Annotated in this window: 85 protein-coding genes and 3 pseudogenes (1 of these 88 cut by a window edge); 43 read left to right on the forward strand and 45 right to left on the reverse strand. The window is 62.3% G+C overall.

Annotation, left to right across the window (positions count from 1 at the left end; translation table 11 throughout):
• The 10 genes from PVZ80_RS33425 to PVZ80_RS33470 all read left to right on the forward strand — a co-directional run.
• Window positions 1-1,504: the 3' portion of an IucA/IucC family protein gene (locus PVZ80_RS33425; protein ID WP_273865107.1), read on the forward strand. Its footprint begins 380 nt before the window's first position; only the last 1,504 of its 1,884 coding nucleotides appear in the window; its start codon lies beyond the left edge, outside the window; it ends in the stop codon at window positions 1,502-1,504.
• Window positions 1,497-2,387 carry an ABC transporter substrate-binding protein gene (locus PVZ80_RS33430; RefSeq protein ID WP_273865108.1) on the forward strand — a complete coding sequence of 297 codons (891 nt, stop codon included), beginning with the start codon at window positions 1,497-1,499 and terminating at the stop codon, window positions 2,385-2,387. Before PVZ80_RS33425 ends, PVZ80_RS33430 begins: the two co-directional genes overlap by 8 nt.
• Window positions 2,384-3,373, forward strand: a complete 990-nt coding sequence (locus PVZ80_RS33435) for a FecCD family ABC transporter permease (RefSeq protein WP_009049135.1) — start codon at window positions 2,384-2,386, stop codon at window positions 3,371-3,373. The genes PVZ80_RS33430 and PVZ80_RS33435 overlap by 4 nt, the downstream gene beginning before the upstream one ends.
• The gene (locus PVZ80_RS33440; RefSeq protein WP_053269117.1) at window positions 3,366-4,397 is read left to right on the forward strand and encodes a FecCD family ABC transporter permease; all 1,032 of its coding nucleotides are present in this window, start codon (window positions 3,366-3,368) and stop codon (window positions 4,395-4,397) included. The genes PVZ80_RS33435 and PVZ80_RS33440 overlap by 8 nt, the downstream gene beginning before the upstream one ends.
• A 10-nt stretch (window positions 4,398-4,407) precedes the next feature.
• Window positions 4,408-5,199 carry an ABC transporter ATP-binding protein gene (locus PVZ80_RS33445; protein ID WP_053269116.1) on the forward strand — a complete coding sequence of 264 codons (792 nt, stop codon included), beginning with the start codon at window positions 4,408-4,410 and terminating at the stop codon, window positions 5,197-5,199.
• On the forward strand, window positions 5,196-5,975 hold the full coding sequence (locus tag PVZ80_RS33450; RefSeq protein ID WP_053269115.1) for an IucA/IucC family C-terminal-domain containing protein: 780 nt from the start codon (window positions 5,196-5,198) through the stop codon (window positions 5,973-5,975). Before PVZ80_RS33445 ends, PVZ80_RS33450 begins: the two co-directional genes overlap by 4 nt.
• Complete coding sequence (locus PVZ80_RS33455) at window positions 5,972-6,586, forward strand: RraA family protein (RefSeq protein ID WP_038632584.1); 615 nt, start codon at window positions 5,972-5,974, stop codon at window positions 6,584-6,586. Before PVZ80_RS33450 ends, PVZ80_RS33455 begins: the two co-directional genes overlap by 4 nt.
• A 392-nt stretch (window positions 6,587-6,978) precedes the next feature.
• Window positions 6,979-9,540, forward strand: a complete 2,562-nt coding sequence (gene nirB / locus PVZ80_RS33460) for a nitrite reductase large subunit NirB (RefSeq protein WP_273865109.1) — start codon at window positions 6,979-6,981, stop codon at window positions 9,538-9,540.
• Window positions 9,540-9,929, forward strand: coding sequence for a nitrite reductase small subunit NirD (gene nirD, locus PVZ80_RS33465; protein WP_257373589.1), 390 nt, complete (start codon window positions 9,540-9,542; stop codon window positions 9,927-9,929). Before nirB ends, nirD begins: the two co-directional genes overlap by 1 nt.
• 92 nt (window positions 9,930-10,021) lie before the next feature.
• Window positions 10,022-10,462, forward strand: coding sequence for a CBS domain-containing protein (locus PVZ80_RS33470; RefSeq protein WP_041983698.1), 441 nt, complete (start codon window positions 10,022-10,024; stop codon window positions 10,460-10,462).
• 7 nt (window positions 10,463-10,469) lie between these two features.
• Here PVZ80_RS33470 and PVZ80_RS33475 read toward each other — a convergent pair whose 3' ends face one another.
• From PVZ80_RS33475 to PVZ80_RS33500, 6 genes are read right to left on the reverse strand one after another with little or no spacing between them, the layout of a single operon-like run.
• The gene (locus PVZ80_RS33475) at window positions 10,470-10,940 is read right to left on the reverse strand and encodes a DUF6392 family protein (protein ID WP_016705194.1); all 471 of its coding nucleotides are present in this window, start codon (window positions 10,938-10,940) and stop codon (window positions 10,470-10,472) included.
• A 25-nt stretch (window positions 10,941-10,965) separates the two neighbouring features.
• Window positions 10,966-11,439 carry a DUF6392 family protein gene (locus PVZ80_RS33480; RefSeq protein ID WP_016705195.1) on the reverse strand — a complete coding sequence of 158 codons (474 nt, stop codon included), beginning with the start codon at window positions 11,437-11,439 and terminating at the stop codon, window positions 10,966-10,968.
• Window positions 11,436-11,903, reverse strand: a complete 468-nt coding sequence (locus tag PVZ80_RS33485) for a DUF6392 family protein (RefSeq protein ID WP_016705196.1) — start codon at window positions 11,901-11,903, stop codon at window positions 11,436-11,438. The genes PVZ80_RS33480 and PVZ80_RS33485 overlap by 4 nt, the downstream gene beginning before the upstream one ends.
• Window positions 11,904-11,942: 39 nt before the next feature.
• On the reverse strand, window positions 11,943-12,404 hold the full coding sequence (locus PVZ80_RS33490; protein WP_016705197.1) for a DUF6392 family protein: 462 nt from the start codon (window positions 12,402-12,404) through the stop codon (window positions 11,943-11,945).
• Window positions 12,405-12,878 carry a DUF6392 family protein gene (locus tag PVZ80_RS33495; protein ID WP_029527419.1) on the reverse strand — a complete coding sequence of 158 codons (474 nt, stop codon included), beginning with the start codon at window positions 12,876-12,878 and terminating at the stop codon, window positions 12,405-12,407.
• 1 nt (window position 12,879) lies between these two features.
• Window positions 12,880-14,313, reverse strand: a complete 1,434-nt coding sequence (locus PVZ80_RS33500; protein WP_273865110.1) for an S-type pyocin domain-containing protein — start codon at window positions 14,311-14,313, stop codon at window positions 12,880-12,882.
• Window positions 14,314-14,543: 230 nt separating this feature from the next.
• Here PVZ80_RS33500 and PVZ80_RS33505 point away from each other — a divergent pair, with 230 nt between their 5' ends.
• Both PVZ80_RS33505 and PVZ80_RS33510 read left to right on the forward strand, forming a co-directional pair.
• Window positions 14,544-14,774, forward strand: a complete 231-nt coding sequence (locus PVZ80_RS33505; protein WP_016705200.1) for a hypothetical protein — start codon at window positions 14,544-14,546, stop codon at window positions 14,772-14,774.
• Between the two features lie 5 nt (window positions 14,775-14,779).
• Complete coding sequence (locus PVZ80_RS33510) at window positions 14,780-15,550, forward strand: phytanoyl-CoA dioxygenase family protein (protein ID WP_273865111.1); 771 nt, start codon at window positions 14,780-14,782, stop codon at window positions 15,548-15,550.
• 12 nt (window positions 15,551-15,562) lie between these two features.
• Here PVZ80_RS33510 and PVZ80_RS33515 read toward each other — a convergent pair whose 3' ends face one another.
• Window positions 15,563-16,465 (reverse strand): LysR substrate-binding domain-containing protein, encoded by a 903-nt coding sequence (locus PVZ80_RS33515; RefSeq protein ID WP_273865112.1) that lies wholly within the window; start codon window positions 16,463-16,465, stop codon window positions 15,563-15,565.
• A gap of 160 nt (window positions 16,466-16,625) precedes the next feature.
• On the opposite strand from PVZ80_RS33515, the gene ydiJ reads away from it, so the two are divergent.
• Complete coding sequence (ydiJ, locus tag PVZ80_RS33520) at window positions 16,626-19,694, forward strand: D-2-hydroxyglutarate dehydrogenase YdiJ (RefSeq protein WP_273865113.1); 3,069 nt, start codon at window positions 16,626-16,628, stop codon at window positions 19,692-19,694.
• A 188-nt stretch (window positions 19,695-19,882) separates the two neighbouring features.
• On the opposite strand, the gene PVZ80_RS33525 is transcribed toward ydiJ, so the two are convergent.
• The 5 genes from PVZ80_RS33525 to PVZ80_RS33545 all read right to left on the reverse strand — a co-directional run bounded on the left by PVZ80_RS33525 (window position 19,883) and on the right by PVZ80_RS33545 (window position 24,379).
• A complete protein-coding gene (locus PVZ80_RS33525; protein ID WP_028684042.1) occupies window positions 19,883-20,107 on the reverse strand; it encodes a hypothetical protein in 225 nt (74 codons plus the stop codon).
• Window positions 20,108-20,303: 196 nt separating this feature from the next.
• Window positions 20,304-21,839 carry an FAD-dependent oxidoreductase gene (locus tag PVZ80_RS33530; RefSeq protein ID WP_273865114.1) on the reverse strand — a complete coding sequence of 512 codons (1,536 nt, stop codon included), beginning with the start codon at window positions 21,837-21,839 and terminating at the stop codon, window positions 20,304-20,306.
• Between the two features lie 236 nt (window positions 21,840-22,075).
• Window positions 22,076-22,534: a metallophosphoesterase family protein gene (locus PVZ80_RS33535; RefSeq protein ID WP_016705206.1), complete on the reverse strand. Its 459-nt coding sequence runs from the start codon at window positions 22,532-22,534 to the stop codon at window positions 22,076-22,078.
• Between the two features lie 152 nt (window positions 22,535-22,686).
• Window positions 22,687-22,869 (reverse strand): hypothetical protein, encoded by a 183-nt coding sequence (locus PVZ80_RS33540; RefSeq protein ID WP_028684040.1) that lies wholly within the window; start codon window positions 22,867-22,869, stop codon window positions 22,687-22,689.
• 160 nt (window positions 22,870-23,029) lie between these two features.
• On the reverse strand, window positions 23,030-24,379 hold the full coding sequence (locus PVZ80_RS33545) for a cation:proton antiporter (RefSeq protein WP_124355059.1): 1,350 nt from the start codon (window positions 24,377-24,379) through the stop codon (window positions 23,030-23,032).
• A gap of 311 nt (window positions 24,380-24,690) precedes the next feature.
• Between PVZ80_RS33545 and PVZ80_RS33550 the strand changes: the two genes are divergently transcribed.
• Window positions 24,691-24,921 (forward strand): hypothetical protein, encoded by a 231-nt coding sequence (locus tag PVZ80_RS33550; RefSeq protein WP_273865115.1) that lies wholly within the window; start codon window positions 24,691-24,693, stop codon window positions 24,919-24,921.
• Window positions 24,922-24,972: 51 nt separating this feature from the next.
• Here the strand turns inward: PVZ80_RS33550 and PVZ80_RS33555 are convergent, their stop codons facing one another.
• Window positions 24,973-25,530 carry an ATP-dependent Clp protease proteolytic subunit gene (locus PVZ80_RS33555; protein WP_009049113.1) on the reverse strand — a complete coding sequence of 186 codons (558 nt, stop codon included), beginning with the start codon at window positions 25,528-25,530 and terminating at the stop codon, window positions 24,973-24,975.
• A 185-nt stretch (window positions 25,531-25,715) separates the two neighbouring features.
• Here PVZ80_RS33555 and PVZ80_RS33560 point away from each other — a divergent pair, with 185 nt between their 5' ends.
• Complete coding sequence (locus tag PVZ80_RS33560) at window positions 25,716-25,937, forward strand: hypothetical protein (RefSeq protein WP_231999323.1); 222 nt, start codon at window positions 25,716-25,718, stop codon at window positions 25,935-25,937.
• 138 nt (window positions 25,938-26,075) lie between these two features.
• On the opposite strand, the gene PVZ80_RS33565 is transcribed toward PVZ80_RS33560, so the two are convergent.
• A complete protein-coding gene (locus PVZ80_RS33565; protein WP_273865116.1) occupies window positions 26,076-27,467 on the reverse strand; it encodes an aldehyde dehydrogenase family protein in 1,392 nt (463 codons plus the stop codon).
• A 101-nt stretch (window positions 27,468-27,568) separates the two neighbouring features.
• Here PVZ80_RS33565 and ptrR point away from each other — a divergent pair, with 101 nt between their 5' ends.
• Window positions 27,569-28,459, forward strand: coding sequence for a putrescine utilization regulator PtrR (ptrR, locus tag PVZ80_RS33570; RefSeq protein WP_028684034.1), 891 nt, complete (start codon window positions 27,569-27,571; stop codon window positions 28,457-28,459).
• Between the two features lie 27 nt (window positions 28,460-28,486).
• Here the strand turns inward: ptrR and PVZ80_RS33575 are convergent, their stop codons facing one another.
• From PVZ80_RS33575 to PVZ80_RS33585, 3 genes are all read right to left on the reverse strand, one after another.
• Complete coding sequence (locus PVZ80_RS33575; RefSeq protein WP_009049109.1) at window positions 28,487-30,010, reverse strand: sensor domain-containing diguanylate cyclase; 1,524 nt, start codon at window positions 30,008-30,010, stop codon at window positions 28,487-28,489.
• Between the two features lie 111 nt (window positions 30,011-30,121).
• Window positions 30,122-32,536 (reverse strand): DUF3772 domain-containing protein, encoded by a 2,415-nt coding sequence (locus PVZ80_RS33580; RefSeq protein WP_257373599.1) that lies wholly within the window; start codon window positions 32,534-32,536, stop codon window positions 30,122-30,124.
• Between the two features lie 178 nt (window positions 32,537-32,714).
• On the reverse strand, window positions 32,715-33,734 hold the full coding sequence (locus PVZ80_RS33585; RefSeq protein WP_009049107.1) for a helix-turn-helix domain-containing protein: 1,020 nt from the start codon (window positions 33,732-33,734) through the stop codon (window positions 32,715-32,717).
• Between the two features lie 78 nt (window positions 33,735-33,812).
• Here PVZ80_RS33585 and PVZ80_RS33590 point away from each other — a divergent pair, with 78 nt between their 5' ends.
• The gene (locus tag PVZ80_RS33590; RefSeq protein WP_273865117.1) at window positions 33,813-34,679 is read left to right on the forward strand and encodes a phytanoyl-CoA dioxygenase family protein; all 867 of its coding nucleotides are present in this window, start codon (window positions 33,813-33,815) and stop codon (window positions 34,677-34,679) included.
• A gap of 91 nt (window positions 34,680-34,770) precedes the next feature.
• On the opposite strand, the pseudogene PVZ80_RS33595 reads toward PVZ80_RS33590, so the two are convergent.
• Window positions 34,771-35,226: pseudogene (locus PVZ80_RS33595) on the reverse strand (erythromycin esterase family protein); the annotation flags it as partial.
• Between the two features lie 184 nt (window positions 35,227-35,410).
• Window positions 35,411-35,824, reverse strand: a complete 414-nt coding sequence (locus PVZ80_RS33600; RefSeq protein WP_009049104.1) for a CBS domain-containing protein — start codon at window positions 35,822-35,824, stop codon at window positions 35,411-35,413.
• A 375-nt stretch (window positions 35,825-36,199) separates the two neighbouring features.
• Here PVZ80_RS33600 and PVZ80_RS33605 point away from each other — a divergent pair, with 375 nt between their 5' ends.
• On the forward strand, window positions 36,200-36,949 hold the full coding sequence (locus PVZ80_RS33605; protein ID WP_016705224.1) for an SDR family NAD(P)-dependent oxidoreductase: 750 nt from the start codon (window positions 36,200-36,202) through the stop codon (window positions 36,947-36,949).
• A gap of 32 nt (window positions 36,950-36,981) precedes the next feature.
• Here PVZ80_RS33605 and PVZ80_RS33610 read toward each other — a convergent pair whose 3' ends face one another.
• Entirely contained in the window at window positions 36,982-37,923 is a 942-nt protein-coding gene (locus tag PVZ80_RS33610; protein ID WP_041983722.1) for an AraC family transcriptional regulator, read from the reverse strand.
• A 110-nt stretch (window positions 37,924-38,033) separates the two neighbouring features.
• Complete coding sequence (locus PVZ80_RS33615) at window positions 38,034-38,927, reverse strand: LysR family transcriptional regulator (protein WP_124340208.1); 894 nt, start codon at window positions 38,925-38,927, stop codon at window positions 38,034-38,036.
• A 150-nt stretch (window positions 38,928-39,077) separates the two neighbouring features.
• Between PVZ80_RS33615 and PVZ80_RS33620 the strand changes: the two genes are divergently transcribed.
• Entirely contained in the window at window positions 39,078-39,851 is a 774-nt protein-coding gene (locus PVZ80_RS33620; protein WP_016705227.1) for an SDR family NAD(P)-dependent oxidoreductase, read from the forward strand.
• Window positions 39,852-39,896: 45 nt separating this feature from the next.
• Window positions 39,897-41,204: an MFS transporter gene (locus tag PVZ80_RS33625; RefSeq protein ID WP_052443021.1), complete on the forward strand. Its 1,308-nt coding sequence runs from the start codon at window positions 39,897-39,899 to the stop codon at window positions 41,202-41,204.
• A gap of 53 nt (window positions 41,205-41,257) precedes the next feature.
• Here PVZ80_RS33625 and PVZ80_RS33630 read toward each other — a convergent pair whose 3' ends face one another.
• The 13 genes from PVZ80_RS33630 to PVZ80_RS33690 all read right to left on the reverse strand — a co-directional run bounded on the left by PVZ80_RS33630 (window position 41,258) and on the right by PVZ80_RS33690 (window position 58,564).
• Window positions 41,258-42,475 carry an MFS transporter gene (locus tag PVZ80_RS33630; RefSeq protein ID WP_273865118.1) on the reverse strand — a complete coding sequence of 406 codons (1,218 nt, stop codon included), beginning with the start codon at window positions 42,473-42,475 and terminating at the stop codon, window positions 41,258-41,260.
• Window positions 42,476-42,651: 176 nt separating this feature from the next.
• Window positions 42,652-43,365, reverse strand: a complete 714-nt coding sequence (locus PVZ80_RS33635; protein ID WP_273865119.1) for an SGNH/GDSL hydrolase family protein — start codon at window positions 43,363-43,365, stop codon at window positions 42,652-42,654.
• A 100-nt stretch (window positions 43,366-43,465) separates the two neighbouring features.
• Window positions 43,466-45,958: a TonB-dependent receptor plug domain-containing protein gene (locus PVZ80_RS33640; protein WP_273865120.1), complete on the reverse strand. Its 2,493-nt coding sequence runs from the start codon at window positions 45,956-45,958 to the stop codon at window positions 43,466-43,468.
• A gap of 34 nt (window positions 45,959-45,992) precedes the next feature.
• Window positions 45,993-46,496, reverse strand: a complete 504-nt coding sequence (locus PVZ80_RS33645) for a RidA family protein (RefSeq protein WP_023965312.1) — start codon at window positions 46,494-46,496, stop codon at window positions 45,993-45,995.
• Between the two features lie 40 nt (window positions 46,497-46,536).
• A complete protein-coding gene (locus PVZ80_RS33650) occupies window positions 46,537-48,111 on the reverse strand; it encodes a flavin monoamine oxidase family protein (protein WP_273865121.1) in 1,575 nt (524 codons plus the stop codon).
• A 34-nt stretch (window positions 48,112-48,145) separates the two neighbouring features.
• Window positions 48,146-50,293, reverse strand: coding sequence for a TonB-dependent receptor (locus tag PVZ80_RS33655; protein ID WP_273865122.1), 2,148 nt, complete (start codon window positions 50,291-50,293; stop codon window positions 48,146-48,148).
• Window positions 50,294-50,718: 425 nt separating this feature from the next.
• Entirely contained in the window at window positions 50,719-51,678 is a 960-nt protein-coding gene (locus tag PVZ80_RS33660; RefSeq protein WP_273865123.1) for a D-isomer specific 2-hydroxyacid dehydrogenase family protein, read from the reverse strand.
• A complete protein-coding gene (locus PVZ80_RS33665; protein WP_273865124.1) occupies window positions 51,675-52,862 on the reverse strand; it encodes an acyl-CoA dehydrogenase family protein in 1,188 nt (395 codons plus the stop codon). Before PVZ80_RS33665 ends, PVZ80_RS33660 begins: the two co-directional genes overlap by 4 nt.
• A gap of 36 nt (window positions 52,863-52,898) precedes the next feature.
• Window positions 52,899-53,894, reverse strand: a complete 996-nt coding sequence (locus tag PVZ80_RS33670) for an ABC transporter substrate-binding protein (protein WP_124313580.1) — start codon at window positions 53,892-53,894, stop codon at window positions 52,899-52,901.
• Window positions 53,891-55,243: an LLM class flavin-dependent oxidoreductase gene (locus PVZ80_RS33675; protein ID WP_273865125.1), complete on the reverse strand. Its 1,353-nt coding sequence runs from the start codon at window positions 55,241-55,243 to the stop codon at window positions 53,891-53,893. The genes PVZ80_RS33670 and PVZ80_RS33675 overlap by 4 nt, the downstream gene beginning before the upstream one ends.
• A 27-nt stretch (window positions 55,244-55,270) precedes the next feature.
• A complete protein-coding gene (locus PVZ80_RS33680; RefSeq protein ID WP_110176599.1) occupies window positions 55,271-56,242 on the reverse strand; it encodes an ABC transporter substrate-binding protein in 972 nt (323 codons plus the stop codon).
• Between the two features lie 133 nt (window positions 56,243-56,375).
• The gene (locus tag PVZ80_RS33685; RefSeq protein ID WP_273865126.1) at window positions 56,376-57,959 is read right to left on the reverse strand and encodes a rhodanese-related sulfurtransferase; all 1,584 of its coding nucleotides are present in this window, start codon (window positions 57,957-57,959) and stop codon (window positions 56,376-56,378) included.
• Complete coding sequence (locus PVZ80_RS33690; RefSeq protein WP_273865127.1) at window positions 57,956-58,564, reverse strand: cysteine dioxygenase; 609 nt, start codon at window positions 58,562-58,564, stop codon at window positions 57,956-57,958. Before PVZ80_RS33690 ends, PVZ80_RS33685 begins: the two co-directional genes overlap by 4 nt.
• A 220-nt stretch (window positions 58,565-58,784) precedes the next feature.
• On the opposite strand from PVZ80_RS33690, the gene PVZ80_RS33695 reads away from it, so the two are divergent.
• Together PVZ80_RS33695 and PVZ80_RS33700 are read left to right on the forward strand one after the other, a co-directional pair.
• Window positions 58,785-59,690 carry a LysR family transcriptional regulator gene (locus tag PVZ80_RS33695; RefSeq protein WP_103331957.1) on the forward strand — a complete coding sequence of 302 codons (906 nt, stop codon included), beginning with the start codon at window positions 58,785-58,787 and terminating at the stop codon, window positions 59,688-59,690.
• Between the two features lie 141 nt (window positions 59,691-59,831).
• Window positions 59,832-60,626, forward strand: a complete 795-nt coding sequence (locus PVZ80_RS33700; RefSeq protein ID WP_009049084.1) for a class II aldolase/adducin family protein — start codon at window positions 59,832-59,834, stop codon at window positions 60,624-60,626.
• Between the two features lie 713 nt (window positions 60,627-61,339).
• Here PVZ80_RS33700 and PVZ80_RS33705 read toward each other — a convergent pair.
• Window positions 61,340-62,428, reverse strand: a complete 1,089-nt coding sequence (locus tag PVZ80_RS33705) for an LLM class flavin-dependent oxidoreductase (RefSeq protein ID WP_124340198.1) — start codon at window positions 62,426-62,428, stop codon at window positions 61,340-61,342.
• Between the two features lie 394 nt (window positions 62,429-62,822).
• On the opposite strand from PVZ80_RS33705, the gene PVZ80_RS33710 reads away from it, so the two are divergent.
• The 3 genes from PVZ80_RS33710 to PVZ80_RS33720 all read left to right on the forward strand — a co-directional run bounded on the left by PVZ80_RS33710 (window position 62,823) and on the right by PVZ80_RS33720 (window position 64,998).
• Window positions 62,823-63,707: an ABC transporter permease gene (locus PVZ80_RS33710; protein ID WP_041983748.1), complete on the forward strand. Its 885-nt coding sequence runs from the start codon at window positions 62,823-62,825 to the stop codon at window positions 63,705-63,707.
• Between the two features lies 1 nt (window position 63,708).
• Window positions 63,709-64,506, forward strand: coding sequence for an ABC transporter ATP-binding protein (locus tag PVZ80_RS33715; protein WP_124301607.1), 798 nt, complete (start codon window positions 63,709-63,711; stop codon window positions 64,504-64,506).
• A 279-nt stretch (window positions 64,507-64,785) separates the two neighbouring features.
• Window positions 64,786-64,998: a hypothetical protein gene (locus tag PVZ80_RS33720; protein ID WP_016705245.1), complete on the forward strand. Its 213-nt coding sequence runs from the start codon at window positions 64,786-64,788 to the stop codon at window positions 64,996-64,998.
• Window positions 64,999-65,145: 147 nt separating this feature from the next.
• On the opposite strand, the gene PVZ80_RS33725 is transcribed toward PVZ80_RS33720, so the two are convergent.
• The 4 genes from PVZ80_RS33725 to PVZ80_RS33740 all read right to left on the reverse strand — a co-directional run bounded on the left by PVZ80_RS33725 (window position 65,146) and on the right by PVZ80_RS33740 (window position 73,132).
• Window positions 65,146-66,555 (reverse strand): TolC family protein, encoded by a 1,410-nt coding sequence (locus PVZ80_RS33725; protein WP_273865128.1) that lies wholly within the window; start codon window positions 66,553-66,555, stop codon window positions 65,146-65,148.
• Window positions 66,555-68,696, reverse strand: coding sequence for a peptidase domain-containing ABC transporter (locus tag PVZ80_RS33730; protein ID WP_273865129.1), 2,142 nt, complete (start codon window positions 68,694-68,696; stop codon window positions 66,555-66,557). The genes PVZ80_RS33725 and PVZ80_RS33730 overlap by 1 nt, the downstream gene beginning before the upstream one ends.
• A 12-nt stretch (window positions 68,697-68,708) precedes the next feature.
• On the reverse strand, window positions 68,709-69,965 hold the full coding sequence (locus tag PVZ80_RS33735; RefSeq protein ID WP_273865147.1) for an HlyD family secretion protein: 1,257 nt from the start codon (window positions 69,963-69,965) through the stop codon (window positions 68,709-68,711).
• Between the two features lie 548 nt (window positions 69,966-70,513).
• Window positions 70,514-73,132, reverse strand: a complete 2,619-nt coding sequence (locus PVZ80_RS33740) for a hypothetical protein (protein WP_101282492.1) — start codon at window positions 73,130-73,132, stop codon at window positions 70,514-70,516.
• A gap of 344 nt (window positions 73,133-73,476) precedes the next feature.
• Between PVZ80_RS33740 and PVZ80_RS33745 the strand changes: the two genes are divergently transcribed.
• Entirely contained in the window at window positions 73,477-75,984 is a 2,508-nt protein-coding gene (locus tag PVZ80_RS33745) for a hypothetical protein (protein WP_016705250.1), read from the forward strand.
• A gap of 10 nt (window positions 75,985-75,994) precedes the next feature.
• The gene (locus PVZ80_RS33750) at window positions 75,995-77,953 is read left to right on the forward strand and encodes a GMC family oxidoreductase (RefSeq protein WP_101282491.1); all 1,959 of its coding nucleotides are present in this window, start codon (window positions 75,995-75,997) and stop codon (window positions 77,951-77,953) included.
• A gap of 50 nt (window positions 77,954-78,003) precedes the next feature.
• Here PVZ80_RS33750 and PVZ80_RS33755 read toward each other — a convergent pair whose 3' ends face one another.
• Window positions 78,004-79,230: a phospholipase D-like domain-containing protein gene (locus PVZ80_RS33755; protein WP_273865130.1), complete on the reverse strand. Its 1,227-nt coding sequence runs from the start codon at window positions 79,228-79,230 to the stop codon at window positions 78,004-78,006.
• A 63-nt stretch (window positions 79,231-79,293) separates the two neighbouring features.
• Complete coding sequence (locus PVZ80_RS33760; RefSeq protein ID WP_273865131.1) at window positions 79,294-79,893, reverse strand: MotA/TolQ/ExbB proton channel family protein; 600 nt, start codon at window positions 79,891-79,893, stop codon at window positions 79,294-79,296.
• 521 nt (window positions 79,894-80,414) lie between these two features.
• Between PVZ80_RS33760 and PVZ80_RS33765 the strand changes: the two genes are divergently transcribed.
• The 9 genes and pseudogenes from PVZ80_RS33765 (at window position 80,415) to PVZ80_RS33805 (ending at window position 89,498) form a co-directional block, all read left to right on the forward strand.
• Complete coding sequence (locus tag PVZ80_RS33765) at window positions 80,415-81,194, forward strand: Fic family protein (protein ID WP_273865132.1); 780 nt, start codon at window positions 80,415-80,417, stop codon at window positions 81,192-81,194.
• Window positions 81,195-81,319: 125 nt separating this feature from the next.
• A complete protein-coding gene (locus PVZ80_RS33770) occupies window positions 81,320-81,799 on the forward strand; it encodes a hypothetical protein (RefSeq protein ID WP_273865133.1) in 480 nt (159 codons plus the stop codon).
• A gap of 64 nt (window positions 81,800-81,863) precedes the next feature.
• Complete coding sequence (locus PVZ80_RS33775; protein WP_273865134.1) at window positions 81,864-82,529, forward strand: hypothetical protein; 666 nt, start codon at window positions 81,864-81,866, stop codon at window positions 82,527-82,529.
• Entirely contained in the window at window positions 82,522-83,394 is an 873-nt protein-coding gene (locus PVZ80_RS33780) for a hypothetical protein (RefSeq protein ID WP_273865135.1), read from the forward strand. Before PVZ80_RS33775 ends, PVZ80_RS33780 begins: the two co-directional genes overlap by 8 nt.
• Window positions 83,391-85,328 carry a SagB/ThcOx family dehydrogenase gene (locus PVZ80_RS33785; protein WP_273865136.1) on the forward strand — a complete coding sequence of 646 codons (1,938 nt, stop codon included), beginning with the start codon at window positions 83,391-83,393 and terminating at the stop codon, window positions 85,326-85,328. The genes PVZ80_RS33780 and PVZ80_RS33785 overlap by 4 nt, the downstream gene beginning before the upstream one ends.
• A gap of 1 nt (window position 85,329) precedes the next feature.
• A complete protein-coding gene (locus PVZ80_RS33790) occupies window positions 85,330-86,595 on the forward strand; it encodes an oligosaccharide flippase family protein (RefSeq protein ID WP_273865137.1) in 1,266 nt (421 codons plus the stop codon).
• A gap of 128 nt (window positions 86,596-86,723) precedes the next feature.
• Window positions 86,724-87,236, forward strand: coding sequence for a GNAT family N-acetyltransferase (locus PVZ80_RS33795; protein ID WP_273865138.1), 513 nt, complete (start codon window positions 86,724-86,726; stop codon window positions 87,234-87,236).
• 110 nt (window positions 87,237-87,346) lie between these two features.
• A pseudogene (locus PVZ80_RS33800) lies at window positions 87,347-88,033 on the forward strand (IS256 family transposase); the annotation flags it as partial.
• Window positions 88,034-88,256: 223 nt separating this feature from the next.
• Entirely contained in the window at window positions 88,257-89,498 is a 1,242-nt protein-coding gene (locus PVZ80_RS33805) for an MFS transporter (RefSeq protein WP_273865139.1), read from the forward strand.
• Window positions 89,499-90,061: 563 nt separating this feature from the next.
• On the opposite strand, the gene PVZ80_RS33810 is transcribed toward PVZ80_RS33805, so the two are convergent.
• Window positions 90,062-90,901 carry a 5'-nucleotidase, lipoprotein e(P4) family gene (locus PVZ80_RS33810; protein WP_273865148.1) on the reverse strand — a complete coding sequence of 280 codons (840 nt, stop codon included), beginning with the start codon at window positions 90,899-90,901 and terminating at the stop codon, window positions 90,062-90,064.
• A 188-nt stretch (window positions 90,902-91,089) separates the two neighbouring features.
• Window positions 91,090-91,239: a hypothetical protein gene (locus PVZ80_RS33815; RefSeq protein ID WP_273865140.1), complete on the reverse strand. Its 150-nt coding sequence runs from the start codon at window positions 91,237-91,239 to the stop codon at window positions 91,090-91,092.
• Between the two features lie 260 nt (window positions 91,240-91,499).
• Here PVZ80_RS33815 and PVZ80_RS33820 point away from each other — a divergent pair, with 260 nt between their 5' ends.
• The 5 genes from PVZ80_RS33820 to PVZ80_RS33840 all read left to right on the forward strand — a co-directional run bounded on the left by PVZ80_RS33820 (window position 91,500) and on the right by PVZ80_RS33840 (window position 97,993).
• Window positions 91,500-92,462, forward strand: a complete 963-nt coding sequence (locus PVZ80_RS33820) for a bifunctional GNAT family N-acetyltransferase/nucleoside diphosphate kinase regulator (protein WP_103331579.1) — start codon at window positions 91,500-91,502, stop codon at window positions 92,460-92,462.
• A gap of 680 nt (window positions 92,463-93,142) precedes the next feature.
• Window positions 93,143-93,790, forward strand: coding sequence for a hypothetical protein (locus tag PVZ80_RS33825; protein ID WP_273865141.1), 648 nt, complete (start codon window positions 93,143-93,145; stop codon window positions 93,788-93,790).
• Window positions 93,780-95,687, forward strand: coding sequence for a hypothetical protein (locus PVZ80_RS33830; protein ID WP_273865142.1), 1,908 nt, complete (start codon window positions 93,780-93,782; stop codon window positions 95,685-95,687). Before PVZ80_RS33825 ends, PVZ80_RS33830 begins: the two co-directional genes overlap by 11 nt.
• Before the next feature lie 9 nt (window positions 95,688-95,696).
• Window positions 95,697-96,644, forward strand: a complete 948-nt coding sequence (locus tag PVZ80_RS33835) for an ATP-binding protein (protein WP_273865143.1) — start codon at window positions 95,697-95,699, stop codon at window positions 96,642-96,644.
• On the forward strand, window positions 96,641-97,993 hold the full coding sequence (locus PVZ80_RS33840) for a hypothetical protein (RefSeq protein WP_273865144.1): 1,353 nt from the start codon (window positions 96,641-96,643) through the stop codon (window positions 97,991-97,993). Before PVZ80_RS33835 ends, PVZ80_RS33840 begins: the two co-directional genes overlap by 4 nt.
• 140 nt (window positions 97,994-98,133) lie before the next feature.
• Here PVZ80_RS33840 and PVZ80_RS33845 read toward each other — a convergent pair whose 3' ends face one another.
• Both PVZ80_RS33845 and PVZ80_RS33850 read right to left on the reverse strand, forming a co-directional pair.
• Window positions 98,134-98,604: an MbcA/ParS/Xre antitoxin family protein gene (locus PVZ80_RS33845; RefSeq protein WP_273865145.1), complete on the reverse strand. Its 471-nt coding sequence runs from the start codon at window positions 98,602-98,604 to the stop codon at window positions 98,134-98,136.
• A 319-nt stretch (window positions 98,605-98,923) separates the two neighbouring features.
• Window positions 98,924-100,060, reverse strand: a complete 1,137-nt coding sequence (locus tag PVZ80_RS33850; protein ID WP_273865149.1) for a site-specific integrase — start codon at window positions 100,058-100,060, stop codon at window positions 98,924-98,926.
• Window positions 100,061-100,138: 78 nt separating this feature from the next.
• On the opposite strand from PVZ80_RS33850, the gene PVZ80_RS33855 reads away from it, so the two are divergent.
• Window positions 100,139-101,155 (forward strand): DNA-binding protein, encoded by a 1,017-nt coding sequence (locus tag PVZ80_RS33855; protein WP_273865146.1) that lies wholly within the window; start codon window positions 100,139-100,141, stop codon window positions 101,153-101,155.
• 313 nt (window positions 101,156-101,468) lie between these two features.
• A pseudogene (locus PVZ80_RS33860) lies at window positions 101,469-101,786 on the forward strand (transposase); the annotation flags it as partial.

The following is a 101,786-nucleotide window of genomic DNA, read 5'->3' on the forward strand; positions in this document are numbered from 1 at the left end:
GAAGGGCCTGACGCTGTTCCTCGAAGTGCTGCATATCAGCGTCTGGCAGACCGCCTTGTCCCTGGAGCACCGGGTCGACCACCAGGGCCTGATGGCCCAGGACGGCGCCACCTTTTTCCGCACCATGGAGCAGTGGGCTTCGCTGCGCGATCGTCCGTACCACCCGCTGGCCAAGGCCAAGCAGGGCTTGCTGCAGGCCGAATACCAGCAGTACCAGGCCGAGTTCGCCCAGCCGGTGGCGCTGAACTGGGTGGCGGTGCGCAAGGACCTGCTGCAAGGCGGCGAGGGCGTGGCGGATCTGGAGCAGGTCTACCCGGCGCGCTACCTGTTGCCCGAAGCCTTGCAGGAACACCTGGCCGAGGAGCTGCGCGAGCGCGGTATCGGTGACAGTCATGTAGCCTTGCCGGTGCACCCGTGGCAGTTCGAGCATGTGTTGCAGGCGCAACTGGGCGAAGCCTTCGCCCGTGGCGACTGCCAGCGCCTGGACTTCAGCGAAGCCACGGTCTTCGCTACTTCGTCGCTGCGCTCGATGACCCCTTGTTTCGCCAGCGCCGACTACCTGAAGCTGCCCATGGCCATCTACTCCCTGGGCGCCTCGCGTTACCTGCCGGCGGTGAAGATGATCAATGGCGGCCTCAGCGAGGCCTTGCTGCATCAGGTACGGCGCCTCGACCCGGTGCTGGAGCAGAGCCTGCACCTGTGCGACGAGAGCAAGTGGTGGGCCTTTATGCCGCCCCAGGCAACCCTGTTCGACGAGGCGCCGCGGCACCTGTCGGCGATGGTCCGCGGTTACCCGCAAGCCTTGCTCGACGACCCGGACTGCCGCCTGCTGCCGATGGCCGCCCTGGGCACGCCATTGCCCGGCAGCAACCGGCACTTCTTCGATGAGTGGCTGCAGTACCGCGAACTGCCGGCGACCCAGGCTTCGGTGCTGACCCTGTTCAGCGAGCTGTGCCAGCGCTTCTTCGACGTCAACCTGCGCATGTTCCGCCTCGGCATGCTCGGCGAGGTGCACGGGCAGAACGCGGTACTGGTGTGGAAGTCCGGCCAGGCCCAGGGCCTGCTGCTGCGCGACCACGATTCGCTGCGTATCTTCGTGCCGTGGCTGGAACGCAACGGCATGGCCGACCCGGAATACCGGATCAAGAAAGGCCACGCCAACACCCTGTACCACCAGCGTCCCGAAGACCTGCTGTTCTGGCTGCAGACCCTGGCGATCCAGGTCAACGTGCGGGCGATCATCGACACCCTGGCCCAGGTCTACGCCTTGCCGGCGACTGCACTGTGGAGCACCTTGCGCCAGGTATTGGACGGGCTGCTGCAGAGCATCGAGTTCGACGACGAGGCGCGGGCGATGATCAGGCACCAGCTGTTCGAAGCGCCGCGCTGGCCGCAGAAGCTGCTGCTGACGCCGATGATCGAACGCGCCGGCGGCCCGGGCAGCATGCCGTTCGGCAAGGGCGAGGTGGTCAACCCGTTCCAGCGGCTGGCCGCCGATGCCTGATCCGCAGCTCCATCCTTGCAGGCGCACGCTGTTGCGCCTGTCCCTGGGGCTGCTGGCATTGCCCCGGATCGCCCGTGCCGAGCCGTTGCGCCTGGTCACCCTGTTCCAGGGCGCCACCGACAGCGCCGTGGCGCTGGGCGTGACGCCTTGCGGCGTGGTGGAGTCGTCGAGCGAAAAGCCGACCTTCCGTTACCTGCGCCCGGCGCTGGCGAATGTTCCTCATGTCGGCCTGGAAACCCAGCCCAGCCTGGAGGACATCGTGCTGCTGGAGCCGGACGTGATCGTCGCCTCGCGTTTTCGCCACCAGCGCATCGCGCCGCTGCTCGAGCGCATGGGCACGGTGCTGATGCTCGAGGAAGTCTTCGAGTTCAAGCGCACCCTGGCGCTGATGGGCGCGGCCCTGAACCGGCAACAGCAGGCCAGCAGCCTGCTGGGGCAATGGCAGCAGCGGGTGGCGCGCTTGCGCGAGCAGTTGCAGGCAAATTTCGCCGGGCGCTGGCCGCCCACGGTGTCGGTGCTGGATGTGCGCGAAGACCATATCCGCAGTTACCTGCCGAGCAGTTTCGCCGGCTCGGTGCTCACTGAGCTGGGCTTCGCCTGGAACCCGGTCGCCCGCGAGTCCCGCGGCACCTATATCAAACTCACCAGCAAAGAGAACTTGCCTGTGGTCGATGCCGACCTGTTTTTTGTATTCCAGCGAGACAGCCAGGCGGTGCAACACAACTATGAACGGCTGGTGCATTACCCGTTCTGGCAACAGTTGCGCGCCGTACAACAGCAGCAGGTATGGCGGGTCGATGGCATCGCCTGGAGTTTCTCCGGCGGAATCCTCGGCGCCAACCTGATGCTCGACGACATTGCCCGCCTGGTGGCGTCTTCATGAGCCGTGGCCTGAAACTCGGCCTGGCGTGTGTCGTCCTGCTGCTGTGCGCCGGCCTGAGCCTGGCGGCCGGGGCGACCTGGATCGAGCCGTCGCAACTGCTCAAGGGCCTGCTGCAACCGGACAGCCTGAGCGCCGGCCAGCAGTTGATCTTCAGCAGTCGCTTGGCGCGCACCCTGATGGCCGTCGCCGTGGGCGCGAGCCTGGCGGTGGCGGGGGCGCTGATGCAGGCGCTGACCCGCAACCCGCTGGCGTCGCCGGGGCTGTTCGGGGTGAATGCCGGGGCGACCTTTGCGATCATCCTCTGCTCGTCGCTGTTTGCCTTGTCGTCCATGAGCCAGTGGTTGTGGTGCGCCTTTATCGGCGCCGCGCTGGCCGGCAGCCTGGTGTGGCTGATCGGCAATCGCGGGCAGGGCAGCCTCAATCCGCTGCGCATCGTCCTGGCCGGGGCAGCGATCACCGCGTTGTTTTCCGCCTTCAGCCAGGCGTTGCTGGTGGTCAACGAGGAGGGGCTGGACACCGTGCTGTTCTGGCTCGCCGGGTCGTTGTCCGAGCGCGACCTGGCGCTGGCCGCGCCGCTGCTGCTGGGCGTCTTGCTGACCCTGCTGGGATCGTTGCTGCTGGCCGGGCAGGTCAATGTGCTCAACGCCGGCGAAGCCATCGCCATCGGCCTCGGGCAGCGCACCGGCTTGATCCGCTGGCTGATGAGCGTGCTGATCATCGGCCTGGCGGGCAGTGCGGTGGCGCTGGCGGGCAGCATCGGTTTCATCGGCCTGCTGGTGCCGCACATGGTGCGCAAGGGCCTGTCCATCGACCACCGCTGGTTGCTGCCGGGGTGCGCGGTGCTGGGAGCGATCCTCCTGCTGCTGGCCGACACCCTGGGGCGCCTGGTGATCCTGCCGCAGGAGGTGCCGGTGGGGGTGATGACCGCGTTGTTCGGCGCACCGTTCTTTATTTTCCTGGCGCGCCGTGGAGGTCGTTATGAGTAAGACCCTGACCCTGCGCACCGCCGGTTTCTCGCGGCGCATCGACCTGGCGACCCTGTGGCGGCTGTCGCTGGCGCTGCTGGCGACGGCGCTGGTGATGCTCGGCGCCTTGTCCCTGGGCAAACTCAAGCTGTCGCCGCTGACCGTGCTGGAGTTGCTGTGGCACGGCGGCGACGAGCGCCTGCTGTTTATCGTCGAGCAACTGCGCCTGCCGCGCCTGCTGCTGGCAGCCCTGGTCGGCGCGGCGCTGGCGGTGTCCGGCCTGATTTTGCAGAGCATCATCCGCAACCCGCTGGCGTCCCCCGATCTGCTGGGCATCACCAGCGGCGCCAGTGCCGCGGCGGTGCTGTACCTGTCGTTCTTTTCCCTGCTGCTGGGCCCGCAGTTTTTGCCACTGGCGGCGATGCTCGGCGCCGGGCTGGCGGCCCTGGCCATTTACCTGCTGGCCTGGAAGCAGGGCACCTCGCCGCTGCGCCTGGTGCTGATCGGCGTCGGCGTGTCGGCGCTGCTGGCGGCGGTGACCACCTTTGTCCTGGTGTTCAGCCCGCTGACCACCACCTTGTCGGCCTATGTCTGGCTCACCGGCAGCGTCTACGGCGCCAGCTGGCCGGAGCCGCGGGCCCTGGGCGGCTGGCTGCTGGCGATCCTGCCGTTGCTGGTGTGGCTGGCGCGCCAGGTGCGGGTGCAACAACTGGACGACGCCTTGGCCCAGGGCATCGGCGTGCGGGTACAGTGGCTGCGCGCCGGCCTGCTGCTGGTGAGCGTGGCCCTGGCCGGGGCGGCGGTGGCCTGGGGCGGGGCGATTGCCTTTGTCGGGCTGATTGCGCCGCATATCGCCAAGCGCCTGGTGGCCCCGGGTTTCGCCGGGCAAGCGGTGATGGCGGCGCTGGTCGGCGCCAACCTGGTGATGCTCGCCGACCTGATCGGGCGCACCCTGTTCCTGCCCCTGGATCTGCCGGCGGGGATCTTCGTCGCGGTGCTGGGCACGCCGTTCTTTCTTTATCTTTTGATCAACCAGCGGCACTAAGGAATTCCCGATGTCCTCGATGGCAACCCAGCAACTGACCCTGGGCTATCAGCGCCAGGTGATTATCGACGGGCTGGACCTGCAACTGCCGGCGGGCCAGGTGTCGGTGCTGATCGGCAGCAACGGCTGCGGCAAGAGCACCCTGCTCAAATCCCTGGCGCGGCTGCTCAAGCCGCAGCAGGGCTCGGTGATCCTCAATGGCGAGGATATCCAGCGCAAATCCACCGCGGCGGTGGCGCGGGAACTGGCGATCCTGCCGCAGATGCCCAGCGCCCCCGAAGGCATCACCGTGCGCCAGCTGGTGGCCCTGGGGCGTTATCCCTACCAGAACTGGATGCAGCAATGGTCGGCCCAGGATGAAGCCATGGTCGAGCGCGCCCTGTTGCAGACCGGCGTGAAGGCCCTGGCGGAGCGGCCGGTGGATGCCTTGTCCGGCGGCCAGCGCCAGCGGGTGTGGATTGCCATGACCCTGGCCCAGGACACCGAGATCGTGCTGCTCGACGAGCCCACCACCTTTCTCGACCTGGCGCACCAGATCGAGGTCCTGGACCTGTTGCGCGAGCTCAATCGCCAGGAAAACAAGACCATCGTCATGGTCCTGCACGACCTCAACCTGGCCTGCCGCTACGCCGACCATATGGTGGCGGTGCACCAGCGCACAGCGTTCGCCCAGGGCCTGCCGGCAGAGATTCTGACCGAGGAACTGGTCAAGCAGGTGTTCGACCTCAATTGCCGGATCATCCCCGATCCGTTTTTCGGCACGCCGCTGTGCATTCCCTTTGGCCGGGAACTGCCGCAATGAACCTGCAAGCCGCCTTCAACGCGCAAGACTGGAGCGTGCTATCCGGGCCGCTGCGCCTGAAACCCATGGCGCAACGCGACCGGCAGCGCTCCCTCAGTGCCCGGGCCTTGCTTGACGATGAAACCTGTATCGCGCTACTCGACCAGCTGGGGCCGGTGATCGGTTCGCCGACCCGAGGGATCACCGCCTCGCTGCTGGCCAAGCGTTTTTCCTTCCTCGCCACCGGCGCCTGCCTGTACGCCATGTCGGTGTGCGACCAGGGCCTGCTGCTGTCCCTGGACGATTGCGTGATCGAGTACGGCCACGACGACGGCCTCTGGACTTCGTCGATGCCGCTGCCGGACCGGGCTCCGCAGGTTTATGCCGCGGGCGAACGCGAAACCTGGCGCGCGTCCATTGTCGAGTCGTTGTTCGCCGGAGTGCTGGCGCCGCTGTGGCAGACCTTCAACCGGGTCAGCGGCATTTCCCGGCGCATCCTCTGGGAAAACACCGCGGTACGGGTCTATTCGCTGTACGAAAAACGCATGAGCAAGGTCGAGGACCCGCTGATCCGCCTGCGTCATGAGGCGGACTTCGACTGGCTGCTGCACGAGGCCGCACCGCCGCTGTTCGGCCTGGACTACAACCCACTGCGGCACTTCCGCCGCCCGCCGACGCAGTTGGAGGAGGGCAAGAGCATCCGCTTTCGCCGCACCTGCTGCTTCTATTACGAGGCCACTGAGCCCGCCGAATACTGCTCCACCTGCCCGCTGCTGCGCCCGAGGAAATGCCGATGATCGCTCCGCGCCAACCACCCGCCAGTGCTGCCTTGCTCGAGCATTACCGCGGCATCGCGCCTTCGACCCTTGGCCACTTTGGCGACGAGGGTTACCTGCGCGGTATCCGCCCGCTGTTCGACGGCCTGCGCATGCTCGGCAATGTGGTCACGGTCAAGGTCTTCGCCCCGGATGGCGCCATCCTGCGCGATGCGCTGCTGCTCAGCGAACCGGGGGATGTGCTGGTGATCCAGTGCGTGGGCGACCAGGAGTGCGCCTGCTGGGGCGAACTGCGGACCCTGGCCGGGTTGATCAAGGGCCTTTCCGGGGTGGTGGTGGAGGGCGCGGTCACCGATGTCGCCGCCCTGCGCGAGCATCGCCTGCCGGTGTTCAGCCGTGGCGTCAGCGCCTACACCACCCGCGGCATCGGCCAGCAAGGGGAGGTCAACCTGCCCATCGAGGTGGCTGGGGTGCGGGTCAACCCGGGGGATATCGCCATCGGCGACGACGACGGGGTGTTTATCCTCGACGGGCAACGGGCCGAGGCGCTGTTGCCGCAGTTGTTGGCCAAGGAGGCGCTGGATCGCGAGCGGCGCGCGGCGTTTTTGCAGCGTCTGGCTTCTATTGGCTGAGTTGGGGCGCTGCGGTGGATTTGCACTTTTATAAGGCGTCGCCGACCCGACCTTGCACCAGGCTAAGGCGATTCCTGGCCCAGGGTAGGCTCTCCGAGAACCTTGCAGAATGGCCGCGCAAGCCCGCCATCACGGTGTTTCAAGGCGTGCAACGCAGCCTGGCACAAAGGCTGCAAGACAGCCGATAACGCCCCACCGTGCATGTCACGGGCGGGCCGCCCCATCGGTCAACGCGGATCGATCGGCCAACAGGCCATGGGCACTCGGTGAATCAGGCACAGCAGCCCGATCGCACACCGCAAATAACAGGCAAAGGCGCCTGAAACCGTGAGGTTTCAGGCGCTTTTTTTTGCTTTAAAAAAACCGTGATTGGCTTGGGTCGGGTGCTATTTATGAATGCCATTGTTGCCCCTTTGAACACACACAAAACCCTGATCGTGATCGGCAACGGCATGGTCGGGCATCATTGCGTCGAACAGCTGGTGGCGCGCGGCGCCCTCGAGCAGTACCGCCTGCATGTCTTCAGCGAAGAGCCGATGCGCGCCTACGACCGGGTGCACCTGTCCGAGTATTTCACCGGTCGCGACGCCGAATCCCTGGCCCTGGGCGACGCTGCGCTGTACCAGACCCCGGGCCTGACCCTGCACCTGGGGGTGGCGGTGCTGCGCATCGACCGCGCCAATCGCCAGGTACTCACCGCCGCCGGCCCGGTGCACTACGACAAGCTGGTGCTGGCCACCGGTTCCTATCCTTTCGTGCCGCCGATCGAGGGTGCCGAAGGCGACTCGCGCCTGGTCTATCGCACCCTTCAAGACCTCGACGGCATCCGCGCCGCGGCCGCCAATGCCCGGCGCGGCGTGGTGGTGGGCGGCGGGCTGCTCGGCCTGGAGGCGGCCAACGCCTTGAAGAGCCTGGGCCTGGAAGCCCATGTGGTGGAGTTCGCGCCGCGGCTGATGCCGGTGCAGCTGGACGAGCAGGGCGGCCGTGCGTTGAAGGCGCGGATCGAAGCCCTGGGCGTCGGCGTGCATCTGGGCAAGGGCACCCAGTCGATCAGCGCCGGCGAGCAGTACCGCTACCGGATGAACTTCGCCGGCGGCGACTTCCTCGAAACCGACCTGATCGTGTTCTCCGCCGGCATTCGCGCCCAGGACGCCCTGGCCCGGGAGTGCGCCCTGGAGATCGGCCCGCGCGGCGGCGTGGTGGTGGACAACCAGTGCCTGAGTGGCGACCCGCACATCTACGTGATCGGCGAGTGCGCCAGCTGGAACGGCAGCATCTTCGGCCTGGTGGCCCCGGGTTACCAGATGGCCCGCAGCGTCGCCGCCCAACTGTGCGGCGAGCCTGGCGAGCCTTTCATGGGCGCGGACATGTCGACCAAGCTCAAGCTGCTGGGGGTCGATGTCGGTTCCATCGGCGACGCCCAGGGCCTGACCCCGGGCGCGCGCAGCTACCAGTTCATCGACGAAGCCACGGCCAGCTACCGGCGCCTGGTGGTGGATGCCAGCGGCAAGCAGGTGCTCGGTGCGGTGCTGGTGGGCGACAACAGCTACTACGACACCTTGCTGCAATACATGCAGAACGGCATCGCCTTGCCCGCCGAACCGGCCGGCCTGATCCTGCCGTCCAGCGCCGGCGCGCCGACCCTCGGCCCGGGCGCCTTGCCCGAGTCGGCCACGGTCTGCTCCTGCCATAACGTGACCAAGGGCGCGATCTGCTCGGCCATCGACGGTGGCTGTTCCGAGCTCGGCCAGCTCAAGGCGCAGACCAAGGCCTGCACCGGTTGCGGCGGTTGCGCCGGCCTGCTCAAGCAGGTGTTCGAGCACGAACTGATCGCACGCGGCGTCAGCGTCGACAAAAGCCTGTGCGAGCACTTTGCCTACACCCGCCAGGAGCTGTACGCGCTGGTGCGGGTCGAGGGCATCCTCAGTTTCGACGAGATGCTCGCCAAGCATGGCCGTGGCCACGTCGGCTGCGATATCTGCAAGCCGGCAATCGGCTCGATCCTCGCCTCGTGCTGGAACCAGCCGATCATGGAGCGCTCCCTGGTGCCGCTGCAGGACACCAACGACACCTTCATGGCCAATATGCAGAAGAACGGCACCTACTCGGTGGTGCCACGGATCGCCGGTGGCGAAATCACCGCCGACAAACTGATCGTGATCGGCCAGGTGGCGAAGAAATACGACCTCTACACCAAGATCACCGGCGGCCAGCGCATCGACCTGTTCGGCGCCCAGCTGCACCAGCTGCCGGATATCTGGGCCGAGCTGATCGCGGCCGGTTTCGAGACCGGGCATGCCTACGGCAAGTCGACCCGCACCGTGAAGTCCTGCGTGGGCAGTACCTGGTGCCGCTACGGCGTGCAGGACAGCGTGCGCATGGCCCTGGAGATCGAGGACCGCTACAAGGGCCTGCGTTCGCCGCACAAGCTGAAGTTCGCGGTGTCCGGCTGCACCCGCGAATGCGCCGAGGCGCAGAGCAAGGACGTCGGCGTGATCGCCACCGAGAAGGGCTGGAACCTGTACGTCTGCGGCAACGGCGGCATGCGTCCGCGCCACGCCGAGCTGTTCGCCACCGACCTCGACGACCAGACCCTGATTCGCTACATCGACCGCTTCCTGATGTTCTACATCCGCACCGCCGACCGCCTGCAACGCACCTCGGTCTGGCGCGAAAGCCTGGAAGGCGGCCTGGATTACCTCAAGGCGGTGGTGATCGACGACAGCCTGGGGCTGGGCGCCGAGTTGGAAGCGCAGATGCAACTGGTGGTGGACCGCTACGAATGCGAATGGGCCAACGCCCTCAAGGACCCGGAAAAACTCAAGCGCTTCCGCACCTTCGTCAACGACCAGCGCCCCGACCCGGACATTCACTTTGTCCAGGAACGCGGCCAGCGCCGGCCGATCATGGCCGCCGAACTCAACCTGATCCCTGTCACCGAGGAGGTGCTCTGATGAGCCTGTCGCCAAGCCTGCAACCTATCGAAAGCGGATTCGCCGAGCAGCCCGGCGTGCAGTGGCAGGCGGTGTGCAGCCGCCAGGACCTGGTCAGCCACAGCGGCGTGGTGGTCTGGCACGACGGTGCCCAGGTGGCGCTGATCTACCTGCCGGACGCCGTGCAGCAGACCCTCTACGCCATCGACAACCATGACCCGCAGTCCGGCGCCAACGTGATCGGCCGTGGCCTGGTGGGCTGCATCAAGGACGAGTTGGTGATTGCTTCGCCTTTGTACAAGCAGCACTTCCGCCTGGCCGACGGCACCTGCCTGGAATACCCGGAGCAACGCCTGCGCACATGGCCGGCGCGGCTGCGCGGCGACGTGGTGGAAATCGGCGTGCGCTAAGCCGCACGCCTTAGCCAATCCAGATCCATGCCTGACTCCGCGCCTCGTGGCGCGGGGCCGGAACCCCTGTTGCCCAAGTATCGGAGACGCCCATGAAAACCGCTGCTCAGTTGCTGAAGTTGAAGGCCGTGGAACACCGCCAGGTGCACAGCATCGGCCCGGACCAGATGGTGCTCGAAGCACTGCAAATGATGGCGCAGAAAAATGTCGGCGCACTGCCGGTGATAGAAGCCGGCCAGGTGGTCGGCGTCATCAGCGAACGCGACTACGCCCGCAAGGTAGTACTGCAAGGCCGCTCATCGGTAGGCACCCCAGTCCGCGCCATCATGAGCGCCCCGGTGATTACCGCCGACAGCCAGCACAGCATCGAACGCTGCATGGCCGTGATGACCGACAGCCACCTGCGCCACCTGCCGGTGCTGGAAGGCGAGCAACTGATCGGCTTGCTGTCGATTGGCGATCTGGTGAAGGAAGCGATTGTCGAACAAGCGGATCTGATTCGGCAGTTGGAGCACTATATTCGCGGGGATTGAATCGAGGTCAGAGAAGGGGTTCCTGGTTTAGTCTGAAGACGATCCCTTCCACGTTCATTTCAGTGTTGTACTGGAATACGGCTGTAATGTTTTTGGCCGTGCCGGGAAGGTGATAAGTATCCCAGCCACCAGTCATTCCGAGTACCGGCATTTTGAGAGGTGCTTTTGACTCCAAAGGCTCTCCGTAATGGGACCTTACCCAAGCTTGGTTCATTCGACGTTGAAGCTGGTACGGCAATCCATTCTCGTAAATTGAGTCGTCGTCGGAAGTCTTATGCAAATAGATACAGAGAGAGTCAAAGTGCTGAGTGCTTGAAAACCCCAAATCTATTCCGGCTGCAGGTGACGTGAACGAGGTCTCATCGCCCTCGAACATACCTTTTGGTGGCCCGTCAGGGAGATACATTCCAGATGCGATCAACTCGGAGTAGGTCCTCCCCATACTTTTAATCAGGTCATCGATCATTGCGGCGTTCATATTCCTGACAGCTGTGCCCGTAAAATTAAGCGTGGGATTTTTCGTTAAGCCTGAACACTATCCCTTCCACTTCCCTGTCGACGGTGTACTTGAACCGAACATGGATATGTTTGGGGAAACCTGCAAAACGATAAGTATCCCAGCCGCCAGTCATGCCCAGCACCGGGATTCTATAGGGGGCTCCTGACTCCAGAGGTTCGCCGTGATGGGATCTGACCCATTTCTGATTCATCTTGGTTTCGAGGTGGTAGGGCAGTTTTCCCTCGTAGGTTGATTGTTCTGGAAAGCGCTTTAGCAAGGCGATATATAAGGCTTCAAAACGCTGGCTACCCGCCCAAAACTCAAGCTCGATACCTGCTTTTGGTGACATGGCTATGGTATCGCTGTCCTCGAAGATGCCCTTTGGTGGGCCGCCGGGAAGGTGTACTCCGGAGGCAATCAACTCGGGATAAGTGCTCCCGAGCGCTTTAATCAGATCATCAATCGTTGCGACGTTCATATGCCAGCGTGTGATGTTTCGTTCAGCCTGAACACAATTCCTTCCACTTCCATCTCAACGGTGTACTTGAACAACACATTGATGTTTTTGGACATGCCTGGAAAACGATAGGTTTCCCACCCGCCTACCAGCCCACGCACAGGAGTTTTGTATGGACCTTTTGATTCCAAGGGCTCGCCGTATTGGGATCTAGCCCAGCTCTGGTTCATTTTTGTTTTGAGCTGATAGGGAAGCCCTCCTTTGTAGGTGGGCCTTCCGGGAAAGGTTTCCAGGAAAGTGATGAACAGATCTTCAAACCGCTGATTGCTGGCCCAGAATCCCAGCTCAATACCCGGTTCAGGCGACATAGATAAGGTGTCGCTGTCCTCGAAAATGCCTGTTGGCGGACCGCTGGGGAGATGTATCTCAGAGGCAACCAGTGCGGGATAGGTACGCCCGAGGCTTTTAACTAGGTCATCGATCATTGCTGAGCTCATATCAATACCAGCCTTATTTCAGCAGAACTAAGCACGTGATTTCTCGATCAATCTGAACACCACCATTTCCACGTTCAGATCGGCGTTGTATTTGAAAACCACCTGAGTCCCTTTAGGTATGCTCGAAAAACGATAGGTATCAGACCCACCTGTCATACCTCTAATGGGCATTTTGAAGGGAGCTCGGGATATAAAAGGCTCTCCGTACCGGGATCGCACCCACTGTTGGCTCATTCGATTTTCAAGTTCGTAAGGCAGTTTTCCCTTGTAGGTGGATTCTCCCTCGAAGCTTTCGAGCAAGCTGATAAAGAGAGTCTCAAACCGTAGATTGCTGCCCCAGAACCCCATTTCAAGACCCGATTCAGGGGCCATCGATAAGGTATCGCTGTCGTCGAAGATACCTGTTGGCGGCCCTCCGGGAAGGTACACTCCGGAGGCAATCAGCTCCGGATAGGTGCGGCCAAGACTTTTAACCAAGTCATCGATCATTTAAGCGTGTGATCTTTCGTTCAGCTCGAACACTACATCTTCAACCTCCATTTCGGCGTTGTATTTAAAAACCGCCTTAGTCCCTTTGGGGATGCTCGGCAAACGATAAATATCCCACCCTCCCGTCATGCCGCGTATGGGCATTTTGAACGGTGCTCTTGACTCTAAAGGCTCTCCATACCGGGAGCGTATCCACCCCTGATCCATTCGATTTTTAAGTTGGTAGGGAAGACTTCCCTTGTAGATTGACTCCCCTTGGAAACTCTCCAGCAAGCTGATGAACAGCATTTCAAAGCGTTGACTACTGGCCCAAAAGCCTAATTCGATTCCAGGCTCAGGTGACATTGCCACTGTGTCGCTGTCCTCGAAAATACCTTTAGGTGGCCCACCTGGAAGATACATCCCTGAAGCAATCATTTCGGGGTAAGTACGTCCGAGGCTTTTAACCAAGTCATCAATAGTTGCTGCGTTCATATCAATACCAACCCTGTTTCTGGTGGAGATTATGCAGATGGGTGCGCGCCGTTTCGATCTGTTCTTCGGCAAAGCCTTCTTCCAGCAAATAAGGCTTCATTGCATCGAGATTAGTATCGACGGCTGTACGCAGGTCGGCGGCATCCTCGGCCTGCTGGGTCTTGGTATTCCTGCCGCCATACGTTGCGCTGTATTTTTGGTGGACCTTACGTGGGATCGCGATGCTCGGGGCTTTGCGTAAATAGTCTTGGATTTTTTCATCCTTCATATGTGGATCGTTTGCTTTCAAAACAGCTTCCAGCGCTTTCTTTGACGGTATGTGATCAATATCCAACCCATCCTTCGCACTTCTACTGCTCAGATCATTCGCCGGCCCAACCTCCAGCGGGTTGACCATGGGCTTGGCGAAGACCAGGTACAGCGAGCGGAGGCCGCTGTCTGCCGGGAAGGTGATGATGCAGTCTTCGACCTTGAACTCGTCGAGGGGCGCGCCCTGGAGTTGGCTGTCGCCGCCTTCGGCGATGGGGTGGACCATGAGGCGGGCCAGTTCGTCGGTCACGCCCGGGTAGGCTGTCGGGGCGGTGATGATCGGGCCGTTGTGCGGTGTCCAGGTGATGGTGAGCGTGCCGAGGTGGGCCTGCATGGCGTTTTTGTCGGCGTTCCAGCGGGCCTTGATCACCGGGACGCGGTCCTGGCCCGATTGGGCGCTGGTGTGGATGCCGTGGATTTGCAGCGTGCCCTGGCTGTCGCGGCGGAACTGGAAGCGCACCCGGGTGGTGGCGGCGCGCAGCTCGCGCAGTTGTTCTTCGCTGTAGAAGGCATCGTCGCCGAGCCGGGTCGGGGTCATGGCCAGGAGCAGTACCTGGCCCGCCGGGCCGCCGACGGTCCTGGCCGCGGTGCCGGCCATCTGCAGTGACCAGGCGAAACTCCTGAGGAGCAGCTCGCCGGCGACCCTGCCGAGCCCGACCTCGGTCGCCGAGGACGCCATGAGCATGGTCTTGCCGAAATTGCCCGCGGGCTCGCTGGCGGTGCCGGCCTGGGTGGTGCCCCAAGGGACGCTGCTGATGGACTTGGCGAAGACCAGGTCGGTGCGGGGAACGGGATCGGGCCAGGGGTCTGGCCGAAGGTAGACCGGGTCCGCTTCAGGGACGGGGCAGAGCAGGCTGCCGCTGGTTGTCGCGGCGGAACTGTCGGTGACCAGCACCCAGTCGCCGTTTCTGACGGCGGCAAGAATGTCCCGGTCGCTGTTGACCGTGTAGTGCTCGCGCAGCAGCTCCTCCAACCCTTCGATGCTCGATCTGTTGCGTTGCAGCGCCATGCGCACCCGGGTTTCGGCGTCATGGGCACTTTGCGCATGCCGTGCCTCGGGGGCGGAGCTTTTTAGTAGACGCATGTCGGTAAACGCATCGGCGGCTTCGCTGTCTGGATCAGCCACCCATGCTAGGGGGCCGCCCAGGCGCGGCGCTCTAGGCCCTTTCTGAAACGCTTGAAAGAAAACTCGCTTGTGGGCCGCGGATAAAACCGGCCGTCCGGAATTGGCGATAAAGCCTGCCGTTCGTCACGGCGCGCCGAGCTGAATTCGACTTTTGCCGAGAATGGATTAATAGCTGTTGTGAGGGCCTTGCCAGGCCCGGCTGGGTTGCCATCCGCCGGAGGTTGCGCCAGATGAACGACTACTTTCTCGACGAAACCCTCGAGGAGCGCCGCCAGCGCCGGGTGGCGCAGGCGCTGAGCTTGAACCCCGACGAAGTGGCGCGCTGGGTCGTGGCCATGGAGGAGGACGGCAGTGGCATGGGGTATGTGATCGAGTTTTCCGCCGCGACGCCGGTCGGGGTGCTGGCCAGGGTGCCGGGGCTGGGCAGCGATCGGCTGATCAATATCGGCCCCATCGACTAGCCGCCATGACGCACGTCCAGCCCCCGCCAGCACTGACCGCCGAGCGTCTGCGGGCATTGCACAGCGAGGGGTTCGTGCTGCTGCCCGGCGTGCTCGACGGGTTGCAGATCCAGCTGCTGCGCTACGCCATCGACGGCCTCAAGCCCCAGCATTGGGACTACAGCGGCTTGCTCGAACACTACAAATGCGTGTTCAACCGCGACCCGCTGTGGCTGCCGTTTCTCGATCTGCCGGGGGTGATCGAGCTGGCCGAGGCGGCGTTGGGCGACGATTGCCATGTCATCGGCCAGACCGCCTGGCGCTGTCATCCGGGCTTTCAAGGGATGGGGCTGCACCTGGATTACCTGGCGATGCAATTGCCCCGCAGCCTGCTCAGCGATCCGGCATTCGAGCTGCCGATGCAGATCTGTACCTGCCACCTGTACCTTGACGATATCGACCAGGACCTGTGCCCGACCCGCGTGGTGCCGGGCAGTCATCGAGCCGGGCGGCCGCCACGGGCCGGCGAGGAACATTGGCATGGCCGAACGGCCCAGGCCGTGCTGTGCCAGGCCGGCGACGCGCTGATGTTTCGCAGCGAGCTGTGGCATGCCGGCAGCGAGAACAGCAGCGCCGAACGCATCCGTTACCTGCTGCAGGTGCACTATGGCCGGCGCATGGTGGCGCAGAAGTTTTCGCCCTATCTGCACTGGTGTTTCAACCCCGAGGTGCTGGCGGCGGCCTCGGTGCGCCAGCGGCGCCTGCTCGGCGAGCATGAGGAGGCCGAGTACGACTGAGCGAGGCGACTGTCAGCTGTCGGGAAAGGGGATCGACAGCAGCCAGCGGCTGAACGCCTGCAACGATGGCAGGTGCTGATAGCGGCTGGGGTAGGCCAGGTAATAGCTGCGACCGCTGTCCACCGGCTCGAACAGCGCCACCAGCTCGCCGCTCTGGATCTCGTCCTGCACCAGGATGCGCGGCACCAGGCCGATGCCGATGCCGGCGACCACTGCCTGGATCAGGTGCGCGGTCAGCTCGAACCCCGGGCCCATGCGCATCGTCCGCGGATGCAGGCCGTTCTGCTCGAACCACTCGGGCCAGGCGTCGGGACGCGACACCACGTTCAGCAGCAACTGGTGCGCCACGTCGCCGACGGACATCAAGCCGTGCTCGGGCAGGGCCTTGGGGCTGGCCACCACCGTGAGCTTTTCCGACAGCAGCCGATGGGCCTCGTAGCCGGGCCAGTGGCCGGTGCCGGCGCAGATGATCGCGTGCATGTCGGCGGTGTCCTTCGACAGGTCGCTGGTGACGATCCGCGAATGGATATGCACCAGGGTGCCCGGATGGCTGGCGTAAAAGTCATGCATGCGCGGCAGCAGCCATTTCGAGCCGAAGGTCGGCAGCACCGCCAGGTGCAGCGGGCCGCCGCCAGCCTTGTGGGCGATGGTCTGCAAGGTGGCGTTGCGGATCCGCGCCAGGGCCGCCGCCAGTTCGTGGTGATACAGGGCGCCGGCGGCGGTCAGCTCGATATGCCGGCCGTCACGGCTGAACAGCGGCACTTCCAGCAGCGACTCCAGGGCCTGGACCTGGCGGCTGACGGCGCTCTGGGTCAGCGCCAGTTCTTCGGCGGCCTTGGTGAAGCTGCCATGCCGCGCCGCGGCCTCGAAGGCCACCAGCACCGACATCGACGGAGTGAGACGTCTGGGGTTCATTCATAAAACTCATGAAAAAAGCACATGAAATACATTTGCCCGCGGGGCAAGGCTTCAGGAAAATAGGCTTTTTCGGCTGGCCGCCGCCCCTCGGGCTGCGTGCAAGCATACGTGTTTTGCATGCACCGCTGCGCCTTTTCTCTGCCTGGAAGCCTTTTTGATGATTGCTCTGCTTGCCCCCGAACGCGACCCGCTGGCCCACTACCAGGCTTTCCTCGACGCCCTGGCCGCCGACGGTTTTCGTGGCGAGATCGCCCGTGACCTGGGCCTGCGCACGGTGCTGGCCACCGACAACTCGATCTACCAGCGGCTGCCGCAAGCCGCGGTCTTTCCCCGGGATGTCGCGGACGTCGAGCGGCTGGCCCGGCTGGCGGCGAGCCCGGAACACCGCGCGGTGGTGCTCACCCCTCGTGGCGGCGGCACCGGCACCAATGGCCAGTCGCTGACCGACGGCATCGTGGTCGACCTGTCGCGGCACATGAACCAGATCCTCGAGATCAACGTCGAGGAGCGCTGGGTGCGGGTGCAGAGCGGGGTGGTCAAGGACCAGCTGAACGCCGCCCTCAAGCCCCATGGCCTGTTCTTCGCCCCGGAGCTGTCGACCTCCAACCGCGCCACCGTCGGCGGCATGATCAACACCGACGCCAGCGGGCAGGGCAGCTGCACCTACGGCAAGACCCGCGACCACGTACTGGCGCTGAGCACCGTGCTGCTGGGCGGCAGCCGCCTGGACAGCGCGCCCATCGACAACCGGCAATTGACCGACGAGGCGGCGCGGACCGACCGCATCGGCGAGGTCTACCGCTGTGCCCAGGACATCGCCGATAACCAGGCCGAGCTGATCGAGGCGATCTTTCCCAAGCTCAATCGCTGCCTGACCGGTTATGACCTGGCGCACCTGCGCGAGACCCCGGAGCAGTTCAACCTCAACAGCGTGCTCTGCGGTTCCGAGGGCTCCCTGGGCTTTATCGTCGAGGCGCGGCTGAATGTGCTGCCGATTCCCCGGCACTCGATCCTGGTCAACGTGCGCTACGCCGGCTTCATGGATGCGCTGCGCGACGCCAAGGCCTTGATGGCGCTGAAACCGCTGTCGATCGAGACGGTGGACTCCAAGGTGTTGATGCTGGCCATGCAGGACATTGTCTGGCACGGCGTGGCGCGGTATTTCCCCGAGCAGGCGGACACCCCGACCCTGGGCATCAACCTGATCGAGTTCAGCGGCGACGACCAGGAAGAGCTGGAGCAGCGGGTCGACGCCTTTGTCCGGCACCTGCAGCAGGACAGCTCGGTGGTGCGCCTCGGCCACACCCTGGCCATCGGCGCCCAGGCGGTGAACCAGGTGTACGCCATGCGCAAGCGCGCGGTCGGCCTGCTGGGCAACGTCCAGGGCGAAGCGCGGCCGCAGCCCTTTGTCGAAGACACCGCGGTGCCGCCGGAGAACCTGGCGGACTACATCCTCGAATTCCGCGCGCTGCTCGATGGTTATGGCCTGCAATACGGCATGTTCGGCCATGTCGACGCTGGCGTGCTGCACGTGCGGCCGATCCTCGACATGAAGGACCCGGAACAGGCGGCGTTGATCCGGCCGATCTCCGACGCGGTGGCGGCGCTGACCCACAAGCACGGTGGCCTGCTGTGGGGCGAGCACGGCAAGGGCCTGCGCTCGCAGTACGTGCCGGACTATTTCGGCGAACTCTATCCGTCGCTGCAGGCGCTGAAGGCCGCGTTCGACCCGTTCAACCAGCTCAACCCCGGCAAGATCGCCACCCCGGCCTCGGTGCCAGAGGCGCGTCTGACCCGGGTCGACGAAGTGGTACTGCGCGGCGAACTCGATCGCACCATCGACGAGCGCGTCTGGCAGAGCTACGACAGCGCCCTGCATTGCAACGGCAACGGCGCCTGCTACAACTTCGACCCGGACGACGCCATGTGCCCGTCGTGGAAGGCCACTCGCAACCGCATTCATTCGCCCAAGGGCCGCGCCTCGCTGATCCGCGAGTGGCTGCGGCTGCAGGGCGAGCAGGGGGTGGATGTGCTGAACGGCGGTGGCGCGCGGCTTTCCAACCTGGCCCGGCGCATCTACAACAGCGCGGCGCGGCTGGGCGGGCGCGAGGACTTCTCCCATGAGGTGTACGACGCCATGGCCGGTTGCCTGGCGTGCAAGTCCTGCGCGGGGCAGTGCCCGGTCAAGGTCAATGTGCCGGAGTTCCGCTCGCGCTTCCTCGAGCTGTACCACGGCCGCTACCTGCGCCCGCTGAAGGATTACCTGATCGGCTCCCTGGAGTTCAGCGTGCCTTATCTGGCGCGCCTGCCACGGCTGTACAACGCACTGATCAGCGCGGCGCCGGTCAGCCGTGCCCTCAAGCACCTGGCGGGCATGGTCGACAGCCCGTTGCTCAGCACCCTGGATTTCCAGGCGGTGTGCCGCCGGCGCAATGTGCGCATGGCCAACGCCGCAGAACTGGCGACGCTGTCCGAAGAGCAGCGCCAGCGCAGCGTGATCCTGGTGCAGGACGCCTTTACCCGGTTCTTCGAGACGCCGCTGGCGGCCGAGTGGCTGGAGCTGATCGAGCGCCTGGGCGTGCAGATCTACCTCGCGCCTTTCGCTGCCAATGGCAAACCCTTGCAGGTCCAGGGTTTCCTCGGCGCCTTTGCCCGGGCCGCGCGCTACAACGCGCAGTCGCTGCTGAAACTGCAGGCCAGCGGCGTGCCCCTGGTCGGCCTCGACCCGGCGATGACCCTGGTCTACCGCCAGGAATACCGCAAGACCCTGGGTGCGGCTCAGGCGCCCGAGGTGCTGTTGCCGCAGGAATGGCTGGCCCGGGTGCTGCCTGCAGTACCTGGTGAGGCATCGGCTGAAGCGAGCCCGAACACCGAGGCCGAGCCCTATCAGTTCCTTGCGCACTGCACCGAGAAGACCAACGAGCCGGGCAGCATCGGCCTGTGGCAACAGGTGTTCGCGCGCATGGGCTTGAAGTTGCAGGTGCTGGCCAGCGGTTGCTGCGGCATGTCCGGGACCTACGGCCACGAGACCCGCAACCTGGCGACTTCGCAGGTGATCTACCAGCAGTCCTGGCAGCCGCTGGTGGCGCGCCACGGCCAGGGCGGGCGGCTGCTGGCCGACGGTTATTCCTGCCGCAGCCAGGTCAAGCGCCAGGAGGGGCAGGGCCTGCAGCACCCACTCCAGGTCCTGCTGGAACAACTGCGCAAGCGTCCGCTCGAGGCCTGATCAGCTCCATCGTGGTGCCGGTTCTGCGAGCGCTACGTCGGAATGCCGCCCAGCGCGATCGCAGCCTGCGGCAGCGGCTACACAGACAACGCGGTTGCTGTAGCCGCTGCCGAGCCTGCGAGGCTGCGCTCGGTTGCGCAGCAACCGCAAACCCTGAATCCCGGATCTCCCTGCCGGCGCCGGTGGCTTCAGTCGCCGCTGTCCATCAACTGCTTGATGCGCAGCCAGTCGTTGCGCGCTTCCAGGTATTTTTCGTTCGCCAACTGCTTGGCTTGGCTGAACAGGGCCAGGCGGTCGTCGTCGACATGATCGGTGTTAAGCAGCTCATAGGCCTGGACATCCAGGCGGTCGGCTTCGGCAAACAGCCGGGCGTTATTCGCCAGCTCCCGGTTGAATCGTTCTGTCCTGCTCATGGATGCATCGTCCTCCTTAATCCTGCATAGGGCCGGCCACGGCAAGACACCCGAGCACATGGATATTCATCGCTGTTGCTGTCCTGGCCCTGGGGGCCTCGGCCGCTGGCCGAGATATCGAAACCTTGCCTGGATTTGGAAAGTCGCCTTTTACCCAGGGTTCCATGGGGCTGCCGAGCGGTTGTCGCCAGCCACTTCATTCCGGGGTGCCATGGATCAGCTCCAGGGCCTCGCTGCGCGACAGCGGCCGTTGCATGCGCTGCGACAGCAGCGCCATGGCCCGCGGGTACTCGCAGGCGACCACCGACTCCACCTGTTCGTTGAAGCACAGCAGGGCGATGAAGCGGTACTGCTCCGGCTCGCCCTCGAAGACGATCTGGTTCCAGCGGCGGGCGTGGCCGAGCACCTCGAAGGTCTGGTCGTAGAAGTAGGTCCAGAAGAATGGCACCACGCTGAAACTCAGCTGTTCGCCGAGCATGTTGCACGCCGCGAGCTGGCCCTGTTGCTGGGCCACGCGCCAGTGTTCGATGCGCTGCGTGCGGCCGTCGCAGGGGAAGCTCACGATGTCGCCGGCGGCCCACAGGCCATCGGCCACCGCCAGGCCGGCATCGGCCTTGAGCGAGCCGTCCTCGGCGCGTTCGAGGCCTGCGACGAAGGTCGTGGCAGGGCTGACGCCGGTGCCGAACAGCACCAGGTCGACGGCAATGCGCTGGTCGTTGTCGAGGACCACCTGTTGCACCTGGCCTTCGCCGACCAGGGCCCGGGCTTCGCAAGCGGCGTAGTAGATCACCCCGTGCTGTTCATGCAGGGCCCGTATGGCGCTGCCGATGCGTTCTCCCAGCTGGCGTTGCAGCGGTACCTGGTGGCGGCCGATCAGGTGCACCATCAGCCCGCGTTTGCGCAGCGCCGAGGCGACTTCCAGGCCGATGAAGCCGTCGCCGATGATCGCCACGCGCTTACCGGGCCGGGCCTGTTCCAAGAGGCGCGCGGCATCCTCGCGCGAGCGCAGCATGAACACCCCTGGCAGGTCGGCCCCTTCGATGGCCGGCAGGCGCGGTTCGGCGCCAGTGGCCAGGAGCGCTGCGTCGTAGTCCAGGCGCAGGCCGTCGGCCAAGAGGATCTGCCGCCGCCCTGGGTCGAGGCGCAGGACCTCGGCCTTGAGCACCCGTATATCGGCCTTGCGATAGAACTCCGGCTCGAGCAGGGCGGGAACCTCTTCGGGCGGCATCTCGCCGGCCAGCACGTATTTGCTCAGGGCCGTGCGGTCATAGGCGGGTCGCGCTTCCTTGTCGATCCAGGTCAGGTTCCTGCCGAAGCCCTTGGCCCGCAGGGTCGCCACCGCGGCGGCCCCGGCGGCGCCAGCGCCGATCACCAGCAGCCGGCGCGAGTCGGCCTGCCGTGGCGGGGCGGACTCGGTCATGGGCTGGTCGGCAACCCATACCCGGTTGTCATGGCGGATGTCGACTTTGTAGCGCTTGAGGCTCGCCAGGGGCGGCGGCTCGCAGACTTGCCCGCTGGCGCAGGCAAAGGCGCCCTTGTGCCAGGGGCAGATCAGTTGCCCCTGATACACCGCGCCCTGCTCCAGCGGCGCCCCGGCATGGGGGCAATCGGCCTGGTAGGCCTGGACCTGATCGCCGGTGCGAATCAGCAGCACGGCCTCGGCGCCGACCTGGACCCGGGTGCCGCGGTCTTCGGGCAGCTGGTCGAGGCGAGCCACGACATAAAAGGTCATCGCTTTTCTCCTGCGCATTGCGCGCCCTCGGCCATCCTTGCGCGTCACCTTCTCGGGTGCGCGGGGCCGGGTACGGAATCTTCTGCTCGAGGGCGCAATGCGGCCCGGCCAAGTGGCTTCGTACGGCTTTCGTCATGAACGCCGCCAATCGCTGGATTAAGTGTGGACCCTGCAAAGCCCGGCCGATGGGCATGCTCCGATAGCCGGTCATGCTCGAGCCGACAGGCGCCGGGGTGCTAGACCGTCAGTTCGATCAGGTGGCCTTCGACCCGACCGGCCTCGATGGTCAGATACCCCAGGCTGACCGGCAGCTTGAAGCGCCTCGGCCCGGCGCTGCCCGGGTTGATGTACAGCACCTCGTCCTGCCAGAACAGCCGCGGCTGATGGGAGTGGCCGCTGACCACCACCCGCACGCCTGGCGGCAGGGGCTTCGGCACGTCGGCCAGGACATGGCAGAGCAGCAGCTCGACGCCATCGAGCTGCACGGTGAGGTGATGGGGCAGGGCGTGGGCCCAGGCATGGGGTTGGTCGACATTGCCGAACACCGCGGTCACCGGCGCCAGGTGTCCGAGGGTGGCGAGTATCTGCGGGTCGCCGATATCACCGGCGTGCAGGATATGCGCGCAGCCCTGCAGCGCCGTCAGCGCGCCGGGACGGAGCAAACCGTGGGTGTCGGAGATCAGGCCTATTTTCATCCGCTGTTGTTCATCCAAGGCTTTTTAACGGGGTTCTGCCGTGGCAAGCATAGCGTGTCGCGCGTGACGATCAGCGGGCCGGACAGGCCGGTGAGAGGGATTGTTCGTGCAAAAGCCGGAGCGTGTCAGGGACAACGCTCCGGCCATGGGCATCAGGCTTTGCGGGTGCCGCCGCCGGAGCCTTGGGCGCCACCTTTCTTGCCGGCGTCAGGGGCTTTTTGCCGATCGGCGGGGACGTTGCCACCCGAGCCCTGGCCACCGGACTTCTTGCCGGCGGGGGAGGGTTTTTGAGTGTCCTTGTTGCCCATGAGTGGGTTTTTTCCGCTGGTAGCCATTTTTTCAATCCTCGGTAGTGAGCGATTTGATACCTCGCAAGATTGGGAAACGAAGCGCAAACGAAAGTTTGAAAAAGTTTCCTGCGGGACGACGAATGGATAGGCCGCGAGGGGACGCATTCATTCCGGCCCCGGCCAGCGCGTTCATGCCCATGGCCCGTCAGCTTCGCCGGCGTTTTTTATGGTGCTCGTAGCGGGCGAGCATCGGTTGGGTACTGAGGCCGTGGGCCAGGATGCTCAGGGCCACCACCGACAGGGTGAGGTTGGCGCTGGCATCGGCCAGCGCCGGGTCGAGGTCGTGGTTGAGGGCATAGAACAGGTAATAGAGGCTACCGATGCCGCGGATGCCGAACCAGCCCAGCAGCAGGCGCTGGCGACCGTCGAGCAGGCGGCCCCAGGGGATCAGCAATACGCTCAGCGGGCGGATCAGCAGGAACAGCAGGGCGCCGACGGTCAGCGCATGCCAGTCCCAATGGGCGATCAGCACCACGCCGAGCAGGGTCACCAGGAACACTTCCATGGCCCGTTCCACCAGGCCGCCGAAGGCCAGCATGTCGCCGAGCATGATGCCTGCCGCGACCTGGCTTTCCTGCAGGGCCTCGACGTCGCCATGCACCGCCTGCGCCGGATCAACATGCTGGTGGCCGACCACCGGCTGTACCAGGTGTTCGGCCGGCGCCCGGGCATGGTCGCTGGAATGCACCTCGGCCTGGCGCAAACCCAGGGCGGCGGCGAACACCGCGAGAAAGCCGTAGCCCTGGATCAGTTCCGCCACCACGTAGGCCAGGGCGATCAGGGCGAAGGTCAGGTAGTCATTCGGCGAGACCGTGCTGTCGGCGTACTTGATCCGCTGGTGCAGGGTCAGGTGGCCGAGGCCGCGGCCCATCCAGTAGCCGCTGAGCAGCCCCGCGGGCACCGCCCAGAGCAGGCTGACCACCACCCAGTCGCCGAGCCAGGCGCCGGGGTCGTCGCCCTGGCGGGTCAGCAGCAGGCCGAGGATCACGAAGGGAAACGCCACGCCGTCGTTCAGCCCGGCCTCGCCGGACAGGCCGAAGCGCACCCGGTCGTAGTCCTTGGCGTCGCTGACCTGGACCAGGGTCGCCAGCACCGGGTCGGTCGGGGCGAGGATCGCGCCGATCAGCAGCGACGGCCCCCAGGGCATGTGCAACCCGTAGTGCAGCAGCAGGCCGACCCCGGCGATCGACAGCAGCATCACCGGCCCGGCCAGGCCGAAAGCGATGCGCCAGCTGCGGCTGCTGAGCGGCAACCTGAGCTTGAGGCCGCTGACGAACAGCGAGAACAACACCGCCACTTCGGTCAGGTGTTCCATCCAGCCCGCGGCCTGGTGGATGTCCAGTTGCAGCAGGCCGAGGCCGGCGGGACCGATGGCGATCCCCAGCGCCAGGCAGACCACCGAGGTGGTCACGGGCATCCAGCGCAGGTAGGAGGAGGTCAGCGCGAGGATCAGCAGCACCGCGCCCAGGACCGCGACCCAGGTAATGAAAGTCATGCTCGCCTCGAGGCGCGTGCGGCGAGGCTGCCTCGAGCGTGGGCAGGCCCGGCCAGTGGCGCGGCGATCATGAACGGGCTCGGGACGACAGGCATGGACAGATCCTCATGAGCGCGGACGTACAAGGCAGGAACGCTCGCCAGCTCGCAGCAGCGGGCCTTCAAACTGAAGACGCCCGCCAGGCCCGGACGTTCCGTCGGGGAGCCGTACGGCAGGTGCTGTGGCCATTCGTCCATTGCTTCGCACCCGCGGCCCGCGGCGCTATCGAACAAGGACAGGGCAATATCGCCCGGAGCGATACGGAGGTGCTTATGACTCGCCAGCCCGTTGATTCGCGCGACGATCCGCAGAACGATCGCACGCGCGCCCCCGAACCGCTGGAACCGCAGGACGCCCACGGGTTGCCCGGCTACCCCGGGCGGGCCGCGGCCGCGGATGAGAAAAAGCCCGCCAAGGGCCCGGCCAATCGCCCCGAGCCCGAACCGGGCGCCACCGAGCCGGGCAACGAAACCCCGGAACAGGACAACGAAAAGAGCGGTTGAGGCCATGGCCCGCGCCGCGACAGCGCGGCCTTGGCGCCCGGGGCAACCGGGTCAGCCGCCCGAGACTTTCCAGTGCTTGACGTCGTCGGCGAACACCACCTGGCGCACCTCGTGGGCGATGCCGTAGGCCAGCGACTCATGGGCGGCAATGACCTTTTCTTCGGCGGACAGGCATTTGAAGATGTCCAGCTGGGTCGCCGCGTCGGCGGTTTCCAGCTCGTAGATTTTCACGTAGCGCGCCAGGTCGTTGTCCAGGCTGGAGAGGTATTCGCGCAGGCGCTGGTGATCCACCGAACTCTGGCTGAAGTACCAGTTCATCGGGTGGATCAGAAAGCGCGAATGCGGCGTGGTGATGCGTCGGTTGGCGGCGAGAAACATGATGATGCCCATCGACTCGATGTTGCCCGCGTTGATCGCGCACAGCGGCACCGGCAGCGATTTGAGAAAGGTGTAGAGGGTGAAGCCGAAGTTGGTGCTGCCGCCGGTGGTGGACAGATTCAGCAGCAGCGAGGTGGCGCCTTGCTCGATGGCTTCCAGGCAACTGTCGCGAAAGCGTTCGGCGGTGCCCTGGTCGATCTGGCAGTGAAAATGCACGATGTGCTCGGTCATCGGACGGCCTCCCAGTCTTGGCCACGGTGCGTGACCTGGCTCTACGATTGAGCCCGGGCGGCGGCGAAAGTTTCGCCGAGCGCATGCCTGGCCAAGAGGGCCGGGCGACCGCTCATCCATTGCCTCGCACCCGATGGTCCGGTCCAGTGCCTAACGGAGTAAGGCCCGGACTCACTGGGCCTGCCGTGAGGTGCACCATGAACCCGTCGATGCATGACCCCAGCGAGCCCCGTACGCCTGAACCCGACCCACTGCAACCTGCCCGTCGGCACGACCCGGTGATCGACCCCAACGTCAACGGCGGTGCCGAACGCGATAAGCGGCGTGACGATGACAGGGAGCGGCCGATGGACCCCGACCTGCCGGCACCGAACGAGCCGACGCCACTGTCCGATGACCGCCGCTGAGACGTTGCGCAAGGAGATCGACTGTAGGAGCGAGCTTGCTCGCGATGGTCGTGAACGATTCCGCGTGTTGCCTGGATAAACGCGGCGTTCTTACGTCCATCGCGAGCAAGCTCGCTCCTACAGTGGGAAGGGGGAGGATCAGTTGCGATCCAGCCACACCGTCTGCGCGTTGCAGAATTCGCGGACGCCGAAGTGCGACAGCTCGCGGCCGAAACCACTCTTCTTCACGCCGCCGAAGGTCACCCGTGGATCGCTGGCGCAATAGCCGTTGATGAACACGCCGCCGGTTTCCAGCTCGGCGGTCAGGCGCTCGGCCAGGGCCAGGTCCTGGGTATAGATGGTCGAGGCCAGGCCGAACTCGCTGTCGTTGGCCAGTTCCAGGGCGTGTTGCGCATCCCGCGCCGTAATGATCGAGGCCACCGGGCCGAACAGCTCCTGCGTGAACGAGGTCATCCGGTCGGTGACACCAGCCAGCACCGTAGGCTGATAGAAGTTGCCCGGGCCCTCGGCCTTGGCGCCGCCCAGCAGCAGGGTCGCGCCTTCGCTCAAGGTGGCCTGCACCTGCTCGTCCAGCTCGTCGCGCAGGTCGAAACGCGCCATCGGGCCGATGTAGGTGTCATTGGCCAGCGGATCGCCCACCTGCAACTGGCGAGTGGCGGCGACGAACTTCTCGGTAAAGGCTTCGACCACCCCTTGCTCGACGATCAGGCGCTTGGCGGCGGCGCAGACCTGCCCGGTGTTCTGGTAGCGGCCAATGACCGCGGCTTGCACGGCGGCATCCAGGTCGGCGTCGTTGAGCACGATAAAGGGGTCGGAACCGCCCAGTTCGAGCACGCATTTCTTCAGGGCCGCGCCGGCCTGGGCGCCGATGGCGATGCCGGCGCGCACGCTGCCGGTAAGGGTCACGGCGGCGATCCGGGGGTCGGCGATGGCCCGGGAGACGCCGTCCGGGGTGACGTTGATCACCTCGAACACGCCTTGCGGGAAACCGGCGCGCTGGAAGGCTTCCAGCAGCAGGTAGGCGCTGCCCATGACGTTCGGCGCATGCTTGAGCACATAGGTGTTGCCGGCGATCAGCGCCGGCACCGCGCCGCGCAGCACCTGCCAGATCGGGAAGTTCCACGGCATCACCGCGAGGATCGGGCCCAGCGGCCGGTATTCGATGCGCGCCTTGCCGCTCGGCACCGGGGCCGGCTCGGGGGCGAGCATCGCCGGGCCTTCGGCGGCGTACCACTCGCAGAGCTGCGCGCACTTCTCGATCTCGCCGCGGGCCTGGGCAATCGGTTTGCCCATTTCCAGGGTGATGCTGCGGGCCAGGTTCTCGCCGTTGTCGCGCAGGGCCTTGGCCAGGGCGAGCAGCAGGGCCGAGCGCTGTTCCAGGCTGCTGCGACGCCATTGGGCGGCGGCAGTGGCGGCGCGGGCGAGGGCGGCGTCCAGCGCCTCGGCGGATTCATAGCGGTAATGAGCGATCTGCTCGCCCGTGGCGGGGTTGATCGAAAGGGCGTGGGTCTGGCTGGAAACCGTGGTCATGGCAGCGTCCTGTGGGCTGAGGAATGGCTGCAGGTTAGGCTGGTACATGGCTTATGAAAACTGAATAATAAAGAGCATATCTTTCACGTTTGGAGAATGAGATGGATCTGGTGCAGCTGGAAATCTTCAAGGCGGTGGCCGAGCAGGGCAGCATCAGTGCGGCGGCGCAACTCATCCATCGGGTGCCTTCCAACCTGACCACGCGGATCAAGCAGCTGGAGCAGGACCTGGGCGTGGAGCTGTTTATCCGCGAGAAAAGCCGCCTGCGCCTGTCGCCGGCCGGCTGGAGTTTCCTCGATTACGCCCGGCGGATTCTCGACCTGGTGCAGGAAGCGCGGCTGACGGTGGCCGGGGAAGAACCGCAAGGACCGTTTTCCCTGGGCTCCCTGGAGAGCACGGCGGCGGTGCGGATTCCGGCATTGCTGGCGGCCTACAACCAGAAGCACGTCAAGGTCGAGCTGGACCTGTCCACCGGCCCCTCCGGGACCATGATCGATGGCGTGCTGTCCGGGCGCCTGACGGCGGCCTTCGTTGATGGCCCGGTGCTGCACCCGAGCCTGGAAGGGGTGCCGGTGTTCGACGAGGAAATGGTCATCATCGCGCCGCTGGGGCATGCGCCCATCACCCGCGGGCGCGATGTCAACGGCGAGAGCATCTACGCCTTTCGCGCCAATTGCTCGTACCGCCATCACTTCGAGCGCTGGTTCAGCGAGGATGCCGCGGTACCCGGCAAGATCCACGAGATGGAGTCCTACCACGGCATGCTGGCCTGCGTCAGTGCCGGCGCCGGCCTGGCGCTGATGCCGCGCAGCATGCTCGAAAGCATGCCGGGCTGCGGCACGGTGAGCATCTGGCAGCTGGCGCAGCCGTTCCGTTTCCTGCAGACCTGGCTGATCTGGCGCCGCGGCACGGTCTCGCGCAGCCTGACCCACTTCGTGCGCTTGCTGGGGGAGAGGCAGCTACAAGCTACAAGCTGCAAGCCGCAAGCTTAGAGCTTGCAGCTTGTAGCTTGCAGCTCCTCACGAGGTTGGTACGGTCTGGTTGCGTCCCGCGCGCTTGGCCATGTACAGCGCCGAATCGGCCTGCATCAACAGGCTCTTGAAGTCGGAGGAGGCGGGCACGCAGGTGTAGACGCCGAGGCTGATGGTGACGACGCCGCCGGGGTTGTCGACATGCTCGATCGCCAGTTCCTGTACCGCCAGGCGGATGCTCTCGGCCAGCACGTAGGCACCGCCAGGCTCGGTGTCCGGCAGCAGGATCGCGAACTCTTCGCCACCGTAGCGCACCGCCAGGTCCGAGGGCCGGCGCACGTGTTGGCTGATGGCCCGGCTGACGGCGCAGATACAATGGTCGCCCGCCACATGGCCATAGCGGTCGTTGAAGCTCTTGAAGTGGTCGATATCGAGCATGATCAGGCTGATCGACGAGCGCTGCCGGGCCGCCCGCCGCCACTCCAGTTCCAGGTTGCGCTCCAGGTGGCGGCGGTTGGCCAGGCCGGTCAGGCCGTCCTGCAACACCAGGGTCTCCAGCACCGAGCGGGCTTTTTTCAAGTGCTTTTCCACCAATAGGCCCTTGCGCACCTGCTTGAACAGCAGGATGCCGATCAGCAGGTTGATCGCCAGCACCACGGCGATCATGGCGGTCAGCTTGTAGGTGTCGGCGCGCCAGCTGCTGAGAATGGACTCCTGGGAATTGGCCGCCGCCACCACCAGCGGGTACTTGTACAGCACCCGGTAGCCGAACAGGCGGTCGACGCCGTCGATGATCGACTTGACCATCACCGTGTCGGCGGGGGCACGGGGTATATGCACGGAGAAGATTTCGCCCCGGGCCAGGGACGCACCGATGAGCTTCTCGTCGAACGGCCGCCTGGCGATGATCGTGCCCTGGGGCAGGGCGAGAAAGATCGCGCCCTTGTCGTCGATGTTGAAACGATCGAAGAAGGTGTCGAAGTAGTCCATCTTGATGGTCGCCAGCACCACGCCCTTGAAGTTGCCCTGGGCGTCGTTGACCCGGCGCGAGAACGGGATCACCCAGTCGCCCGTGGTCTTGCTGCGCACGGCCGCTCCGACCCTGGGGGACAGGGTTACATTCTCGCGGTGGAACTTGAAGTAGTCGCGGTCCGAGTTGTTCGCCTTTGGCGGCCTGTAGTCGAACGAGGTGAGCACCCAGTTGCCTTCCCGGTCATAGAAGAACAGGCCGTGCAACTGCTCGGTGGTGAACACGCGCTTTTTCATCAGCTTCTGGGTTTTTTCCAGGGCCTGGGGCGACAGGTCGTCGATGCGCTCGATCAGCTCTTCGAGGATCAGGTTGGCTTCATCGAAGGTATCGGTCGCCTGTTGGGCCATGGACAAGGCCAGGTTGCCGGAGACCAGCCGGGCTTGCGCCAGTTCATGGGCCTTGCTGTTGACGACCTGGATGCCATAGATGCCGAGGATCGAAACCGCGACCACCATCAGGAAGGCGATGGTGACCGCGAGTACGGGAAGTCGTTTCGACTCCAGGGCAACGTCCTCGGTGCTGCTGTCGGGGTTTGCGTCCACAATGTTCCTTATCGTGCCTGGAGTGAAACAGGGCTGTCGTCAGAATCCTCGATGACAGCGGTCGTTCGGGTTGAAAAAAGTCGCCAGAATCCAGTCACGATAGCCCAGGACTCAAGGGTTCGCGGCCGGTGGTTCGCCCGTCGCCTTGTCCTGGCTGTCGCTGATCAGCATCAGGTTCTGTGGCGACGACAGGGCGATGCCCACTTCGCGCAAGCGCCCGAGGATGGTGAACAGCAGGTCGCTGCGGGCGCCGGACACCGAGCGCGGGCTACCGACGTAGCCGCTGACGCTGATGATCAGGCCGTTGCTGGTCAGGTCCTTGAACGACACCGAGGTCGCCGGCGCCTTGAGGATCGCCTCATGTTCGGCATAGGCCTGCAGCAACAGTTCGCGCACCTGCAGCACATCGGTTTCCAGGGGCAGGGTCAGGGTGATGCCGACCACGCCCAGGGCGTTGTCCATGGTCACGTTGCGCACGTTCTGCGAGATGAACTGTGAGTTCGGCACGATCACCGTGGAGCGGTCGGACATCTGGATCTCGGTGGCGCGCACGTTGATCCGCCGGATATCGCCCTCGACCCCGGCCAGGCTGACCCAGTCGCCGACCTTGACCGGCCGCTCGGTGAGCAGGATCAGCCCGGAAATAAAGTTCTGCACGATGGCCTGCAGGCCGAAACCGATACCCACCGACAGGGCGCTGACCACCCAGGTCAGGTTGGTCAGGTTGATCCGCAGGGTCGACATCACCACGATCGCCAGCAGGACAAAACCGATGTAGCCGACCAGGGTCACCAGCGAGGCGCGCATGCCGGCGTCCATGTTGGTTTCCGGCAGCAGCCGCTCGCTCAGCCAGCGCTTGAGCACCCGCACGGCGAACATGCCGCCGACCAGGAACGCCGCCGCCAGCAGCAGGTCCTGGGGCACGATGTTGAGGTTGCCCAGGGACTTGCCGCTGACATCCAGCTGGGTAAAGCCCTCCAGCAGTTCCCCCGGGCTCGACCCGGACGGCATGAAGGCCAGCAGCGCCGCGGTGAACAGCAGCAGGGTCCGGCCGATGCCGGCCAACACGGTGGTGGCCTGGGCCTGGTGGCGCGGCGACAGGCCCAGGGCCGCCGCCAGCGCCAGGCCGCCGGGCTGCTTGGGCGACAGCAGGGTTTCGCAGAGGTCGCCAAAGCAGGCGATCAGCAGGTAGGCGCTGGTGGTCACCACGCTGATCCACAGCAGCTTGACGGTGAGGAAGTACGCCAGGCTCAGGTAGCCGCTGAGCAGCGACAGCAGGATCACCGCCACCCACACCGCCACCACGAAGGGCAGCAGCCCGGCGATGCCGTCGGGGCGCTCCAGCTCGAAGCGCCGGCGGGTGCGGCGATGGCGCAGCAGGGCGAAGAAAAAGATCAGCGCGGTAACCAGCGCCGTCAGGCCGTTGACCGCCACGGTCAGGGCCAGGCTGCTGGCGATCACGCTGTTGATCCGTTCCTCGCCGGCGGTGAGCAGCAGGGCCAGCGCCAGGATCAGCGGGAACGGCCCCAGGGCTGTGGCGATCTGGTCGGGAATCGGCGGCAGGCGCCAGGACGGGCGCGACAGCATCAACATGGCCCGGCCGAGGCCGACGATAAAGGAGCAGAAAATCAGCAGGGTCAGCCACTGGCCGATCAGGTTGAGCACATCGGCGCTCAGCGTCGCGCTGTTGACCAGGCCCCAGCGCAACAGCGAGGCGGCGGCGTTGATGGTGACGATGGTCGCCAGCCCGACCGTCAGCGCCAGGGCGCTGCGACGCAGGCGGCCTTCGGGCAGCCAGCGGATCATCGACCAGATCGCCAGGCGTTCCAGCAGGCGCCGGCCGACCACCCAGATCAGCGCCGCGATGATCAGCGTGGTGATGAACAGCCCGCGATTGCCGGGGGCCAGCGCCGTCTCGAACGCGGTCCAGACGTCGTCGGAAAGACGGTTCAGGCGCCCGAGGTCATCCTCGGTCGGGCGGATCAGCGTGGACCAGAAGGCCGGGCTGAGCGGGCTCGCCGAGCGGGTGCTGATCTGCGAATTGAACAGGCTGCGCCGCAGGTTGATGATCTGCGCGGCAAGGTCGCGGCCGGACTGGCTGAGCAGGTTGGCCTGGCGTTCTTCGTCGAGCAGGGTGTCTTTCTGCGCGCTCAGCACCTGGCGCTGGCTGGTCAGGCTGGGCGCTTCGTCGGGCAGCGGTGGGCCCAGGACCTTGAGCTGGTCGTCCAGGCGCTCGATGTCGGTGGCGCGCAGGGCGATCAGGCTGTCGGCCTGCTTCTGCACCTGCAGCGCGGCCTGGCGCAGGTCCGACAGCAGGTCGTCGTTGCCGCTCGCCGACACGCTCTGGCGGATCAGTTCGAGCCGGTCGTTGAGCTGCTCGAGATCTGCGCCCTCGGCCAGCAACGGCAGCTGGTTGCGGGCGACACTCTGCGGCCCGGGCGCCGGGGCCGCGAAGGCCGGCAGCGCAATACACAGCAACAGGGCCAACAGCCCCATCCCCCAGCGGTTCTGTCTCACTCGCCGCATCTGTCATGTCCTCTTTTGCTGTTCACCAGCCCTGACGAGCATAGACCGCGCCATCCCGGCATAAATTCCCCGGTGGGCGGCCTGCTGCCCTGGCGATCAGGGTGGCGCAGCATGCCGGTTTACGTGGCGTTGGAGAACGGGGTGGCGGTGAAAAAATACACTGAGAGGAGCTGCTTGCTCAGCGCCGACCCCCGCGATAAGCCCCCGGCGGCAGTCCGGTCCATTGTTTGAACGCGCGCTGGAAGGCGCTGGGTTCCGAGTAGCCGAGGCGTTCCGCCAGCTCGGCGACACTCACCGAGCCGCGGGCGAGCAGGGTGCAGGCCAGGTCGCGGCGCAATTCGTCGCGCACGCCGAGGAAGGTCACGCCCAGGGCGGCCAGGCGGCGGGCCAGGGTCTGGCGGGAAATGCCCAGGGCCTTGGCCGCCTGGATTTCCGACAGCCCGGCAAAGGGTTCGGCGGCGCACAGCAAGGCACGCAGGTGGGCTTCGAAAGTGGCCAGCGGGCCGGGGGCGATCACCGCCGGCAGCAGTTGGCGAGCAAAGCGCGCAACTTCCGCCGGCCGGCGCATCAGCGGTGCTTGCAGGTTCACGGCGGGCAGCTCCAGCCATGCGCCTGCGCCAAAGGCGGGTTGGCGCCCGAACAGAAAACGGGTTTGCGCGGTGAAGCCGGTGAGCTGTCGGGGCAGGACGATCCGCCGCAGCGGCAGGGTTTCGCCGGCGAGCCAGCTCCCGGTATGCCAGAGCGACAACAGCAGCATATGCGGCCACAGCACCGAATCGGTCTGGGCCCCGGGCCGGGGCGTCAGCCGCAGGCGGGCGATCTTGCCTTCGGTTTCCAGGCGCCAGGGCGCGGAACCATCGAACAGTTTGTAGAAGCGCGCGGCTTCGTCGAAGGCATCGGCCAGGGTCGGCAGGTGCACCAGCAGGCGCAGCAATTGCTCGAAGCTGCCCAGGGGCACCGGGCGGGTGAAAAAACCGAAGGCTTCGTCGGCGCCGAGGCCAACGCTCAGGCGGCTCAAGGCGCGGTAGTTGAGTGGCGCGACACGATAGCCGTCGCGCAGGGCTTCTATCGGCAAGTCGCAGCGCTCCAGCAGCGCCGCGCGTGCGCTGGCATCGAGGTGCAGCTGCCCCAGCATCTCGCGCACAAAACGCGCGGGAATGGTCGGGGCGACGATCCAGTGCGGGTAGGGGCGGGTCATGTCAGTTGAGACAAAGCGTCATTGGCGGCCACTCCGGCGTCCTGCAGATTGATGCGACTCACTCCCAGGAGCCAATCGATGACAACCACAACCTTGCCCGAGCGGCACGACTACATGAGCAGCGGATGCGCCAGGACCTATCGATCGACCGCCGGTACCCAGCCCGCCGTGCCCGCCGCGCAGCTCGATGAACTGATGGGCCAGCTGCAGCGCGACGGTTTCGTGGTGCTCGAACGGCTGTTCGATGACCAGCAGGTTAGCCGCATGCGCGAGGACCTGCTCGGCCGTTTTTCCCATACCGGGCGCAACTCGTTCGAGGGCGCGCGTACCCAGCGACTGTATGCGGTGATTGCGAAAACCCGGGGCTGCGATGCGCTGGTGGAGCATCCGCTGATCCTCGGCCTGCTGGACCGGCTCCTCGCGCCCAACTACCTGCTGTCGCAGCTGCAGGCGATCAATATCCTGCCGGGCGAGTGTGCCCAGCACCTGCATTACGACGATGCCTTTTACCCCATGGCGCGCCCACGGCCGCCCTATGGCGCGGCGACGATCATGGCCCTCGACGACTTCACCGGCGACAACGGCGCCACCGTGGTGATTCCCGGCAGCCATCTCTGGGACGGGCGCCTGCCCACCGCCGCCGAACAGGCCGCCGTGCTGCCGGTGGTCATGCCCAAGGGCTCGGTGGTGTTGTTCCTCGGCACCCTCTGGCATGGTGGCGGCGCCAACACCACCGACGCGCCACGCCTGGCGCTGACGGCGCAGTACTGCGAACCCTGGGCGCGCCAGCAGGAGAACTTCATCCTGTCGACCCCGCGCCACGTCGCCCGGCAGTGCAGTGAACATATCCAGCGCATGCTGGGGTACTCGATCCACGCGCCGTTCATGGGCATGGTCAATGGCATGCACCCCAAGCGCATGCTCGAAGAGCCCCAGGAGCGCTGAGCACAAACCAGGCGGGCGGCGAGGGGGCGGCACTGATGGCGGGCGCGGCGCCCCCCTCCACGATCAGTGGACCTCGCCGCTGCTGACGAGCTCAGTTGCGGTCCGCGACCTTCCTTTCTATCTCGGCGATTTTCCTGGCGATGTCCTCGGCTTCCTGCTCGTTGCCTTTCGCAGGGTCTGGCGTGTCGTCATCGAGGTCATGGCGCTGCTCCTCCTCGTCGCGAGGATCCGCTGGCTCGGGGTGTTCCTCGCAGAAAGCCTCATGGCCGCGCTCGACGGAATGCCCATACAGGGTCGGGTCGTCCTGCCAGGGCGTCAGGCAGCCATAACGCCGGCGCGCTTCACGCGCCAGCTGCGGGTCGGTGCTATCGAGGTAGGCCAGTACTTCGCCGATGGAATTGCGCAAGCTATAGACATCGAGCCCGCGAAACTCGATGCGCTGGTCCGCGGGCAGGGTCCGGTTGTAGCGGTGCAGCCAACGGGTGAAGTCGCACACCTCGACGTTGCGCCACATCCAGCTCGGAAAGCGGCTGAATGCCTGGCTGCCACGACGGTGTGCACGATCAGGCTGGCACAGGCTCATCCAGGCCATAAGAGGTTTGAACGCGGATTTTTCCGGTCTGTACCGCGCAGAGGACGAATGCGCGGGAAAACCCGGGGCCGACGGCTGCCAGCCCACCGGGTAAATACCGGCCGCGGCCGCTCGGCCACAGCCGTCTGGGGCCAGGATATCAATGGGCCTTGGCCACGCCCTGGAGCACGGTGCTGTTGGCATCGCGATCGTGGGCCTTGACGATATTGCCCAGGGACACCACGCCCACCAGGCGTTTCTGCCGATTGACCACCGGCAGGCGCCGCAGCTGGATATCGGCCATGTTGCGGGCCACTTCGTCGACCTCCTGGTCGTCGAAGCAATAGCGGATGTCGCTGCTCATCACGCTGCTGATCGGCATATCGCAGCTTTGGCCCTTGGCCACGGCACGAATGACGATGTCACGGTCGGTGATCATGCCGACCAGCCGGTCCTCGTTGTTCACCAGGATGGCGCCGCTGTCGATGCTGGCCATCATGTTGGCGACTTCCCGCAGCGTCTGCTCGGGACGTGCGGTCTGTACGTTACGGGTCATGACTTCAGAGATCTTCATCAGGGTTCTCCTCGAAGGGCCGGGCCTTGCGGCCAGGCATGAAAGGCAAGGGCAGACGCCCTTGCGCGCTGGGTCCGGCAATGCTGTCGCTCGAATGTCGCTCGCAATGGCAGCAAGCATTAATTGGGAGTGTCGATTTTTTTAAAAAGTTGAAATTTGTTCGACGGCGCACGACGAGTGGCTAGCCGCTTATGAGCGGGCCATCGAAGAAGCGCTGGGGCAAAGGGTCGCCACACCTCTGGACGATGGCGAAGCTATTTTGGAGGACCAGCTATTACCCGTCCGGGGCGTGGCTCATAAGCTGGGTTCGTTGATCAGAGGCCGATTGTTCAAGGCCTGGTCAGCGTTTCTGAACCTGGAAGAGAAGCCTACGAAATGAAAAGACTGCACAAGAAAATCGCCCTGGTCACCGGCTCGTCCAAGGGCATCGGCGCGGCCATTGCCAAGCAGCTGGCCAAGGACGGCGCCACGGTGATCGTCAACTACAGCCGCGGTCGCGAGGAGGCCGATCGGGTGGTCGAAGAGATCCTGCAGGCGGGCGGTCGCGCCCATGCCGTCCAGGCGGATGTTGGCAATGCCCTGGAAGTGAAGGCGCTGTTCAAGGCCATCGTCCATGAGCATGGCCATCTCGATATCCTGGTGAACAACGCCGGCGTCTACTCCACCGCGGCCCTGGCCGAGATCGAAGAACAGGAGTTCCACCGCCAGTTCAACCTCAATGTCCTGGGCCTGATCCAGTGCACCCGCGAAGCGGTCGGCGTGTTCAACCCCGAGGGCGGCAGCATCGTCAATATCAGCTCCAGCGTCACCTCGTTCACCCCGGCCAACTCGACGGTCTACACCGCCTCCAAAGGCGCGGTGGACGCCATCACCCGGACCCTGGCCAACGAACTGGGGCCGAAGAACATCCGCGTCAACTCGGTCAACCCGGGGTTGGTGGTCACTGAGGGCGTGCATGCCAGCGGCTTCTTCGAAGACGCCTTCCGGCAGAAGATCGAAGCCATCACGCCCCTGGGACGTATCGGCAAACCCGAGGACATCGCCCCCGCGGTGGCGTTCCTCGCGTCCAGCGACGCCGGGTGGATCACCGGCGAGATCCTGGTGATCGGTGGCGGTCTGCACTAAACCTTGAAAGCGGCCTTGAAGGCGGCCTCGACCTAAGCCTCGACGGCGGCCGCCTGCTCGCGCTGGTACTGGCGTGGCGAGTGCGACATGACCCGTTTGAAGGCGGTGCTGAAGGCGCTCTCCGATTCATAGCCCAGGGAAAAGGCGATGGACGCCACCGAGTCGCCGGAGTTTCTCAGGCGATCGCCGGCCAGCAGCATGCGCCAGTGGGTCAGGTATTCCATTGGCGCGGCGCCGACTATCTGCTTGAAGCGCAGGGCAAAGGCCGAGCGCGACATGGCCGCCAGCCGCGCCAGTTCCTCGACTGTCCAGCGTCGCGCCGGGTTGGCGTGCAGGGCGCTCAGGGCGACGCTGAGGTTGCGGTCCGCCAGGCCGAAGAACCAGCCCATGCCCTCGCTGGCCAGGCTGCTAGGTTCCAGGGCCGCCAGGTGAGCCCGCAGCACCTCGACCAGCATGATGTGCGCCAGGTGCTCGTTCATCAGCGAGCGGCCGGGGCGCTGTTGTTGCAGCTCGGCAGTAAAGCGTTCCAGCGCCCAGCGCAGGATCGACGCCTGGGGCGAGTTGCCCTGCACATGCACCAGCGAGGGCAGGGCGCTGAGCAGGAACTGGGTGGGGACGCCGCTGAAATCGAAGCGCCCGCCGACCAGTTGCACATCGTCGCCGCCGTAATCGAGGGTGATTTCGTCCGGGGCCGGGGTTTGAAACAGCCCTTCGGAATCCATGGCCGGCAGCCCCAGGTCGCTGGACAAGGTAAAGGGCACACCGCGAGTCATCAGGAAGCAGTCGCCTTGCTGGAGGCGTTGCGGCGTCGGCTCGCCACTGACCTTCACCCAGCAACTGCCCTTGACCACGGCCGTGAACTTGATGCCGGCCCGGCTGGGAAAGTCGAAGGCCCAGTCACCGCCCAGCTTCAAGGCCGCCGAATGGTAGTTACGGATTCTCAACAGCGAAAGGACACCGGAAAGGGGATCCATGGGGGGCACCTTTTTGGACGATTGGCAAAATCAAACCGACTTTAGCATGCCGATAGTCCTGGAATGGGGCTGCCAGGAGGAAATCCTCGGTCCTGGGTTGTCGCTGATCGTCATTGCCCGTGGGCCTCAAGGAACACGTCGCTGATCACCCCGAACACGGTGCTCTTCAGGGCATTATCCAGTTCCACCCAGGCCAGGCCGGTGGTCGCCTGGTAGTCCCCGAGTTCCAGGGGGCGGGCGACCACGTTGGCGGGTAACGCGCGCCCGGCGTGGGCGGGCAGCAAGCCAATGCCGAGCCCGGCGGACACCAGGGCGAGCATGGTGGTGAACTCGCCCAGTTCCGCGGCGACTTCCAGTTGCGCGCCCTGGCGGTTCAGCTCTTGCATCAGTTGATCGTGAAAGCCCGGGGCGTAGCGCCTGGCCAGGATCAACACCGGCAGTCGCGCCAGCGCCGCCGGTTGCAGGGTTGCGCTCCAGGCCAACGGATGATCGTCGGGGAGCGCAACCATGAAACTCTCCCGCAGCACCTCCCGGGTCTGGATGCCGGGAATGATCGCCGGCAGGCGCATCAGGCCGAAATCCAGCTGGCCGTTTTTCAGCGCCGCGGCCTGGTCCGGCCCCGGCATGTCCTTGAGTTCCAGCTCGATGCGTGGGAAACGCTCATGCAGGGCGCGGATCAGCGCCGGCAGGAACTCCGGCAGTACCGAAGACACGAAGCCCAGGCGCACCCGGCCGATCTCCCCACGTCCCGAAGCCCTGGCCACGTCCATCGCATGGGCCGCCTGGTGCAGGGTCGCGCGGGCCTCGGGCAGGAAGATCGCTCCGACCTCGGTCAGCGCCACGGCGTGGTGGTTGCGCTCGAACAGGCGCACGCCCAATTCCTCCTCCAGTAGCTTGATCTGCATGCTCAAGGCCGGCTGGACGATAGCCAGCCGTTGCGCCGCGCGGCCGAAATGCAGTTCCTGGGCCAGGGTTACGAACGAGCGCAGGTGTTTGATTTCCATCGACCGACTCCAGGGTTGAAAACGCTTCGAGATGGTAATCACGAAGATTGATTACCAGATCAGCAATGACGATTGGACAGTGCCCGCCAGCTGCGCTGAAGTGCCCGCAAGGCCCATTCCAAAAACAGCGGCCGTCTCGCGGAGGAAAGCATGTCATTCAATCCCGGTAGTTTCCAGCTGGATGGGAGAAGGGCCCTGATCACCGGTTCAGGCAAGGGCATTGGCCTGGAACTGGCTCGGGGCCTGGGCGCCGCCGGCGCCAAGGTGGTGATCAACGATCGTAATAGGGATAAGGCACAGGCCGTTGCCCGGCAGTTGCGCGACGAGGGCATCAGCGCGGAGATCGCGGTGTTCGACGTCACCGATCGCGCCGGGCTGTTCGAGGCCATCGACACCTTCGAGACGCGGGTCGGCGCTATCGACATCCTGGTGAACAACGCCGGCATCCAGCGCCGCGCACCGCTGGAGGATTTCGCCGCCGACGACTGGCATGCCCTGATGCGGGTCAACCTGGACGGGGTGTTCCATGTGTCCCAGGCCGTGGCGCGGCACATGATCGGCCGGCGCCGCGGCAAGATCATCAACATCTGCTCGGTGCAGAGCCAGCTGGCCCGGCCGAGCATCGCCCCCTACGCGGCGTCCAAGGGCGCGGTGAAGATGCTTACCCAAGGCATGTGCGCCGAATGGGCGCGCCATGGCATCCAGGCCAACGGCCTGGCCCCGGGCTATTTCGCGACCGAGATGAACCGGGCGCTGATCGACGATCAGGCGTTTTCCCAATGGCTGTGCAAACGCACGCCGGCGGGGCGCTGGGGGCGGGTCGAGGAGCTGTGCGGCAGCGCAGTGTTCCTGGCCTCGGCGGCCTCGGACTTCATCAATGGCCAGACAATCTTTGTCGACGGAGGACTGACCAGCGTCGTTTGAACCCAGTACCCGGACCTGAAAAACAACAACAAACAGGAGACACCCATGAGCCCTCTCGAAGAACCGGCACTGCCGCCGCATACCCGCGACCCGGCGCGACATCCGTCAACGACCGCCACGGCCTTCGCGCCCAAGCGCTGGCTGTACCTGATCCCGCTGATCTTCGTCACCTACAGCCTGGCGTATCTGGACCGGGCCAACTATGGCTTCGCCAGCGCGGCGGGCATCGAGCAGGACCTGGGCATCAGCAAGAGCACCTCATCACTGATCGGCGCCTTGTTCTTCCTTGGCTACTTTTTCTTCCAGGTGCCCGGCGCCATCTACGCGCAACGCTACAGCGTGCGCAAACTGGTGTTCTGCAGCCTGATCCTGTGGGGCTTGTGTGCGATGGCCACCGGCCTGGTGACCAATATCCCGATGCTGATGGTGATCAGGGTGTCGCTGGGCATAGTCGAGGCTGCGGTGATGCCGGCGATGCTGATCTTCATCAGCAACTGGTTCACCCGCCAGGAGCGCTCGCGGGCCAATACCTTCCTGGTGCTGGGCAATCCGATCACGGTGCTGTGGATGTCGGTGGTCTCGGGCTACCTGATTCATGCCTGGGGCTGGCGCGAGATGTTTGTCATCGAAGGCGCGCCGGCGGTGCTGTGGGCGTTTGTCTGGTGGCGCCTGGCACGGGACAAGCCCGAGCAGGTCGACTGGCTGAGCCGGCAGGAAAAAAACCGCTTGGCCGCCACCCTTGCCGAGGAACAGCAGGGCCTCAAGGCGGTGCGCAACTATCGCCAGGCCTTCACCAGCCCGGTGGTGATCCAGCTCTGTGCCGTGCATGCCTTATGGAGCATCGGCGTCTACGGTTTCATCATGTGGCTGCCGACCATCATCAAGCAGGCGGCTGCCACGGATATCGTCACGGTCGGCTGGCTGAGCGCGGTGCCTTATGTGGCTGCCGTCGCCGCCATGCTCGTGGTGTCCTGGGTATCGGACCGCTCCGGGCGGCGCCAATCGCTGGTCTGGCCGCTGCTGGGGTTGGGCGCGCTGGCGTTCTTCTGCTCGTACTTGCTGGGGCCTTCGCACTTCTGGCTGTCGTTCGCCTTGCTGACCGTCGCCGGCGCCGCGCTCTACGCGCCCTATGGACCGTTTTTCGCGCTGATCCCGGAAGTGCTTCCGGCCAATGTGTTCGGCGGGGCGATTGGCCTGATCAACGCCTGCGGCGCGCTGGGCGCCTTCATCGGTTCGTGGATCGTCGGCTACCTGATCGGTCTCACCGGCAATCCCGGGGCGGCCTATGTGTTCATGACCCTCGGTGTGCTGTCTTCGGCGCTGCTGATGGCGGTAGTGAAGGTCAGGCGTTGAAGGCTCGCGGTATGCGGGCGCGGGCCGCTGCCGGCCAGCGCGTCCGGGACGACTCAGCGAGCCGCAAAACGCGTGCGGCGAGCCAAGGCGAACAAGCCCAGGCCAACGACCAGGAACAGCCCCAGCGCGACGTTGCTGGCAGTGACGATGCCGTAGGCATCCACCAGCAGCCCCAAAGGCACGGGGGTGGCGTTGAACAGGTAGACGGTGGCGTAGAAGTAGGCAATCAATTTGCCGTGGCTGTGCCGGGGCGCCAGCTGGTTGACCAGGCGGGCATTGCCGACGAACAGCGCGCCATAGGCATAACCGCCGATCGCCAGCCCCGGCAGGGCGAGGTACAGGGCCTGGCTGTAGCAGGCCAGGAGCAGGATCAGCAGCGTCAGGCATTGGCACAGCCAACCGCTGAGCAGCGCCTGGCGGGCGTCCAGGCGCTGGCAGTAGAGCTGGCTCAGGCCGGCGATCAGCAGGTAGGCGCAGATCACATAACCAAAGACCCCGCGGTCCTCCAGGCCAAACACCTGCTGCGCCACCTGCGGGCCGATCACGAACACACAGGCGGCGAACGACCAGCTGAAGAACACACTCCAGGCGCAGAGGTGAAAGGGCAGGCCGATGCCACGCAAGGCTTGCCTGAGGCTGGCCGGGCGAGTGTTCTCCTGATTGGGCGCCGCCGCATCGCTGGCCGCCCGGGATGGCCAGAGGATCAGGGTCGCGACCGCCGACGCCAGGCCGAGCGCGGCGATCAGCCAGAAGGGCGATGCCAGGGGACGCAGCTCCAGCTGCAACGCCGCGCCGCTGACCAGCGGCCCCAGGGCTAGGCCCGAGACCATCGCCAGGGTCGCCACCAGGGCCGGCAACTTGTCGTTGTGCCCCGGGTTGAAACGCACCAGCGCCACATTCACCGCCGCGGTCATCACCCCCGAGCCGAGGCCGGCCAGCAATCGCGCCGCGCACAGTGGGCCCAGGGACGTGCCGTGGGCAAAAGCCGCGGCACCGACCAGCACCAGCAGGCTGGCGGGGACGAACAGGCGACGCAGGTCGCTGACGTTGCCGGCGATCCGCGCCATGGCCACCAGGGCGATCAGCACACCGATGCCATAGGCGCCGAAAATCAGCGTCAGGTCCAGCGCGCTCAGGTCGAACTGCTCTTTGTAGAAGGGGTAGAGCGGGGTCGGAGCACTGCTGTTCATCAGGGGCACCATCAAGGACAGCGCCAGGCAAAACAAAAAGCAGCTCGAACGCCGTCCACCGGCAAGCGTGGGTGCGGGCATAACGTATCGGGTCCGTTGGGTATCGAGGGAGCGTCAGGGCGCCGGTTCAGGGCTGACAGGTAGCTGCGAACCGGCCAACCAATGATATCGAGCAGGCTGGCCGGCACCATGCGCGAAACCCCGGGGTTTATTGGCCGGCGTCCAGGGCTGGGGCTGGTGTGAGGACAGGGAGTGGCTTAACGACCGCAACGCTGGCGAATCACCTGCGCCGCTTCATCCGCGAGGATCCGGTAGAGCACCGGGGAGGGGTGGAAGCCGTCGCCGGCCATCAGGTTGGCGGCCGGCTGGAAGCGGGTCGCCAGCAATGTGCAGTGCTCCTGGCCGTCCAGCAGCTCGGCCAGCAGGCTGTTGAAGCGCCGGGCCCTGAGGCCCAGGTACCAGCGCAGCGGCTGGGGCAGGGCGGGGAACAGGTGCATGGGCGGCACGGGCAGGAAAACGATGTGCCTGGCCTCGAAGCGCTCGCTCAAGAGCTCGATCAAGCGCGAGATCCACGCCTGCCATTCGGCTGCGGCGATGGTACTGGTGACGTCGTTGACGCCGATGGACACCAGCGCCACATCGAAGGGCTCCACCGGGCCACCGTCCAACAGCTGGAACAATTGCTGCGAATCCAGCCCGGACTGTGCCCGCAGTTGCCATGACAACTGGAAGTCGCTGGCCAGTCCAGCCACCAGCCGGCCGGCGATCGCCTCGTCCTGGGTGCCGGCGCCGACACCCGCCGCCGCGGAGTCGCCGAGGATCAACAGGCGCAGGGTCGGTCCGTTGGCGTCGGCGTGCCCGCCTTGGCGCGGGCCTTCGGCCTCGGGCAATCTGGGGGTGACCCAGCGGGTGTAAAGGCCCTGGGCGAGTAACAGCGGCCCCAGGGCCACCTTGGCGAACACATCAGTCATGGGCAGCTAAGCTCGCAATCAAAAGAGCGACGCCTGGGGCAGGAACCCGGCGTCGCGTCGAAGCCCGGCGCCGGCGGCATTACCTCTGCCGCGGGGCACCTCAGAAGGCATATTGCACCCGAGTGTAGTAGTAACCGCCGGTGAAGCCGAAGGGCGAATAGCTGCCCCAGTTGTCGCCGAACGACGAGTTGCTCACCCCGATAGGGTCGGGGTACTTGTCGAACAGGTTCTGCGCGCCGACCGCCACCGTCAGTTGCTTGTCGAAGGCATAGGCCACGTCCAGGTCGGTGATCCACTTGGCCGAGTACTCGCGGTCCAGGTCCGGGTTGCTCGAGCTGTTGACCTCGGTGTAAGTGCCGTAGCGGGTCAGCCGCAGGTTGACGTCGAAGTCGCGGATCGCCCAATCGGCGGAGAAGATCATCTTGCTGCTGGGCGAGGTCTTGGTGAGCAGCGCCCGCGACTGCCGTCCCAGCAGCTGGAAGTTGCTGCCCAGGGCGCTCAGTTGCGCGGGGGTGTCGCTGACGCTGAGGATTTGCGTGTGGTTGTAGTTCAGCGCCGCGGTCCATTTCACCGCGCCGTAGCGGGCCAGGTCCTGCCGGTAATTGCCCACCACATCGACCCCGGAAGTGCGGGTATTGGCGCCGTTGGTGAAGTACTGCGCGCCGGCGGTGGCGGGCACGCCGATGCTGTCGAGCAGGGCGGCGACGCCGGGGCCCTGGAAGCGTTCGCTGAGCACCAGGCGGTCGCGCAGGTTGATCACGTAGCCGTCCACGGTCAGGCTCAGGTCGTCGCTGGGGGTCAGGGCAAACCCCAGGCTGAAGTTGGTCGAGCGCTCCGGCTTCAGGGACTGCGCGCCCAGCGCCTGGGCGCCGGCCGAGTCCACCGGCAGGATCACGTAGTTGTAGGACTGGTAGACGCCATTGATGGTGTCGAAGCCGGTCGAACGGGCGGTGAAGATCTGGTTGGCCAGGGACGGCGCGCGAAAGCCGTTGCTGATGGTGCCGCGCAGCGCAAACACCGGGTTGAACTCATAGCGGGTGCTGAGCTTGCCGCTGCGGGTGGCGCCCACGCCTTCGTTGTAGTGCTCGTAGCGCGCGGCGACGCCGACATACCAATGCTCCACGGGGTAGAAACCCAGGTCGATGTAGCTGGCGACGCTGTTGCGGCTGATCTTCTGCTCATCCTCGGGGCTGATGCCATTGGTCACCTGGGCGCCCGGATCGGGGCGTTGCCCGGCGCGCGGGTGGCCGGCGGGAAACACATAGCCGCCATCAATATAGGAGGCTTCGGAGCCGGCGCGGGTCTCGTAGCTTTCGCGCCGGTGCTCGAAGCCGAAGGCCACGTCCAGCGGCTTGGCCAGGCCGATCTCGTAGCTGCGCTTCAGGTCCAGGTTGCTGGTCAGCTGGTCGGCGATATAGATGCCGGAGGTGAACTTGTTCGGGGTGTTTTCCCCCAGCGACGGGTTCTGGTTGTCGTAGGTGCGCTGCTTGGCGTAGTTGCGCCCGTAGGTGCTGCTCAGGTCCCAGGCCCAGCCGCCGAAGTCCCCGCCCTTGGCGCCGATCGCCGACTGGAAGTCGGTTTCGTTGATCAGCCAGTACGGGCTGTAGCCGTTGGGATAACCATTGGGGCCGGTGGTGATGGTGTTGCGGCCGTTGGGCAGGCGGAAGTTCTGGCCGTCGTTGTTCTCCCGGGTCGCCAGGGTGGAGAACGAATACAGGGTCACGGCGTCGTTCAGCGGCAGGTCGAGGTTGTAGCCGACATCGGCCAGCTGGCTGCGGGGCAGGCCGTAGCCCTTGTAGGTGTGGTGGCTGGCGCCGGCCTCGCGCGGGTCGGGCGAGCCGTCGGCCAGCGGGTAGTAATGGCTGCTGTAGCCGTTGCTGCCGGCCTTGTTGTCGCGCTCCTGGTAACGGGTGTCGAGGGAGACATTCAGGACCCCTGCCTCGCCGACCTGGAAGCCGTAGTTGAGCGCCTCCTGGGCGGTGCCGCGCTTGCCGTCGTAGCCCTGGCCGAGGGTGGTGTCGGAACTGCCGCCGGTGGTCTGCTTGAGGATGATATTGATCACCCCGGATATCGCGTCCGAGCCGTACTGCGCCGCCGCGCCGTCGCGCAGCACCTCGATATGGTCGATGGACGCCACCGGGATCAGGTCGAGGTCGCTGGGCGCCGCGCCGCTGTTGATGCCGTTGATGTTCAAGGTGGCGCTGGTGTGCCGGCGCTTGCCGTTGACCAGCACCAGCACATGGGAGGCGGTAAGCCCGCGCAGGGTGGCCGAGCGCACCACGCCGCTGGCGTCCCAGCCGGCGCGGTCGGGCAGGTTGAAGGACGGAATGAACTTGCTCAGCGCCTCCAGCAGGCTGGGTTTGCCCACCGCCCGCAGTTGTTCGCCGGTGACCACGTCGATCGGCGTCGGGCTGGTGGTCACGGTGCGTTCGGTGGCGCCACGGTTGCCCGTGACCACCACCGTGTCGAGGGTCGGCGAGGCGCTTTCGGCGGCCCCCAGGTTGGATGAAGCCAGGCCGCAGGCAATCGACAGCGGCAGCAACAACGGGCGATAGACCGTTGCAGTACGTCGGGCAGTTGAGCGCTTGAGCATGAGAGGGGGCTCCTGAATATCGGCTAGGTCTGGGTCACTTCTTGCGCGCGGCGACGGCTTCGATTTCCACCAGGCCGCCCGGCAGTGGCAGGGCGACCACCTGCACCGCGGTGCGCGCCGGCTTGTGCGGCTGCTCGGCGCTGCCGAAGAACGGCGTATAGCCTTGCTGCAACCCGGCGAAATCCAGCTTGCCGCCCTTGGCCGGGTCGCCCACCAGGAACACCCGCAGCTGGATTACGTCCCCCAGGTCGAGGCCCTGGCTGCGCAGCACGCCCTTGAGCTTGTTGAGGATCGAGGTGGTCTGGGTCGCGGTGTCGCCGTAGGCGGCAAAGGAATCCTTCGGCGCTTGCGGGTCGTGCAGGTCGGCGAGCAGGCCGCTGACGAACAGCAGCTCGGTCTGCGCCGGCACCGCCACCGCCAGGGAAATCGGGAAGTTGGAGTTGGGCAGGGCGATGCGCTTGATCTCATCGGCGTGGCTGAGGCTGGTGAAGGCGGTGGCGGTCATGAGCAGTCCTGCGAGCAGCGTGGTGGTTTTCATCGGTCGGTCCTTCTGTCTTGGGAAAAAAGCGCTGGGGAAATCAGGCGGCCACGCCCGGTTGCTGGCGTTCGGCATGGCGGCCGATCAGGCTGACGATGCGCCGCGCCGAATCGGCGGCGCTGTTCTGCCAGATGCCGACGCCGCCATGGGCCAGGGCATCGCTGGCCAGGTAGGTGCGGCCCTGGGGCTGGTTGAGGATGTGGTAGGCCTGCTCGCCGACCTCGTCGTTGACGATCCACGGGCCTTTGCTGAAGGGCACCTTGGACCAGTTGATGGCCACCGGTTTTTGCAGCTTGGCGCTGTGCCCGGGGTGCAGCAGTTCGACGGCCTGGCGCGAGGAGGCGAACTGCTCGGCCAGGGATTTGCGGCTGAAGGCCTGGGCCGCTTCGCTGGTGTTGTAGGCGGCGACGAGGATGCCCTGGGCGCTGTTCAGCCGGTCGCTGGGGTACCACAGGCCTTTGACCTCGTGGTCCAGGTAGGACAGCCCGCCGAAGATGTTGAAGTCGGTTTCCCAGAAGCGCGGCGACTGCCAGGCCACCTTGTTCGCCTGGTCGCTCTGGGCGCTGAGGATCGCCTGCTTGAACGGCGTGCTGAAGTTGTTCGGCAGCTTGGCCAGCAGCGGCAGGGGCACGGTGACGATGGCGTAGTCGGCGCTCAGGGTCTGGCTCTTGCCGGTCTGGCGGTCTTTGTAGGTGATGCGGCTGCCTTGCTCGGAGGTCTGGATGTCGCTGACCTCGGCGTGAAAGCGCACCGCGTCCTTGAGCTTGTCGTAGAACGCCAGGGGGATGCGGTCCATGCCGCCCACCGGCTGGAACATGGTCGAGGAAAACTCGGGGATTTCATCGAACACCAGTGCGCCCCACAGCTTGGGATTGAGCAGGGTCTGCAACTGCAGCGGCGCGCGGGTGATGCCGGTCTGGTCGCCGGCGCCGGGCAGGCGGGTGTAGCCCGAGCGCACCGAGCCCTGGTATTTGAAGTCGGCGTTGAGGTCGCCATAGACCTTGAGGAAGTTCAGCAGCGCCTGGCGGTCGTCGGCGCTGAGGTCCTGGTCCAGGGCCTTGCGGCTGACGCTGCGTGCCAGCAGTTCGGACAGTTGGCCACGGCTGTCGTTGACCGCCTGGCGCAACTGGAACGCCGGCTGCCGGGCGTCCGGCAAGGCCAGGGCATTGCGGCTGCTGTTGACCAGCACTTGCAGCTCGACCCCCAGCTCGCGGCAGTAGCCGAGGAGGGTCTGGTGATGGCTGGGAATGCGCGCCGGGCCGGCGTTGAAGAATTGGCCCTCATCGAAGTCCACGGTCTGGCTGACGCCGTCGTCGAACTCCACCTTGCTGCCGCGGCGCAGGGTCCAGTTGCGTCCGCCGACCCGCTCGCGGGCCTCGAGAATGGTCACGCTGAAACCGGCCTTGCGCAGTTCATAGCCGCTGACCAGCCCGGAAATACCGGCGCCGACCACCACCACATGCTTGCCTTTGCCGCTGCTGCCCAGTTGCAGCGGGTCGAAAGCCGCCGCCATGGCCTTGGGCGTGAGTCCCAGAGCATCGAGGGCGCCGACGGCGGCGGAATAACCACCGACGGCGGCGATACGGGAAATCAGTTGCCTGCGGGTAAAAGCCATAAAGTACTCCTTGGCGTGTTTGCCGATGAGGGGGTCAGAGGTCGTAGCGCACGGACAGCAAGAGGGTTCGCGGGTCGTTGACGGCGTAGTAGCGAGCACCACTGGACGGCACGTAGCCGACCGACTGCGGGTAGGCGCGATCGAGCAGGTTTTTCACCGCCAGGGTGGTGGTCCAGTGGCCGTCGCCGGAGATGTAGCGGGTGTTGGCGTTCCAGAAGGTCTGTTGGGGGATTTCCTGGATGTCGTCGTTCAGCGCGTTGGCGTAGGACCTGGTCTGGAACTGCGCATCGGTGCCGGCCAGCCAGGTGCCGGGCAGGCCGGCGGGAAGGGTGTAATTGAGGCCGACGCTGGTGTTCCAGCGCGGCGAGAACACCAGTTGCTTGCCGTTGGCATCGACCCCGGCGCCGCTGGCGTTCTCGAAGTCGTCGTACTGGCTTTGCAGGTAGCCGAGGTTGAAGGTCAGCTGCAAGTCGTTGGTCAGGGCACTGAGGGTTTCCAGCTCGACCCCGTAGGTGTGGGCCTGGCCGACGTTGGTGCGCAGGCTGACGCCCAGCGCCGGGTCGTAGGCATTGGTCTGCAGGTCCTTGTAGTCGTTGTAGAACAGCGCCAGGTTGGCCCGCAGGCGACGGTCGAAGAAGTCGCCCTTGAAGCCGGTTTCCCAGGTGGTCACGTCTTCCGGGGAAAACGCCTGCTCGGCGGCGGCGCGGGTCGGCGCGCGGTTGTCGTAGCCACCGGCCTTGAAGCCCTTGGCCACGTAGGCGTACTGGTTCAGGTGCGGGGTCCAGGCGTATTCGAAGCCGAGTTTCGGGCTGGTGGACTGCCAGGACTTGCTCGAATCGGCGCTGAAGTTGGTACCGGTGATTTGCCGGTTGGTGGTAATCGCGTAATTGTCGTACTCGAAATTCTTGTGCTCGCGGGTAAAGCGCAGCCCGGCGATCAGCGACAGCTGCGGGGTGATCCTGTAGCTGCCCTGGCCATAGAGCGCGTAGCTCTCGGTGTGGGTGGTGCTGTACTGGCCCTGGCCGATCACCCGGTTGCGCGCCACCGAGTAGGTGAGGTTGTCGCGCTCGGCGTCGAACTGCTCGCGGTACAGGTACAGGCCGGTGCTGAAGCTGAAGTCGTCGTAGTCGCCGTTGAGCTGGAATTCCTGGGTGGCGTAGTCCTGCTTGTAGAGGATCAGGTTGTTCTGGATCAGCGCCGCCTGGCCCGAGTTGTCGTAGTCCACCGGCTGGTGGAAGGCCGAGTAGGCGGTCACCGACTTGAGGTTCAGGTGCTCGTCGATCGCGTAGATCGCCCGCAGCACCGAGCTGCCCTGGTCGAGGCGGTTTTTCGGATCGAGGCTGCTGTAGCTCTTGAACTTGTCGAAGCGGCCGTTGGCATCGAAGGGTGTGTAGCTGGTGGTGTCGCCGCGGTCGAAGGTGCCGGCCAGGGTCAGTTGCACATCCCAGGGCGAATCGTCCGGCTTGTAGCGCAGCTTGCCGCGGTACGACTGGATATCGACGTTGTTCACGTCCTTGCCGCGGGTGGGGTTGGAGACGGTGCCGTCGCGGCTCAGGCGGATCGCCGAAAAGCTGCCGAACAGGGCGTTGTCCACCAGCGGCCCGCTGATCAACAGGCGGCCGTTCCGGGCGTTGTAGTTGCCGGCGCCGAGTTCGAGGAAACCGCGGGTTTCCTGGGTCGGGTCGCGGGTGATCACGCGGATCGCCCCGGCGCTGCTGTTGCGTCCGTACAGGGTGCCCTGGGGGCCGCGCAGCACCTCGACGCGCTCGACGTCGTTGAAATCGAGCATCGAGGAAATCGCCCGTGGGATGTACAGGTCGTCGGCGTAGACCGCCACGGCCGCTTCCTGGATCGGATCGGTCTCGCCGATGCCACGGATGCCGTAGGTCTGCGCGCTGTAGGAGATCGACTGGCGGCTGAGGCTGAGGTTCGGCACCTGCCCGGAGAGGTCGCGGATGCTCTTGATCTGCTTGTCTTCCAGGGCTTTCTCATCGAACGCGGAGATCGCCAGCGGGGCCTTTTGCAGGTCCTCGGCATGGTGCTCGGCGGTGACGGTGACCACTGGCAGGGCGGCCTTGTCGGCGCCCTCTGCGGCGTGGGCCGACAACCCGGCCAGGTTCAGCGAGACGCCCGCGCTGAGCGATACGGCCAGCGTCAGGCGGTGTGCGGTGAAGTGCTGCATGGTGAACCCCAGGTGTGTAGGTTGGCGTTGTTTTTTTTCGGGCAAGGCTGCGCCGGGGCCATGCTGGGAAAGCCATGGCGGCGGGGGGGCTTGGGCCGGTTTTTCAGGTTCGGGTGGCGCAATTGACCGTGGAGTGGTGTCGGCCGGAAAACGCAATTCCATGGGCCTCCACCTGGTCGGGTGGTCGGTGCTGGATGTAACAGTATTTGTATAAATACGCGGTGTAAAAGTCTGAATAGTTATAAGTTAATTATAAAAATATGTAATTTAATGCGTTGGATAAATGCGTATTCCTGATGTTTTTTTTGGGAATCCGGAAACCAAATCGCGGGCAAGTCGGATCGCCGCCCGCTCGCTCCTACAGATCACACATAACCTGTAGGAGCGAGGCTTGCCCGCGATAGCGGTGGCGTGTCTGGCGCTACTTAATAACCGCGCTCAAGGTTCGCCGGGGTCTCCAACGGCTGCCCGGCAAGAAAACGCTCGAGATTGGCCAGGAAGCCATCGGCGATGTCATGCCCGCTGTTGGTGGAGATCGCCGAGGTATGGGGTGACAGCCGCACCCGCGGGTGGCGATACAGCGGGTGGCCGTCGGGCAGGGGTTCGGGGTCGGTGACATCCAGCGAGGCCAGGCCGATGCGCCCGCTGTCCAGCGCCTCGAGCAGCGCCGCATCCTCCAGCAGGCCACCGCGGGCGATATTGATCAGGTGCAGGCCGGGCTTGGCGCTGGCCAGCACCTGGCGATTGACGATATGCCGGGTCGCCTCGGTCAAGGGCGCGGCCAGCACCAGATGGTCGCTGCGGGCGAACAGCTCATGGATGTCCCGCGCCGCCTCTACGCCCTCGACCTCGAACGGCGCCTGGCTCTGGCGCAGGGCGAGCACATTCAGGCCCAGGGCCCGGGCCTTGCCCGCCAGGCTGCGGCCGATCGCGCCAAAGCCGAGAATCCCCAGGGTGCTGCCCTTGAGCGGGGTCAGCGCGGTGAAATGCCACTGCGCGTCATGCACCCAGATTTCGGGCAGGTGCTTGGCCGCGGCGAAGATCGCGGCCAGGGCGAACTCGGCGATGTTCTCCGCCGCGTTGCCACGCAAGGTGCTGACCGGCGGGCCGTTGAACAGCCACCGGGGGTAGAAGTCGATGCCCGACGACACCACCTGGATCCAGCGCAGCGCATAGGGCCAGCCCGGAGGCGGGGTGTCCGGCGCCAGGTAACCACGGACATTGATCGGCCGCGCCAGCAGGATGCTGACCTCGGCCGGCAGGTCGCTGGGCACCCCGGCGGGCACGTCGAGCACCCTGGCCTCGGGGTGGGTCTGCTCAAGGCGCTGGCGGATCACCGCGTTGAAACCGGCATCCAGTTGGCTGGCGATAACGAGTGGGGTCATGACTTGTCCTTGTTCTGACGCTGGGCGAATACCGCTTTGCCGACGCCTTGCAGCACGGCGTCGTTTTGCGGGGTGTGGACACGACCGCACAGCACATCGCGGTAATGCCGTTGCAGCGGGCTGTGGCGCGACAGGCCGGGGTTGCCGGAAGCCTCGATGGCCAGCTCGACCGCGCGAATCGCATTGCCGGTCACCAGGTATTTCAGTTGCGCGGCGTTGCTCGCCGGCGTATGGCCCTCGGCGGCGGCATCCAGCAGGCTGCGGTTGGCGAACAGCAGGGTGTCGATATGGCCGACGGTTTCCTGGAAGCGCGGCAGGGTCGCCAGGGCGGCGCCGAGGTTGGACGGCTTGCGCGTCTCCAGCCAGTCCACCAGCCAGTCCCGCGCGGCCTGGGCGATACCGTCGTAGACCGCCGACAAGAGCACCGCCATCCACAGGAAACCCTCGCCATCCAGTTCCGGCCGCGGCGCGCTCCAGGGGCTGACGCTGACGGCGTGGTCCAGCGGCACCAGCACGTTGTCGAACAGCACTTCGTGGCTGCAGGTGGCGCGCATGCCCAGGTGGTCCCAGTCCTCGACGATGCTGATGCCAGGAGTGTCCTTGTGCACCAGCCAGGCGCCGACCAGCGGGTCTTCGTCGGTGCTGCGGGCCCAGACGCTGAACCAGCTCAGGCCATGGCTGCCGGTGGAGTAGATCTTGCGCCCGCTGATGCGCCAGCCGGCGGCGGTACGCCGGGCGATGGTCGCCGGCAGGCCGCCGCGGGCCGGGGTGCCGAGGTCGGGCTCGACCCGCAGGGCGTTGATCAGCGCACCGTCGCGCACCGCGTCGCCGGCCACCCGCAGGCGCAGGGCTTCGGGCCAGCTCTGGCTGTCTTGCAGGCGCGAGTGCTGCAGGTACTGCATGACCAGGATCAGCGCGGTGGAGGGTTCGCCCTTGGCCACCGCGCTGATGACCTTGCGCGCCTGGGCCAGGCTGGCGCCGCCACCGCCCAGGTGCTTGGGCACCGTCAGGGCCAGCAGGCCATGCTGGTGCAGCAGGGCGAAGTTGTCCCGGGGAAAGGCGCCGCTCTCGTCATACAGGTGGGCCGTGACGCCCAGTTGCTGGCCGATGCGTTGCAGCAAGGCGTCGAAGTCGGCGACCTCGACCGGGTGCAGCACGGGCGGCAGGGGAGAAGAAAGACTCATGGTGACTTCACTCGATCAAGGTGGCTGGGAGCCGGTTCATAGCGGCAGCAAGGCAAAACTTCGGTCCCACAAGGGGCTGACGTCGAGCCGTTCGCTGAGCACGCCAGCGTCGAAGAACAGGTCGGCGACCGCCTGCTGCGAGGCGATGGCCTGGTCGTTGACGGCGATGATCCGCGACGGCTGGCTGCGGTTGTTGTACATGTCGAGAAACACTGCCTTGTCGACGCCCAGCAACTGCGCCGACTTGCTCGCCCAGGGCTCGGGGTTGTCGTTGATCCATTCCAGGGTGCGCGCCTGGCGCTGGATATAGTCCTGGATCGCCTGCTTGCGCAGCGGCTCTTCCAGGGCCGCGGGCCGCGCGGCGATCAGGTAGTTGCCGGACAGGTAGCCCAGGGCGGTCTTCAGCACCCGGGCGCCGCTGCGGAATTTCGCCAGCTGGATAAACACGCCATAGATCACCCAGGCATCCAGCTGGCCGCTCTGGAAGGCGCTGAAACCGTCCTGGGGCGTGAGCGCCACCGCGGTGATGTCGTTCAGGGTCAGGCCCTGTTCCTTCAAGGCCTTGATCAGGAAGTAGTGCGAGGTGGTGGAGCGCACATAGCCGACGCGCTTGCCGCGCAACTGCGCGACCGACTCGACCTTGGAGTCCTTGGGAATCAGGAACACCTGGTTGTTCACGTCGCCTTGCAGCACCGCGATCAGGCGGGGCTGGCGATGGCTCTGGATCGAGAAGATCGGCGGGATCTCGCTCATCCCGCCGACGTCCAGGCTGCCCGAGGCCAGCGCTTCGACGATCAGGTTGCCGCCGGCGAACTCCGAGTATTCGACCTTATAGGGGGTATTGGCGGTGCCGGCGTCCTCGACGAAGTAGGAGTCCTGCCCACGGTAGGTGGCGACCCCCAGGGTCAGGTCGGCCAGGCTATTGTTCTGGGCGAAGGCGCGCGTGGCCAAGCCCAGCGAGGACAAGCCCAGGGCGCCAACGGCCAGCGAGCTGGCGGCGAGGAAGCCGCGACGGTTGAGGTATTCGCTCATGCCACGGCCTCGCTCTGGGCTGCATCGGCCTGGGATGGCTCGGCGTAGCGGTTGGCCGGCACCGGCAGGCCGAGGTTGTCGCGCAGGGTCTGGCCGCTGTACTCATCGCGAAACAGGCCGCGCTGTTGCAGCACCGGCACCACCCGCTCGGTGAAGTACTGCAGGCCGTCCGGCAGCAGCGAGTTGATGATGAAACCGTCGGCCGCGCCTTCCTCGAACCAGGTTTGAATGGCGTCGGCGACCTGCTCGGGGGTGCCGACAAAATCACGCCGTGGCCGCGAGAAGCGCAGGGCCACTTCGCGCAAGCTCAGGCCCTCGTCGCGGGCCAACTGCTTGATCCGCTCCGAGCCACCTTTCTGGCTGTTGGCGCCGAGGTCGCCGAGCTCGGGGAAGGGCGCGTCCAGCGGGTACTGGCTGAAGTCATGGTCGTTGAACGGCCGGCCAAGGGCGACGATCGCATCTTCGATGCTCACCAGCGCCACCGCCTGCTGGTAGCGCTCTTCGACTTCCGCGGCATCGCGGCCAACGATCGGGCGGATGCCGGGCAGGATCGACAGCAGCTGTGGATCGCGGCCAAAGCCGCTGGCGCGGCGTTTCAGGTCCTGGTAGTAGGCGCGCGCTTCGTTGAAGTCTTCGGGGCTGACGAAAATCGCATCGGCATTCTCGGCGGCGAAATTGCGCCCGTCCTCGGAGGTGCCGGCCTGGAAAATCACCGGCTGGCCTTGCCGGGAGCGGGCGATGTTCAGCGGGCCTTTCACCGAGAAGAATTCGCCCTTGTGCTCCAGCGCATGCAGCTTGCCGGGGGTGAAGAATTCGCCGCTCTGCTTGTCGTAGGCAAAGGCGTCGTCTTCCCAGGAATCCCACAGGCCCTGGACCACCGCCACATGTTCCTTGGCGATGCGGTAGCGCACGGCGTGGGGCGGGTGCTCGGCCTTGCCGAAGTTGTCGGCGGTGCCGCTGAGCCAGGAAGTGACCACGTTCCAGCCGGCGCGACCGCCGCTGATATGGTCCAGCGAGGCGAACTGGCGGGCGACCTGGAACGGCTCGGTGTAGCTGACGGTGACGGTGGCCACCAGGCCGATGTGCCGGGTGCTGGCGGCCAGCGCCGAGAGAATGGTCAGCGGCTCGAAGCGGTTGAGGTAGTGCGGGCTGGACTTTTCATGGATGTGCAGGCTGTCGGCGATGAACACGAAGTCGAACTTGGCCGCCTCGGCCAGTTGCGCCTGCTGCTTATAGAAGTCGAAGTTCACGCTGGCGTTGGCCAGGGCCCGCGGGTGGCGCCATTCGCCCCAGCCGTGACCGACGCCATGGACCATCGCGCCGAGTTTCAATTGACGTTGTTTGCTCATGGTGATGCTCCTGAATCCGTAGTCTGGTTAGCGGGATGCCTGGTTGAGTTGCACGCGCGGGGCGTTGAAGCTCTTGTCGAAGCCCTGGGAGACGTCGATGGGCCGGCTGAGGATGCCTTCCTCGCGGTAGATGTCCGCGGTGGTTTGCAGGCCGCCGATGACCTGGTCGTCGATCGCCACCGGCTGCATGTGCGTGGCCTGGGCCACCGCCAGGTGCACGGCCAGCGGCAGGCCGGTGACCTGGGCCTGGGCGGCGGCGAATTCCTGGGGATGGGCGTTGGTCCAGCGGTAGGCGCGATCGACCCGGGCGACGAAGTCTTCGAGCTGCTGGCGTTTGTCGGTGATCGCCTGGCGGGTGGCGGCCAGGTACAGGTGGTTGCTCAGCAGGTTGTCGCCGCTGACCAGCACCTTGGCCTGGCTCTGGGTGGTGGCGATGGTGGTGTAAGGGTCCCAGGTCGACCAGGCGTCGGCGCTGCCGTTGTCCAGGAGGATGCGCGACTCGCTGGGCAGCAGGTAGATGAACTGCACATCCCGGGTGCTCAGGCCGACGCTGCGCAGGGCCTTGATCGCCAGGAAGTGGCCGATGGAGCCGCGGGTGGTGACGATGCGCTTGCCCTTGAGGTCGCGGGCGTCGTTCAGCGGCGAGTCCCTGGGCGCCAGAATGGCCGTGGTGTAGCGCCCCTCGGCGTGGACGATGCTGACCACCTTGAGCGGCGCACCGGCGCCGAGGGCGAACACATAGGGCGCATCGCCCAGGCCGCCGATGTCCACGGCGCCGGCATTCAGCGCCTCGCCCAGGGGCGCGGCGGCGGGGAATTCGGAGAACTGGATTTCATAGGGCACGTCCTTCAGCTCGCCGGAGACCTCCAGCAGGACCTTGATCGTCGACTTCTGATTGGCCACCCGCAGCGGTTGCAGGTCGGCGGCCTGCGCCGTGGCGGCAAGAGCAAAAGCGACAGCCAGCAACAGCGGGGTGAGGAAGGGCAGGGTAACGCGCATGACGACAGGCTCCAGGCGGGTGTCGGTGGTTAGGGTCACCTCCGCCTGGAGAAAGGGGTCGGTCCGGGTGTTGCATCAGGTGGCTTATGGGCCGGTGAAGGCGCATAAGCCCGGTTGTTTCAGATCACGCGGTTCAGATCACATAAAAACCGTGGGTGCCGTCGCGGGCCAGTTGCTCCACTAATCCGAACTCCCAGTCCAGGTAGGCTTGCATGGCTTCGCGAGGGTTATCGGTGCCCTCGTAGGGCCGGCGATAACGGTCGATGCGCGGCGAGGCCAGGCGGGTTTCGCCCGTTTCCAGCGGCAGCTGCGCGTCAATCCAGCTGGCGGTGCCCTGGTGCAGCAGGAACACTGGCTTGCCGGTCAGGGCCTCGACCTCGGCGACCGCCAGCCGCGCCAGCTGGCTGCTACCGCAGGTCAGCACATAACGCTCGGCCGGCGGCAGCTTGGCCAGAACCTCCGGCAACTGCGCGCGCAAGGCCCACCAGGCGCCCGGGATATGCCGCTTGACGTAGTTGGCGCTGCTGGTGAAATCCAGCAGCAGGCTGTCGCCTTCGGCCAGCCACTGGGCCAGGGTCTCGGGGCTGATTTCCTCGGCCTGCGGCGCTGCGGGCACTGGTGCCTGCCACGGGCCTTGTTCGCTGAAGTGCGCGGGCTGCAGGTCATCCAGCACGTACACCTGCCAGCCCAGCTGGGCCAGCCAGGACGCGGACATATTGGCGCGCACGCCATCGTCGTCCACCAGCACCAGGCGCGCGCCGCGCACACTGGCAAAGTGATCGGTTTCCTGCACCAGTTGCCCGCCGGGGGTGGAGCGGGCCGCGGGCAGGTGGCCGGCCTCGAATTCTTCCGGGGTGCGCACGTCGAACAGGTAGGTGCTGCGCTGCGTTTCCTGCTGCCAGCGTTGCAGGTCGTCGAGGCTGGCGCGGCCCACCCGCGCCTTGTCGGCCACTCGCCGGGCGTCATCGGCGACGACAGAGCGATGGGCTTCGCTGGTAGGTGCGAAGCGCCGCGACTGGCCGTGCTCCAGCGCCTGCCCGGCCAGGGTCCAGCCGATGGTGCCGTTGCGCAGGGCAGCCACCGGGTTGGCGATGCCGGCGTTGATCAGCGACTGGGTGCCGATGATGCTGCGGGTGCGTCCGGCGCAGTTGACGATGATCCGGGTCGCCGGGTCCGGCGCCAGCTCGCGGGCGCGCAGCACCAGCTCCGCCCCCGGCACGCTGATGCCACGGGGAATGCTCATGGTCTGGTATTCGTCGAAACGCCGGGCGTCGAGCACCACCAGGTCCGCCTGGCTGTCGAGCAGGGCCTGGACTTCTTCCGCCGCCAGGGACGGCGTATGTCGCTGGCTCTCTACCAGTTCGCCGAAGGCTTTGCTCGGCACATTGACGTCGATGAACAACTCGCCGCCGGCGTCGCGCCAGCCGTCCAGGCCGCCTTCGAGCAGGCTCACATTGCTGTAGCCCAGCGCTTGCAGGCGCTGCACCGCGCGTTCCGCCAGGCCTTCGCCATGGTCATAGACGGTGACCTGGGTATCGCGCCGGGGAATCCGCGCATACACCTCCAGCTCCAGTTTCGACAGCGGGATATTGGCGGCGAACAGCGGATGCCCCTGGGCGAAGGGCGCCTCTTCGCGCACATCGACGAGGGCGAGCTCTTCACGGTTCAGCAGCGCCTGGCGGATCTGTGGGTAAGAGCGGGTAGGTGCTGTGCTCATAGGGCTTGGCTCTCTTTGGACAGGTCCCAGATATTGGGCAGGAAGGCGTTGGAATAACCGGAGATGAACAGTTTCTCGCTGCCGTCGGTTTGGTACACCGCGCGGCGCACGGCACCGATATTGGCGCCGTAGACATGGATGCTGATCGACACCTGATCGTCGAAGGCATTGCTGACCTGATGGATGTCACCGATCTTCGGCGACACGGCCTCGACCTGGCCGGGCAGCAGTTGGATCCGCTGGCCCTCGGCCCGCAGGCTGCCGTCGCTGTGGCGGGCGAAACCTTGTGAGTACTCCGAGCCGCGCAACATGCCGATCAGCCCCCAGACCCGGTGGTCGTGGATCGGCGTGCGTTGCCCCGGCCCCCAGACAAAACTGACGATGCTGAAGCGCTGCCGGGAATCGGCGTGCAGCAGGTACTGTTGATAGCGCTCCGGATCGGGGCGGGCGAAGTCCTCGGGCAGCCAGTCGTCATGGCTGACCAGCTGGGCCAGCAGCTTGCCGCCGCGGTGCAGCAGGTCGCCTTCGCGGGGGTGGCTGTCGATCAGCTCCGCCAGGGCGCCTATGAATGCTCTGAGTCTCTCCGGGTGTCGGGCCTGGGTCATGGCGACTCCGTGGTCGTGGTCTAGGTTCGATATCAGGATTTAAGCATAATGATTTTTCTTAATATGCTATTTTTTTATGATTAGGTTATAGCCGAAAGGAATTTAGAACCCTTGTGAATAGCGTTAGACGTTATCGATAGATGCGCCAGGCTATCCAGCTACGCGCATTCAAACTATGCTTTTCGAACATCTTAATGACTGTTCTCTATGTGCGGGCCAAATGAAAATTGATGATATCGACGCCTTTGTCGAAGTGATTCGTTGCCAGTCCATCAGCCATGCCGCCGAGACCTTGCAACTGACGCAACCGGCGATCACCCGGCGGGTGCAGAACTTTGAGCAGGCCTTGGGCGTGGAGCTGTTCGACCGCAACACCAAGCCGCTCAAGCCCACGCTGATCGGTACCCGGGTGTACGAACAGTGCCGGCTGATCCTGCGGGAAATGGATGCCCTGCGCGAACTGGTGGCCACCGATGCGCCGCCCACCGGGCTGTTGCGCCTGGGCGTGCCGCAGACCATCGGCGATGTGGTGTTGCTCGATGCCCTCAAGCACCTGCGCGTCGAATACCCCGAATTGCGCGCCCAGGTGGCCACGGGCTGGGGCAGCCAGCTGGTGGGCAAGATCGAGCGCGGCGAGCTGGACGCGGCGGCCGCGCTGTTCCCGGCCGGCAAGATCTTCCCGGACAACATCATTGGCGAGTCGATCGGCAAGATGGAGCTGGTGGTGGTCTGCGCCAAGGCGCAGTTGCCCAAGCGCCCGTGCAAGCTCGCCGACATTTACCAGAACGGCTGGATTCTCAATCCGGACGGCTGCGGTTTCCGCGCCGGGCTGCAACGCACCCTGTCGGACCAGGGCCTGGCCCTGCGGGTCAACCTGGAAACCTTTGGCACCGAGTTGCAGTTGGGCCTGGTCGCCGATGGCCTGGGTCTCGGCCTGGTGCCACGGCCGCTGCTGGAGCGCAGCGCCCACCGCGAGCAACTGGCGGCGATGCCGCTCAAGGACTTCAAGCCGGTGATGGACCTGTGGCTGATCTACCCGCATTTTCTCGGCAACCTGCAAGGGCCGGTGGACGCCTTTGGCAAGCTGGTCGCCGGCTCGCTGCAGAAGATCAAGAGTGCCGCGTGAGCGGTTGAAAGAGGGCAAGGGCAGGGCGGCTTAAAATAAAAAATAATGATAATTAGCTTAGATTAAAATGTGATTTTTATTATTTTTTGCCTTCCCCTAGGCTGGCTGGAGTTCCTTAAAGGCCATCCAGGAAGTTTTGCCATGAGCAGCGTCAGCCCGTTATCCAGCGTCTCGAAAAATGTTCGCCAGCGTGTCAGCCCCGAAGAGTGGGAGGTGCGCGTGAAGCTCGCCGCGGCCTACCGGCTGGCGGCCTTGTACAAGTGGACCGATCACATCTACACGCACTTTTCCGCGCGGGTGCCGGGGCCCGACGAGCATTTCCTGATCAACGCCTTCGGCTTGCTGTTCGACGAAATCAGCGCTTCCAACCTGGTCAAGGTCGACATTGACGGCACTATCGTCGACGACCCCACGGGCCTCGGGATCAACTACGCCGGTTATGTGATCCACAGCGCAATCCATGGCGCCCGTCCTGATCTGCAGGCGGTGCTGCACACCCACACTCGCGACGGCATCGCCGTGTCCGCCCAGCGCGACGGCCTGTTGCCGATTTCCCAGCATGCCATCGGTTTTTCCGGGCGCGTGGCCTATCACGGTTACGAAGGCATCGCCCTCGACCTCGACGAGCGCGAACGGCTGGTGGCGGACCTGGGGGACAAGAGCGTGCTGATCCTGCGCAACCACGGGCTGCTCACCGCAGGCATCAGCGTCGAGCATGCGTTCCAGCAACTGCATTACCTGGAGCGCGCCTGCAACATCCAGATCGCCGCCCAGGCCAGCGGCAATGCCGAGCTGATCTACCCGCCGGCCGAGGTGGTGGCCAAGGTCGAGAAGCAGGCCGAAGCCTTCAAGAGTGGCGACGGACCGGGCGTCGCCCGGCACTGGAATGCGCTGATCCGCCAGTTGGAGCGTAGTGATACGGCTTATAAGGAGTGATGGTACGGACACAGAAACACGCTTACGCACTGTGGCCGCCGGCGTAGCCTGCGATTGGCTTGGGCGGCATTCCGACCCGGCAGCCGTGAATCCGCAACACGCGGTCTGCCTGACAAACCGCAGTCTCCGGTTTTGCGTCTGCTGCGCAGCCGATCGCAGCCTTCGGCAGCGGCTACAAGGCGTCCATCCAGCAAGAAGTGAGGCTCTGTAGCCGCTGCCGAGCCGAAGCGAGGCTGCGAACGACCGCGCAGCGGTCGCCAAGCCAGGCGCCGCCGCAGGCCAGTGATAGCGCGCCGGCAGGTTGGCGGGGCTATGCCCCGATCGCAGGCTGCGCCAGCGGCTACAAGGTATCCATCCAGCAATGAGCAATGCTCTGTAGCCGCTGCCGAGCGAAGCGAGGCTGCGAACGACCGCGCAGCGGTCGCCAGGCCAGACGCCGCCGCAGGCCAGTGATACCGCGTCGTCAGGTTGGCGGGGCTATGCCCCGATCGCAGGCTGCGCCAGCGGCTACAAGGTATCCATCCAGCAATGAGCGATGCTCTGTAGCCGCTGCCGAGCCGAAGCGAGGCTGCGAACGACCGCGCAGCGGTCGCCAAACCAGGCGCCACCACAGGTCAGTGATAGCGCGTCGTCAGGTTGGCGGGGCTGTGCCCCGATCGCAGCCTGCGGCAGCGGCTACAGGGCGATCAGGGCTCTATGCGTCGGGGTCCAGCTCAGGCAACTTTTTCCGCGGCCAGCCGCTCGCGCTCGGCCACCCGCTTGCGGGTCAGCGGGATCAGGCGCTGGCCATAGTCGATGGCGTCCTCGAGCGGGTCGAAGCCGCGGATCAGGAAGGTGGTGATGCCCAGGTCGTAATAGTCGAGCAGGGCTTCGGCCACTTGCTCCGGGGTGCCGACCAGGGACGTCGAGTTGCCCTGGGCGCCGAGCAGCCCGGCGATGCCGGTCCACAGGCGCTTGTCCAGGCGCGAGCCCTGGGCCGCTGCCGCCAGCAGGCGACGCGAACCTTCATTCGGTGGTTCGCGGCGGACAAAACCGTTCTGCTCGGCGAGGGCCGTAGCCTGCTGCAGGATGCGTTCGGCACGGGCCCAGGCCTGCTCCTCGCTGTCCGCCAGGATCGGCCGCAACGACAGGCTGAACCTGATGCTGCGACCATGCCTGGCGGCCTCGGCACGCACCTGGCTCACCACTTCGCGCACCTGCTCGTAGGTTTCGCCCCACAACGCATAGACGTCCGCATGCTTGCCAGCCACGGCGATGGCCGCCGCCGAGGAGCCGCCAAAGTACAGCGGGATGTGCGGCTGTTGCGGCGACTGCACCGCCGAATACGCGCCCTCGACCTGGTAATACTGGCCTTGATAGTCGAAGGGCTGGCCGCTGGTCCATTCCTGGCGCAGCACGTCCAGGTATTCGTCGGTGCGGGCGTAGCGCTGGTCCTTGCCGATGTAGCTGCCGTCGGCACGCAGTTCGCGATCGTCGCCACCGGTGATGATGTGCACCGCGGTGCGCCCGCCATTGAACACATCCAGGGTGGTGAACTGGCGCGCGGCCAGGGTCGGTGCGGCGAAACCCGGGCGATGGGCGATCAGGAACTTGAGCTTTTTCGTCACGCTGGCGGCGTGCGCGGCGATCAGGGTGCTGTCCGGGCTGTTGGAGTGGAACGCCACCAGGGCGCGGTCAAAGCCGGCGTCTTCATGGGCGCGGGCGACTTTCTCCACGTAGTCGGGTTGCAGCACGGGGCCGCTGCGCGGGTGGATTTCCGAGGCGTGGTGGCCGCCGATAAAACCGATGAATTCGATACTCATGGTGGATTCCCTGTTTTCTTCCAATAGTTTTTCAATAGGCGTGATTCAGCCTCCACCGGGCAAGGGGGCGGTCCGTGGTGTCGAAAGTAGGCGCAGCGCGGCGGGGTGTGAAATGCCGTTTTGTTCTAAGTTAATTATTAAATTAACTGATTATTTAAATAGACATGTATCAGTAATGTGCATTTTATAGCGCTGCATCCGCACACCCGGCAAAGGGCGTTGGCCGAGCCGTCTTACTATGCAAATAATTTATCTGGTTAATTTTCTATCTGATTTTTAATCATATTAGGTTATTCCCAAAAAGAATTTCACTGCGATTTTTTATGCGAATAGCATGAATTCGAAGCTGAAACATGGCGCCTCCGGCCATGGGCTTGATGAGGAAGGAAGCCTGATGAGCGACAAGACTTTCGAGACACCGGGCGCCAGCAGCTCGTTTTCCGTCGACAAGGCCGTTCGCCGGGGTGGTGCGGGGCAGGGCGGGGCGCAGTGGATCCCGCCGTGGCTGCGCACTTGGCGCACCCCCGAGGCGCTGCTGCGGCTGATCAGCCCGATCGTGCTGCTGTTGTTGTGGGAGCTGGCGTCGCGCTGGGGGCTGATTCCCCAGCGAGTGATCGCCGCGCCGTCGCAGATCGGCGGCACGCTCTGGGCCATGATCGCCTCCGGCGAACTGGGCAAGCACCTGCTGGTGTCGCTGCAACGGGCGCTGGTGGGCTTGAGCATCGGCGTCAGTATCGGCGTGGTGGCGGCACTGATCAGCGGCCTGTCGAAACGCGGCGAGGTGGTGCTGGATTCGCCGATGCAGATGCTGCGCACCATCCCTTCGCTGGCCCTGGTGCCGCTGTTCATTCTCTGGTTCGGCATCGGCGAGTTCACCAAGATCGCCCTGATCGTAACCGGCACCACGTTCCCGGTGTACCTGAACCTGTTCGCCGGTATCCGCAACATCGACCCCAAGCTGATCGAGGCCGCCAACACCCTGGGCCTGAGCCGGCGCGAGCTGATCTGGCACGTGATCCTGCCGGGCGCCTTGCCCTCGTTTTTCGTCGGCCTGCGCTATTCCCTGGGGATTTCCTGGCTGGCCCTGGTGTTCGTCGAGCAGATCAACACCACCGCTGGCATCGGTTACCTGGCCAGTGACGCGCGGGACTTCATGCGCACCGACGTGATCGTCATCTGCCTGCTGATCTACAGCGTCCTCGGCCTGCTGATCGACGGCCTGATCCGCACCCTGGAACGTTTCGCCCTGGCCTGGCGCCCAACTTTCGTGAGGAATTGATATGTCGAGCATCGATCGTGTAAACGCGCCCAAGACCGCCCACCCGGTACAACTGCGCAATGTGGTGCGCCAGTTCGGCGAGCAGCGGGTCATCGACGGCCTGGACCTGGACATCGCCCCGGGGGAATTCGTCGCGCTGCTGGGCGCCAGCGGTTCGGGCAAGACCACCTTGCTGCGCAGCCTGGCCGGGCTCGACAGCATCGACAGCGGCCAGTTGCGAGTGCCCAAGGCGCGCGCCGCGGTGTTCCAGGAGCCGCGCCTGATGCCCTGGAAGCGCGCCTGGAAGAACGTGATCCTTGGCCTGCGCATCCCCAATGCCCGTGCCCGCGCGGTGCAGGCCCTGACCGAAGTCGGCCTGGCCCACCGCCTGGAAGCCTACCCGGCGACGCTCTCCGGCGGCGAAGCCCAGCGCGTGGCCCTGGCCCGCGGCCTGGTGCGCGAGCCCAAGCTGCTGTTGCTCGACGAACCCTTCGCCGCGCTGGATGCGCTGACGCGGATCCGCATGCACCGACTGATCATCGACCTCTGGCGCAAACACACGCCGGCGGTGCTGCTGGTGACCCACGATGTCGACGAAGCCATCCTCCTGGCCGATCGGGTCATCGTGCTGGCCAACGGCAAGATCGCCGAGCAACTGAGCATCGACCTGCCACGCGCGCGGGACACCGGCCAGGACGGTTTCCAGGAGATCCGCGCGCGCCTGCTGAGCCTGTTGGGGGTGGAAGCGGCGGAGCCGGCGCTGCCAGCAACCGGCACCGCGCGCCCGCCTTCGAGTGTCCGGCGGTTCGCCCATGGCTGAGTGTTCGCTTGCGGAAGATCTCCAACCTGATGTTGCCGGGTGTCTCGTCACAGCGGGCTCTTTGGGACGCGTACTGCAGAACGGTGGAGTGGGTGCGCCAGCGACAGGCTGAACCGACTCGTCAATAGCACTTTCAGAAGTATCCGATATTGTTGTTTGTTTTAATTATTCCGCATCTTTTTACATGAAAGATGAAATGGCTCTTTCCAGCTATCCGGGAAAGTCGAGTACCGGATTGTCGGGAAAGCTGATAGATAAATCTTTGGAAAGGAATGAAACATGCGCAATCTGAACGATATGGAAATAGACGTCGTATCGGGCGCCGGCTTGACCATCGGCGGAAAAAAAGTGACTACCGACACCAACCTGAACGACCTGGCTGACCTGATCAAGAACAATGGTGGCACGGGTAATATCGGCGTTGGCGCTCCTGGCAAGGGCGGCATCGGTATCAATATAAAGAATGGCTGGACCGGCTGGCCGTTCAACTGAACGACTACCAGTTGCCCGATGTTTTATAAATAATAAAAACAATGAACATTGCACTAACGCCAGAAACTGTTTCTGGCGTTTTTACTCGCCGGCACTGACTGAGTGCCGGACCTCCCATTACCCGCCGATGAGCCTCCCGGCTTCACCTTATCGCAGCGTCCAGAAGCCCAGTCGACCCAGGCTGGCGGCCAGGCGCAGACGCAAGACCTGCCAGGCGCCAAGGGCCTGTATGTGCTGCTCCTGCGCGCTGGAGTAGGCAGTCAGTGCATTGAGCATCTCGATCATGCTGCCGACGCCGGAACGGTACCGCCCCTGGACAACCTCCAGGGTTTGACGCGACTGCTCGACCAGTTCGCGAGTGCGCACCAGGCTGCGGGTCTCGACGCCGAGCAACTGATAGTTGCTCCAGGCCTCCAGCGAAATCTGCTGCTCGACTTCGGCCAATTCGGCTTCGCTGGCTTCCCGGCGGGCGAGGGCATTGCGGATCTGGTACGTACGCTCGAAGCCTTCGAACAGAGGGATGTTCAGCTGCAAGCCGATGCTGCGTTCGCGTTCGCGGATGTCGCCGTTGAACACCCACGGCTGCTCGGTGTAGCGACGCCCCAGGTTAGCGCTCAACGTCAGGCTGGGGCGGCCGGCGGCGCGGCTTTCCTGCAGAGACGCGTCAGCCGCTTTCAGCCGCGCCTGGGCGGCGTGCAGGGCAGGGTGGCTGCTGCGGGCCTCGGCCAGCAGTTGGTCGATGGCCTTGACGAAACCGGTATCGGGTTGTGCATCCAGTTCGCTGGAGAGATGCAGCGGGGTGTCCGGCGGCAGGCCCATGCGCAAGGCGATAAGGCCGATAGCCTGGCGCAGGGAGCCTTCGTCCCGGACCTGTTTCAGCCTCGCCTGGGACAAGGCGGTCTGCGCCTGCAGGCGGTCGGAAAGGGCTGCGGCGCCCGCCTGGTATTTCGCATCGGCCGCCTTGAGGTTCTGCGCCGCCAGCTCTGCCACCTGGCTCGAGGCGACGAGGCTGCGCTGAGCGCAGAGGGCGTCGTAATAAGCCTGGGCGGCGAGGGCGAAGGTGTTCTGGAGGACCGCGTCCTGGCTGGCGGTGGCCGCCAGCAGCAGTTGCTGGGCATTGTGCAGGGTGGCGCTGCGACGACCGAAGTCGAACAGCACCCAGCTCAGTTCGAGGCCAGTAGCGTGGCTGCGACTATGGCCGGACTGCTGGGGCATGTCGCGACTGTCCAGGTCGCTGTAGCCATGGCTGCCCTCAAGGCGCCCTTGCAGGCGCGGCAGGAAGGCGGCCCGGCCGATCCCTACCTGCGCCGCGCTGGCCTTGGCATTGGCCCAGGCGAGGCGCGTCCGGGGATCGTGACAGAGGATGCGCTCAATGGCGTCCTCCAGGCTCAGTTCACCGCGCGGTGCAGCGGTGTGGCAAGGCAGGCCACTGCCGCCAAGGTCGTACACGGCCCGGCTGGAGACTTCATCGGCGGTAGCGAACACATCGGGCTCGTAGGCCGCGGCGCAGGAGGCTGCACCCAGCAAGCCGAGCAGCAAACACCGAACCGGGCTCATCAGCTTCGCTCCCGTGTGGCCGGGCGCGCACGGGTTTCGTCGCTTTCCACCTTGCCCTGCCCGAGCACCACCACCCGGTCTGCCGAGCCGATGGTTTCCGGGCGATGGGCGATCATGATCCGGGTAATGCGCAGGCCACGGATGGCGGCGTTGACGCGTTGCTCGCAATGAACGTCGAGGTGGCTGGTGGCTTCGTCGAGGAACAGGATTTTCGGTTTCTTGTACAAGGCCCGAGCCAGCATGACCCGCTGCTTCTGCCCGCCGGAGAGCACGGTGCCCATATCGCCGACCAGGGTGTTGTAGCCCATCGGCATGGCCTGTATGTCGTCGTGGATCGCGGCCATTTGCGCGCACTCGATCAGCCAGGGCATGTCCACCCTGGAATCGAAGAAGCTGATGTTCTCCGACAACGAGCCGGCGAACAGCACATCGTCCTGCATCACCGTCCCGACCAGCTCGCGCAGGCCGTCCAGCCCCAACTGCGAGAGTTCCAGGCCGGCCACGCGGACCTGGCCCTGGCTCGGCGGAAGAATGCCGAGCAGGACGTTGAACAGGGTGCTCTTGCCGCAGCCGGAGGGGCCGACGATGGCCACCGACTCACCGGCGGCAATGTCCAGGTCTAGCCCGTCGAGCACCCAGGGTTCCTGCTCGGAGTAGCGGTAGCGCAGGCCGCGAACCTGCAGGCTGGCCGGACGCTCGCGCAGATCCTCGGGCACGCTGCCGGCAAACGCTTCTTCGGCGGGCTGCAGGACGATGTCGGCCAGCCGTTCGCCCTGTAGCTGCAACATGCGCAGCTCGAAGAACTTGTCGATCAGGCTGGCCACCCGGCTGTCGAACTGTAATTTGTAGGCATTGAAGGCCATAAATACGCCGACGCTGAACTGGCCATCCATCACCAGGGTCGCGCCGAGCCAGATCACCAACAGGTTTTCCACGCCGAACAGCAGGCCATTCATCTGCTGGTAGAGCAGTTGCAGCTTCTGGGTGCGCAGCCCCGCGTTGATCTGCTCCACCAGCAGGCCGAGCCAGACCGAGCGGCGCTCCTCCTGGCGCTGGAACAGCTTGAGCGGGCGGACCCCGCGGACGGTTTCCAGAAAGTGGCTCTCTTGGCGGGCCGCATGCACGATCTGCTCTTGCGTGGCGTTGCGCAGCGGGCGGTACCAAGCCCAACGCCCAAGGGCGTAAAGGCTCATGGCAGCAATGGAAACCGCCGCCAGCACCGGGCTGTAGAGCAGCATCATGGCCAGGGTGGCGATGGTCATCAGGCCGTCAAGGATCGCTGAGAGAAAGGCGGCGGTAAGGGTCTGCTGAATGTTGTCCACTGAACCGAAGCGCGAGACCACGTCGCCCAGGTGACGTTTTTCGAAGTACTGGATCGGCAAGCGCAACAGGTGGCTGAACACGTTGGCCTGCCACTGCACACTAAGCAGGGTACTCAGGTGCATCATCACCCAGGCGCGCACCCCGCTGACGGCCTGCTGCATCAGCAGCAACAGGCCGAAACCCAGCGCCAGGGTACTGAGCAGGTCGCGGTCCTCGCTGACAATGACGTTGTCCAGGGTCCATTGCAGGAAGAACGGGCTGACCAGGGCAAACAGCTCCAGCGCGCCGGACAGCAACAGCACCTGGGTCAACGAGCGATACAGCCCGGTGACCCGGCCCATCATGTCCAGCAGACGGATGCGCGGCTTGGCGGCCTGTACCTCGAAACCGCGGTCCGGCCACAGCTCCATGGCGACGCCGGTGAAACTGCGCGAGGTTTCTTCCAGGCTCAAGCGACACAACCCGCGGGCCGGGTCGTGGAGCGTGACGCCGCGGGCGTCGACCGCCTTCAGCACCACAAAGTGGTTGAAGTTCCAGTGCAGCACGCAGGGCAGCTTCAGCTTGCCGAGATCGTCCAGGGCCAGTTTCACCGGGCGAGTCCCCAGTTGCAGTTGGTGTGCGGTCTGGATCAACTGCTTCAGGGAAGCGCCCTTGAGCGACACACTGAAGCGTCGCCGCAAGTCCATCAGGTCCGTGTGGTAACCGTGGTAGCCGGCGATCATCGCCAGGCAGGCCAGGCCACATTCGGTAGCTTCGGTCTGCAATACCAGCGGCAAGCGCCGACCTATACGCAGCGCGAGCGCGTCGAGAAATGCCATTGAAGGTTGTTCCTAGAGTTTGCCGGTCAGGCTGTACAGCGGTTCGAGCACCCACTCATAGAGGCGGCGGGTGTCCTGGAGGACATCGGCGTCGAGCAACATGCCGCTTTGCAAGGGGCGCGGTTGGCCGTAAGCCGTCACCATCTGCTTATCCAGGCTGATCTGCAGGCGATACAGCTGCTCGCCGTCCTTGGCCAGCCCTGGCACAGCGCCGGCCATTCTGGCGAGCTCGGCGAAGGGCACGCTGGTGCGTGAAATGGAACGCACCCGGCCCTGGTACTGACCGAACTTCTGATAGGGATAGGCCTGGTAACGGATCAACACCGAGTCGCCCGGCTTGATGAAACCGATGGACTTGCTCGGGGCATACAGCTCTGCCTGCAAGGGGGCGTCGGCGGGAACGATGCTCAGCAATGGCCGCGAGCTGTCCACGGTCTGCCCGATGTCGGCGAGTACGGCAGTGGCGATACCGGTTTCCGGAGCGGTGACCAGCAGCGTGCGCTTGGCCTCGCTCTCCGCCAGGTTTTGCTCGAGGGCAGAGAGCTGGCGCTGGATGTCCGCCTGCTGGTTGGCCTGGCGCGCGCCCAGGCCCGCCAACTCGTTGCGGCGCTCGGTCAGTTGCTGCTGCAGGGCCGCACGTTCGCGCTCCAGCCCCTGCAGGGCCTGGCGCTGTCCCAACAGTTCGGCCTGGCGCTGCTGGAGTTGGTCGACGGAAATGTAGCCCTTATCCATCAGGCCCTGATAACGCTGCGTGGCGTCGCTGGACAGCGCCACCAACCGCTGCTGGCTGTCCGCCTGCCGGGCGAGTATCGCCAGCTCGCGCTGCAGGCTGGCGACCTTGTTGCTCAGGCTGTCACGTTCATCGAGTTGTAAGCGCAGGACTTTCTCCAGTTCACCGCGCAGCGAATCGCGGCGATGTTCGAGCTGGCGGCTGATACCGGCCTGCACAGGTTCGGCGTCAGAACCGTAGCGTTCACTGGAGATCGTCAGCAGAGGCTCGCCACGCTTGACCCTCTGGCCTTCGTGGACGAATGTCTCGAACACGATGCCAGCCTGGGGCACGTACACCTTGACCAGGCCACCGACCGGGACCAGCTGGCCGCTGATGGTGCTGCGCTTGGTATAGCTGGCGAAGAAAAAGAAGGCCGCCACCGACACCGCCAGGGCCGTAGCCAGACACGTGAGAACGGTGAAAGAGATCGGGCGGACCAGAACTATATCGCCCAGCCCGTTGGTTTGCCGGGCGTCGAGCGCCTCCCTGCGGAACAACGGTATATCTGCCATCGAACTAAGCGCCTGTGAATGATAATTCGAGAGCCAATGACTGTTTCATGAGCGCTGTAGTTGATGAATGGCTAATTATGGCTCGCCACATTAGTTGCCTGAACCGGCTTGTCGTTACTTAACTTCTATCGCTTTAACTGCGTGCAGCAGAGCCATTTTCAATGCCGGATTTTGTGGTCGGACACCATAATCTCAAAACGCAAAAATACAACTGAGAACTTTCTTATTATCATCTGCTTTTTTCTGATTCGCCCCGCCAATGGTGTACGAACAATAGGCTTGTCATGGACAGCGCCGGTCGGTCATTCATATGCATCTGTAAATTTTTTAGACCAGCCGCTTAAATTAGAACAACAACACGGAAGTTCCCTGGTGACCCGCCGTCTTCATCGTCGGAGTCAGGGAAGGGGTGTACTTGCGCGTGGGTCTGCAGGTCGAGCAGCTCCCTCTTGCCAGTCATCGAAACGCTCGTCGTCACGCAAACCGGCGATGGGATACAGAAGAGTCATGGGGGCCTCCTGGAGGCGGGCGTTCTACAGGTAGTTCCACAACGCCTGGGAAACCGGCGTCGGCTGGCCGCTGCCGAACAGCGTCTGGCCGATCTGCAGGCCCAGTTGCCGGTAGCTTTCGAACTGCGCTTCGTCGAAGAACTGGTTGGCGGTGCTTTCGTTGGGGAAGGTCGGGTGGGCGTTGGCGTAATTGAGCACGTCCACCGGCACTCCGGCGATCAGGCGTGGCTTGAGCAGCAGGATCCGCGCGGTGCGCTGGCCCTGGCGATTGACCACGTTGAACAGCATCGCGCAGCGCAGGCTGTCGTCGGGGCCAGGATGGGTGAAGTTGGCGGTATGGCCGAAGTAGGGCGCCAGTAGCGAAACCTCATGCACGCCCAGGTCCTCCTCGATCTCCAGGGCCTGATCGATCCGCGCCAGGCGGATCAGGTTGGCCAGGTCGTCGAACTGGTAGCTCGGGTCGGCGCCGCAGTCGCACATGACGATCAGCTCGATCTTGCGCCCTTCGCGGATCAGCTCGTAGGTGGCGGTGTTTTCGAAATGGCCGCCGTCGGACAGGTATTGGTAGTCGCGGCGCACCCCATGAAAGTGCGCGCTCAGTTCATAGAACAGGTAGGTCTGGGTCGGGAACACCCGGGCCCAGCCCTTGTCCCGCCAGCTGCGTTGAGTGTCGGCTTGTTCGTCGCCTTCGAGGAAATTGCCCGGCCACCAGGTGCCCAGGCGCAGGTTAGTCAGGCCGAACGACAGCGAGGTACCCAGCGAGGTGGCCCGGCCCAGGCCGGTGGAGATCGCCGCGCCGGAGGTCGCCACCCAATGGGCCAGGCCCAGGGTCTGGTAGATCTCGCTGAACCATTTGCTGCGGGTCGAGCGCTTGCGCGGTTCGCCGTCGAGGATGTAGCTGACGCTGTCGGGTGCCTTCGCGCCATTGGGGGCCAGGCACAACGGCTTGCCCTTGCGGTCGCGCTGCACCAGTTGCTCGGCCGGGTCGACGGTGAGGTTCAGGGTGACGTTGATCAGGTGCACCGGCGCGCAGGTGGTGACGCCGTAGTACTGCTCGATCGGCACGTCGTCGCCGGGCAGGGCTTCGGCGACGCTCAGGCGCTGCTTGCGGATCTTGGGCGTCCTGCCGGCAAAACGCAGGCCGTTGGAGGCGCCCAGGTACGCTCGGGTCAGCCGGCTGCGATAGAAGGATTGCAACGAGGACTGGTTGAGAAAACCGATGAAGCGTCCCTCCGCCAGGCTCAGGACCAGGGCTACCGCCACCAGGCCCATGAGGCGCGTCAGGCTGTCGCTATCGAGCCCCTGGTAGCGCACGAACTGCACCAGCAGGCCCCAGAGCAGGGCTACCAGCATGAAGATCGCGATGCCGGCGACACCGGCGATCACACTCAGCGGCAGGCGGCTCAGCCAGCCGGGCAAGGCCTTGTCGTCGAGCAGACTGGAGAGGCTGCGGATCGCGCCGATCAGCAACGGCAGCAGGACCGCCGACGACATCAGTTGCGCGCGCTGCTCGCTGATGTAGATCCACTGGGCCAGCCATGGCACCAGGACGTAGAAGCCCAGCAGCAGGGTGAAGATCAGGGCCTGGGCCAGGTAGCGGGTGACCAGCACCCGGTAGGTGCGCACGCAGTTGTTGCGCGCCAGGGCGTCGTCCTTGTCGCGCTTGAAACGCAGGCGCAGGGCCACGAGGATACAGGCCAGCACGCCGAACCAGTTGACCACCCCGCAGACGATCAGGATCGCCCGCAGTTCGGCGTCCAGCCCCCAGGGCGCGCAGGCCAGGCCGATGAACAGGGCACCGATCGCGCTGCACAGCAGGGTCGCCCAGTTCCACAGGTGCACCGCCTCGTCCTGGCTCTTGCGGAAATACACCATCCAGAACGCCAGCATCAGCGGCACTATCCAGAACAGGGTGGCCGCCACCGGCACCCACCAGAGCGAACCGCACAGGACGTTGACCAGGTCCATGGGCAGCAGCGCGACCAGCGGCGAACACAGCGGGCCGCTGGAAATGAACACCTGCGCCAGGGTGGCCAGGGCCAGCGTGCACAACAGCGGCATGCCGATCACGACATGCAGCGCCAGCAGGTTGCGCAGCGACAGGCCCAGGACATAGAACAGGTCGCCCGAACCGCCCGGGGTCAGGTAGCGGCCGTTCTCCCGCAGCCAGGCCAGCGGCGCTTCGCCCACCGGGGCCTTGGCGTAGTCGATATGGGTGTGGATGCGTCCCGGTGGCTCGAAGTCGAGCACTTCATAGGCATCTTCCGCGGCCTGCACTTCGGGACTGGCCGCCACCTGGGCGTTTTCCCGCCCACGCAGGCGCCCGGGCAGGAACAGGCTGCCGAAAAACGAACCCAGGTAGCCGCCACCGCTGACAGTGGAGAGGTAGTCGAACTGCGCCAGCAGGCGCTTGCCGATGCCCGGTTCTTCGCCCACGGCATCCGGCGCCCTGGCCCGGGCCATGGCCTGCAATACCCCGAGACAGAAGGTGGCGCTGCGAATGCCGCCGCCGGACAGGGCGACGGCCCAGTGGCCGGCGCTTTTGCGCGCCAGGCCCAGCAAATCCCGACGTTGGTCGATACGGGCATGTTCGGCGTGAAACTGGGCATCCTGAGCCGAAGAAGCGGGCTTTTTCCTGTCCATGTGCAGCCCTCGCAAAAGGGAGGGGGATCCATCCCTCACGAGTAAGTTAAAGCAGGAAAACAGCAGGTTGCCAGCAGCGTTTGTGACAGCCGGAGCGGTGAGAGTGGAGCCCGATAGCCAATCGAAATTACCCCTGGTTTTTCATCGCCAAATGGAAGAATTGACCCGCTCGCCATGGCCTAGTATGGCGGCTGTAGGGCGTTGTAAGGCGACTGGCGTACCGAGGTTAACCGGCCCGGTGCGCAGGCAGTCGGTTGTTCGGCCATCAGAAAAAGAACCGGTCGCGACACAGGTGTCCCCCAAGGACAGAGGGACCGGTCTGCAGCACGTGCAAGGAGCAGCGCATGACACCCGTGAAGCTGATGTTGAGCATTTTCCTTCCTTTGGTGCTGTTACAGGGTTGTAGCAGCGAGACGAAAAACCCCTGCGGCGACAAACCCGGCGAGCGACTCGACGAAGCCAAGTGCGTCGGCCGCGATGCCGGCAGCCTCAGAGGCGCCGACGAGGACTACTTCGCCGACATGGACTACGGCGTGTCCAAGCAACCGCAACTGCTGGTCGAGCGACTGTCGCCCTTCATCCCCGGCATTACCGAACAGCAGGCGCTCCAGGCCTTCGCCCGCGGGCGCAACAACTGGGTGGTCTGGACCGCCGGCAACGATGCGCTGTGGGACAAGCTCTCGCGCGACAGCGTCGGCAACCTCGACCTGCTCAAGACCATCTCCAACCACCCGAGCCTGAAATACAACCGCGATAAACGCTGGCAAGTGCTGGGGGTGGTCAACGAACCCTGCTACGTCAAGGGCGAGGGGCCGCGCGACGACCGCTACGGCCTGTGGCTGGACAAGCGCGACCCGTCCTGCGCCGCCGACCCCTTCGAGAACGAAACCAAGTACCCCGGCGTGAAGATCGGCGCCCGTGGCAAGAACCTGCCGGTGGGTTCCTATTACGGCTACGGCACCGGGATCGTCGGCCTGCGGCTGTTCCCCAACCCGGACTTCGACGAGCACGCGCAGAAGAAGTGGGACGCCAAGCGTTATTACGAAGACCCCGCCTATTACAACGACAGCAAGCTGGTGAAACCTTACCGGGTCGGCATGTCCTGCGGCTTCTGCCATGTCGGGCCGAACCCGACCAACCCGCCGGCCGACCCTGAACATCCGGCCTGGTCCAACCTCAACTCCAACCCCGGCGCGCAGTACTTCTGGGTCGACCGGATCTTCATGTGGAACCAGGACCCGAGCAGCTTCCCGTACCAGCTGTTCCACACCTCGAAACCGGGGGCGCTGGACACCTCGTTCGTCTCCACCGACTACATCAACAACCCGCGGACCATGAACGCGGTCTACAACCTCAAGGCGCGCATCGAGCTGGCCTCGAACCTGGGCAAGGAAAAACTCGCCGGTGGCGGGCTGAACAACCGCCAGTTCAACGAGGTACCCGGCGTGCCGCCGGACAGCCCGCTGGCGCAGTTCTACAAAAAACCTGACACCGTATTCACCCCGCGGGTGCTCAAGGACGGCGCCGACTCGGTGGGCGCGCTCGGCGCCTTGAACCGGGTGTTCATCAACATCGGCCTGTACAGCGAGGAGTGGACCACTCACTTCCGGCCGTTGATCGGTGGCAAGCCGATCACCCCGTTCCGCATCGACGTGGCACGCAAGAACTCCTCCTACTGGAACGCCAACGAGGCACAGACCCCGGACCTGGCGCTGTTCTTCCTGGCCTCGGCGACCCCGGACTACTTGAAGAACGCCCCCGGCGGCGCGGCGCACCTGAGCGAGCCGGCGGCAGTGCTCGAGCGCGGCAAGGAAGTGTTCGCCGACACCTGCGCCCGTTGCCACTCCAGCAAATTGCCGGAAAAGGCCTGGACCTTCTTTCCCGACCATGGCTGCGTGAACGACGGTTACCTCAAGTGCTGGAACAATTACTGGACCTGGAGCAAGACGCCGGAGTTCAAGACCGCGATGCGGGCCATCGTCAAGGATGAGAAGTTCCTCACCGACAACTTCCTCTCCACTGAGCTGCGGGTGCCGGTCACCCTGACCGAAACCAACGCTTGCAGCCCGCTGGCGACCAACGCCCTGGGCGGCAATATCTGGGACAACTTCTCGTCGGAGTCGTACAAGCAATTGCCGGCGGTAGGCTCGGTGCTGGTGCAGAACCCGTACACCGGCGAACCCTGGGAATACGCGATGCCGGCGGGTGGGCGTGGTTATACGCGGCCAGCCTCGCTGGTCAGTGTGTGGTCCACCGCGCCGCTGCTGCTGAACAACCGCCTGGGTCAATTCCACTGGAAGGGTGGGGTGGAGGACCGCATGGCGTCCTTCGACAGCGCGATCGAGATGCTGCTGTGGCCGGAAAACCGCACCGGCGACTTCCAGGTCATGACCCGCTCCGGCAAGACCCACATGGGCACCGTCGACGTCACCAGTGAAACCAGCTACCTGCGAGTCAGCAGTGGCTATCTGCCGACCTTCCTGCAAAACCTCGAAGGCCTGCTCAGCCGCTTGCTGCCGTGGCTGTTCGGCGAGGACGGCATCCAGCTCGGGCCGATCCCGCAAGGCACGCCGGTGAGCCTGCTGTCCAACATCGACCTGGAGAAACGCGACCAGGTGCTGGAGCTGCTGCTGAAGATCAAGCACGACCTCAAGCAACTGCCGCCTGGTGCCAGCGACGAGGAGGCCCGCAAGGTCTTCGCCGGCCTGGTCAAGCCGCTGCTGCAGGTGAGCAAGTGCCCGGACTTCGTGGTGGACAAGGGGCATTACTTCGGCACCAGTTTCCTCAAGGAGGAAGCGCCCCTGAGTGATGCAGACAAACGGGCCTTGATCGCCCTGCTGAAAACTTTCTAGGTGGCCAGCGATGAACAACGAAACGGATTACGAGTACATCGTGGTGGGCTCCGGGGCAGGGGGCGGCACCGTCGCCGCCCGCCTGGCCGAACAGGGCCGCAAGGTGCTGGTGCTGGAGTCGGGTAGCGACCCGGCGGCAGCGGACACCACCGCCCCGCGGCTGCCGGAGGAGTACCAGGTGCCGGCGTTCCACCCGCGCTCCACCGAGAACGATGCGATGCGCTGGGACTTCTTCGTCCGCCACTACAGCAACGATGCCCGCCAGTTGCAGGACCCCAAGTTCACCCGGACCTTCCAGGGCGAGGACGTCAACGGGGTGCTGTACCCACGGGCCAGTTGCCTGGGCGGCTGCACCGCGCACAACGCGATGATCACCGTCTACCCGCACAACCAGGACTGGGACCATATCGCACAGATCACCGGCGATCCGTCGTGGAAAGCCAGTGCCATGCGCGAGCACTTCCAGAGCCTGGAGAACTGCCATCACCGGCCGTTCCAGCGGTTTCTCTCCTGGTTCGGCATCAACCCGTCGCGGCATGGTTTCAAGGGCTGGCTGCACGTGGAGAAGGCGATTCCGGAGGCGGCGTTCGACGACCAGTCGCTGGTGCGTGCGATCGTCGACGCCGCCGAGCAGGCGTTCAAGACCCTGGGCGAAACCCTCAAGCGCATCGGCTGGCAGTTGCAGGGCGTGGGCGACCCCAACGACTGGCGGCTGGTCCGCGAGGAAGCCATCGGCCTGCGCTATCCGCCGCTGGCCACCCGGCAGCATCATCGCAACGGCACCCGCGAACGCCTGCTGGATGTGCAAAAGCGCCACCCGGACAACCTGCACATCGAACTGGATGCGCTGGTGACCCGGGTGTTGCTCGATGACCAGCAGCGCGCCTATGGCGTGGAGTACATCAAGGGCGCGCGGCTGTACCGGGCCTGCACCTTGCCGCGCAATGCCTCCGGTGAACTGCGCCAGGTGCACGCCAGCCGCGAAGTGATACTCGCCGGTGGCGCCTTCAATACGCCGCAGCTGCTGATGCTCTCAGGGATAGGCCCGCGGGAAACCCTGGAGGCCATGGATATCCCGGTGCGGGTCGAGTTGCCGGGCGTGGGACGTAACCTGCAGGACCGCTACGAGGTCGGGGTGGTCAACCGGATGAACTTCGAGAATTGGGAGGTGCTCAAGGGCGCGCGCTACGCCAAGGGCGATCCGCAGTACGAGGAATGGGCCAAGGGCAAGGTCGGGGTCTACAGCACCAACGGCGCGGTGCTGGCGATCATCAAGAAATCCCTGAAGCAACGGCCGCTGCCGGACCTGTTCTGCTTCTCCCTGCTGGCGCTGTTTCGCGGTTATTTCCCCGGCTACTCGAAGTTGATCGTCGAGCACCTGAACTACCTGACCTGGGCCATCCTCAAGGCCCATACCATCAACAACGCCGGCTACGTCACCCTGCGCTCCAAAGACCCGGCCGACACCCCGCTGATCAACTTCCAGTACTTCGAGGAGGGCAACGACACCCAGGGCGAAGACCTGCAATCGGTGGTGGAGGGCATCAAGTTCGTGCGCAACCTGGCCCAGCCGTTGAAAGACGCCGGGCTGATCGCCAGCGAAGAACTGCCCGGCGATGCGGTACAGACCGACGAGCAGCTCAAGACTTTCGTCATGAACCAGGCCTGGGGCCACCACGCCTCCTGCACCTGCCCGATCGGCGCCGACGACGACCCGATGGCGGTACTCGACAGCGCCTTCCGCGTGCGCGGCGTGAGCAACCTGCGGGTGGTGGACGCCTCGATCTTCCCGAAAATCCCCGGCTTCTTCATCGTCACCTCGATCTACGTCGCGGCGGAGAAGGCGGCGCAGGTGATCCTGCAGGATGCGGCCGCAGTACGGGCGCAGGCGGTGCGAGGGGCAGGGCAGGCTACGGCCAGTGCGGACAGAGCGACCACGGTGGAGGCGATGGTTGCGTCAAAACGCTGAACCATGGGCAAAGGCCGAGCCGTCGAGAGGCTCGGCCTTCTTTTTGGTCTTCACGGCGTGCCCGGATGCGGATCCGGATACTCAGCCATCAGCTCAAGCGGCTTGGCATAAGGCCCGTCCCACAATTGCGCGTGCAGCTCGCCGATGCGCTTGGCCATCGCGCTGTCGTGCATCACCACTTCCAGGTTGCGCGAATTGTCCAGGTAGCCGCCGAGCCAGTTGCTGGTGCCGACCCAGGCCACCTGCCCATCGATGTCCATGGTCTTGCTGTGAATCACCCGTGCATAGGGAATGAACCCTTGGGACGCCTGGGGCAGGGTGACGATCCGGACCTGGACATTGGGCAGCACCGCCAGGCTTTTCAGGTAGGGCAGTTCCAGCTTGTCGGTGTTCCAGTTGGACACCAGCAACTTGATCGACACGCCTCGCGCCGCGGCGGCCCGCACGGCATTGTCGATCACCGCGTAATAGGGCCGGGTCCGCTCAGGCCCGTAGGACAGTGGCGCATAGTCCAGCAGTTGCACCCGCACTTCGTTCTTCGCTTCGGCCAGCAAGCGCGGCAACTCTTGCTGTGAGTCGCCCACGCCGGGCGGGTTGTAGCGTTGCGGGCTGGCCACCAGGTAACTGCCGCGGCGTAGGGGCTCCTGGCCAGGGGCAGGCAGGGGCACCGGCTGGTTTGCCGCCACAGCGGCCTGGGCCTGCCAATCCTGCTCGAAGATCGCCTGCACCTGGGCCACGGTGGTTTCATCGCTGATGCGCAACCCGGTTTCGTGGATGTGTTCCAGCGAGCGCCAGTCGAAGTTCTGGCTGCCGATGAACGCCTGTTTGCCGTCCACCACCATGTACTTGGCGTGGATGATCCCGCCGCTCACCCGGGCATAGGGCAGGACCCGGAAGGTCAGGTTGGGAATCGCCCGCAAGCGCTCCAGGGTGGCGGGGTCTGACAGCTTCAGGCCCTTTTCCTCGAGTAGGAAGCGGATCTTCACCCCGCGCTTGCCGGCCGCCTCAAGGTGTTCGATCACCTTGCCCAGCACTGATCCGGGATGGTCCGCTGCATAAAACTGGCCGATATCGATCTGGCTTTTCGCGCCATCGAACAGCTCGATCCACACGGGGCCGGGTTGCCGCAGATCCGCCGCTCCAAGTGCGGTTTCCACCGGCACCGTATGCACCAGCTCGAACCCTGGAATGGCAAAGTCTGCCTGGACCAGCGGACTGATGAGCAAGCCAGCCAGGCCTGCGATCCGAACGCTGAGCAGCGCTCGTGGAAACTTCATGCATACGGACATAGGCGTCCTCATATGAAAGAAAGGCGGGCGCCCCCTGCGCCCGCCCTGGGGTTACGCGGTAGTGCGGCTGTGCAACGGGGTCGGCACCCGCTGCGGCACCTCATCCTGCACGCGGGCACCGGTGGCCGCGCGGATCAGCAGCATCTTCAGTTGATCGTTGATGCGCTCCAGGCTGTCCTGGAAAAAGTTATGGAACACCACGCAGAACAGGGCGATGGCGATCCCCAGCCCGGTGGCGAACAACGCCGTGCCGATACCGCCGGAAATCTGGCCCGGGTCGGACACGCCGGCACTGGCCAGGGCCTTGAAGGTATCGATGATGCCCAGGATGGTCCCCAGCAAGCCTAGCAAAGGGGCGGCGGTGGTGATGGTCTCGATGATCCACAGGCTGCGGGCCAGCGGGGCGCGGGTCGACAGGTATTGGCTTTCGATCACGTCGTCCAGGTCTTTGCGCGAGCCCTGGGCAGCCTTTTGCGCCAGGACCGGCAGGACCATGCTCAAGGGCAGGCTGTCGCGGCGGGTGGCGTCTTGCGGCAGATCCCGCTCACTGTGCACGTGGCTGCCCAGGGCCTCCATCAACGAGCGGGCCTGACGCCGCACATAGGCAAAGTAGAGACCACGCTCGATGGCGATGAAGATCGCGATGGCCACCGCGGCATAACGCCACCATAGGGTGCGTGTGACGCGCTTTTAACCGTCACATAAGCCGTAATTTAATCAACGGTGCATAAATGCCGTCAGTTTTGGGCTAGGTGACGGATTTTTCTGGGGTTTCGGCTTCGCCTTTGAGGTGGTACTTAATGCAAATATCGCAAAATTTCAGCTTCGTTCCCAATGGGCCTAATCGGCAACTGAGCGAATCTCACCAGGGTAAGCTTGGCTTCTCTGAGCACAATGACGGCGTGTTCTGCGGCCAGGGTTTTGGCCAGTGTGGATTTGCCGGAGGTGATCTTGCGCACAGCAGGTGCAGGGTTGGCATGGGCACAGCTCCTTTTGTCAGGCCTTAAGCATGCCAGTTTTCCGGCAGATACATAATATTTCGAGATCTGCGGAAGTAGAATTGTAATATTTCGTTGCTAGAGTAGCCAAGTCAGAGAAAACGGCGACCTAAATCGATACCCGTTAGTTCTTGATATTTTACAAGTGTGCATAGCACAGGGAGTAAAATTGCAATGAGCTCGCTTTGCACCGCAACCACTGTTTATCGCCTAAACCCATTGATTTATCCCGCCCAGGCGGATTTGGCAGAAACAACCCTCAATGCTCTGGCTGTTGCTAACACGTTATTGAACACCTGTGAGCATGCCCACTCGCCTATTAAACTTGAACGCCTCCCGAATCTCTTAACGGAAGAAGGCGTTATATCGCGCTTGAGGCATCCGTTATTTGCGCATTATGCTGCCTTTAATACACATGTGCCGTTAGGTGACAGAACCTTAGTGGAGCGGCGTCACTTTGAAGGCATTTCTTCTGCTTTTAAAGAAACGTTGACTGACATCAGCTACCCAACTATTTGTACGTTCTTGAACACTACCAGCCAGCTGATAGGTGGCAGCGGGAGTATCAGAGATTTACCGATAGGGCTTACGCCTGACAAACAAGGCCGCACGACCCTGTTTATCGATGCCGCTGAAATTGAAGGTACACTCATAAATCTATGGCAATACATGGCCAAACGTCCTGCACCTCAATGCGACCTTTTTAGCGCCTTAATCGCAATTGTTGGGTTATTAAACTGCCATCCATTCAACGATGGCAATGGTCGAGTAGCACGTGTACTTCTCAATATTCTATTGGCACGTTCAGAACACAATTATATTCCCTGGTACGATTTCTATCACTGCACACCAGGAGGGTACACGCTGCGACTACGGCAAGCGCAGCTATTCGGCGAGTGGGATGAATTAGTTTTGTTTCATTGCACCATTATAAAAGTGATGAGCGGCCAATAGCGTTACTTATAGACCGCTTAAAAATACCCGCCGGGGTACACCCAACGGCTAGAGCCAATAAAAAAGTCTTGCCACCCTCAACACGTTTCAGCTCGACCTTACTAACGAAGAAAAGGAGATAACCGATGACACTAGTATATAAAGAGTTGCCGAGTGTTCTGATTCAAGACCCACGGACTGGCCACGCGTATATCGTTAACAGCCAAGAGCTGAATGCCTTCGAATTGACGGCTGACGCCTTTGCTAAAATTGATGACGGCGTGGTTACGTTCATTATTCCTGATGATGAACTAATTGAAACAACCCCGCCCTTTAATTCGAGTGGCACCAAGACGCCAACCGTGATCATTCAGGCGCTTGCGCTGAATAAATCATTCCTCCTTTCCTATGAACAACTGCAATTGTTCAGGGTATCGCAACCTAATGATTACGGGGGTTATGGAATATCGTTTGTGATCCCTTCAGGTAACGAATTCCTTGAGGATTTGTCACCGGTTCAGCAAGCGATGCTGCAAAGCGGGGAGTCTGGCGGCGGGAACGCTATTTCTTATGGCCCTGGTGTCACTTTTCCTTCCACAGGCGTAAACAGTGCCGCCGAAAAATAACGTCTATTTGCGTAAGTAGACTCGCCTTAACGGCGAGTCTATGCTGAATCGGTGGAGCTGATAAATGGACACATCGCTAGGCGATACAGACAAACGCTTTGAGCGACCTTCGGCGTTGATTGACTACACGATTATTGACGACTTTCTCGACGCCACACAGTGCCAAGCGCTCCATAAAAGCCTTTTGTGCAATCAAATGTGGCGTAAGAAAAACCCTATATCCAAACACCTGTATAACTCCCGACCTAAGTCTGCAATCGTTGATAGCGTTTTAGCAAAAGTTGATAGCGTAATGCGAGAGCGGGCTGGACGCGGCCTCCAACTGATAGATTATTGGGCGCTGCTGTATTCCAAGAACAGCGACGGTAATACGCATGCAGATTTCGGACAGCTGACGTTAACGTACTGGTTGACGCCTGAAGAATACAACCTTGACGCCACCACTGGCGGCTTGCTTATTTATGACGTCAAGCGCGGCATGGATCAAAGAGCTAACGAATACCTGATCGCTGGACATGCCTCCGAAGAATATGTTCTCCAGCGCACCCAGCAGCACGTGATTGTACCGTATCGATGTAACAGAGCAGTGCTGTTTGACGCCAGTCACTATCATAAAACTTTCTCTCCCCACTTTAACATCGCGCACCCAGAAGGCATGAGAATGAACTTGACTTTTTCGTATGCCTGTGCAGAACACATTGCAGAACAAGTCAGGTTAATCAATGGTTGAGCGCAACGAAGTGACGTACAGCATTGGCTATGAATTATTGGGCATCACATTTCAGTTGATCACCGATAATCATGAAATGAAACTTCACCTTGAAGAGGTGTTAGAGAAGCACGTCACGATTGATAAAAACAAGCCCATTGATATTGACATTTTTATACCCTTTATAGAGCCCAATAAGCGCAGATACTTAACTCGCACAGCGCCTGATAGCGCAAGCATACTCGCTAATGTTCAGTTCAGTTGCGGCGCGCGCGGGCCCCGTCACTGGAGCAGCACAGCGCCGCCACTCATTCCTTTTGATACAGAGGCGATTGATGGAAAGTTTTTCGCCTACCACGCGGCGGCAATAACCGCTCCTACAATGGGGACGGTTCTACTATTGGGCAATAAAGGCGCAGGTAAGAGTACAAATGCATTGGCCTTGTGTAAGGAACGAGGATGGAGCCTTCTGTCTGATGAGACGTGTGTGGTTCGCTCACGAGACTTGGTAGTCCAGGCACTGTTGCGCCAACCGCATGGCTATACCGTTGACGCGCAAAACATTGCACGTAAAAGTGTGCTTAGGTTTTCGGATAATCTCTGGCTGAAAACCGAAAAAGAAGGAGTCCCAATACTAGCATTTGAACTGATATTTGTTCCCGGGATTGTTAAACCGCACAGTGAAGATGTCACTGACAAAAAAATAGCAACGCAAATATTAACAAGGCATCAATTGCAATTCGGTGGGACGCCAGAAAGTGCACAAGGGTGCTCCAAGGCGTTGGCGGGCACGGTGAAGCTTGTACAAATATATCATGGTGGTTATCTAAGTTTTTCGAGCGTCCAGGAACACATTGTATGCACCGTAAACAGGATGTTTAAATGACCACTTTATTTTCGAATCCATCTCTTTACATCTTACAAACCAAATTGGTCGCTCCGAATACTCAGGGAAACAGTCGATGGACTGTCGTCAACCCTGTCTCATCTACTTTATATGGCGCGATGGGCAAGGATGAGTACCCTAAACTTATAAAAATATTAAAAGAGGCTTCATCTTGCGAGGGAGCCTTATTGCATGGCATGGACGTGCTGACAGACAAAGAATTATTATTGTCAGACCCCGGCAGCTCTTCCACAAAGAAAAGTGATAGATTTCTTGATTATTATCATGAGTTTGTTCATGGGTACGTTTTTCATAACTACGACTCTGTAGAGCGATTTGAAAAAGATCGTGAACAAATGAATGAATACGGAAAGATTGCATCACCTCCAGATGTTTACACTCAGAGAGCCTCCGAATTACCGAGATTTAGCCTTCCCTCACCAAAAATGGAGTTACGCACGATAGACAGTGAGATGCAATTACTGAGCAATATTCTATCGGGTGCTTTTCTCGCAGTAGGACAAATCGATGGAGGTGACTTTGGGCCCTGGTTACGTAAAGCAAGCCCATCGGGTGGCGCGCGTCATCCCATTGAGGCATTGGTGATCATAAACGGAATCGAGGGCATCCCCGACGGCGTTTACTATTTTGATCCACCGGGACACCAACTTATTTATAAAAAGGCTTATTGCCACACGCCTAACGAAAGGCGTCTGTCACTTGTAATAAGCGCAAGAGTTGAACGCCCCATGTGGCGTTACCGTGAGAGCAGAAGCTTTCGCGCAATATTCCTGGATGCTGGGCATTGCATTGAAACCCTGCACCAGTTAAGTGCTGCCTACGGAGGGTCGTTAACGGAGGAGTTAATAACCCAAGATCTATTTAGTGAGTTGGACCTCCAAGACATACCCCTCTGTGGATTTTCAATAAATAAACGTGCAGCCCGTATAGAACATGCTGTAACGCTCCAAGCAATCAAGGCCGACGCCACACATGAGAGCAAGAAAGTAAACAGCTCCACCCACTATACTACCAACCCTTTTTTATGGTGCTATTTCACACAAGGGACACTCATCGGTGTTACGTCATTTCCTGCAGAGGCAAAGATTCTGCTCGATGACGCCATGTTTAGAGTACTAAATTATGCCCAAGCCTCCAAGCGTGGCGATCGTCCTTCAACGCCTGCAGACATCAGCCTGAGTCAAGACGTACCGATAAAATTAGTTGACAACCTTATAAGGTCTGGACTTTTGTTGGAGCGGGAAACTGTACGAAATTTATATGGCGAGGCTGCACATTGGATTGCTCATGGCTGGTACCAGAATCTACTGGTATATCTGGAGTACAGGTCTAAAAAATTTAATTCCGAATCATTTATAGGTCACACTTTTTTCCATCAGGTTGAATGCGCGGAGCCGAATCATTTATGGCAGGCGCTTTCAAAGGAGAGAAAGACGACGCGAAAATTTTCGACGGCGTTGGTTGACCATGATCGGGCACTCGCCGTGATGACACCTTGTTTAAATTTGTTAAATGATTGTGATGCGTTGCAACTATTTCACCTCAAGCGAACTGACGAAAACCTATTTGACATGGAGACGTGGAATAAGCAGGACAGGTGTTTCGTGAGTCTCAAGCAAATAGCAAGCTCTTTATTAGAGGATGCTGTCATAGGGCAAAGGCCGGTCACGCAGGCGTCGGATATTTATTGGTTCACAGCCTCGATTGAAGGCCTCAACTCTGTCGACTATGTTAATACCTTATTAAGACTGGGTATGTTGATGCAAAAAGTGTGTATTTCATGCGCACACATGAAGCTCGGACTCTTTATAACACCCGCCTCTAATGATCTAGCGGCCGCCAAGCTCAGTGCGCTGGACTCGACAGTAACGATTAATTACTTTGCTGCCGTCGGGCATCCAATGAGAACGTAAAATGAGCAAGCGAAAATACGCTTTTGGCTCTGAGCCAAATGGCGAACTCTTAGGAAAGATCAGTCACTCCACACTGATTCAGTTCTTTTCAATTGCCGCTTCGCTGCTGCTTTCTGGTTATATGATAAGAACAATTGGAGGTGATCACTTTGGAGTTATAACGTCGATAAACGCCATTTTGGCGATTTGTTTGATATTCACCACCTTCGGCTGGCCGGTAATGTTAACAAAAGCATTCGCAAGCAATAGCCGTGTTAATTCGATGCTGACTTTAAAAGGAGCATTGAAAGACGCTGGCCTATTGACAGTGATTGTCGGCATTATATTATTTGGCCTGATCTGGCTAGGCATTCTTTCAGAGATGAACTATAGCTTTATCTATCTACCGTTGCTTTTGCTTTTGAGGTCTCTGACCGCGCTTATAAAGGGCGTGTTAGATGGGCTTGGAAAAGTCATCGCCGAACAATACTCTATCGGTATTTTTTTGCCACTCATAACGATTGTATGCTTTGCACTGCTTGGCGCTTCTGGCGACATCAACAACGTATTATTGACTTACTCTTTTTCTGCTTTTCTTGGTTTAATGGTGCTTGTTTCTATATTATTTTTCACCCGCAAGCCCGACATTGATAATGAGCAGCATTCGCCGACTGACATGAAGCGGTCAACTAATTTTTGGCTAATGTCAACCAGCCTCTCAAATGTGGCCTTGCTTAAAGCAGACGTTATTATTATGGGGAACTATGTTGATGATCACTCCATTGCTATTTACGGCATGATATGTCAGGTCGTCACGGTGGTGACAATAGCCATCTCTGCGGGCAACGCGATATTTGGCCCCGTTATTGTAAAGCACTACCAGAATGACGATTTTACTTCGGCAAGGCGAACGTTTCGACTGGTTCAAAAATATGTCCTGCTGTGGTCCTTGCCGTTGTTCTTGGTGCTTAGTGTCTTTCCAGGGTTGGTCTTGTCTTTGTTGGTGGGAGAGCCTGTAGGCGGTGCCTTTAGCGTTTGCCTTGTATTATTGGCTGTCGCGCAAATGGTAAATGCAGGCACTGGGCCGGTTGCTACCGCGTTGTACATGAAGGGGGAAATTGCTTTTTTTGCAATCAGTATGATGTCTTCCGTTGTACTCAACGTAATTGCAAACTTACTGTTGGTGCCTCGCTACGGTGTTATCGGTGCGGCCGCCGCAACCGCGACAGTAGTAATATTAGTCAACCTTGCGCAGTTTTTTAGAGCACGAACGCTAAAAATCGCCTGATCCGAGCCCCAATGAACCAGATACGTTTTCCGGCGCCGCATACGCTGGCCAGCACAAGCAGACGGGCCCTGGGCAGGGTGGATCAACGACATTTTTTATCCGAGACACAACGTTAGTGAGGGGGGGTTATGATTCGTGATGCATTACCCAAGGATGCGAAGCGTATCGCTCAAGTTCATGTCAGTAGCTGGCAACACGCTTATCTTGATCTGATGCCCGCTGACTATTTAGCCTCGCTTAGCGCGACATTGCCTCAAAGAGAGGCCTATTGGGCCCGTACAATTGAAGGCAAAGACGCTGACGTTTTAGTCGCCGAAGTAGAGGGAGACGTTATTGGTTGGCTTTCGATGGGCCCTTGCCGTGATGAAGACACGCCCGAAGCAGCATCGGGAGAAGTCATGGCTATCTACGTTTTGGCAGAATATTGGAGCAAGGGTATCGGCGCCCAATTGTGGCAGATGGGTTTTAAGCGTTTGCTTGATCAAGGTTATAAACGCATCACGTTATGGGTTTTATCTGGCAACGAAAGGGCCATTCGTTTCTATAAGGGGCTTGGTGGAACAGAAGAGCCTGGCAGCCGTCGCACGCTAGTGCGTGGTGGCGTGACGCTGGATGAGGTGAGGTATGTTTGGAGCAATTGATTTTCCCTTACGAACGCGTTTCGGCATTCAACTCGCCAAATTTCGAGGGTGTCCTAGATTTTGTGTAACCGGTCAGCCACGCGACACTGTCGCATCAGACCGGAGGCACCATGAGCAAGGACAAATACCCCATCAACGATGCGCTGCTTGAACAGCTCCTCGCCAACTACCAAAAGCCCGAAGACCTGATCGGAGCCGACGGCACCCTCAAACAGTTGACCAAGAAGCTCGTTGAGCGAGCCCTCGATGCCGAGATGACCCATCACCTCGGCCATGACCGGCATCAGCCGGTCATCAATCCTGTCGGTAACACTCGGAATGGTTTCAGTCGCAAGAGTCTCAAAGGTGAGTTCGGCGAACTCTCCATCGAGATCCCACGCGACCGCCACGGCAGCTTCGTGCCGCAGATTGTCGAGAAACATCAGACCCGGTGGACGGGCTTCGATGACAAGATCCTGTCCCTCTATGCCCGCGGCATGAGCGTGCGCGAGATTCAGGCGCATTTACAGGAGATGTATGGTGCCGAAGTCTCGTCCAGCCTAATCTCATCGGTTACCGAGGCGGTGATGGATGAGGTAAAGACCTAGCAATCACGCCCTCTCGACGCCCTGTACCCCATCGTCTATTTGGACTGCATTCACACCAAAGTGCGAGATGGGGCTGTACGGGTGAAAGCGGTGTATCTGGCGCTGGGCATCAACATGAGCAGCGAGAAGGAAATTCTCGGTATCCGGATCGCTCAGACCGAGGGGGCTAAGTTCTGGCTGCAGGTGGTGACAGAGCTTGCGCAATCGGGGCGGGCTGGGGCGGTTGCGGTCTAGGCAAGTAGCAGGGGCGCGCATCGACCAGAAACTTATCTGACCGCCGTAGGCGCGGCTCCGACTCAGGATGCAGAAGGCCAAGGCGCGTCCGCAACGAATCGATGATCGATATGACCCGAGCCCTGTGCGCCTGTGCTGGTGCCGGGTAAGGCGTCTCGGGTTTAATGTCGCGCAAACATAAGCCTCAGGGAGGGGGCCTATGAGGTCCATCGGCGATCGCTTATCACCCTACAACGATGCGCTGCGCGTCTGGTCCTTTCGCCAGTTGCTCATTGGCCAGGGCCTGTCGATGGCCGGCGACGCAATTTGTCTGGCGGCGCTGCCGATAGCGCTTATCCGGGCCGGTTTTGGCGCGGAAGTCTTCGGCCTGGTCATGGCCGCCGTCGCCCTGGGGACAGTAACGGGCGCCTTGGCCGGAGGCGTGCTGGCAGACCGCAAGTCGGCGAAGCAGGTGCTGATCCATACCGATACGGCAAGGGGCATTGCCCAGCTTGCCGCGGTCGCGCTGCTGATCTCGGGCGCTGCGTGGTGGTACCTGCTTGTTGCCTATCTGATCTTTGGTATCGGCATCGGTGTTTCCCGACCCTGTGCCCAGGTCCTGCTGGTCAACCTGCTGCCCAGGCAGGCCCTGGTGGCGGGAAACGCGGCAATGAACTTCGTTGATAACCTGGTTGCCGTGGTGTTTCCGGCAACCCTGGGCGTGTTCATTATTCTCTGGGAACCGGTATGGGGAATATTGATCGATGGCCTGACGTTCTTCTGCGCAGCCCTGTATACCGCGCGGTTGCCCGACATGGCTGGGCATGCGCCCGAAGATGAATTTTCCATTGGCCAAGCGCTGAAGGGCATCACCCTCATCACCGGCAACGCCATGCTGCTACTGGGTTTCGCTGCGACGCTGGTGGTGAATGTGTTGTGTTTCCCGATCTTCCTGGTGGTTGCGCCTTACGCCATCAGCGAGCGCTTCAGCGAATCCATGTGGGGCCTGTGCCTGGCCGCATCGGGATTGGGCGCCTGTATCGGCTCCATCGTCACGGTTCTCGCCTCCGGCCATGAACGACTGCCCGGACTTGCCGTGACCTGCGGTCTTTTGCTGGCCGGCGCCATGGCACTGCTCGGTCTGGGAAGTTCGGCCTGGATGGTGATCCTCGGGGCAACCCTCGTCGGTATCGTCGAAGCCTCATGGCTCACGGGGTGGGCGACGGCCATGCAAAGGCTTGCCCCCGAGAAGGATCTGGGCAAGGTCGTGGCGATCGATACCTTGGTTACCAGCGGTGTGCACCCCTTCATCTACCTCGGCAGCGGAATCCTCGGCGGCATCCTTGGTTACTCCCAGACCCTGATGCTTACCGCCATTGCCAGTGTCCTTGGCACGCTATTCATTGTCCTGGCCTCCAGCCTGTTCATGTCCAGGAACGCTCGAAATGATCAAGTGCTCTAGTGTCTGGGGGCGGATCGGTACAGTCACTGACGGAGCAAGAGCGGGACTTGAATGTGTGGAGGGTATGGGGGCGGATCTGCGGTAGCCCGAGCAGCTCTAATGATGATTGCTATGAGCCATTACTAGGCTAGTCTGAGTCGTGCTGCCTGCTCTCTGGGCGTGAGACGTGGCCCTCAAGGAGAAGCGGGCTCCCTCGGCACTCAACGGAAGGAAATTCCATGCCTATTTATTACGTCAACAACAAAGCGCAATCGAACGGCGACCACGAAGTTCACAAAACAGGGTGTACTTGGATGCCAAGCGATAAAAAATCCCTTGGGGAGCATGCTGGATGTTCTACGGCGGTTGCATCAGCAAAGAAAATTTATCCCAGGGCCAATGGTTGCAAGACCTGTTCTAATGCGTGTCATACCAGCTAATTCTTGAGTTCCACACCCAACTAGGAGATCGCTCATCCGCTCAAAGTGATGATCAGGCCAATCATTTTGAGCGGGTGTGCAGTTTTTAGAGGGTTATGGCAAACGCCAGTTTTCGAGCAGCGAGGGTAGGGCAGGTGTTCCGGATTACGGCTTCGGCTGCCAGGCCGTCGATGCGGCCGCGGCCTTGAACTTGGCGCGGTTTTCCGGAGTGGCCGGTGGTTCCGAGTCACCGAAAATCGCCTTGAGCCAGTGCCCGTCGGTAGGGTTCGGGAAGAGGATGAACTTGCGTCCGAACTGCTCTTTGTCTTCCGTCATCAGGCTGTTGCGTTGCTTGACGTCCGCGACGTAGTACTTGCGTTTGAAGTCATTGAGGTTGTCGCCGAGCATGACCACTACCTCATAGTCCTTGGCGATTTCCGTTTGCCGGGGCTCTTTGTTGGAGCTGTCGCGATAGACCGTCAGGTGTTTTTCATCGGCAAACGGCAGCTTGTTCTTGCGCAAGTTGGCCAGGGCGTATTCCTTGGTTTTTTCGCCCTGGTCACGGCTGGTGACGTAGAACACCTCGACCCCCTTCGACTGTGCGTAATTCAAGAACTCCAGGGCACCGGGCGTGGCGACCGGTCCGTTGTCGGCGACCCATTGATCCCAGGCGCTGTCATCGAAAAACTCTTTCCCCGAATTGATCATGTAGCCCCAGTAGCTGTTGCTGCCCAGCACGGTGTCGTCGACATCGCTGATGATGGCCAGCGGGCGATCGCTATCCTTGTGGGCTTGCAGGGCTTGATCCAGGCGCATCCTGGCGATGTTGAAGCCTTGATAGTAAAGCGCATCGAACTCAGCCGCGGTCTGCTTCCAGGCAACCGCCGCAGTCAGCAGGTTGGAAGGTGGGCTGGCCGCCTCCTCGGCAGAGGCGGGAGTCCAGGGCAACATAAGAAGGGAGAGGAGCAGGGGGGCGATCAAGGGCTTGCTGGTTTTTATTGTCATACTCGACACCTTGGAGTGAGTTCGAAACTGCGTGAACAAATACCGCCAAGCCGTTCTATAGCAAGCGGGTTTGCTGCTCAATACAGATGTCGTGTTTTGAGATCAATGAGGCGTGATTCCAAACTTAAGATCGCATGCGGTGTTCTCACTGCCATTCAGCTTCCTGGTTTGACGCTCATCGCCCGCCTTCAATCATGAGGGGGACTAACATGGGTTGCGCCCATGCCCTCGGGATACAAGGCTGCCGGTTCCATGTCCTGGCGAGCCGCGGCATTGATCACCGCCCGCTGCACGCACTTGATCACGGCTGCCAAGGAAAACAGAGTGTGCTTGTTCATCGGTTTATGTTCATGGATCGCGAATGGCGGGCTTTGGCACAATTTCCTCACGCGACCACCAGGTTTCTTCGACTGTTGGGCGCAGCGCTATTTTTGGCGGTATCGCCGTTATCACTCGTCCGTCGCTTTTTTGATCCTTGAAGCAGGGAAGGGTGTGGTACCTCCTGACGCTGCTGAACCGCTTATCAAGGACAAGTGCGCAGGCTGTTCGGCATTACTCGCGTTATGCCTTAAGATAGCCGGTTGCCGAAAGAACCGTCATGGCCATAGCCATGAAGGGCTTTCATCCTTTACAAATAAGTGTGGTGAAGATGAACAAGCCTTTCATTTCGCTGTGCCCTGAAATTACTCGGGCACATGCGCTGACGTTGAAGGATTGGTTGGAGGATGAGCGCGTCACTTGCTATCTGAGCGATTCACGTGACGTTTCCCGCTCCATCGAGCAAGTCATTGATCGGACTCAATTACCGATCCTGACCCATTTATTCAACCGGGGCGGCCGATTCTTCATGGCCTATGACCGGCATGACGCCCCGGTGGGCTTTGTCCGTCTCATCAAGACCGGCTCGAATTGCGAGATAGTCCTGGTCATCGGAGACAGCGACAAATGGGGGCGAAACCTTGGCGCCCGCACGATCCGCGAAGGCATGAAACTGGCCTTCCTCGACATGCGGGCCGAGAAGCTCATCGCGAAGATCCACCCGGACAACGCGCGCTCGCTGAAAGCCTTTCTGCGCAGCGGCTTTCTGCTTGAGAGCGAAACGCCGGCATTGAAGTCATTTTCCATGACGGCGGGGCGCTATCTCCAGTTCTTGCGCGAAGGTGCCGTTGGCGGCTCCACGGGGATCTACATCACTGAAATCGACAAGGCCAGGCTCGAGAGTCTGATCGCGCTTGAGCAAGGCCCGACCGTTGTTGAACTCGAACATGAGCTTGAGCGAGCCATTGTCGTCAAGCCGCAGCAGGTGGCGCGCAATGTCGTCACGATGAACTCCAGGGCTTTGCTGCAGTTGGACGACGAAGAGATCGAAGTGGCCTTGGTCTACCCTGACGACGCGGACAGCAGCGCCGGGAAGCATTCCGTGTGTTCCGACATCGGTGCTGCCATCCTGGGCTATCAGGAGGGGGACGCCATCGACTGGCGAATTTCTGATCGGACCCGCCGGATTGAGATCAGGAAAGTGCTTTACCAGCCGGAGGCCGCGGGCGATTTCCACCTGTAATTGCGCCTTTAGCTCAGTGTTCGTCCATCAGGCGCGAAGATCCCCCAAAGGACGGGGCCGCGCTTTCCGTGCCTGATGCCAACCGTCTGCCACAGGCCGCGCCGTTCACCGTCCCGAACAACGGCGTGGCATCGTCGAAGTGTCAGACCAACCGCAGACTCCTCGAAAGCAGGTGGCCTCGATCCGAGATGAACAAATAGCGGTACGGCAGTTTCATTGGTTTGCCGTTACGCAGGGGGCGTCATACACCTGCGCAGAAATACCTACGGTTCGTCCGTGGTTTTTGAGCGCAGGCTCTTCAGCGCGCGGGTCGCCTGGATCATGTTCGCGATCATTGAGAGCGTGGACGTAGCGCCCGGAAGAAAACCTTCAAAATTCTCCCATATAGAAAATAGTAGAAAAAACAAATGCTAAACTCATCTAGCTAAGCTGGATTCTTGTTTGTTTTGATGCTGATCTTCCTCCTGGCGATCACCGCAAAAAAAATGGCTGTAGGTAATTATCTAAATAGAGGAAGTCCATTAGGATTTTCGATTCTATTAGTTTTTCGAGGTCATGTAGTTCCTTGCGTTATAGAAAAACGGTGACTACTCTCATGGCCGAGGATTATCTTGGAATGCCCCAATCATAAGGAATTGAGATAAGGATCAGCATATCCACAACCTAAAATGGGGGTGGTTATGCCTAAACGCAGCAGGACTTCATATTTTACCAAGCGCGGACAGCATTTTGGAAACCTTTGGGCCGTATACAGTTGCAAGGCCGATGAGGTTTTGTTGCTTTCGACCGACAGGCAATTGGCGCATTGGCTTTTATTTCTAGAATTCTCTCCATCAGTTAAAAAATTTAGCTTTAAATCCGGAGCAATTGAGCTCGGTCAGAATCCTGGGTTAACTTTAAATTATCACGTCGAAGTTGTTCCTGTGGAAGGGGATAACGAACTGCACTACTTGCAGACTGAAGGATACACTGAGTACTTTTCAGATAAGGTCTTGGCGGCAAGCCGCTGCAGATATAAGTATAGGGAGTTCAACGACAAAGATTGGGAACCCAGGCGAAATCATGTGCTCCCTCTGCTTAAAGTGGCAAGTTTCCTTGCAGGAAGCAGGAATCTATATATCCCATCGATGCTTCGCGAAAAAGCAATTGAATATATTCTGAGAACCCGGTCAGGGACCTTGCGCGGCTTTTTGTCAGCATTGTCTGAATTTGAGCGAAATTTAATTTTAGTGATCTTTGCGCGCCTATTTTCGGAGCGTGTGACCTCTGTCGACTTCGAGCTTGGCTTTTTTAGCCAAGATACTCAGTGGAGGTTTAATGAATACTAAAATTACGAAGGAAAAGGTTGTTTTGATTGGGTATAAAAAGGTAGATGCCACTGCCATGAATGAGGAGGATCGGGAGCTTTTCCTTAGGCGAAAAAAAGCGATTGATATGAGGCTGGATGGCTATACTGGACGAGAAATTCGAGAACAGACCGGCATAAGTGAGAGTGAACTGACCAGAATGTTCAAACGTTATACAGTAATGCTAGTTGAGGGGGTGTTTCTAGGTGAAGCGGGTTTGGTACCGCACTCCCGCGTGAGCTCAAACGTCAGACACAAAGCGCTACCTAATAAACATACTGAAGCACAGGGTGGGCTTTCCGGTGCCCTCAGTTATACGCTTGGAAAGCATCCAAAAATAGCTGAGAAATTTGTGCCTGAAGTATTTCGCAAGGACTTTAGGTTTGGGCACGGATCTCGCTACGATAAAAAGCATCTGTGCGCAGTATTTTATAATATCTGCGAAGCTGAGGGAGTGCTTGCAGATGAATGGCCACTCAATCAACCACGCGGCGCGAGTAGAACAATAAGAAAATATATAAACGAGATCTTAGAAAGCGATTTTGAAAGGGCAGCGCTTGCTACAGGAGGCAAACTTGCCTTGACCCATTCCAGAGCAGGTACCGGACGCCCCCCGCTTTTTGACAACTATGATGTCTTCGATCTTATTGAGATAGATTCGTATCATGCAGATGCATTCTTTGTCCTGAACCTCACAGGAGACAGGCGGGTCAAAACTAAGGATGTGATAAGCCGCATATGGATAATTGCAGCCGTGTGCAGGAGAAGCAACGCTGTACTGGCTATAAAATTCGTGTTTTCCAGTGAGATAAGAGCGCAAGACTTGGTAGATTTGATCTGCGAGGCCTACACCGGTTGCTGGACACCTCGGCCAACACTACATGTGTCTAATCTGGAGTACTCTGGCTCAGCAGGTATGCCAGGTTATTCTATCCCTGCACTAAAAAACCATACCTGGGGGGCGGTGTGTTTGGACAATGCGATGCAGCATCATGCGAATCAGGTGTATGAACTAGCTCTGTATGCTATTGGATTTGGTATCAATTTTGGACCTCTGAAGCAACCAGCGAGAAGAGCTAAAGTCGAGGCACTATTCAAGCGAATTTCTTCGAGGGTCATGCACCAGATCGAATCCACAACTGGATCGTCTCCTGAAAATGGGCGCGCCGAATCGCCTGAGAAAGCTGCTATCTATTATCAAATCGATGTTGATGATGCGCTAGAGGTTATGGATGTCTACACAGCTAATTATAATGGCATACCTCAAGGCGGATTGAACAAGGGAAACAGCCCTTTGGAAGTGTTGTTAGCCTATTGCAATGATCGACACGCCCTCTTGACCACATCCTCCGAGGTTTATTTAAACAGCATCGCTCTGGGCAGCACTACTCGAATAGCGCGGGTGACTGGAAATATGGAGAAGGGTATCAGACCTCGAATCAAACTCGACCAAGCCATTTATACCAGCCCAGACTTGGCAAATTCCGCAGGCCTCATAGGTACTACACTTACGATTCGAATCACACCAAGCGATTATCGATACGTCGAAGCTTATCTACCTAACGGGATCTTCTTTGGCATCTTAACGGTTGAAGCAGCATGGCGCAACATTGCTCACAGCGTGACGACTAGGCGCTTAGTGAACCGAGCATTTTATAAGCGCGAATTTGAAATCATGGAAGGCGAGAACCCGTTACTTGCCTGGCGCAGGCATATGAGAACAACTCCCAATCCCGCAAATAACCGCGAATTGCAGCGGCTCAAAGTGGAAAGCAAGGGACAGGTTACTGAAGCGCCGATGAAAGACTCCGCGGAGAAAGGTGTGTCACAGAAGCCGGCCGTGAGTGAACGATGGAAAAATCTGGACATTCTCAAGTAGGAGGAACTCATGGAACATTCTCATCCTATACTGAGTAGAGAATATAGATTAAACACTCCAACTTTGCTGGCCGTGGTTCAGAATGCCTGCTTCAAAGTACTAATGCGAAAGACGGGCGTGGTTTATACCGGCGAGCCAAGGGTGGGAAAAACCGTGTGTTGCGAAGCATTGCTAGAGGAGATTCCTAAGCGCTTCCCGAATGTGTATGTTGTCATGATACCCGCGATAAATAAGGATACTGATTCGCCTCGCTATTCCTCAATTGTTCACCAACTCATCGATCAGGAAGGTATTCTTCCCAAAGCGAGAACGACTTTTGTCCAGCGTCAGTCGATGTTGCTGGAACGCCTTAAGACTAGAGCTGAGTTTCGCAATGCGAAGCAGATTGTGCTTTTGATCGATGAACTGTCAAGGCTTTCGATTGCTGACTTTAAACAGCTGGCGGATATTTACAACAAATTGCGCGCCGATAAAATAACCATGACAGTCATTTCATTTGCGATGCCGTCCATTGAAAAAGTTGTGGCGGACTTTCTTCGTAATGATGACAGGCATATCATTGGTAGGTTTTTATCTGATATCCGTCCATTGTATGGTGTCACCACAATGGTCCAGTTAAATCAGGTACTCAAACTCTACGATGACTGTGCTGAAGAAAAGCTTCTCGGGCACAGCTTTACTAGAGACGTGCTTCCGCAAGCTTATGCGGCGGGGTTTAGACTAACCAGTATTACTGCTGATGTCTGGCGTGAAATGTCGCGCATCGCCGCCGGAAAGTACGTTAATAACTTACCCATGGAGCATGTCGCCCTGGTGATCGCCTATTTGTTGTTGATACTGAGCGATGAAGACTCAAGTGTGCTAAGTGTACCGCAAGACTTGATTGAAGAAGCCGTACGCGAAAGCAACTTTAAGGAATTCTGCAGAAAAATAACTGATTGGAAGGAAGCAGAATGAAATCCTTATTTTATCCCGAATGCGGCCCAATGCCTTATGAGTCAATTCTGTCCATCTACTTAAAAATCTCCCACAGTAATTTTATAGAATTATCCGACCTTCGGAAAAAGATTGGTGGACTCTGGGTAGATGGAAAAAGCGGCCGTATGCTGATCACTCATAAGATTGAAGAATGTCTAGAGGACAATATTCAAGGGATTGCGCATCACCTGCCTTGGAAATACGCGCCTGCGATCGCGCTGAGTAGCCCAGCATCACTAAGGTTCTGTACTGAATGCGTGAAATTTGGTTATCACTCCGTGTTTAATTCGATCTGCCTGCATCGCGTATGTCCTTTACATAAGCGTGCGCTGAGCTTGGCCTGCGATGCCTGTAGGCGACATTTCTTTAAGGGGTTTAGCGCTGCTCATAGCATACCTCGCGCTTTGGAGGTTTGTAGTAAGTGCGGTTTCCAAGACATCGGACTTCGCCGTGAGATAAAGATGCGCCGCTCACCCAAGCTACAGATCGCGCTTGATTACTTTGGTAGAGCCCAAGCTCGTTGGTACAGGGAGATTTATGGCCTCTACACTGCTGAGAGCGGCTACAGTGGCCTGTATTACCAGTCAAATCTTGCGCGTGCTGAACTTTCGGGTCCAGGTGAACGGCTGTTCGATATGCAGAGCCCTGAAAGCCTGGCAGGGCGTCGACAATTTTCGCCACCGATTGCTTGCGTCAGCTGGTTCAGAACCTATCTACATGACCGCTTGTACCGGACTGACTCCCCATTTCATTTGGCTGATTATCTGCGGTTGCATTCGCAACGTGAAATATTAAACCGTTTGAAAGTCAGGTTTTTGGGCAAGCATATGAGGTGTTACAAGGAGGGGTGCGAAATAGCAGGCTATCCTGATGGCCAACCTAGGACAAGATCGTTCTGTCCCCTAACGGTGGCATTTATTCTTCTGTGCCTGAAAATGTCTTATAACACATGGCCGACTCCAGGCAGTGATTTTCATGACTTCTCGCCCAAAGGTTCAAAGAATAAGGAGTCGGCTCCCTTGCTGACAAGTTGGAGCTACCGTGAAGCAGTGCTGGTTTTTCTGACTATACTGGCACGCTTGGAATATTATGTTTCCGAAGGGCAAGATTTTTTTGTAATTTGTAGATCTGAAGTGATTTATTTTCCAGATGACCGTGGCGTGACACTCCTGCGGAAGTCATCTTACAAGTTTCGCTGTAACTGCCGTAATCCTCAGCGCCGACATTTACTGTCTCGCAATGGCGCTGGTGGCGCTTTAATGGTCGTGTGCGCTACTCAAGGAAACCACGTTGATGGAAGCTCCAACCCCAGGCAGCTTGTTGTATAGATGCCCTGACCTAAGGTTTGCCACAACAGGAATCCCCAGGACTGTTCTGAGTTCAGAGTGCGGATAGCCGGGAGGGCGTCCGAGAGTTTGGGCATTGGCGCCTCAAGTTTATGGATCATGGGCTGTAGTCATCGACCAGGCTAGGCATAAACGCCGTAGGCGAGTTGCTGCAAATACACCTTGAGGGCTTGAAAGCCCACAGCGTTGCTCAACATGTCGAGCGGCAACTCTCCGCCAAAATAGAAGCAGGGTCGAACCAGCCAGGCTTCAGCAAGTGCCAGCGAACCGAAGACCTCGCTGGCAAGTTCCATGGCGCAGGCGTAGTGCAGGGCGATGGCACTCTGCTGCGGGGTTAGCCGGGCAGGCCGCTGCCTGCGCCGTGACCGTTGTCGGCTCTGGGGCTGCCCTAGTATTCGCCTCCAGACCTGTTGTTCACCGCACTGGGTGGTGGCCGACAACAGGTTCTGAACATCCGTAAAGGCGAAGCCATGCGCAACCTGGTGGGACACCTGTGCTGGGTTGAGTTCATCGGGATCAGGGTGTAGCAGATAAGCCGTGGGCCGCAAGGGTGTGATGAACCCTTGGCCGCGAGTACGACGTGGTGTCGACATCCACAGATCCTCCATCGGCGGGCTTGCTAGTTGCCGAGCCCTAGGTTGCCCCGGCAGCAGGGCTATGACATACGGCAATGAATCATTACACCGCTTCCGGGCGCTGCCAGGGTATCGTCGATTACAGATCGAATGCATCAGGAAGGCAACAGTATGGACCCGATAGTCGCGTTCCAGGCCAATGACTGAGAATCGGCTTTAAGGGCGTGGTCTGCTGGGCCGGCTTTGATGCAGATGGCGGGCTGATTGAGGAGGCGGTGCTATGGACGTTGTGCGCGGGATCGAAGCCGTGGCAAACCCTGTCGCGAACGGATCGGGTCTAATGCGAATCACCAGTCGTCAATAGTTCGGAGTTCCCGCCATCATCTTCCTGGGTGATGGGCAACAATTGGCTCGCCCGACTGCCTAGCAGCGATCCCGCCTGGAAATATCCCATCACCGTACTGACGCTGCGGTGCTCGGTCATCGCCATGACTTCACCGAGCGGTATCCCTTGGCGCCCGGCCTCGGTGACGAAGCCGGAGCGCAGACTGTGCGCCGCCCAGTCACCGTCAAGTCCGGCCAGCGCGGCGCGCCGTTTGACGATGCGCGCGACCTGGTCGCCGGACAGCCCGGCGCTACCGACGCGGCCTCCTTTGTACAAGCGGCGGAACAGCGGCCCACTACTCGCCGGGGCCGCCGCCAGCCAGGCGGCCAGCGCTTGCGCCACCGGCCCCTGCAGCGGCTTTTCTCGACGCACGCCGCCGGTGTCAGTCTTGGTCGCCCCGAGCGCATACAACCAAGTGTTGGCGTCCAGGCGACGCAAGTCCTCGACCAGCAGGCCAATCACCTCCGAACGGCGCCGACCGCCGCCGCTCCAGGCCAACAGCAACAGGGCGCGATCGCGCACGCCGCGCACCCCGTCGGTGCAGGTGGCGAGCATCGCCTGCAACGGCTCGAGCACGATCGCGGTCTTCTTGCGCACGTTCACACCCTGGCGAGTCTGGGTCTTGCGCGCCTCGCGCAGCAAGGTCTTCACCGCCGGCGCGTCGCCGGGATTGTCCCAGTCTTTGAGTCGGTGCCACTTGGCCAGGACTGCCAGGCGATGGCTGACGGTGCTGTACGCCAGCGGCCCCACCTTGGCCTTGACCCGGGCGGTGACGAGTGCGGCGTCGATTGACGGCGGCAGCAGGTGCGTCCAGCTGCCGCCAGCCTCAGGCCTGGCCAGATGATCGACGATGAACTGCACCGCCACAGTCGGTGGCAGCGCGGCATCACCCAGTGCCTGGCCGTAGCGCAGTTGCAGCCAGGCCGACCAGTAGGCGAGGGCGCTGCGGTAGCTGCGCACCGTATTGGCCGCAGTGCCGGCGGCAATAAACGCCGCTGCCGCTTCCTGGGCATTAATAGCCAGAAAATGCAGGTCCAGCGGGGTTTCGTCGATCAAAGTTAACTGATCTGTAATATTTAATACGTTCAAAGTATTATAATTCCAATATTTACCAAATAAGGTCGGATAATCTTTCATTATCAGACCTAATATAGCGGAGGGCAGGGTATGGCGGTAGGCGTACCGGAAAACGACGTGTTCGCCGCGGCGGACGCGGTGCTGGCCCGTGGCGAACGGCCGACGGTGGAACGGGTGCGTCTGGAGCTCGGCCGCGGCAGCCCGGCGCGGGTCGGTGCGCTGCTCGATCAGTGGTGGGAACAGCTGGCCGGGCGCCTGCGCGGCGAGACCCGCTTGCCCGGGCTGCCGGCGGAGGTGGCGCAGGCCTTTGTCGCCATCTGGCAGCAGGCGTCCACGCTGGCCCAGGGTGTGGTAGAACAATCGTTGGCGGGCCAGCGTCAGGTGCTAGCCGAAGAGCGCGAGCAGTTGGCGGTACTGGAAGCTCGGGCCAGGCTGGATGCGGCACAGGCGCGCCAGCAGATGGCCGACGCACTCGCGGCGCGGCAGGTGGCCGAGACCCGACTCAGCGACCTGGAACAATTGCTAAGCCAGCGCCAGGCACAGATCGACGACCTACGCCTGCAGCGCCAGGAGCTCGTGGGTCAGCGCGACGAGGCGCGCCAGCAATTGGACGAGGCGCACCAGCAGCTGCGGGACAGCCGCCAGCTCGCCGAGCAGACGCGCGAGGAGGAGCAGCGCTACACCCGCGACGTCGAGGACCGAGCCTATCGAGAGATCGATCGCGCCCGTGAGGAGGGTAAAGCCCTGACGGTCCAGCTCAAGGACGCCAATGGCCGTCTGCAGGTCTTGCAGCAGACGCTGTTAGCGGGGCAGACGGAGCTGGCCGAAGCCTGTGAGCAGCGGGGTATCGCACAGACCCAGGCACAAGCGTTGCTCCGCGAGCGGGAGCAGGTGCACCAGGCGCAGGCTGAGTGGAACCGGCAGCTCCAGGACTTGCAGCAGCAATTGCAGTCGGCGCAACGCGAGGTGACCAGCGTCCGTGAGCAAGCGGCGGCTGCGGCAGCCCGCGCCGAAACGCTGAGTCAGCAACTGGCAGGCGCCGGCAGTGGCCCCGCGGCGGTCAAGTGTAGTCAGCGCCCGCGCAAAACCACCCCGAAACCCAGCTGAAAGCTGGCAGGCGGTCAGAGGTGAGCTCATTCATCCGCCGCCCGCCAGTCAGCTATCTCCTTCAAAGCAATTGGTAAAGTCGCGGCCTCGCAACTAGCGATCGATGAGCTAGATCACACGTTTTCTCTGCAGACTAGAGGTGTTCAATGAGCTTTCCCTGGCTCTAGGGTAAAAGGCTGTAGGTAGCAACGGTATTCAGGTTTTTCCTCTTTCTGCAGGAGGACGAGTATGGACCGTTATCATGATACGGGTGAATCGCCCCGGGGTTCGTAGACACCTCCTTGCCTTAAACTGAGGCCAATCAGGAGGTGCCATGAGCAACCCACGTTACCCCGAAGAATTCAAAATCCAAGCGGTCAATCAAGTGACCGAAAAGAAGCTGCCTGTCGCTGATGTAGCGGCCCGTCTTGGCGTGTCGACGCATAGCTTATATGCCTGGATAAAGCGCTACAGCAAACCTCAAGAAGAACGACAGCAAGACGATGATCAGCACGCTGAACTGCGTCGTCTGCGAGCAGAACTCAAGCGCGCCACTGAAGAGCGAGACATCTTAAAAAAGGCCGCCGCGTACTTTGCCAAGGAGTGCGGCTGAAGTACGCCTTTATCAAGCAGCGCGCGGGCGACTATTCGA

The sequence above is a fragment of the Pseudomonas sp. B3G-3 genome (assembly GCF_028640915.1).
Classification (GTDB): Bacteria; Pseudomonadota; Gammaproteobacteria; order Pseudomonadales; family Pseudomonadaceae; genus Aquipseudomonas; species Aquipseudomonas chlororaphis_I.

What these genes read in the sequence shown, in the direction of transcription:
- PVZ80_RS33775 (WP_273865134.1), top strand. Translation starts at nt 81,864, where the DNA reads ATGGACACATCGCTAGGCGATACAGACAAACGCTTTGAGCGACCTTCG.
- PVZ80_RS33635 (WP_273865119.1), bottom strand. Translation starts at nt 43,365, where the DNA reads ATGACTGATGTGTTCGCCAAGGTGGCCCTGGGGCCGCTGTTACTCGCC.
- PVZ80_RS33530 (WP_273865114.1), bottom strand. Translation starts at nt 21,839, where the DNA reads ATGACCTTTTATGTCGTGGCTCGCCTCGACCAGCTGCCCGAAGACCGC.
- PVZ80_RS33815 (WP_273865140.1), bottom strand. Translation starts at nt 91,239, where the DNA reads ATGAACAAGCACACTCTGTTTTCCTTGGCAGCCGTGATCAAGTGCGTG.
- ptrR (WP_028684034.1), top strand. Translation starts at nt 27,569, where the DNA reads ATGGATCTGGTGCAGCTGGAAATCTTCAAGGCGGTGGCCGAGCAGGGC.
- PVZ80_RS33590 (WP_273865117.1), top strand. Translation starts at nt 33,813, where the DNA reads ATGACAACCACAACCTTGCCCGAGCGGCACGACTACATGAGCAGCGGA.
- PVZ80_RS33490 (WP_016705197.1), bottom strand. Translation starts at nt 12,404, where the DNA reads ATGATCGATGACTTGGTTAAAAGTCTTGGCCGCACCTATCCGGAGCTG.
- PVZ80_RS33705 (WP_124340198.1), bottom strand. Translation starts at nt 62,428, where the DNA reads ATGAGTATCGAATTCATCGGTTTTATCGGCGGCCACCACGCCTCGGAA.
- PVZ80_RS33840 (WP_273865144.1), top strand. Translation starts at nt 96,641, where the DNA reads ATGAAATCCTTATTTTATCCCGAATGCGGCCCAATGCCTTATGAGTCA.
- PVZ80_RS33580 (WP_257373599.1), bottom strand. Translation starts at nt 32,536, where the DNA reads ATGCGGCGAGTGAGACAGAACCGCTGGGGGATGGGGCTGTTGGCCCTG.
- PVZ80_RS33805 (WP_273865139.1), top strand. Translation starts at nt 88,257, where the DNA reads ATGAGGTCCATCGGCGATCGCTTATCACCCTACAACGATGCGCTGCGC.
- PVZ80_RS33485 (WP_016705196.1), bottom strand. Translation starts at nt 11,903, where the DNA reads ATGATCGATGACCTAGTTAAAAGCCTCGGGCGTACCTATCCCGCACTG.
- PVZ80_RS33855 (WP_273865146.1), top strand. Translation starts at nt 100,139, where the DNA reads ATGGCGGTAGGCGTACCGGAAAACGACGTGTTCGCCGCGGCGGACGCG.
- PVZ80_RS33730 (WP_273865129.1), bottom strand. Translation starts at nt 68,696, where the DNA reads ATGGCATTTCTCGACGCGCTCGCGCTGCGTATAGGTCGGCGCTTGCCG.
- PVZ80_RS33450 (WP_053269115.1), top strand. Translation starts at nt 5,196, where the DNA reads ATGAACCTGCAAGCCGCCTTCAACGCGCAAGACTGGAGCGTGCTATCC.
- PVZ80_RS33825 (WP_273865141.1), top strand. Translation starts at nt 93,143, where the DNA reads ATGCCTAAACGCAGCAGGACTTCATATTTTACCAAGCGCGGACAGCAT.
- PVZ80_RS33765 (WP_273865132.1), top strand. Translation starts at nt 80,415, where the DNA reads ATGAGCTCGCTTTGCACCGCAACCACTGTTTATCGCCTAAACCCATTG.
- PVZ80_RS33645 (WP_023965312.1), bottom strand. Translation starts at nt 46,496, where the DNA reads ATGAAAACCACCACGCTGCTCGCAGGACTGCTCATGACCGCCACCGCC.
- PVZ80_RS33665 (WP_273865124.1), bottom strand. Translation starts at nt 52,862, where the DNA reads ATGAGTCTTTCTTCTCCCCTGCCGCCCGTGCTGCACCCGGTCGAGGTC.
- PVZ80_RS33650 (WP_273865121.1), bottom strand. Translation starts at nt 48,111, where the DNA reads ATGGCTTTTACCCGCAGGCAACTGATTTCCCGTATCGCCGCCGTCGGT.
- PVZ80_RS33685 (WP_273865126.1), bottom strand. Translation starts at nt 57,959, where the DNA reads ATGAGCACAGCACCTACCCGCTCTTACCCACAGATCCGCCAGGCGCTG.
- nirB (WP_273865109.1), top strand. Translation starts at nt 6,979, where the DNA reads ATGAATGCCATTGTTGCCCCTTTGAACACACACAAAACCCTGATCGTG.
- PVZ80_RS33830 (WP_273865142.1), top strand. Translation starts at nt 93,780, where the DNA reads ATGAATACTAAAATTACGAAGGAAAAGGTTGTTTTGATTGGGTATAAA.
- PVZ80_RS33740 (WP_101282492.1), bottom strand. Translation starts at nt 73,132, where the DNA reads ATGGACAGGAAAAAGCCCGCTTCTTCGGCTCAGGATGCCCAGTTTCAC.
- PVZ80_RS33820 (WP_103331579.1), top strand. Translation starts at nt 91,500, where the DNA reads ATGGCCATAGCCATGAAGGGCTTTCATCCTTTACAAATAAGTGTGGTG.
- PVZ80_RS33515 (WP_273865112.1), bottom strand. Translation starts at nt 16,465, where the DNA reads ATGAACCCCAGACGTCTCACTCCGTCGATGTCGGTGCTGGTGGCCTTC.
- PVZ80_RS33475 (WP_016705194.1), bottom strand. Translation starts at nt 10,940, where the DNA reads ATGAACGCCGCAATGATCGATGACCTGATTAAAAGTATGGGGAGGACC.
- PVZ80_RS33620 (WP_016705227.1), top strand. Translation starts at nt 39,078, where the DNA reads ATGTCATTCAATCCCGGTAGTTTCCAGCTGGATGGGAGAAGGGCCCTG.
- PVZ80_RS33700 (WP_009049084.1), top strand. Translation starts at nt 59,832, where the DNA reads ATGAGCAGCGTCAGCCCGTTATCCAGCGTCTCGAAAAATGTTCGCCAG.
- PVZ80_RS33440 (WP_053269117.1), top strand. Translation starts at nt 3,366, where the DNA reads ATGAGTAAGACCCTGACCCTGCGCACCGCCGGTTTCTCGCGGCGCATC.
- PVZ80_RS33505 (WP_016705200.1), top strand. Translation starts at nt 14,544, where the DNA reads ATGAACGACTACTTTCTCGACGAAACCCTCGAGGAGCGCCGCCAGCGC.
- PVZ80_RS33845 (WP_273865145.1), bottom strand. Translation starts at nt 98,604, where the DNA reads ATGTCGACACCACGTCGTACTCGCGGCCAAGGGTTCATCACACCCTTG.
- ydiJ (WP_273865113.1), top strand. Translation starts at nt 16,626, where the DNA reads ATGATTGCTCTGCTTGCCCCCGAACGCGACCCGCTGGCCCACTACCAG.
- PVZ80_RS33725 (WP_273865128.1), bottom strand. Translation starts at nt 66,555, where the DNA reads ATGAGCCCGGTTCGGTGTTTGCTGCTCGGCTTGCTGGGTGCAGCCTCC.
- PVZ80_RS33585 (WP_009049107.1), bottom strand. Translation starts at nt 33,734, where the DNA reads ATGACCCGCCCCTACCCGCACTGGATCGTCGCCCCGACCATTCCCGCG.
- PVZ80_RS33605 (WP_016705224.1), top strand. Translation starts at nt 36,200, where the DNA reads ATGAAAAGACTGCACAAGAAAATCGCCCTGGTCACCGGCTCGTCCAAG.
- PVZ80_RS33675 (WP_273865125.1), bottom strand. Translation starts at nt 55,243, where the DNA reads ATGAGCAAACAACGTCAATTGAAACTCGGCGCGATGGTCCATGGCGTC.
- PVZ80_RS33670 (WP_124313580.1), bottom strand. Translation starts at nt 53,894, where the DNA reads ATGAGCGAATACCTCAACCGTCGCGGCTTCCTCGCCGCCAGCTCGCTG.
- PVZ80_RS33610 (WP_041983722.1), bottom strand. Translation starts at nt 37,923, where the DNA reads ATGGATCCCCTTTCCGGTGTCCTTTCGCTGTTGAGAATCCGTAACTAC.
- PVZ80_RS33525 (WP_028684042.1), bottom strand. Translation starts at nt 20,107, where the DNA reads ATGAGCAGGACAGAACGATTCAACCGGGAGCTGGCGAATAACGCCCGG.
- PVZ80_RS33720 (WP_016705245.1), top strand. Translation starts at nt 64,786, where the DNA reads ATGCGCAATCTGAACGATATGGAAATAGACGTCGTATCGGGCGCCGGC.
- PVZ80_RS33535 (WP_016705206.1), bottom strand. Translation starts at nt 22,534, where the DNA reads ATGAAAATAGGCCTGATCTCCGACACCCACGGTTTGCTCCGTCCCGGC.
- PVZ80_RS33680 (WP_110176599.1), bottom strand. Translation starts at nt 56,242, where the DNA reads ATGCGCGTTACCCTGCCCTTCCTCACCCCGCTGTTGCTGGCTGTCGCT.
- PVZ80_RS33430 (WP_273865108.1), top strand. Translation starts at nt 1,497, where the DNA reads ATGCCTGATCCGCAGCTCCATCCTTGCAGGCGCACGCTGTTGCGCCTG.
- PVZ80_RS33690 (WP_273865127.1), bottom strand. Translation starts at nt 58,564, where the DNA reads ATGACCCAGGCCCGACACCCGGAGAGACTCAGAGCATTCATAGGCGCC.
- PVZ80_RS33770 (WP_273865133.1), top strand. Translation starts at nt 81,320, where the DNA reads ATGACACTAGTATATAAAGAGTTGCCGAGTGTTCTGATTCAAGACCCA.
- PVZ80_RS33630 (WP_273865118.1), bottom strand. Translation starts at nt 42,475, where the DNA reads ATGCCCGCACCCACGCTTGCCGGTGGACGGCGTTCGAGCTGCTTTTTG.
- PVZ80_RS33495 (WP_029527419.1), bottom strand. Translation starts at nt 12,878, where the DNA reads ATGAACGCAGCAACTATTGATGACTTGGTTAAAAGCCTCGGACGTACT.
- PVZ80_RS33785 (WP_273865136.1), top strand. Translation starts at nt 83,391, where the DNA reads ATGACCACTTTATTTTCGAATCCATCTCTTTACATCTTACAAACCAAA.
- PVZ80_RS33565 (WP_273865116.1), bottom strand. Translation starts at nt 27,467, where the DNA reads ATGACCACGGTTTCCAGCCAGACCCACGCCCTTTCGATCAACCCCGCC.
- PVZ80_RS33625 (WP_052443021.1), top strand. Translation starts at nt 39,897, where the DNA reads ATGAGCCCTCTCGAAGAACCGGCACTGCCGCCGCATACCCGCGACCCG.
- PVZ80_RS33510 (WP_273865111.1), top strand. Translation starts at nt 14,780, where the DNA reads ATGACGCACGTCCAGCCCCCGCCAGCACTGACCGCCGAGCGTCTGCGG.
- PVZ80_RS33655 (WP_273865122.1), bottom strand. Translation starts at nt 50,293, where the DNA reads ATGCAGCACTTCACCGCACACCGCCTGACGCTGGCCGTATCGCTCAGC.
- nirD (WP_257373589.1), top strand. Translation starts at nt 9,540, where the DNA reads ATGAGCCTGTCGCCAAGCCTGCAACCTATCGAAAGCGGATTCGCCGAG.
- PVZ80_RS33745 (WP_016705250.1), top strand. Translation starts at nt 73,477, where the DNA reads ATGACACCCGTGAAGCTGATGTTGAGCATTTTCCTTCCTTTGGTGCTG.
- PVZ80_RS33470 (WP_041983698.1), top strand. Translation starts at nt 10,022, where the DNA reads ATGAAAACCGCTGCTCAGTTGCTGAAGTTGAAGGCCGTGGAACACCGC.
- PVZ80_RS33615 (WP_124340208.1), bottom strand. Translation starts at nt 38,927, where the DNA reads ATGGAAATCAAACACCTGCGCTCGTTCGTAACCCTGGCCCAGGAACTG.
- PVZ80_RS33795 (WP_273865138.1), top strand. Translation starts at nt 86,724, where the DNA reads ATGATTCGTGATGCATTACCCAAGGATGCGAAGCGTATCGCTCAAGTT.
- PVZ80_RS33640 (WP_273865120.1), bottom strand. Translation starts at nt 45,958, where the DNA reads ATGCTCAAGCGCTCAACTGCCCGACGTACTGCAACGGTCTATCGCCCG.
- PVZ80_RS33755 (WP_273865130.1), bottom strand. Translation starts at nt 79,230, where the DNA reads ATGAAGTTTCCACGAGCGCTGCTCAGCGTTCGGATCGCAGGCCTGGCT.
- PVZ80_RS33550 (WP_273865115.1), top strand. Translation starts at nt 24,691, where the DNA reads ATGACTCGCCAGCCCGTTGATTCGCGCGACGATCCGCAGAACGATCGC.
- PVZ80_RS33540 (WP_028684040.1), bottom strand. Translation starts at nt 22,869, where the DNA reads ATGGCTACCAGCGGAAAAAACCCACTCATGGGCAACAAGGACACTCAA.
- PVZ80_RS33660 (WP_273865123.1), bottom strand. Translation starts at nt 51,678, where the DNA reads ATGACCCCACTCGTTATCGCCAGCCAACTGGATGCCGGTTTCAACGCG.
- PVZ80_RS33555 (WP_009049113.1), bottom strand. Translation starts at nt 25,530, where the DNA reads ATGACCGAGCACATCGTGCATTTTCACTGCCAGATCGACCAGGGCACC.
- PVZ80_RS33435 (WP_009049135.1), top strand. Translation starts at nt 2,384, where the DNA reads ATGAGCCGTGGCCTGAAACTCGGCCTGGCGTGTGTCGTCCTGCTGCTG.
- PVZ80_RS33600 (WP_009049104.1), bottom strand. Translation starts at nt 35,824, where the DNA reads ATGAAGATCTCTGAAGTCATGACCCGTAACGTACAGACCGCACGTCCC.
- PVZ80_RS33810 (WP_273865148.1), bottom strand. Translation starts at nt 90,901, where the DNA reads ATGACAATAAAAACCAGCAAGCCCTTGATCGCCCCCCTGCTCCTCTCC.
- PVZ80_RS33780 (WP_273865135.1), top strand. Translation starts at nt 82,522, where the DNA reads ATGGTTGAGCGCAACGAAGTGACGTACAGCATTGGCTATGAATTATTG.
- PVZ80_RS33545 (WP_124355059.1), bottom strand. Translation starts at nt 24,379, where the DNA reads ATGACTTTCATTACCTGGGTCGCGGTCCTGGGCGCGGTGCTGCTGATC.
- PVZ80_RS33455 (WP_038632584.1), top strand. Translation starts at nt 5,972, where the DNA reads ATGATCGCTCCGCGCCAACCACCCGCCAGTGCTGCCTTGCTCGAGCAT.
- PVZ80_RS33835 (WP_273865143.1), top strand. Translation starts at nt 95,697, where the DNA reads ATGGAACATTCTCATCCTATACTGAGTAGAGAATATAGATTAAACACT.
- PVZ80_RS33790 (WP_273865137.1), top strand. Translation starts at nt 85,330, where the DNA reads ATGAGCAAGCGAAAATACGCTTTTGGCTCTGAGCCAAATGGCGAACTC.
- PVZ80_RS33750 (WP_101282491.1), top strand. Translation starts at nt 75,995, where the DNA reads ATGAACAACGAAACGGATTACGAGTACATCGTGGTGGGCTCCGGGGCA.
- PVZ80_RS33715 (WP_124301607.1), top strand. Translation starts at nt 63,709, where the DNA reads ATGTCGAGCATCGATCGTGTAAACGCGCCCAAGACCGCCCACCCGGTA.
- PVZ80_RS33695 (WP_103331957.1), top strand. Translation starts at nt 58,785, where the DNA reads ATGAAAATTGATGATATCGACGCCTTTGTCGAAGTGATTCGTTGCCAG.
- PVZ80_RS33710 (WP_041983748.1), top strand. Translation starts at nt 62,823, where the DNA reads ATGAGCGACAAGACTTTCGAGACACCGGGCGCCAGCAGCTCGTTTTCC.
- PVZ80_RS33445 (WP_053269116.1), top strand. Translation starts at nt 4,408, where the DNA reads ATGTCCTCGATGGCAACCCAGCAACTGACCCTGGGCTATCAGCGCCAG.
- PVZ80_RS33480 (WP_016705195.1), bottom strand. Translation starts at nt 11,439, where the DNA reads ATGAACGTCGCAACGATTGATGATCTGATTAAAGCGCTCGGGAGCACT.